Annotated in this window: 99 protein-coding genes, 4 tRNA genes and 1 pseudogene (1 of these 104 running past the window's edge); 46 read left to right on the top strand and 58 right to left on the bottom strand. The window is 63.2% G+C overall.

The annotated features are described in order from the left end of the window. The 3 genes from SPH52_RS06580 to SPH52_RS06570 all read left to right on the top strand — a co-directional run. A protein-coding gene (locus tag SPH52_RS06580) for a TRAP transporter substrate-binding protein (RefSeq protein WP_411794206.1) crosses the window boundary here: on the top strand, window positions 1-871 show its 3' portion. Its footprint begins 113 nt before the window's first position; 871 of the gene's 984 nt are visible here — the last part of the coding sequence; its start codon lies beyond the left edge, outside the window; it ends in the stop codon at window positions 869-871. Between the two features lie 67 nt (window positions 872-938). Beyond that, window positions 939-1502, top strand: a complete 564-nt coding sequence (locus tag SPH52_RS06575; protein WP_411794205.1) for a TRAP transporter small permease — start codon at window positions 939-941, stop codon at window positions 1500-1502. A 31-nt stretch (window positions 1503-1533) separates the two neighbouring features. Next, window positions 1534-2838 (top strand): TRAP transporter large permease, encoded by a 1305-nt coding sequence (locus SPH52_RS06570; RefSeq protein ID WP_411794204.1) that lies wholly within the window; start codon window positions 1534-1536, stop codon window positions 2836-2838. Between the two features lie 16 nt (window positions 2839-2854). On the opposite strand, the gene SPH52_RS06565 is transcribed toward SPH52_RS06570, so the two are convergent. From SPH52_RS06565 to SPH52_RS06525, 9 genes and pseudogenes are all read right to left on the bottom strand, one after another. Next, entirely contained in the window at window positions 2855-4696 is a 1842-nt protein-coding gene (locus SPH52_RS06565) for a protein kinase domain-containing protein (protein WP_411794203.1), read from the bottom strand. Between the two features lie 9 nt (window positions 4697-4705). Further along, window positions 4706-6007: a 2-oxo acid dehydrogenase subunit E2 gene (locus tag SPH52_RS06560; protein ID WP_411794542.1), complete on the bottom strand. Its 1302-nt coding sequence runs from the start codon at window positions 6005-6007 to the stop codon at window positions 4706-4708. A gap of 219 nt (window positions 6008-6226) precedes the next feature. Then, a pseudogene (locus tag SPH52_RS06555) lies at window positions 6227-6370 on the bottom strand (biotin/lipoyl-containing protein); the annotation flags it as partial. A gap of 39 nt (window positions 6371-6409) precedes the next feature. After that, window positions 6410-7387 (bottom strand): alpha-ketoacid dehydrogenase subunit beta, encoded by a 978-nt coding sequence (locus SPH52_RS06550; protein WP_411794202.1) that lies wholly within the window; start codon window positions 7385-7387, stop codon window positions 6410-6412. A gap of 1 nt (window position 7388) precedes the next feature. Further along, window positions 7389-8615 carry a thiamine pyrophosphate-dependent dehydrogenase E1 component subunit alpha gene (locus SPH52_RS06545; RefSeq protein WP_411794201.1) on the bottom strand — a complete coding sequence of 409 codons (1227 nt, stop codon included), beginning with the start codon at window positions 8613-8615 and terminating at the stop codon, window positions 7389-7391. A gap of 222 nt (window positions 8616-8837) precedes the next feature. Then, window positions 8838-9605: an ABC transporter permease gene (locus SPH52_RS06540; protein ID WP_411794200.1), complete on the bottom strand. Its 768-nt coding sequence runs from the start codon at window positions 9603-9605 to the stop codon at window positions 8838-8840. After that, window positions 9602-10543 carry an ABC transporter ATP-binding protein gene (locus SPH52_RS06535; RefSeq protein ID WP_411794199.1) on the bottom strand — a complete coding sequence of 314 codons (942 nt, stop codon included), beginning with the start codon at window positions 10541-10543 and terminating at the stop codon, window positions 9602-9604. Before SPH52_RS06535 ends, SPH52_RS06540 begins: the two co-directional genes overlap by 4 nt. After that, window positions 10540-11661, bottom strand: coding sequence for an ABC transporter permease (locus SPH52_RS06530; RefSeq protein ID WP_411794541.1), 1122 nt, complete (start codon window positions 11659-11661; stop codon window positions 10540-10542). Before SPH52_RS06530 ends, SPH52_RS06535 begins: the two co-directional genes overlap by 4 nt. 48 nt (window positions 11662-11709) lie before the next feature. Beyond that, a complete protein-coding gene (locus SPH52_RS06525) occupies window positions 11710-12621 on the bottom strand; it encodes an ABC transporter substrate-binding protein (RefSeq protein ID WP_411794198.1) in 912 nt (303 codons plus the stop codon). A gap of 93 nt (window positions 12622-12714) precedes the next feature. Between SPH52_RS06525 and SPH52_RS06520 the strand changes: the two genes are divergently transcribed. After that, a complete protein-coding gene (locus SPH52_RS06520; protein WP_411794197.1) occupies window positions 12715-13707 on the top strand; it encodes a DUF1853 family protein in 993 nt (330 codons plus the stop codon). Window positions 13708-13758: 51 nt separating this feature from the next. Here SPH52_RS06520 and cysS read toward each other — a convergent pair whose 3' ends face one another. Continuing rightward, a complete protein-coding gene (gene cysS, locus SPH52_RS06515; RefSeq protein WP_411794196.1) occupies window positions 13759-15165 on the bottom strand; it encodes a cysteine--tRNA ligase in 1407 nt (468 codons plus the stop codon). Between the two features lies 1 nt (window position 15166). Next, a complete protein-coding gene (locus SPH52_RS06510) occupies window positions 15167-16846 on the bottom strand; it encodes a glutamine--tRNA ligase/YqeY domain fusion protein (protein WP_411794195.1) in 1680 nt (559 codons plus the stop codon). A 155-nt stretch (window positions 16847-17001) separates the two neighbouring features. Here SPH52_RS06510 and SPH52_RS06505 point away from each other — a divergent pair, with 155 nt between their 5' ends. Beyond that, the gene (locus SPH52_RS06505; protein ID WP_411794194.1) at window positions 17002-17508 is read left to right on the top strand and encodes a peptidylprolyl isomerase; all 507 of its coding nucleotides are present in this window, start codon (window positions 17002-17004) and stop codon (window positions 17506-17508) included. A gap of 81 nt (window positions 17509-17589) precedes the next feature. Next, complete coding sequence (locus SPH52_RS06500) at window positions 17590-18351, top strand: UDP-2,3-diacylglucosamine diphosphatase (protein ID WP_411794193.1); 762 nt, start codon at window positions 17590-17592, stop codon at window positions 18349-18351. A 10-nt stretch (window positions 18352-18361) separates the two neighbouring features. Here SPH52_RS06500 and SPH52_RS06495 read toward each other — a convergent pair whose 3' ends face one another. From SPH52_RS06495 to SPH52_RS06445, 11 genes are all read right to left on the bottom strand, one after another. Continuing rightward, on the bottom strand, window positions 18362-19423 hold the full coding sequence (locus SPH52_RS06495) for a CobW family GTP-binding protein (RefSeq protein WP_411794192.1): 1062 nt from the start codon (window positions 19421-19423) through the stop codon (window positions 18362-18364). Between the two features lie 182 nt (window positions 19424-19605). After that, window positions 19606-21423: a SurA N-terminal domain-containing protein gene (locus tag SPH52_RS06490; protein WP_411794191.1), complete on the bottom strand. Its 1818-nt coding sequence runs from the start codon at window positions 21421-21423 to the stop codon at window positions 19606-19608. Window positions 21424-21634: 211 nt separating this feature from the next. After that, on the bottom strand, window positions 21635-21907 hold the full coding sequence (locus SPH52_RS06485) for an HU family DNA-binding protein (RefSeq protein ID WP_167109863.1): 273 nt from the start codon (window positions 21905-21907) through the stop codon (window positions 21635-21637). 176 nt (window positions 21908-22083) lie between these two features. Further along, window positions 22084-24486 carry an endopeptidase La gene (gene lon / locus SPH52_RS06480; protein ID WP_411794190.1) on the bottom strand — a complete coding sequence of 801 codons (2403 nt, stop codon included), beginning with the start codon at window positions 24484-24486 and terminating at the stop codon, window positions 22084-22086. Between the two features lie 150 nt (window positions 24487-24636). Then, the gene (gene clpX / locus SPH52_RS06475; protein ID WP_411794189.1) at window positions 24637-25914 is read right to left on the bottom strand and encodes an ATP-dependent Clp protease ATP-binding subunit ClpX; all 1278 of its coding nucleotides are present in this window, start codon (window positions 25912-25914) and stop codon (window positions 24637-24639) included. 77 nt (window positions 25915-25991) lie between these two features. After that, window positions 25992-26612 (bottom strand): ATP-dependent Clp endopeptidase proteolytic subunit ClpP, encoded by a 621-nt coding sequence (clpP, locus tag SPH52_RS06470; protein ID WP_411794188.1) that lies wholly within the window; start codon window positions 26610-26612, stop codon window positions 25992-25994. A gap of 94 nt (window positions 26613-26706) precedes the next feature. Next, on the bottom strand, window positions 26707-28065 hold the full coding sequence (tig, locus tag SPH52_RS06465; protein WP_411794187.1) for a trigger factor: 1359 nt from the start codon (window positions 28063-28065) through the stop codon (window positions 26707-26709). 292 nt (window positions 28066-28357) lie between these two features. Then, window positions 28358-28432, bottom strand: a tRNA-His gene (locus tag SPH52_RS06460). Between the two features lie 31 nt (window positions 28433-28463). Then, window positions 28464-28538, bottom strand: a tRNA-His gene (locus SPH52_RS06455). 100 nt (window positions 28539-28638) lie between these two features. Beyond that, window positions 28639-28715, bottom strand: a tRNA-Arg gene (locus SPH52_RS06450). Between the two features lie 67 nt (window positions 28716-28782). Next, window positions 28783-28859 (bottom strand) — tRNA-Pro (locus SPH52_RS06445). Window positions 28860-29070: 211 nt separating this feature from the next. On the opposite strand from SPH52_RS06445, the gene folD reads away from it, so the two are divergent. Both folD and mtnN read left to right on the top strand, forming a co-directional pair. Next, window positions 29071-29949: a bifunctional methylenetetrahydrofolate dehydrogenase/methenyltetrahydrofolate cyclohydrolase FolD gene (folD, locus tag SPH52_RS06440; protein WP_411794186.1), complete on the top strand. Its 879-nt coding sequence runs from the start codon at window positions 29071-29073 to the stop codon at window positions 29947-29949. A gap of 191 nt (window positions 29950-30140) precedes the next feature. After that, window positions 30141-30878, top strand: coding sequence for a 5'-methylthioadenosine/S-adenosylhomocysteine nucleosidase (gene mtnN, locus SPH52_RS06435; protein ID WP_411794185.1), 738 nt, complete (start codon window positions 30141-30143; stop codon window positions 30876-30878). A 67-nt stretch (window positions 30879-30945) separates the two neighbouring features. Here the strand turns inward: mtnN and SPH52_RS06430 are convergent, their stop codons facing one another. The 3 genes from SPH52_RS06430 to pyrC form a co-directional block, all read right to left on the bottom strand. Further along, entirely contained in the window at window positions 30946-31923 is a 978-nt protein-coding gene (locus SPH52_RS06430; RefSeq protein ID WP_411794184.1) for a glycosyltransferase family 2 protein, read from the bottom strand. 4 nt (window positions 31924-31927) lie between these two features. Further along, window positions 31928-32794, bottom strand: coding sequence for a polysaccharide pyruvyl transferase family protein (locus tag SPH52_RS06425; protein WP_411794183.1), 867 nt, complete (start codon window positions 32792-32794; stop codon window positions 31928-31930). Window positions 32795-33023: 229 nt separating this feature from the next. Continuing rightward, on the bottom strand, window positions 33024-34061 hold the full coding sequence (gene pyrC / locus SPH52_RS06420; RefSeq protein ID WP_411794182.1) for a dihydroorotase: 1038 nt from the start codon (window positions 34059-34061) through the stop codon (window positions 33024-33026). 171 nt (window positions 34062-34232) lie between these two features. On the opposite strand from pyrC, the gene SPH52_RS06415 reads away from it, so the two are divergent. Then, window positions 34233-34658: a hypothetical protein gene (locus SPH52_RS06415; RefSeq protein WP_411794181.1), complete on the top strand. Its 426-nt coding sequence runs from the start codon at window positions 34233-34235 to the stop codon at window positions 34656-34658. A gap of 52 nt (window positions 34659-34710) precedes the next feature. Here SPH52_RS06415 and SPH52_RS06410 read toward each other — a convergent pair whose 3' ends face one another. The 5 genes from SPH52_RS06410 to SPH52_RS06390 all read right to left on the bottom strand — a co-directional run bounded on the left by SPH52_RS06410 (window position 34711) and on the right by SPH52_RS06390 (window position 39502). Further along, window positions 34711-35955 carry an NAD(P)/FAD-dependent oxidoreductase gene (locus SPH52_RS06410; protein WP_411794180.1) on the bottom strand — a complete coding sequence of 415 codons (1245 nt, stop codon included), beginning with the start codon at window positions 35953-35955 and terminating at the stop codon, window positions 34711-34713. 120 nt (window positions 35956-36075) lie between these two features. Then, on the bottom strand, window positions 36076-36531 hold the full coding sequence (locus SPH52_RS06405) for a TerB family tellurite resistance protein (protein WP_411794179.1): 456 nt from the start codon (window positions 36529-36531) through the stop codon (window positions 36076-36078). A gap of 74 nt (window positions 36532-36605) precedes the next feature. After that, on the bottom strand, window positions 36606-37901 hold the full coding sequence (locus SPH52_RS06400) for a TRAP transporter large permease (RefSeq protein ID WP_411794178.1): 1296 nt from the start codon (window positions 37899-37901) through the stop codon (window positions 36606-36608). Continuing rightward, on the bottom strand, window positions 37901-38443 hold the full coding sequence (locus tag SPH52_RS06395; RefSeq protein ID WP_411794177.1) for a TRAP transporter small permease: 543 nt from the start codon (window positions 38441-38443) through the stop codon (window positions 37901-37903). Before SPH52_RS06395 ends, SPH52_RS06400 begins: the two co-directional genes overlap by 1 nt. A 78-nt stretch (window positions 38444-38521) precedes the next feature. Next, window positions 38522-39502 carry a TRAP transporter substrate-binding protein gene (locus SPH52_RS06390; RefSeq protein WP_411794176.1) on the bottom strand — a complete coding sequence of 327 codons (981 nt, stop codon included), beginning with the start codon at window positions 39500-39502 and terminating at the stop codon, window positions 38522-38524. 236 nt (window positions 39503-39738) lie between these two features. Here SPH52_RS06390 and SPH52_RS06385 point away from each other — a divergent pair, with 236 nt between their 5' ends. Beyond that, window positions 39739-40509, top strand: a complete 771-nt coding sequence (locus SPH52_RS06385; protein WP_411794175.1) for an SDR family NAD(P)-dependent oxidoreductase — start codon at window positions 39739-39741, stop codon at window positions 40507-40509. Here the strand turns inward: SPH52_RS06385 and SPH52_RS06380 are convergent. Then, entirely contained in the window at window positions 40480-41400 is a 921-nt protein-coding gene (locus tag SPH52_RS06380; RefSeq protein ID WP_411794174.1) for a LysR family transcriptional regulator, read from the bottom strand. The genes SPH52_RS06385 and SPH52_RS06380 overlap by 30 nt on opposite strands. A gap of 140 nt (window positions 41401-41540) precedes the next feature. Here SPH52_RS06380 and SPH52_RS06375 point away from each other — a divergent pair, with 140 nt between their 5' ends. Together SPH52_RS06375 and SPH52_RS06370 are read left to right on the top strand one after the other, a co-directional pair. Further along, the gene (locus tag SPH52_RS06375) at window positions 41541-42746 is read left to right on the top strand and encodes a CaiB/BaiF CoA transferase family protein (protein ID WP_411794173.1); all 1206 of its coding nucleotides are present in this window, start codon (window positions 41541-41543) and stop codon (window positions 42744-42746) included. Window positions 42747-42782: 36 nt separating this feature from the next. Then, window positions 42783-43697: a hydroxymethylglutaryl-CoA lyase gene (locus tag SPH52_RS06370; protein ID WP_411794172.1), complete on the top strand. Its 915-nt coding sequence runs from the start codon at window positions 42783-42785 to the stop codon at window positions 43695-43697. A gap of 26 nt (window positions 43698-43723) precedes the next feature. On the opposite strand, the gene SPH52_RS06365 is transcribed toward SPH52_RS06370, so the two are convergent. Next, window positions 43724-44407, bottom strand: coding sequence for a GntR family transcriptional regulator (locus tag SPH52_RS06365; RefSeq protein ID WP_411794171.1), 684 nt, complete (start codon window positions 44405-44407; stop codon window positions 43724-43726). Between the two features lie 178 nt (window positions 44408-44585). Here SPH52_RS06365 and SPH52_RS06360 point away from each other — a divergent pair, with 178 nt between their 5' ends. The 7 genes from SPH52_RS06360 (at window position 44586) to SPH52_RS06330 (ending at window position 53171) form a co-directional block, all read left to right on the top strand. Next, entirely contained in the window at window positions 44586-46142 is a 1557-nt protein-coding gene (locus SPH52_RS06360; RefSeq protein WP_411794170.1) for an ABC transporter substrate-binding protein, read from the top strand. A 68-nt stretch (window positions 46143-46210) separates the two neighbouring features. Beyond that, a complete protein-coding gene (locus SPH52_RS06355; protein WP_411794169.1) occupies window positions 46211-47188 on the top strand; it encodes an ABC transporter permease in 978 nt (325 codons plus the stop codon). Continuing rightward, on the top strand, window positions 47185-48021 hold the full coding sequence (locus tag SPH52_RS06350) for an ABC transporter permease (protein WP_411794168.1): 837 nt from the start codon (window positions 47185-47187) through the stop codon (window positions 48019-48021). Before SPH52_RS06355 ends, SPH52_RS06350 begins: the two co-directional genes overlap by 4 nt. A gap of 10 nt (window positions 48022-48031) precedes the next feature. Further along, the gene (locus SPH52_RS06345) at window positions 48032-49654 is read left to right on the top strand and encodes an ABC transporter ATP-binding protein (RefSeq protein WP_411794167.1); all 1623 of its coding nucleotides are present in this window, start codon (window positions 48032-48034) and stop codon (window positions 49652-49654) included. 21 nt (window positions 49655-49675) lie between these two features. After that, window positions 49676-51067 (top strand): FAD-binding oxidoreductase, encoded by a 1392-nt coding sequence (locus SPH52_RS06340; RefSeq protein WP_411794166.1) that lies wholly within the window; start codon window positions 49676-49678, stop codon window positions 51065-51067. 6 nt (window positions 51068-51073) lie between these two features. Further along, entirely contained in the window at window positions 51074-52000 is a 927-nt protein-coding gene (locus tag SPH52_RS06335) for a DMT family transporter (RefSeq protein WP_411794165.1), read from the top strand. A 58-nt stretch (window positions 52001-52058) separates the two neighbouring features. Further along, complete coding sequence (locus SPH52_RS06330; protein WP_411794164.1) at window positions 52059-53171, top strand: pyridoxal phosphate-dependent aminotransferase; 1113 nt, start codon at window positions 52059-52061, stop codon at window positions 53169-53171. A gap of 33 nt (window positions 53172-53204) precedes the next feature. Here SPH52_RS06330 and SPH52_RS06325 read toward each other — a convergent pair whose 3' ends face one another. The 4 genes from SPH52_RS06325 to SPH52_RS06310 form a co-directional block, all read right to left on the bottom strand. Beyond that, on the bottom strand, window positions 53205-53687 hold the full coding sequence (locus SPH52_RS06325) for a tripartite tricarboxylate transporter TctB family protein (protein ID WP_411794163.1): 483 nt from the start codon (window positions 53685-53687) through the stop codon (window positions 53205-53207). After that, entirely contained in the window at window positions 53684-55210 is a 1527-nt protein-coding gene (locus tag SPH52_RS06320) for a tripartite tricarboxylate transporter permease (RefSeq protein ID WP_411794162.1), read from the bottom strand. Before SPH52_RS06320 ends, SPH52_RS06325 begins: the two co-directional genes overlap by 4 nt. Window positions 55211-55283: 73 nt before the next feature. Further along, window positions 55284-56375, bottom strand: a complete 1092-nt coding sequence (locus SPH52_RS06315) for a Bug family tripartite tricarboxylate transporter substrate binding protein (RefSeq protein ID WP_411794161.1) — start codon at window positions 56373-56375, stop codon at window positions 55284-55286. A gap of 91 nt (window positions 56376-56466) precedes the next feature. Further along, window positions 56467-57888 (bottom strand): sigma-54 interaction domain-containing protein, encoded by a 1422-nt coding sequence (locus SPH52_RS06310; RefSeq protein WP_411794160.1) that lies wholly within the window; start codon window positions 57886-57888, stop codon window positions 56467-56469. 180 nt (window positions 57889-58068) lie between these two features. Here SPH52_RS06310 and speB point away from each other — a divergent pair, with 180 nt between their 5' ends. The 10 genes from speB (at window position 58069) to SPH52_RS06260 (ending at window position 68671) form a co-directional block, all read left to right on the top strand. After that, complete coding sequence (gene speB, locus SPH52_RS06305; protein WP_411794159.1) at window positions 58069-59019, top strand: agmatinase; 951 nt, start codon at window positions 58069-58071, stop codon at window positions 59017-59019. A gap of 42 nt (window positions 59020-59061) precedes the next feature. After that, window positions 59062-60444 (top strand): YjiH family protein, encoded by a 1383-nt coding sequence (locus tag SPH52_RS06300; RefSeq protein WP_411794158.1) that lies wholly within the window; start codon window positions 59062-59064, stop codon window positions 60442-60444. A 9-nt stretch (window positions 60445-60453) separates the two neighbouring features. Further along, window positions 60454-62073 (top strand): 5-guanidino-2-oxopentanoate decarboxylase, encoded by a 1620-nt coding sequence (locus SPH52_RS06295; RefSeq protein WP_411794157.1) that lies wholly within the window; start codon window positions 60454-60456, stop codon window positions 62071-62073. A 77-nt stretch (window positions 62074-62150) separates the two neighbouring features. Further along, a complete protein-coding gene (locus SPH52_RS06290; RefSeq protein WP_411794156.1) occupies window positions 62151-63461 on the top strand; it encodes a purine-cytosine permease family protein in 1311 nt (436 codons plus the stop codon). Between the two features lie 21 nt (window positions 63462-63482). Beyond that, window positions 63483-64928: an aldehyde dehydrogenase family protein gene (locus SPH52_RS06285; protein WP_411794155.1), complete on the top strand. Its 1446-nt coding sequence runs from the start codon at window positions 63483-63485 to the stop codon at window positions 64926-64928. Between the two features lie 74 nt (window positions 64929-65002). Then, window positions 65003-65491, top strand: a complete 489-nt coding sequence (locus SPH52_RS06280; protein WP_411794154.1) for an N-acetyltransferase family protein — start codon at window positions 65003-65005, stop codon at window positions 65489-65491. A gap of 101 nt (window positions 65492-65592) precedes the next feature. Continuing rightward, window positions 65593-66588 carry a TRAP transporter substrate-binding protein gene (locus SPH52_RS06275; RefSeq protein ID WP_411794153.1) on the top strand — a complete coding sequence of 332 codons (996 nt, stop codon included), beginning with the start codon at window positions 65593-65595 and terminating at the stop codon, window positions 66586-66588. Between the two features lies 1 nt (window position 66589). Beyond that, window positions 66590-67132: a TRAP transporter small permease gene (locus tag SPH52_RS06270; RefSeq protein ID WP_411794152.1), complete on the top strand. Its 543-nt coding sequence runs from the start codon at window positions 66590-66592 to the stop codon at window positions 67130-67132. Continuing rightward, window positions 67129-68388, top strand: coding sequence for a TRAP transporter large permease (locus SPH52_RS06265; protein WP_411794151.1), 1260 nt, complete (start codon window positions 67129-67131; stop codon window positions 68386-68388). The genes SPH52_RS06270 and SPH52_RS06265 overlap by 4 nt, the downstream gene beginning before the upstream one ends. 76 nt (window positions 68389-68464) lie before the next feature. Beyond that, on the top strand, window positions 68465-68671 hold the full coding sequence (locus SPH52_RS06260; RefSeq protein ID WP_411794150.1) for a hypothetical protein: 207 nt from the start codon (window positions 68465-68467) through the stop codon (window positions 68669-68671). Window positions 68672-68696: 25 nt separating this feature from the next. Here the strand turns inward: SPH52_RS06260 and SPH52_RS06255 are convergent, their stop codons facing one another. The 10 genes from SPH52_RS06255 to SPH52_RS06210 all read right to left on the bottom strand — a co-directional run bounded on the left by SPH52_RS06255 (window position 68697) and on the right by SPH52_RS06210 (window position 77812). After that, the gene (locus SPH52_RS06255; RefSeq protein ID WP_411794149.1) at window positions 68697-69284 is read right to left on the bottom strand and encodes a DUF938 domain-containing protein; all 588 of its coding nucleotides are present in this window, start codon (window positions 69282-69284) and stop codon (window positions 68697-68699) included. 87 nt (window positions 69285-69371) lie between these two features. After that, complete coding sequence (locus SPH52_RS06250; protein ID WP_411794148.1) at window positions 69372-69524, bottom strand: hypothetical protein; 153 nt, start codon at window positions 69522-69524, stop codon at window positions 69372-69374. 137 nt (window positions 69525-69661) lie between these two features. After that, entirely contained in the window at window positions 69662-71050 is a 1389-nt protein-coding gene (locus tag SPH52_RS06245) for an HTH domain-containing protein (RefSeq protein ID WP_411794147.1), read from the bottom strand. 45 nt (window positions 71051-71095) lie between these two features. Beyond that, complete coding sequence (rluF, locus tag SPH52_RS06240; RefSeq protein WP_411794540.1) at window positions 71096-72133, bottom strand: 23S rRNA pseudouridine(2604) synthase RluF; 1038 nt, start codon at window positions 72131-72133, stop codon at window positions 71096-71098. A gap of 131 nt (window positions 72134-72264) precedes the next feature. Next, window positions 72265-72585: a cytochrome C oxidase subunit IV family protein gene (locus tag SPH52_RS06235; RefSeq protein ID WP_411794146.1), complete on the bottom strand. Its 321-nt coding sequence runs from the start codon at window positions 72583-72585 to the stop codon at window positions 72265-72267. Window positions 72586-72594: 9 nt separating this feature from the next. Further along, entirely contained in the window at window positions 72595-73329 is a 735-nt protein-coding gene (locus SPH52_RS06230; protein WP_411794145.1) for a heme-copper oxidase subunit III family protein, read from the bottom strand. Window positions 73330-73344: 15 nt separating this feature from the next. Next, window positions 73345-74010 carry a cytochrome c oxidase subunit 3 gene (locus tag SPH52_RS06225; protein WP_411794144.1) on the bottom strand — a complete coding sequence of 222 codons (666 nt, stop codon included), beginning with the start codon at window positions 74008-74010 and terminating at the stop codon, window positions 73345-73347. After that, a complete protein-coding gene (locus SPH52_RS06220; RefSeq protein ID WP_411794143.1) occupies window positions 74007-75812 on the bottom strand; it encodes a cbb3-type cytochrome c oxidase subunit I in 1806 nt (601 codons plus the stop codon). The genes SPH52_RS06225 and SPH52_RS06220 overlap by 4 nt, the downstream gene beginning before the upstream one ends. Window positions 75813-75816: 4 nt before the next feature. Next, window positions 75817-77220 (bottom strand): c-type cytochrome, encoded by a 1404-nt coding sequence (locus SPH52_RS06215; RefSeq protein ID WP_411794142.1) that lies wholly within the window; start codon window positions 77218-77220, stop codon window positions 75817-75819. A gap of 55 nt (window positions 77221-77275) precedes the next feature. Next, the gene (locus SPH52_RS06210) at window positions 77276-77812 is read right to left on the bottom strand and encodes a DUF1269 domain-containing protein (protein WP_411794141.1); all 537 of its coding nucleotides are present in this window, start codon (window positions 77810-77812) and stop codon (window positions 77276-77278) included. 440 nt (window positions 77813-78252) lie between these two features. Here SPH52_RS06210 and hutC point away from each other — a divergent pair, with 440 nt between their 5' ends. From hutC to SPH52_RS06195, 3 genes are all read left to right on the top strand, one after another. Beyond that, complete coding sequence (gene hutC / locus SPH52_RS06205; RefSeq protein WP_411794140.1) at window positions 78253-78963, top strand: histidine utilization repressor; 711 nt, start codon at window positions 78253-78255, stop codon at window positions 78961-78963. 303 nt (window positions 78964-79266) lie between these two features. Then, a complete protein-coding gene (locus tag SPH52_RS06200) occupies window positions 79267-81324 on the top strand; it encodes a putative bifunctional diguanylate cyclase/phosphodiesterase (protein ID WP_411794139.1) in 2058 nt (685 codons plus the stop codon). 21 nt (window positions 81325-81345) lie between these two features. Continuing rightward, the gene (locus SPH52_RS06195) at window positions 81346-82593 is read left to right on the top strand and encodes an ABC transporter substrate-binding protein (protein ID WP_411794138.1); all 1248 of its coding nucleotides are present in this window, start codon (window positions 81346-81348) and stop codon (window positions 82591-82593) included. A 77-nt stretch (window positions 82594-82670) separates the two neighbouring features. Here the strand turns inward: SPH52_RS06195 and SPH52_RS06190 are convergent, their stop codons facing one another. Then, complete coding sequence (locus tag SPH52_RS06190; RefSeq protein WP_411794137.1) at window positions 82671-84002, bottom strand: YjiH family protein; 1332 nt, start codon at window positions 84000-84002, stop codon at window positions 82671-82673. A gap of 356 nt (window positions 84003-84358) precedes the next feature. Between SPH52_RS06190 and hutI the strand changes: the two genes are divergently transcribed. From hutI to SPH52_RS06155, 7 genes are all read left to right on the top strand, one after another. After that, the gene (hutI, locus tag SPH52_RS06185) at window positions 84359-85579 is read left to right on the top strand and encodes an imidazolonepropionase (protein ID WP_411794136.1); all 1221 of its coding nucleotides are present in this window, start codon (window positions 84359-84361) and stop codon (window positions 85577-85579) included. Further along, window positions 85572-86549 (top strand): formimidoylglutamase, encoded by a 978-nt coding sequence (gene hutG, locus SPH52_RS06180; RefSeq protein ID WP_411794135.1) that lies wholly within the window; start codon window positions 85572-85574, stop codon window positions 86547-86549. The genes hutI and hutG overlap by 8 nt, the downstream gene beginning before the upstream one ends. 41 nt (window positions 86550-86590) lie before the next feature. Next, window positions 86591-88279 (top strand): urocanate hydratase, encoded by a 1689-nt coding sequence (gene hutU / locus SPH52_RS06175; RefSeq protein ID WP_411794134.1) that lies wholly within the window; start codon window positions 86591-86593, stop codon window positions 88277-88279. A gap of 114 nt (window positions 88280-88393) precedes the next feature. Further along, a complete protein-coding gene (locus SPH52_RS06170) occupies window positions 88394-89989 on the top strand; it encodes a BCCT family transporter (protein WP_411794133.1) in 1596 nt (531 codons plus the stop codon). Continuing rightward, complete coding sequence (gene hutH / locus SPH52_RS06165) at window positions 89982-91565, top strand: HAL/PAL/TAL family ammonia-lyase (protein ID WP_411794132.1); 1584 nt, start codon at window positions 89982-89984, stop codon at window positions 91563-91565. The genes SPH52_RS06170 and hutH (SPH52_RS06165) overlap by 8 nt, the downstream gene beginning before the upstream one ends. Continuing rightward, window positions 91532-93079 (top strand): histidine ammonia-lyase, encoded by a 1548-nt coding sequence (gene hutH, locus SPH52_RS06160; protein ID WP_411794131.1) that lies wholly within the window; start codon window positions 91532-91534, stop codon window positions 93077-93079. Before hutH (SPH52_RS06165) ends, hutH (SPH52_RS06160) begins: the two co-directional genes overlap by 34 nt. A 109-nt stretch (window positions 93080-93188) precedes the next feature. Further along, window positions 93189-94535 carry a Na+/H+ antiporter family protein gene (locus SPH52_RS06155; RefSeq protein WP_411794129.1) on the top strand — a complete coding sequence of 449 codons (1347 nt, stop codon included), beginning with the start codon at window positions 93189-93191 and terminating at the stop codon, window positions 94533-94535. Window positions 94536-94569: 34 nt separating this feature from the next. Here the strand turns inward: SPH52_RS06155 and SPH52_RS06150 are convergent, their stop codons facing one another. Further along, a complete protein-coding gene (locus tag SPH52_RS06150; RefSeq protein WP_411794128.1) occupies window positions 94570-95031 on the bottom strand; it encodes a YchJ family protein in 462 nt (153 codons plus the stop codon). A 297-nt stretch (window positions 95032-95328) separates the two neighbouring features. Here SPH52_RS06150 and SPH52_RS06145 point away from each other — a divergent pair, with 297 nt between their 5' ends. After that, window positions 95329-98103: a cation-translocating P-type ATPase gene (locus SPH52_RS06145; RefSeq protein WP_411794127.1), complete on the top strand. Its 2775-nt coding sequence runs from the start codon at window positions 95329-95331 to the stop codon at window positions 98101-98103. 42 nt (window positions 98104-98145) lie between these two features. On the opposite strand, the gene hrpB is transcribed toward SPH52_RS06145, so the two are convergent. Further along, on the bottom strand, window positions 98146-100641 hold the full coding sequence (gene hrpB, locus SPH52_RS06140) for an ATP-dependent helicase HrpB (RefSeq protein WP_411794126.1): 2496 nt from the start codon (window positions 100639-100641) through the stop codon (window positions 98146-98148). Window positions 100642-100746: 105 nt separating this feature from the next. Here hrpB and SPH52_RS06135 point away from each other — a divergent pair, with 105 nt between their 5' ends. Together SPH52_RS06135 and arsJ are read left to right on the top strand one after the other, a co-directional pair. Continuing rightward, window positions 100747-101763, top strand: a complete 1017-nt coding sequence (locus SPH52_RS06135; protein WP_411794125.1) for an ArsJ-associated glyceraldehyde-3-phosphate dehydrogenase — start codon at window positions 100747-100749, stop codon at window positions 101761-101763. Then, entirely contained in the window at window positions 101760-102977 is a 1218-nt protein-coding gene (gene arsJ / locus SPH52_RS06130) for an organoarsenical effux MFS transporter ArsJ (RefSeq protein ID WP_411794124.1), read from the top strand. The genes SPH52_RS06135 and arsJ overlap by 4 nt, the downstream gene beginning before the upstream one ends. On the opposite strand, the gene SPH52_RS06125 is transcribed toward arsJ, so the two are convergent. Next, window positions 102949-103623, bottom strand: a complete 675-nt coding sequence (locus tag SPH52_RS06125) for a TetR/AcrR family transcriptional regulator (protein ID WP_411794539.1) — start codon at window positions 103621-103623, stop codon at window positions 102949-102951. The two genes, arsJ and SPH52_RS06125, sit on opposite strands and share 29 nt — an antisense overlap. A 285-nt stretch (window positions 103624-103908) precedes the next feature. Here SPH52_RS06125 and xdhA point away from each other — a divergent pair, with 285 nt between their 5' ends. The 4 genes from xdhA (at window position 103909) to guaD (ending at window position 110092) form a co-directional block, all read left to right on the top strand. Beyond that, window positions 103909-105387 (top strand): xanthine dehydrogenase small subunit, encoded by a 1479-nt coding sequence (gene xdhA / locus SPH52_RS06120; RefSeq protein ID WP_411794123.1) that lies wholly within the window; start codon window positions 103909-103911, stop codon window positions 105385-105387. Next, a complete protein-coding gene (xdhB, locus tag SPH52_RS06115) occupies window positions 105371-107833 on the top strand; it encodes a xanthine dehydrogenase molybdopterin binding subunit (protein ID WP_411794122.1) in 2463 nt (820 codons plus the stop codon). Before xdhA ends, xdhB begins: the two co-directional genes overlap by 17 nt. Next, complete coding sequence (xdhC, locus tag SPH52_RS06110; protein WP_411794121.1) at window positions 107833-108681, top strand: xanthine dehydrogenase accessory protein XdhC; 849 nt, start codon at window positions 107833-107835, stop codon at window positions 108679-108681. Before xdhB ends, xdhC begins: the two co-directional genes overlap by 1 nt. Window positions 108682-108769: 88 nt before the next feature. Next, window positions 108770-110092 carry a guanine deaminase gene (gene guaD, locus SPH52_RS06105; protein ID WP_411794120.1) on the top strand — a complete coding sequence of 441 codons (1323 nt, stop codon included), beginning with the start codon at window positions 108770-108772 and terminating at the stop codon, window positions 110090-110092. A 99-nt stretch (window positions 110093-110191) separates the two neighbouring features. Here the strand turns inward: guaD and SPH52_RS06100 are convergent, their stop codons facing one another. The 8 genes from SPH52_RS06100 to SPH52_RS06065 all read right to left on the bottom strand — a co-directional run bounded on the left by SPH52_RS06100 (window position 110192) and on the right by SPH52_RS06065 (window position 115183). Continuing rightward, window positions 110192-110680 carry a hypothetical protein gene (locus SPH52_RS06100; protein ID WP_411794119.1) on the bottom strand — a complete coding sequence of 163 codons (489 nt, stop codon included), beginning with the start codon at window positions 110678-110680 and terminating at the stop codon, window positions 110192-110194. 281 nt (window positions 110681-110961) lie between these two features. Beyond that, window positions 110962-111432 carry a GNAT family N-acetyltransferase gene (locus SPH52_RS06095; RefSeq protein ID WP_411794118.1) on the bottom strand — a complete coding sequence of 157 codons (471 nt, stop codon included), beginning with the start codon at window positions 111430-111432 and terminating at the stop codon, window positions 110962-110964. A gap of 576 nt (window positions 111433-112008) precedes the next feature. Continuing rightward, the gene (locus tag SPH52_RS06090; RefSeq protein WP_411794117.1) at window positions 112009-112353 is read right to left on the bottom strand and encodes a hypothetical protein; all 345 of its coding nucleotides are present in this window, start codon (window positions 112351-112353) and stop codon (window positions 112009-112011) included. A 98-nt stretch (window positions 112354-112451) separates the two neighbouring features. Further along, window positions 112452-112976, bottom strand: a complete 525-nt coding sequence (locus SPH52_RS06085) for a hypothetical protein (protein ID WP_411794116.1) — start codon at window positions 112974-112976, stop codon at window positions 112452-112454. Between the two features lie 88 nt (window positions 112977-113064). Beyond that, window positions 113065-113283: a hypothetical protein gene (locus SPH52_RS06080; RefSeq protein WP_411794115.1), complete on the bottom strand. Its 219-nt coding sequence runs from the start codon at window positions 113281-113283 to the stop codon at window positions 113065-113067. A gap of 153 nt (window positions 113284-113436) precedes the next feature. Continuing rightward, window positions 113437-113991, bottom strand: a complete 555-nt coding sequence (locus SPH52_RS06075; protein ID WP_411794114.1) for a hypothetical protein — start codon at window positions 113989-113991, stop codon at window positions 113437-113439. Between the two features lie 670 nt (window positions 113992-114661). Beyond that, a complete protein-coding gene (locus tag SPH52_RS06070; protein ID WP_411794113.1) occupies window positions 114662-114907 on the bottom strand; it encodes a hypothetical protein in 246 nt (81 codons plus the stop codon). Continuing rightward, window positions 114908-115183, bottom strand: a complete 276-nt coding sequence (locus SPH52_RS06065) for a hypothetical protein (RefSeq protein WP_411794112.1) — start codon at window positions 115181-115183, stop codon at window positions 114908-114910. Window positions 115184-115343 lie beyond the last annotated feature (160 nt).

Raw genomic sequence — 115343 nt, 5'->3', positions numbered from 1 at the left:
CACCAAGAACGTGAAGCAGTTCGCCGCGGATGTCGCCGAGGCCACGGGAGGCGCGCTGACCATCAACGTGCACAGCGGTGGCTCGCTGGTGGCCCACGGTGAGATCAAGCCCTCGGTACGCCGCGGCACGATCGAAGCCGGCGAGGTCTTTCTCTCGACCCTTTCCAACGAGGACCCGATTTTCGAAGTCGATACCCTGCCCGGCGTGGCCGGCAGCTACGAGGAAGCCTTCGAACTGTGGCAGGCCACCAAGCCGCTCATCACCGAGCTGTTTGCCAACCAGGGGGTGATGCCGCTCTATGCGGTGGCCTGGCCGGCTCAGGGCATCTACACCGACTTCGAGCTGAACGATCCGGAGCAGTTCGAGGGGCTGCGGGTACGCGCTCCCAACATCAACACGCAGCGCTTCGTCAACAACCTTGGCGGCAGCCCCACCGAAACCGAGGAGTCGGACATTCCTACCGCCTTCAGCACCGGCCGGGTCGACGCCATGATCACCTCCAGCTCGACCGGCAATTCGATGACCGCCTGGGACTACGTCTCCCACTACACCGATGCCAACCTGTGGCTGCCGAAGAACATTGTCTTCATCAATCAGCGTGCCTTCGATCGCCTCGATGAAGCAACCCAGGAGGCACTGCTGGAAGCGGCCGCACGGGCAGAGGAGCGCGGCTGGCAGATGAGCCGTGACGACAACCAGGCCAGCACCGAGGCCCTGCAGCAGAACGGCATCACCGTCGCTGCGCCCAACGAAGGGGTAGCGGCTGCCCTGCAGGCCGCCGGCGACCGGCTGTTCTCCGATTGGCAAGGGCGTGCCGATGAACAGACCCAGCAGGTGCTCGACGAATACCAGCAGCAACGCGCTGACTGAGCGCACCTGGCAACATGGCGTGGCGGCCCGCCGCCACGCCTCCCCACGTTCGCCTCGAGGCCCTGTCATGACATTCAAGTTCAATGCGCTTTACCGCCTGGGCGCCTGGGGTGCTGCCGCCTGCATGGTGGCGATCTGTGCCCTCGTTGCCCTTCAGGTCACTTTCCGCCTGGTCGATGCTCTGCTCATGCTGATCGGCTTGCGCCGCCTCGGCCTCGGCATCACAGGCGTATCGGAGATCGCCTCTTACCTGCTGGTAGGCGCGACCTTCCTCGGGCTCGCCTATACCTTCGTCCACCATGCGCACATTCGTGTCACGCTGCTGATTTCGCGGCTGTCGTCGGTGTGGCGCGCCTGGTTCGAGGTCTTCTGCCTGCTCGTCGCGCTGGCCCTCAGCCTGCTGCTGGGCTACGGGCTGGTGGAGCTCGCCCGCGAGAGCCATGCGTTCAACGATGTCTCCTCGGGCTTCCTGTCGATTCGACTGTGGATTCCCCAGGCGGTGCTGACCGTCGGCGTGGGCCTGCTGTGCCTGGCGCTGACAGAGGCCCTGGTGACGACGCTACGGATTGCCATCCGTGAACCGAGCAGCTTTCGTGAAGCGACCTCCATCGACGACAGCGACATTCACTGAGCCGCGCCTCAACCACACGGAGTAACGTCACGTGCTGACACTCAGTCTGGCTACCATCGCCGCACTGGCTATCCTGCTCGGTAGCGGGGTGTGGATCGCCTTCGCCCTGATCGGTACCGCCTGGATCGCGCTGGCCTTCTTCAGCCCCTTTGCACCGGGGCCGATACTCGCCTCCGACTTCTGGGGCGCCAGCTACGGCTGGGACCTGACAGCCCTGCCGATGTTCATCTGGATGGGCGAGATCCTGTTCCGCTCGGGGCTCGCCGACAACATGTTCCGCGGCCTGTCACCCTGGCTCAACCGCATGCCAGGACGCCTGCTTCATACCAACATCATCGGTAGCGGCATGTTCGCAGCCGTATGCGGTTCATCCGCCGCCACCTGCGCCACCGTAGGCAAGATGACCTTGCCGGAGTTGGAGCGACGCGGCTACGACAGCAACATGGCCATCGGCACCCTGGCCAGCGCTTCCACGCTGGGCCTGCTGATTCCTCCCTCGATCGTGCTGATCGTCTACGGTGTGGTCACCGAGCAGTCGATCTCGCGACTGTTCATGGCCGGCATCGGCCCAGGCCTGATGATCCTGGCGCTGTTCATGACCTATCTGATCCTCTGGTCACTCGTTCGCGGCAACCGCCAGGGCCTCACTGGCCATGACGAATCCGACATGCCGCTGGGTCAGAAGCTGCGGCAGACCCTCGAGCTGCTGCCCATCCTGCTACTGATCGGCGGTATCATCGTGTCGATTTACGGCGGGCTGGCATCACCCACTGAAGCGGCTGCGGTAGGCGTGGTACTGTCGATGGTCATTGCCCGCTGGAACGGCAGCTTCAATGCCAGAATCTTCAGCGACTCGCTGTTCGCCGCCATTCGGACCGCCTGCATGATCGCCTTCATCATCGCCGGTGCCTCTTTCCTGACCTCGGCCATGGGCTTCACCCAGGTGCCGATGCAGCTCGCTCGCACCATCGGCGAGATGGGGCTGTCGCCGACCATGCTACTGGTGGCGCTGACATTGCTGCTGCTGGTAATGGGCTGCTTCCTCGACGGCATCTCGCTGATCCTGCTGGTGACCGCCATCATCATGCCGCTGGTCAGCGCCGCCGGCTTCGACCTCATCTGGTTCGGCATCTATCTGGTCATCGTGGTCGAGATGTCGCAGATCACGCCTCCGGTGGGCTTCAACCTGTTCGTGATCCAGGGCCTGACGGGCAAGGACATCGTGACCATTACCAAGGCCACCCTACCCTTTTTCCTGTTGATGCTGCTGGCAATCGCCTTGATGCATCTGTTCCCTGAAATCGCGCTCTACCTGCCGCAGAGCATGACTCGCTGATACGCCACCAAGGGCGCTACGCCTGAGCGCTACCGTCCCGCGCTTCCTCACGAGGATTGCGCGGGTAATAGCGCTCAGGCTGGCGCTCGACATGGGCGAAGAAGCGCGTGTCCTTGTAGGGCATCTTCATGAAGCCGGAGACACCGAGCCCCTCGATCAGGCCTACCGCCGCGAGGATGTCCTCGAGGCGGTCGCGGAATTCCGCCTCACGGGAGGGGTCGAGCAGGCGATAATAGCTATGGATCTTGAGATGCTGCGGCAGTGCCTCGAAGATAATCATCCCGGTGTGATGGATATCGTTGAGCGCTTCCAGCGAGGTGATGATCGTTTCCGGCAGGACCAGGAACTCCTCGGGGTCCGGTCCGTCCTCGAAATAGCTGTGCAGCCGGCTGCGGTCTTCCAGTTCGGGTACCGCGCTGACCTCGTAGCGCAACTGCATGCCGGGTGCGATGACGAAGGGTTGCGCCGGGCTCTCGCGGTCCAGGTGCAGGGTATCGCGGGCGTTGAACAAGCAGCTCTTGAAGATGCCCTGTCGGTAGATGGCCCGGGCCAGGTTGACCATGTTGTTCACGGCAGCGACGAAGGCCGGCCGCAGCGAGGAATCGTGCAGGTTGAGAGAGGTGTCGATGTAGACACCGTCGGCCTCCCAGCGCACTGCAAGCCCACCCACTACCGGGTACTGGCCCAGGCGGCTCACGGCGGCGAGAAAGGCCTTTTCGGTCTCGCCCATGCCTTGCATGAAGTTCTTGTAGTAGCGGTCGAGCTGGACATCGTTGACGTCATTGAGCGTCTCGCGCCCCCCTTCCTCGCGCAGGAAGGCCTTGCGCGAGCTGTAGACCACGGTATCGATCTCCCGCGAAGAGGGTCTTACCCAGGTCGGCACCAGGGGTGTCTCCGGCGCTTCGGGCAGGTCGATCATCACCACTCGCGCCAGCCGCGGCATCTCGCGAATGAAGTGATCCCCGGCGCGCAGGCGTATCCGCGGGTCGGGGTCGAGCATGCCGTCCAGCATGCGGGCGAACTCCATGGGCAGGCCCAGGGAGGTGGCAGGGATGGCGCGGTGGCCGAAGCGACATGACTGGGCCGAGGCCAGCGCGTAGAGCGTACCGGCGGTACCCTGCTCGTCGAAGCGTGGCGATGACAGCGCGCCGTTCAGTTGCTCCTCACCGATGAAGTAGACATCGCCGAGGCGCGCGTTGGTCTGCTGCAGGTTCTCCGACATCAGCTCCATGACGTTGGCCGCCACGAACTGCTGGTTGGCGTCGAGCTGGGCGAACACCGACGAGCCCCAGTCGATCAGCGCCACCGCCTCGTGGCGAGCGTCGAACACCAAGTTCGACGGCTTGATATCGCCATGCACGATGGGCCGGCCTGCCGGACCCGACTCGCGGCGCAGGCTGCGCAGGATGTCGGCGAGCTGGTCGGCGATGTGCACTACCAGGCGCGGCGGAAGCCGCCCTTCGCGCAGCGAGACCTCCTCCAGGTTGATCCCCGGTGCACGCTGCATCACCAGGATCGACTGGTTGCGCACGCGCTGGAAGGCGATCAGCCGCGGCACCCGGGGATGGTCGACCTGCTCCAGCATGAAGGCCTCCTCCTCGAGGCGGTCCTGCAGTTGCTGGGGCAGATTGACCCGGGTGAACTTGAATACGTACTCCTCGTCGTGGGCGGTGATCCCGGCGAAGACGAAGCCGTAGGCGCCCTTGCCGATCAGTTCGGTATCCCGGTAGCCCAGTTGCTCGAGCTGGGCTTGGCACAGCGCCACCCACTCCTTGAGCTTGCGCGCATCGTCATGGCTGAGCAGGTAGATCGACTGCTCTTCCGGGATGTAGAACTGCTGCAGCGGCGCCTGGGACATGAACCGGCCTCAGCCTAGGTGAAGTAGCATGGTCTCCGGCGCTTCGAGGTATCCCTTCCAGGCATTGCAGAAGCGCGCAATGGTGCCTCCATCGATCACTCGGTGATCGCCCGCCCAGGTGACGGTCATGATTGCCCGCCTCGCCACCTCACCGCGCTCGTCGAAGCGCGGTAGCCACTGGCTCTTGCCGATGGCGACGATGGCCAGCTCCGGGGCGTTGATGATCGGTGCCGCATAGGTACCGCCGAACGCCCCGATGTTGGAGATACTGATGGTGCCGCCCTTGAGGTCTTCCTGCCCCACCCGGCCTTCGCGGGCATCCGCGGTCAAGCGCTGGATCTCGCGGGCCACGTCGAGCACGCTACGCTGCTCTACGTGCTTGACGTTGGGCACGATCAGTCCCGAGCGGCTGTCCACCGCCATGCCTACGTTGACCGAAGGCAGGTAATGGATCTCGGTGACCTCGGCGTTGAGTCGCGCATTGAGGATCGGCTCCTCGCGAACCGCCAGTGCCAGGGCCTTCATGAAGAACGGCATCAGCGTCAGGCGCACCTGCTGCGCCTGGGCCACGGGCTTCAGCCGTTCACGCATGGCCAGCAGTTCGGTGACGTCGATCTCTTCGCCGTACTGGAAGTGCGGGATGGTGCTGGCCGACTCCACCATGCGCCGCGCCATTACCGCACGCACGCCGCGAATAGGCTCGACGCGTACCTCACCCTCTTCGCGTACCGTCGTGGTAACCGCGGGGCTGCGCCGGGAAACCTCGGAGCTGGCTTCAGAGGACGCCTGTGCGCGCTGCGCTTCGCCGTGCTCGCGCTGACCGCTTTCCGGCTGACCCTCGTCAAGGAAGCGCAGCACGTCCTCCTTGAGTATGCGGCCGTCCTTGCCCGAACCGGCAATCGACTCGAGTGCCACGCCGTGTTCGCGCACCAGGCGACGCACCGCGGGGCTCGCCGGGATACGCCCGTATGGCCCCCTGCCACCGCTCGCCACCGGGATGGCCGCACGCTCTTCCGCCTGGCCTTCCGTCTGGCGGGGCGGGCGAACCGAATCCGAACTGGCGGCTTGCTCGTCAACCATCTCGACGTAGGCGGGTACATAGGCGAACAGCGGCGCATGCACCTTGGCAATGTCGCCCTTGGGTACGTAGAGCTTGCTTACCGTGCCCGCCTCGGGGGCGGTTATCTCCACCAGCGCCTTGTCGGTCATCACGTCGACCAGCGGCTGGTCTTCCTCGATGTGCTCGCCCTCGGCCACTCGCCACTCCACCACCTCGCACTCAACGATACCCTCGCCGATGTCGGGCAGGATGAAGTCCTTGGCGCTGGCAGAGGCTGCCGCGGCAGGCGCTGCACTCGCGGCTCCCGGTAGAGGTGCTTCCGCCGCGGGGCTCACCACTTCATCTTCTTCCCGTGCGGCAGGCCGCGGCGGCGTATCGAGACCCACTTCTCCCGTCGCCTCGTAGGCATACAAGGGCGCGTGCACCTTGGCGATGTCGCCTTTCGCCACGTACAGCCTGGTGACACGCCCGGCTTCCGGGGCGGTGATCTCGACCAGTGCCTTGTCGGTCATCACCTCGACCACCGGCTGGTCCTCGGCGATCTCGTCGCCTTCGCTGACGCGCCACTCGACCACCTCGCACTCCACGATACCTTCGCCGATATCGGGCAGCATGAAATCGCTCATCGTTCTCTCCTGTCCTGATATCGGGCGTCAGAACGCCACGGATGACTTGATCGCTTCGAATATCTTCAGATGGTCGGGCATGTACTCTTTCTCCAGCGTCAGCGGGAAAGGAGTATCCAGCCCGGTCACCCGCTCGATGGGCGATTCCAGGTACAGGAAGCAACGCTCCTGAATGGTGGCGGCAATCTCGCCGGCAAAACCGCCGGTACGAGGTGCCTCGTGGGTAACGAGCAGCCGCCCGGTCTTGAGCACCGATTCGACCACGGTGTCCTCGTCCCAGGGCAAGATGCTGCGCAGGTCGATCACCTCACAGGAGATCCCGGCCTTCTCGGCCAGCTCCACTGCCCTGTCGATCACCTCCATCTGGGCGCCCCAGCCGAGTACCGTGATATCGCTGCCCTCTTTGGTGACCTCGGCCTCGCCGATGGGCAGTTGGTAATCCTCCTCTGGAACCTCACCCACCGAGGCGCGGTAGAGGCGCTTGGGCTCGAAGAAAATCACCGGGTCGGGATCGCGGATGGCCGATAGCAGTAGCCCCTTGGCCTGGTAGGGGTTGCGCGGCACCACGACCTTCAGCCCGGGAGTGTGCGCAAAATAGGCTTCGGGCGACTGGGAGTGATAGAGCCCGCCGGAAATACCGCCGCCGTAGGGGGTGCGGATCGTCAGGCCGCCGACGTTGAACAGGTCGCCGGAGCGGAAGCGGAACTTGGCCGTCTCGTTGACGATCTGGTCGAAAGCCGGAAAGATATAGTCGGCAAACTGGATCTCGGCCACCGGCACCGAGCCCTGGGCAGCCAGGCCGTTGGCAAAACCGATGATGCCTTGCTCCACCAGCGGCGTGTTGAAGCAGCGCTCACGGCCGTATTTCTCCTGCAGGTTGCTGGTGGCGCGGAAGACACCGCCGAATACCCCGACGTCCTCGCCGAAACAGAGCACCTTGTCGTCTTCGGCCATGGCGATATCCAGCGCGTTGTTGATCGCCTGGAGCATGTTCATCTTGGGCATCTCAGGCTCCTCCCTGCTCTTCGCCGGCCTTGTGGCCGCCGCTCGGTGCCTTGACGTCGGGGTCGAGGGAACTCGCTCCTTTCGGATAGGCGTCGGGATGCTTGCGAATATGAGTCTTGAGGGCGTCGAGCTGACGCTGCAGCGCCGGTGTCACGTCGGCATAGACATCCGTGACCAGGCTCTCCAGCGGCGGTGGCGGCCGTTTCTCGGCACGCTTCATTGTCTCGAGGACCTCGCGACGCAGGGTGTCCTGCAGCTCCTTCTCCTGCTCTTCGCTCCACCAGCCCTGCTCGATCAGCCAGCGCTGCATGCGCAGGATAGGGTCCTTCTCGCGCCAGGCCTCCTCCTCCTTGCGTGAGCGATAGCCGGAAGGATCATCGGAAGACGAGTGCGCCGCCAGCCGGTAGGTCATGGCCTCGATCAGCACAGGCTGGTTCCTTTCGACGGCGATCTTGCGCGCATCCTGGGTAGCGCGATACACCGCCAACACATCATTGCCATCGACACGAATCACGTGCATGCGATAGCCGAAAGCGCGCGGGGCGATGCCGTCGGCGGCAAACTGCTCGCTGGCCGGCGTCGAGATTGCATAGCCGTTGTTTCGACAAAAGAAGATCACCGGCACCTTGTGCACCGAAGCCATGTTGAGAGCAGCGTGGAAATCCCCCTCCGAAGCCGCGCCCTCGCCGAAGAAGGTGATGGTGCAATGTCCCTCGCCGGCCAGCTTCTGGCCGTAGGCGTAGCCGGTGGCCTGGGGAATCTGGGTCGCCAGCGGCGACGAGATGGTCATGTAGTGCAGCTTGCGCGAGCCGTAGTGGATCGGCATCTGCCTGCCCTTGCCATAGTCGAGCTCGTTGCCGAACAGCTGGTTCATGAACTCGTCGTAACTGAAGCCGCGATAGACCAGAGCGCCCTGCTCACGGTACTGGGCCATGATCATGTCGGCATCGTCCAGCGCCGCGGTGGCACCGATGACCGCTGCCTCCTCGCCGGTACACTGCATGTAGAAGGAGAGCCGGCCCTGGCGCTGCGCCGCCATCATGCGCTCGTCGAGCACGCGCGTGACGAGCATGGCGCGATAGATTTTCAGCGCTTTCTTCTCGTCGAGCTCGGGGGCTTCGGCGCCTTCGTACAGCGTGCCGTCCTGCTGCAAGAGTCGAAAGGTAGGGATGTGGAACTCATCGCCGGTCATGAAGCTCGGCGTGTGAACGTCGTGTGTTGTTGTCATCTTCCTGGTCCTTGGGTAATGGCAGGAGGAGTGCCGCCCCTCGTGAGGGCAGTGTTGACTCTAATGTAGCCGTCTGCCAGAGGGTCACTCCAGCAGTTCGCCAACGCTGGAAAGTTGACGTTAACGTAAGATGAATCTAAACGCACCCATATTTGCTATACAACCCCCTTGAATACGACGAATGAACTGATAAGTAGTCCATCAGCAGGCAAACACTCCGGCTCAAGCCTGCCCGGCGGGGATGAGCCGCTCGAAAACACTATCCACGGTGATGGCCAGCAGTCCGATCAGCAATGCCCCTTGCAGGATATAGGCCGTATTACCGTTGACGATGCCGGAGATGATCGGGTCGCCCAGGTTGCTCGCGCCCACGGTCGCTCCCAGCGCGGCGGTGGCGATGCTGATGGTCACCGAGGTGCGAATGCCGGCCAGGATGACCGGGGCGGCCAGCGGCAGCTCGACCTGACGCAGGACCTGTCCGGCGGTCATGCCCATGCCGCGGGCCGCCTCATGCACGTCGGGGTCGATACCGCCAAGCCCGACCAGGGTGTTGCGGACGATCGGCAGCAGGCCGTAGAGCAGTAGCGCGACGATGATCGGCAGGGTGCCGAATCCCAGCGCTGGTACGGCCAGGGCCAGCACGGCAACGGGAGGAAAGGTCTGGCCGATGGAGGCCAGTTGCGACACCAGGGGCAGGAAGTCCCGGCCAGCGGGACGCGTGACGGCAATGGCGGCGCCCACTCCCAATACGATCGCCAGCAGCGAGGCAACGCCCACCACCAGGATGTGCTGGCCCAGCAGGGAAAAGAACCCCGCACGCCGGTAGATCACCTGCCGCATGTCCGGCTCGACCAGGCGGAACAGCCATTCTAGCTGCCCCATGCCGGCCGCGAGCAGAAGCAACAGGCCCAGCCAGGCGAGCGGCACCAGCCACTGACGCCGCCTGGCCAAAGGCGTAACAGGACTATCGGTGAGCGATACGGACCTCATGCTGCCTTAGCCCCGAGCAAGCGGCGCAGCGACAGTTCGCCGATGGGGATGTCCTCCTCGTCGACCACGGTCAGGCGATCCACTTGGTGCCACAGCATGACCGACAGGGCCTGGCTCAGCGACGCGCCGTAGGCGATCCGCTCGCTGGCAAGCAGACGCGGCCCCAGCGGCAGCATGCGCTCGCTGACCTGGATCAGCGCTGCCTCCTTGAGCCCTCGGTCCATGCCGCCCAGCAGCGACTCGACGAAAGGATTGACCGGATCGTGCAGCAGCGCGATCGGCCGGCCCTGCTGCACGATCCGCCCCTGATGCATCACCACCAGCCGGTCGGCCAGCGCCAACGCCTCGTCCATGTCATGGGTGACGAAGACGATGGTCTTGTGCAGGCGCGCCTGCAGTTCACGCATCTCGTGCTGCAGCGTCTCGCGGGTAATGGGGTCCAGCGCCCCGAAGGGCTCATCCATCAGCAGGATGTCGGGGTCGGCTGCCAGCGCCCGGGCCACGCCCACCCGCTGCGCCTGGCCACCGGAGAGCTGGCGCGGATACTTATCGGCGAACTCCGCCACCGGCAACCCCAGCAGCTGCATCAGCTCCTCGACCCGCTCACGCACCTTCCCTTTGGGCCACTTGAGCAGGCGCGGCACCAGGCCGATGTTGCGGGCCACCGTCCAATGAGGAAACAGCCCGGTACTCTGGATGACGTAGCCGATACGCCGGCGCAGCGTCACCTCGTCGAAGTGACGTACCGGCTGTCCGTCCAGGTGGATCTCGCCGCCATCGTGCTCGATCAGGCGGTTGATCATGCGCAGCGTGGTCGACTTGCCGCAGCCCGAGGTCCCGACCAGCGCGCAAAGCTCGCCCTTCTCGACCCGTAGCGAGATGCCATCGACGGCGGTCTCGCTGCCAAAGCGCTTGGTCACGTCGAACAGTTCGATCATGCAGTCCCTCCTGGACGCAGACGTTCACTCAAGGAGCCGAGCAGCGCATCGGCCATCAGTGCCAAGGCGATGATCGGCAAGGCACCGAGCAGCACCATATCCATGGCCGCCTGTCCCAGGCCCTGGAAGATGAAGGTGCCAAGCCCCCCCGCACCGATCAGCGCCGCCACTGCCGTGAGGCCGATGGCCTGGACCGTGGTGATCCGAATGCCCTCCAGTACCACCGGCAGCGCCAGTGGCAGGCGCACCTGCAGGAAGACCTGTCGTCGGCTCATGCCCATGCCATGAGCCGACTCGATCACCGCCGGGTCCACCTCCTCCAGCGCCACATGGATGTTGCGCACCATAGGCAGCAGGCTGTAACCGAGCAGGGCCAGGAACGCCGGCGCCCAGCCGATCCCGCTGACGCCGATCGCGGCAAGCCAGTCACTGCGCGAACCGAGCCAAGCGAGCGGGGCCAGCAGCAGGCCGAACAGCGCCAGGCTGGGAATGGTCTGAAGGAAGTTGAGCACACCGAATCCGGCTCGCCGGACCCCGGCATTCCGACGCATGGCCAGAGCAAGCAACGAAGCCAGCACCAGGCTCGCGCCCACCGCCGCACCGACCAGGGCAAGATGCGTGACCAAGGCGCTCATGAACTGATCGCTGCGTGCCTGGTACTCGCGCTGCAGGGCCAGCGGTTCCAGCCACAGCGCCAGGGCCAGCCACCAGCCTGCCACCACCGGCACTAGCAGCAGCCAGCCCAAGGGGCGCGACAGCCCGAGCCGGGTACGCAGCTCGATCAGCGACAGCAGCAGCAGGAACAGCAGTAGCCAGAGGGAAGCGCCGATACCGACACGCGCCTGGGGTATGTCCGCCTCGACCAGAACCGCTGTCGCCGCCGAGAGCCACAGCGGCAGTATCGTCAGCAGCGCAACCACTGCGGCCAGCGATAGCCGTAGCCCCTTGAGGTTCGGCCGCCAGGCCAGCACCGCCACGGCGAGCATCGGCACGGCCAGCAGCAGTGCCGGCCAGCCGCCCATGACTTCGAGCGATGTGTAGGGAGAACCGGGCACGATCCGGTTGGGCGCAACGCTCACCGCATCGAATGTCAGCCACGCCGCCAAGCCGGCCAGCATCAGGCTCAACAGGACCCAATTGGGGGTATACCTGCCCTCTCCCACGTCTCAGTCCTGCAGCTCGGCCAGATACTCCTCGGCGACCTGGCGCGGGTCGAGCCCCTCCACCGCGACCAACCCGTTGAGCTCCTGCAGCGTCTCGAGGTCGAGCGACTGGAACAGCGGCTCGAGCAGCTCGGCGATCTCAGGGTGGGCATCGAGCACCTCCTGGCGCACCACCGGTGCCGGCTGGTAGACCGGCTGCACGCCAAGCGTATCCTCCAGCACCACCAGGTCGAGTGCGTTGAGGCCGCCATCGGTACCATAGGTCATCGCGGCATTGACACCGCTGGTCTGCTGGGCAGCAGCACGCATGGTGGCGGCGGTATTGCCGCCGGACAGCACCAGCAGCTGATCCGACGAGAGCTCGAAACCATAGGCCTGCTGGAAGGCCGGCAGCGCCTGCTCCGACTCGACGAACTCGGCACTGGCGGCAAACTTGAACTCCCCGCCCTCGTTGAGGTACTCGGCCAGGTCCTCAAGGGTCTCCAGGCCGTGCTCACGGGCCAGGTCGCCGCGCACGCTCATGGCCCAGGTATTGTTGGCCTGGGCCGGCGTCAGCCACGCCAGACCATTCGCGGCATCCCGCTCGCGTACCGTATCAAAGGCCTGATCGGCGTCATGCCAGACGTCGCTGTCGGTCATGTCGAAGAAGAATGCGCCGTTGCCGGTGTACTCTGGATAGAGGTCGATCTCGCCGTTGATCAACGCCTGGCGCACGATGCTCGTGGCTCCCAGTTGTAACCTGTCTTCGGTCTCGATACCGCCTTGCTGCAGGCGTTGAATGATCAACTGTCCAAGGACCGAGCCTTCGGTATCGATCTTGGAGGAGACCGTTACCGGATCGTTGGCCTGCGCGCCACCAGCGAGCAGCAAGGAAGCGGCAGCCAGCGCCGCCAAGCCGGGCAAGGAGCGTTTCATGATCACCACCATCCGTTGTGAATGTCAGTAGAGTATAAGGCGTGTACAGTTTGACTGTCAGACATGATCTCAACGCGGAGCCACACGCCCACCATGCCCGAGGACGATGCCGCCCTGCTAGCCCGTTGCCACCATCCACTGGTGCGCGACCTGGCCTGGATCGTGCTGGCCCCCGACCTGATTGCCACGCCTTGGCCCGGACGCCCCAGCCGCAGCGCCCTGGGCCTGGAAGCTGAACATCGACTGCACCACTACCTCGACGCATTGGAGGCCAACCCCCAGGCGCTGGAACGGCGCGTGGGCGATACCGTCGATGGCCGCATGGGTCATTACCACGAACGCCTGTGGCAGTACCTGCTCGATAGCGCCCCAGGCACGCGCCTGCTGGCCAGCAACCTGCGTATCCACCAAGGCAAGCGCACGCTGGGCGAACTCGACCTGCTCTATCGCCAGCTCGACGACCCGACACCGGTGCACCTCGAGGTAGCCATCAAATTCTACCTGGGCCTGCCGCAAGGCCCCGGGCAGCTCCACGACCAGGCACGCTGGATCGGGCCCGGCGGCGCCGACAGCTTGGCCACCAAGCGCGAGCACCTGGATCGGCATCAGCTCCGCCTGACCGAGCGAGCCGAAGCTCGTCTGGCGATCCGCCAGCATATCCAGCCGCGCGACATCGGCCCCACTCCCGACGTCACTATCCGACCCCAGTTGGCGATGCCGGGCGTGCTCTTCTACCCTTGGCGGCTGGCCATGTCCCCGCCATGCGAGGCAGCACCCGATCACCTGCGCGGCCATTGGCTGCATTGGCGCGACTGGCGATACCTCCGCGACGGCCTCGCACGACAGACTCGCGCCGCCTGGCTGGCAAAGCCCCACTGGCTGGCACTGCCACGCGACGAAGCGTTCCTGCCACTACACGACGTAGAGGCTCGGCTGGCACAGCACTTCTCTCGCCCCGCCTCTCCGATTCAGATAGCGCTGCTGGCCCAAGACGGTCCAGGCCACCGCCATCGGCGACTGTTCGTGGTGGACGACAGCTGGCCGTTGCAGATACCGCTGCCACCGCGCCCGCGGCCTGCCGCCTGAGCACAGACAAAAACGCCCGGCCAAGGCCGGGCGTTTTCGATATGGGCGAACTCAACTTCTCGGCGATTCGAAGATCCAGCTCGTGCCCTCGCGGGAATCCTTGAGCACGATGCCCAGTGCGGCGAGTTCGTCGCGAATGCCGTCGGCGGTGGCAAAATCCTTGGCCTTCTTGGCTTCGGCCCGCTGCACGATACGTGCCTCTATCTCCTCTTCGGTCAGCGGCAATACCGCCTGATTGCCCTTGAGGAAAGCCTGAGGGTCCTGGCCGAACAGCCCCAGCACAGCGCCCAGGCGACACAGCTCGGCAGCCAGCGCCGGTGCCTCATCGGGCGCTTCCTTCCTGGCCCGGTTCAATTCCCGCGCCAGCTCGAACAGCACGGAGAGCGCCTCGGGCGTATTGAAGTCGTCGTCCATGGCCGCGGTGAAGCGCTCGGCAAAGCGGCTGCCGACCTCACCCGTGACAGCCTCGGCGCCCGCCACATCGATACCCTCGAGAGCGTTGTAGAACCGTTCGAGCGACTTGCGTGCCTCGGCAAGCGACTCAGGGGCATAGTTGATCGGGCTGCGATAGTGGCTCGCCACCAGCAGGTAGCGCACCACCTCGGGGTCGTGCACCTCGAGTACCTCGCGAATGGTGAAGAAGTTGCCCAGCGACTTGGACATCTTCTCCTGGTTCACCCGCACCGCGCCGGCGTGCATCCAGGTATTCACGTAGGGCTTGCCGGTGGCCGCCTCCGACTGGGCGATTTCGTTCTCGTGATGAGGAAAGGTCAGATCCGGCCCGCCGCCGTGGATGTCGAAGGTGTCACCCAGGCAGCAGGTGGACATCGCCGAGCACTCGATGTGCCAGCCGGGGCGCCCCTCGCCCCAGGGCGAGGACCAGCTCGCCTCGCCCGGCTTGGCCGCCTTCCACAACACGAAGTCGAGCGGATCCTCCTTGTGCGCGTCGACCTCCACCCGGGCGCCTGCCCGCATCTCGTCCAGGTTGCGGTTGTTGAGCTTGCCGTAACCTTCGAACTCGCGCACCCGGTAGTAGACGTCACCGTTGGCGGCCGGATAGGCGTAGCCCTTGTCGATCAGGGTCTCGACCATGGCGATGATCTCGGCCACGTGACCGGTGGCACGCGGCTCATGGTCCGGGCGCAGCACCGACAGCCGCGCTTCGTCCTCGTGCATGGCGGCGATCATGCGCTCCGTCAGTGCCGCGATGCTCTCGCCATTCTCATCGGCACGCTTGAGGATCTTGTCGTCGATGTCGGTGATGTTGCGCACGTAGGTGACGTCATAGCCGCGCCAGCGCAGGTAACGGGTCACCACGTCGAACGCTACCATCACCCGGGCATGACCCAGGTGGCAGTAGTCATAGACGGTCATGCCGCAGACGTACATGTTCACCCTGCCCGGCTCGATCGGCGTGAACGTCTCCTTGCGGCGCGTCAGCGTATTGTAGATCTGCATATCAGCCCTTCTGCTGTATCTTTGCCCAACTGTCCTTCAGCCCAACGGTGCGGTTGAATACCAGCTTGCCGTCGTGACAGCCATGGCGGTCGGCACAGAAGTAGCCCACGCGCTCGAACTGGAAGCGTGACTCGGGCGCCGCGTCGGCCAGGCTCGGCTCACCCATGGCCTGGCAGATCTGCAGCGACTCCGGGTTGAGGTGCTCGAGGAAGTCGGCGTCCTTGTCCTTGTCCGGCTGCTCGACCAGGAAGAGGTTGTCGTAGAGACGCACCTCCATCGGCACCGCATGGCTGGCGCTGACCCAGTGGATCACCCCCTTGACCTTGCGCCCTTCTGGGTTCTTGCCCAGAGTGTCGAGGTCCACCGAGCAGCGCAGCTCCTCGATCTCGCCGGCGTCGTTCTTCACCACCTCGTCGCAGCGGATCACGTAGGAGTTGCGCAGGCGCACTTCCTGACCCGGCGCCAGGCGGAAGAACTTCTTCGGCGGCTCCTCCATGAAGTCATCCCGGTCGATATAGAGCTCGCGGGTGAACGGCACCCGCCGCACGGCCATGTCCTCTCGGGCGGGGTGGCCCGGCACCTCGTAGACTTCCTCGTGATCCGCCTCCACGTTGGTCAACACCACCTTGAGCGGGTTGAGCACGCACATGGCACGCGGTGCGTTGTCCTCGAGGTCGGAGCGGATGGCATGGTAGAGCATGGCAATGTCGACCAGACCACCATCGGCCCGGGTGACACCGATCATCTCACAGAACTTGCGGATCGATGCCGGCGTGTAGCCGCGCCGGCGCATGCCGGAGATAGTCGGCATGCGCGGGTCGTCCCAGCCGTCGACAATGCCTTCATCCACCAGCAGCTTGAGCTTGCGCTTGGAAGTCAGGGTGTAGTTCATGTTGAGCCGCGCAAACTCGATCTGGCGCGGCTTGGCCGGTACCGGCAGGTTGTCGAGGAACCACTCATACAGCGGCCGATGGTCCTCGAACTCCAGCGTGCAGATCGAGTGCGTTACCCCCTCGATGGCATCCGACTGGCCATGGGCGAAGTCGTAAGAGGGATAGATCTTCCACTTGTCGCCGGTCTGGTGGTGATGGGCGTGACGAATACGGTAGAGGATCGGATCGCGCAGATTGATGTTGGGCGAGGCCATGTCGATCTTGGCCCGCAGCACCCGCTCGCCCTCGTTGAACTCACCGCTGCGCATGCGCTCGAGCAGATCGAGACTCTCCTCGGCACTGCGATCACGGTAAGGGCTCGGGCGGCCCGGCTCGGTCAGGGTGCCGCGGTATTCGCGGATCTCATCCGGCGACAGGTCATCGACGTAGGCCTTGCCCTCACGAACAAGATGCTGCGCCCAGGCGTAGAGTTGATCGAAGTAGTCGGAGGCATAGCGCACCGCCCCGGCCCACTCGAAGCCGAGCCAGCTGACGTCCTCCTTGATGGCATCGATGTAGGCCTGCTCCTCCTTGGCCGGGTTGGTATCGTCGAAGCGTAGATGGCAATCCCCACCGAACTGCTCGGCCAGCCCGAAATTCAGACAGATTGACTTGGCGTGACCCACGTGCAGGAAGCCGTTGGGCTCCGGTGGGAAGCGAGTGACTATCTTGTCGGCACGGCCGGCCTCGATCTCCTCGCGGACCTGGTTACGGATGAAATTCGTCGCGCTGGCGTTTTCGGTGCTCATGTCGGTGCGGCAAACCTCTGATTGGATCGCGAGCCTGGGAGAGGCCTCGGATATCGATGAACCCGACGCGCTTCGCGCATCGATGCAAAACCGCTATTATAACGCCACGCCCATGCACGGCGCCAAGGCGCGCTCCTTCGTACAGGAAAACTTCGATGATCATTCTCGAGACCAGCTTCGGCGACATCACTGTCGCACTGAATCACGACCAGGCGCCCAAGACCGCGGCCAACTTCGAACAGTACGTACGCGACGGACACTACGACGGCACTCTTTTCCACCGAGTCATCCCCGGCTTCATGATCCAGGGTGGCGGCTTCGACCAGGATTTCAACCAGAAGCCCACCCGCGAGGCGGTCGAGAACGAAGCAGACAACGGTCTCAAGAACCTGACCGGCACCCTGGCCATGGCCCGCACCCAGGACCCGCACTCCGCCACCGCGCAGTTCTTCATCAACGTGGCCGACAACGACTTCCTCAACCACAGCGGCAAATCGATCCAGGGCTGGGGCTATTGCGTGTTCGGTGAAGTGGTCGCGGGCATGGACGTGGTCGAGCGCATCACTGCCGTAGACACCACGCGACGTGGCATGCACGCCGACGTACCTGCCGAGGACGTACTCATCAAGCGTGCCTACGTCAAGGACGAGGCCGACAGCTGACCGCTCCCAGCCGGCACGTTCGCTCTGGCGGACGTGCCATCGCGCGCCCTTCCGTCCTACCCGAGCCAGCGAGACACGGCCATGACCACCACCCTGCTGATCTCCGACCTGCACTTGCACCCTGAAGCCCCCGACGTCACCGAGGGCTTTCTCGGCTGGCTCGAACGGCGTGCCAGTGGCGTCGATGCGCTCTACATCCTGGGTGACTTCTTCGAGGCCTGGATCGGTGACGATCTGCTCGACCATGCCGACCAGGACCCCTCCGGCAACGCTGCGCTGGCCATACGCGTAGCCGCAGCCCTGCGCAAGCTGGCTGATGAGGGTACGGCCATCTATCTGATGCACGGCAACCGCGACTTCCTGCTCGGCCATCGCTTCGCCGCGACGGCCGGCGCCAAGCTGGTCACCGATCCGGCCGTGCTGCGCTTCGGTGATGAACCGGTCCTTTTGATGCATGGTGACAGCCTGTGCACCCGCGACGAGGCCTACATGGCCTTCCGCGAACAGGCACGCAACCCGGCCTGGCAGGAGCAGATCCTGGCCATGCCTCTTGCCGACCGTCTCCAACTGGCTGCCGCCCTGCGTCAGCAATCGGGTGAAGCAACGTCCAGCAAGGCCGAAGATATCATGGACGTCACCCCCGAGGAGGTCGTGCGCACGATGCGTGATCATGGTGTCACCACGCTGATTCACGGCCACACCCACCGCCCTGCGGTACATGAACTGGAGCTCGACGACCGGCTCGCGCGTCGTATCGTGCTGGGCGACTGGCATCCCGGGAAGGGCTGGGAAATCGAGATCGGCTCCGACGGCGACCCAATACTGCGCGAAATCGCGCTGTAGCCAAGACCATTCAAGGCAGCGTGCCGTCCTTGTCAGCAGGGGCCAGGCGGCACGCCTGCAAGGCCTCGAGAACCTCTACCGGCGGCGGCATGTTGGCCTCTTCACCGATCAACTCCAGGCGTGAGTCCCTGCGCCAGGCGCAGGCTGCAAGGCTCGCCGTACCGCTCCCGCGGTTGTAGAGTTTCCAGCCGGCATCGGTATGCAATACCCCCTTCACCCTCAGTTTGGATGGCAATCGATCAAGGGCCTGAGTCAGACGGTCGAGATCAAAGACGTCATGCGGGGACCAGCGCCACCCCAAGGTGTCATAGCCAAGCGCCCTGGCGCTCTCTTGTCGCGGTTGCCCTGGCTTAGGCACTACCTGTGAGAAGTCATCCAGCACCACGACCTGGCGCGCCGAATCGCGTAGCGCATCGTGGTGCTCATTCGGCACATCGCTCACATCGGCGGGTCGGTGCCTTCCGCTCTCCAGCAGAAGCGAGATCGGCAGCTCACCGTGAGGAGCCTGTGCTACCCACTTCTTGGGGGGCCAAAGCGCCTCCGCATGATGCCGGGCACCGATGATCTGCTCGGGAGTCACTCGATCGGTCATGGTCAGGGCTACTGCATCGGCCATGGCCAGCTGGTCGTTGAAGGTTTCGTGCTCACGAGCGCGTGGGTCATCGAGTCGGGCAGGATCGAGCAACACGACGATATCGCGCAACTCGAGCACGTCGGTAAAGGCCTCGCCACGCAGCATATCGAGCAGCCCAGCCGGATGCCCGAGCCCCGACGGCTCGATGATGAGTCGATCCGGCCGATGGCGGTGCAGCAGATTGACCAGGGTCGCCTGCAGCACGAAAGCCAGTTGGCAGCAGAGGCAGCCCCCGGGCAGCCCTTTCACGATGACATCGTCCTGGGCCTCGAACATTGCCTGATCGATGCCGACCTGGCCGAACTCATTGATCAGGACCGCCCAGCGCTCCTCTTTTGGCTTCTGCTCGATCAAGCGGCGTATGAGTGTCGTCTTGCCACTACCCAGAAAGCCAGTAAACAAGTGAACGGGTATCGATTTGAGAGGCGCCGTGCTCATGGTGCGTCCTGTGCGACATTCGTTATAGAGTAACATTCCCAACCCGGGATTTCATTCATTGCATCATCTGGGTCGAGGCCTCCGGCGCCAGATGACACATAATGGACAGGGGGAGATAACGGTATAAATACACAAGCAAAAAGAGAGGAGCTGCTGCCCCTCTCCTTCAACCTGACGAACGGTCAGCGCCGCGTGATCTCGGCCGTCTCGCGCAGATGGCTCCTCAAGCCTTGGATGGCAGCCTGAGCACGCAACTGCTCCGACATACGCACCACAAAAGCTTCCACCTGCTCGTCTGCACCGCCGGCCTCGACGCTGTCGAGCGCTATCAGGATGACCCGGTTACCGTCGGTGGTATGACCGAAGACGGCGGCCTCCTCGCCGGGCTGCGGCAGCCGGAAGGCAGCTTGCAATACGGCGCGCGGCACATTGTCCTGCTGGCGGGTCGCCCCCTCGACCTGGCGCCACTCCAGCTCGAGCTCCTCGCCGGAACGCAGGCGCTCGACCCGCTCACGCGCCACATCGAGCAACGCCTCACGCTGCTTGCGCTGCTCGACGGAGGCGGCGATCCGCTGACGTACCTCCTCGAGCGGCAGCACCGTGGCTTCACGATGCTCGGCGACGCGCAGTACCATTCGGCGATCCTCGTCGAGTTCGATGACTTCACTGTTGAAACCTTCGCGCAGGACGTCTTCGCTGAAAGCCTCGCTCATGACCCCCGGCTCGGAAAGCACACCGTCACCGCCATCACGAGAAACCCACTCGCTCTCACGCAGTTCGAGTTCCAGACTGTCGGCCACGCTGGCGAGGTCGTCGGCGGCAAAGCTCTCGTCGATGAGTGCCTGGACCCGGCGGTTGAACTCGCTGGTGACCTGGTCGCGCGCCAAATCGCGCGCAAGGTCATCGCGCATCTCTTCCAAGGGCATCTGATCCAGCCCCGTCACCTTGACAAGGTGCAGGCCGTTATCGGTCTCGACGATGCCGGACACCTGCCCCGGCGAGAGGGCGAAGGCCGCGTCGTCGAAGGCATCGCCGAAGAAGCCTCGGCTGATCACGCCCAGATCGCCGCCCTGCTCCGCCGTGGAGGGATCATCGGAGTATGCCAGGGCGAGTTCGTCGAAGGATTCCCCCGCGGCCAGGCGCTCGCGCACCTCCTCCAGGCGTGCTACTGCTTCATCACGGCTGCGCTCGCCGTCGAACGTCACCATGATGTGCGATACGCGACGATCGGCATCCCGGCCGCGCTCTTCCCACGCCTGGCGGATCGCCTCCTCGTCCACGTCGATCCGCTCGGCCATCTCCTGGCGATCGACGATCACATACTCGAGGCGAACTTGCTCGGGGCGCTGGTAGCGCTCACGATTCTCCTGGTAATAGGCCTCGAGATCCGCCTCGCTGACCTCCACGGGCTCGGCAAGATCTTCCGCCCCCAGCGTGTGATAGCGAAAACTGCGCACCTGACGCTGCAGCGATGCCAGTCTTTCGCGCTCACTTTCGAGAACGAAGTCGCTGACCGACAGCCCCTGCTGCAATTGCTGACGCTTGAGGTCAACGCGCAGCGCCGCCCGGAACGAGTTCGGGGTGAAGCCGGCACTGGCCAGGCGATTGCGGAACAGGTCGGTATCGAAGCGGCCGCGCTGATCCTGGAACTCGGGCAATGTCACGATCACCTGATCGAGCTGCTCGTCGGAAAGGTAAAGCCCGCCGTCCTCGGCAAAAGCGACCAACAGGCGTTCGCCGATCATTTCGTCGAGCACCTGGCCACGCAGGGCCCGCTCCTGCTCCGGCGGCACCTGGCCGGAACGGATGGCACGCTGCACTTCCATTTCCAGCTCCTGGCGTGTGATGGTCTGGCCATTGACCTTGGCAACCTCGTCGCCACCACCACCGAACAGCCCCACCAGGGACTCGACACCGAACAGCGCCATGGTCACTACCACGGCAGCCACGATGATCTTGGCGCCCCAACTTCTGGAGCGATCACGAATACTTTGCAGCATGCAGGCCTCGATTGCTGGTTATTGCTGGCTGTGGCGCCACATTATACGGCGACGGGCCGATGCGGGCCATCATGACAGCCCCGCTCCCCGACCGCCAACGACGCTGACGGAACCTCAAAAAAGAAGGCGCATCGCCGAAGCGATGCGCCTGATCGTTTGCTGCCGACGTTGCTCGGCCCGCTTGGACCTACGGCGCAAATAATCCGTTGACTCAGTTCACGGAGTCCTTGAGCGCCTTGCCAGCCTTGAAAGTCGGAACCTTGGCTGCGCTGATCTGGATCGGCTGGCCTGTCTGCGGGTTGCGGCCGGTGCGAGCGGCACGCTCCTTCACCGAGAAAGTACCAAATCCGACGAGAGATACACTATCGCCTTTCTTGAGGCTTTCGGAAACGGTGTCGACCATGGCATCCAGTGCACGAGACGCAGCGGCCTTGGGAATATCGGCAGACGCGGCGATGGCTTCGATCAGCTCGGATTTGTTCACACTTCACCCCTTGACTGTTTCAGAAAATAGCTCTAATCGGCGTGCCTTTCGCCCGGCAACTCGATCACAGCATGGCTGGCAGTTTATAGCAATGCTGCGAAAGAGGTGTCAAGCAACTAAGGCGCCAAACCGCGTCATACCCGGGTTTTATACCGAACATGACACGGCAATTATCGTTAATGTGTGCTGATCATGCTGGAAGAAGAAGCCGAATCTTCTGCTCGTGATTCTTCTCCACCATTGCCGGTCCTTTCAGCCAGGGCCGACTCCAGCACTTCATCGATCCAACGAACGGGCCGGACATCCAGCGCGTCCTTGATATTATCCGGCACCTCCTTGAGGTCCCGGCGGTTCTCTTCTGGAATGAGCACAATCTTTATACCACCGCGCCGGGCCGCCAGCAATTTCTCCTTTAGCCCACCGATCGGCATCACCTCGCCGCGCAGGTTCACTTCGCCGGTCATGGCCAGGTCGCAGCGTATGGGTCGTCCGGTATAGGCAGACACCATGGCGGTAACCATGGCAATGCCGGCGCTGGGGCCATCCTTGGGCGTGGCGCCTTCCGGCACGTGGATGTGCAGGTCCTCTTTCTCGAAGCGCTCCGGATCGATACCCAGCGCCACGGCGCGCGCCCTCACCACGGTATGGGCGGCACTGACAGATTCTTTCATCACGTCGCCCAGCGAGCCCGTCTTGTTGATACGCCCCTTGCCCGGGGTAACCACAGACTCGATGTTGAGCAGCTCGCCCCCCACCGACGTCCAGGCCAGGCCGGTCACGCGCCCCACCTGATCTTCCTTGTCGGCCAGGCCGTAGCTGTAGCGGTGCACCCCGGCATAGGTCTCGATGTCCGCCGCAGCAAGCAGCACCGGCGCCTGAGCCCCTTTGCCTTCGTGTTCTAGCCGTTCACGCAGGACCTTGCGGCACACCTTGGCGATCTGCCTTTCGAGCTCACGCACCCCCGCCTCACGAGTGTAGTAGCGGATCAGCTCGAGCAGCGATTCATCGGAGAGCGTCAGCTCATCTTCCTTGAAGCCGTTGGCACTGAGCTGCTTGGGCACCAGGTAGCGCCGGGCAATCGCAAGCTTCTCGTCCTCGGTGTAGCCAGGCAGACGAATGACTTCCATTCGATCGAGCAAGGGCCCCGGGATGTTCATCGAGTTGGCGGTACAGATGAACATCACTTCAGAGAGATCGTAATCGAGTTCGAGATAGTGGTCGTTGAACTTGTCGTTCTGCTCGGGATCGAGCACCTCGAGCAGCGCCGAGGCGGGATCGCCACGGTGGTCCATACCGATCTTGTCGACCTCGTCGAGCAGGAACAGCGGATTCTTGACCTCGGCCTTGCTCATACGCTGGATGAGCTTACCCGGCAGCGAGCCGATATAGGTGCGACGGTGCCCGCGGATTTCGGACTCATCACGCACGCCACCCAGCGCCAGACGCACGTACTTGCGGTTGGTGGCACGTGCGATCGATTGGCCCAGCGAGGTCTTGCCAACCCCTGGGGGCCCTACCAGGCACAGCACGGGTCCCTTGAGCTTCTTGACCCGCTTCTGCACGGCAAGGTACTCGAGGATGCGTTCCTTGACCTCGTCGAGGCCGTAGTGATCCTCGTCCAGCACCTTGTGGGCATGTACCAAATCGTGCTTTACCCGGGTGCGCTTCTTCCATGGCACCGAGACCAGCCAGTCAAGATAGGAGCGCACTACCGTGGCCTCGGCAGAGCTCGGCGACATCATCTTGAGCTTGCCCAGCTCCTGCACGGCTTTGTCGCGCGCCTCCTTGGGCATGCCCGACTCCTCGATTGCCTTTTCGTACTTCTCGGCTTCGTTGGGCACGTTCTCGAGCTCGCCCATCTCTTTCTGGATGGCCTTCATCTGCTCGTTGAGGTAGTACTCGCGCTGGGATTTCTCCATCTGATCCTTGACCCGCGAGCGGATGCGCTTTTCCACCTGCAGCAGGTCGATCTCGGACTCGATCAAGGCCATCAAGTGCTCGATGCGCTCGCGCACACGATCCATTTCCAGCAGCTGCTGCTTGTCCTGGATCTTGAGCGAGAGATGAGCGCAGATGGTATCGACCAGACGGCTGGGATCTTCGATGCCAGAGAGCGAGTTGAGCACCTCGTTGGGCACCTTCTTGGACAGCTTGACGTACTGCTCGAACTGGTTGAGCAGCACACGAACCAGTGCCTCCTGCTCACGCTCGCTCAGGGGCTCGCTGTCGCGCAGTACGGCCTCGGCCATGCTGTGCCCGTCGGTGTGATGGACTTCACGCAGATCGGCGCGCGAGACCCCCTCGATCAGAACCTTGACGGTGCCGTCGGGCAGCTTGAGCAGCTGCATGATCTCGGCAACGGTGCCGATAGTGAAGAGATCGTCGGTGCCGGGGTCGTCCTGTCCAGCCTCACGCTGAGCGACAAGCAGTACGCGCTTGTCGGCCGCCATTGCGGCGTCTAGCGCCTGGATCGACTTCTCGCGACCGACGAACAGAGGAATCACCATCTGCGGATAGACGACCACGTCGCGCAGTGGGAGTAGGGGCAGACTCAGGGTCTGAACGGCGTTCTGCTGCATCGCAGACGTTCCTCAAACAGAAATCGGTGGATACAGGGGGGATGGGGGCGCGGCACCCCCTTTGCAAGGGGTAGGTATTGGCGAACGCGGAAAGGGGCCGCCCGAGCGACCCCTTTCCGTCTTGGGCGTGGCAGCGAAAGCCGCCCCACCTCAACCGTCTGTGCCGTCGACCCGCTGCTCCTGTTGCGAATAGATCAGCAGCGGCTCGCTCTCACCCGCAATGACCGAGGCATCGATGACCACCTTGGATACCCCCTCCATGGAAGGAATTTCGTACATGGTGTCCAGCAGCACCGACTCGAGGATGGAGCGCAGCCCACGAGCACCGGTCTTGCGCGCCATGGCTTTCTTCGCAACGGCACGCAGGGCATCTTCACGGAACTCCAGCTCTACGCCTTCCATGTCGAACAGGCGAGCGTACTGCTTGACCAGCGAGTTCTTGGGCTCGGTGAGAATCTGGACCAACGCATCCTCGCTGAGCTCGGTGAGCGTGGCGATGACGGGCAGTCGACCAACAAACTCGGGGATCAGACCGAACTTGACCAGATCCTCCGGCTCGACGTCGGCGAGCAGGTCGCCCACGCCCTTGGTCTCGTCCTTGCTCTTCACCTCGGCGCTGAAGCCGATGCCGCCCTTCTCGGCACGATCACGGATGACCTTGTCGAGGCCGGCAAAGGCACCGCCGACGATGAACAGGATGTTGCCGGTATCGACCTGCAGGAATTCCTGCTGCGGATGCTTGCGTCCGCCCTGCGGAGGAACGGAAGCCGTAGTGCCCTCGATCAGCTTGAGCAGGGCCTGCTGCACCCCCTCACCCGAGACGTCCCGGGTGATCGAAGGGTTGTCCGACTTGCGTGAGATCTTGTCGATCTCGTCGATGTAGACGATACCGCGCTGGGCCTTCTCCACATCGTAGTCGCACTTCTGCAACAGCTTCTGGATGATGTTCTCGACGTCCTCGCCGACATAGCCAGCCTCGGTGAGAGTAGTCGCATCGGCAATGGTGAACGGTACGTTGAGCAGTCGTGCCATGGTCTCGGCCAGCAGGGTCTTGCCGCTACCGGTCGGCCCGATCAACAGGATGTTGGATTTACCGAGCTCAACGTCGTCGCCCTTGATACCGGCACGAAGACGCTTGTAGTGGTTGTAGACCGCTACGGACAGTACCGTCTTGGCACGGTCCTGGCCAATCACGTACTCATCCAGGGTGCGACGAATCTCGCGGGGAACGGGCAAACGCTCCTCATCGCTCTCGGCATCGGCATCGAGAACTTCCTCGCGAATGATGTCGTTGCACAGGTCGACACACTCGTCGCAGATATAAACGGACGGGCCTGCAATCAGCTTGCGCACTTCGTTCTGGTTCTTGCCGCAGAACGAGCAGTAGAGCAGTTTGCCGCCTTCGTCCTTGCCTTTGCCGTCGGCCATTCGCGTACCTCTGTCACTTCGGCGGCCAGGTCGGCCGCCGCTAATCACGTAATTGAAGCGTGCTTGATTTCACGCTATCAGGATGTGGGCCGCTTATCCAGTACGGCGTCGATCAAGCCGTACTCCACCGCCTGCGAACCGCTCATGAAGTTGTCGCGGTCGGTATCCCGAGCGATGGTTTCGATATCCTGCCCGGTATGGTGAGCCAGGATCCGGTTCAGCTTGTCGCGAATCCCCAATATCTCACGAGTGTGGATCTCGATATCCGCCGCCTGACCCTGGTAGCCGCCCAACGGCTGATGAATCATCATCCGCGAGTGTGGCAGCGAATAACGCTTGCCCGCCGCGCCGCCGGCCAGTAGCAGCGCCCCCATGCTGGCCGCCTGCCCGATACACACGGTGGAGACATCGGGCTTGATGAACTGCATGGTGTCGTAGATCGCCATCCCGGCAGTCACGGCACCGCCAGGAGAATTGATATATAGATGGATGTCCTTGTCCGGGTTCTCGGACTCAAGGAACAGCAGCTGCGCCACGATCAGGTTGGCCATATGGTCTTCCACCGGCCCCACCAGAAAGATCACACGCTCCTTCAGCAGCCTGGAGTAGATATCGTAGGCCCGCTCGCCGCGTGCGCTCTGCTCTACCACCATCGGCACCAGGCCGCCGGCGTTTCGGGTCTCGAACTCGTTGCTCATCAGTGTGATGTCCTTGCATCCGATGAATGGGAGCGATTCCACTCGCCGGCCGTCATCTATCCAGCCGGCGAGTGGAAAAAGGCGTATCGCCGAATCAGCCCTTGGCTTCTTCGCCTTCCTCGGCTTCGCTTTCTTCGCTCTCCTGCCCGCCCTGCTGGGCGGCTGCCAGCGCCTGCTGATAGCTCATTTCCACGTCCTTGACGTTGGCCTGCTCGAGCAGCCTGTCAACGGCCTTCTCTTCGAGAATAGCCGACTTGACCTGGGTCTTGAGCTGATCGTTGCCCATATAGTAGTCAACGACCTGCTGCGGCTCCTGGTACTGCTCGGCCAACTCCTCGACCTTGGCGCGGATCTCGTCGTCGGTGACGTCGAGCTCACCCGCCTTGATCACTTCGGCCAGCAGCAAACCGACCTGGACACGGCTCTTGGCCTGCTCGGAGAACAGCTCGTTGGGCAGCTGGGAAACGTCGAAATCCTCACCCAGGCCGAACTGCTGCGCCGCCTGACGCTTGAGCGCATCGGTCTCCTGCTGCACCAGCGATTGGGGCACCGGGATATCGTTGGCCTTCTTCAGCGCCTCGAGAACCTGCTGCTTGATGCGGTTATCGACGGCCTGCTTGGCCTCGCGGGTCATGTTTTTCTTCACTTCGGCGTGGAATTTCTCGATGTCGCCATCCTCGACACCGAAGCGCTTGATGAATTCCGCGTCGACTTCCGGCAGGGCCTGGCCCTTGACGGCATGAACCTTGACCTTGAAGGTGGCTTCCTGGCCGGCCAGGTGTTCAGCCTGGTAGTCCTCGGGGAAGGTGACCTTGATCTCCTTCTCTTCACCCGCCTTGGCACCGACGAGCTGATCCTCGAAACCGGGAATGAAGTTACCCGAGCCAAGCACCAGCTCATGACCTTCGGCACTGCCACCCTCGAACGGCTCGTCGCCGAGGAAGCCCTGGAAGTCGATCTTGACCTGATCGCCCTCTTCAGCGGCACGCTCGACCTCTACCCAGGAGGCGTTCTGCTTGCGCAGGGTCTCGACCATCTCTTCCAGGTCGGCGTCACTCACTTCCACCACCGGGCGCTCGACTTCGGTACCCTCGATCGAGGCGAGCTCGATTTCGGGGTAAACCTCGAGGGAGGCCACGAACTCCAGATCCTTGCCAGTTTCATCGACCTTGGGTTCGATGCTCGGGAAACCGGCCGGATTCAGGTTCTTCTCGGTGATCGCGCGCACATAGCGCTCACGCATCAGCTCGCCCACGACCTCGTCACGCACACCGCGGCCATAACGCTGGCGCACCACGGACATGGGAACCCGGCCCTTGCGGAAGCCGTTGAGACGAATGTTCTTCGCCGTGTCCTTGAGGCGGGCTTCGACGGCCTCGTCGACCTCGGCAGCCGGCACTTGGAACGTGACACGGCGCTCGATCTGGGAGGTCGTTTCGACGGAAACTTGCATGAATGGTCCTCTACCGACTGGGGCGTTCTTGGAAAGCGTGGAATGTAAAAGAGAGATTCTAAGAATCCCGCCCTACGCTGGCAAGCGTTACGCCTACAGGATGGGGGCGATTGGGCATTTTACAAGGTCGTTTGGCACTATCACTGCTGCTAAGGCATTGCTGCTTGGCCCTGGCGCCGGGAAACGACCCTGACGCACTACCCGCACAACGGGCAACATCCGGTCGAGACGACTCAGCCGGAGAGCAGGGAAATCTAACAAATCAACAGGACTGGGCGAGAAACCGATGCAATGGGGTGGATGATGGGGATCGAACCCACGACCACCGGAGCCACAATCCGGGGCTCTACCACTGAGCTACATCCACCATTGCAGGCATGAACCACGAAGAAGTCGAATGGGGTGGATGATGGGGATCGAACCCACGACCACCGGAGCCACAATCCGGGGCTCTACCACTGAGCTACATCCACCATATCGACACTGCTCTGACCCAAGGCCGACCCACTTGCCTAGAGCCTTGCTTGCTCAAGAGTTACTACAGATCTCATCACTACAGGCTGCACACCAAACTGGCACGCCCAGCAGGACTCGAACCTGCAACCTACGGCTTAGAAGGCCGTTGCTCTATCCGGTTGAGCTATGGGCGCATTCTACGTTCCATGGCGTCTGACCGCAACCCTGCCTTGCCATTTTCTCAGCATAAACAAAAGGTTGTGGTCGGGGTGGAGGGATTCGAACCCCCGACATCCTGCTCCCAAAGCAGGCGCGCTACCAGACTGCGCTACACCCCGCCGGCCTTCGCACGGCCCTCGACACCCGTTCCAGGGCCTCGTCGAGCGCTGCGTATTCTACGCGAGAATCCACTGCGGTCAATAGCTGCCTGACACACCGAGGCTTTTGCGCTTTGCCTTGGCGGCACGGCGTGCGAAAATCGGCACCCTTCGCGAATCCGCAGCCGGCCCCGCCAGCGCCGCTCACAACACTCACCACAGGGGAGATACGATGACTGCCCAACTCATCGATGGCAAGGCCATAGCCGCCCAGGTCCACGAACAGGTTGCACGTCAGGTCGCGACGCGGCGTACCGAGGGCAAGCGCGTTCCAGGCCTCGCCGTGGTGATCGTGGGCGACGATCCAGCTTCCCACGTCTACGTCAGCAACAAGCATCGCGCTTGCGAGCAGGCCGGCATACTCTCGTTTCAGCATGCCCTCCCCAGCGACACCAGCCAACAGGCTCTCGAGCAGTTGATCGATGAGCTCAACGCCGATTCGCGGATCGACGGGATCCTGTTGCAATTGCCACTGCCGGCCCATCTGGACTCACGCCCGCTCCTCGAGCGCATCCTGCCGCACAAGGACGTGGACGGCTTCCATCCCTACAATCTCGGCCGCCTGGCCCAGCGCCTCCCGGTGCTTCGTCCTTGCACGCCGAAGGGCATCATGACCCTACTGCAGGCCAGCGGCCTCAAGGTGCGCGGCCTCGATGCCACCGTGGTCGGCGCCTCCAACATCGTCGGTCGCCCCATGGCACTGGAACTGATGCTGGCAGGTTGCACCACCACCATTTGCCACCGCTTCACCCACGACCTCGAGGCGCACGTACGCCGCGCCGAGCTGCTGGTGGTCGCTGTGGGCAAGCCGGGCCTGGTCAAGGGTGAATGGATACGGGACGGTGCCATCGTCATCGACGTGGGCATCAATCGCGAAGAGGATGGCCGCCTGGTCGGCGACGTGGAATTCGGCCCGGCCGCACAGCGAGCTGCCTGGATCACGCCGGTACCGGGTGGCGTAGGACCGATGACCGTCGCCTCGCTGCTGGAAAACACTCTGTTCGCGGCCGAGCGCCACGATGCCATGGAGCAGCACGCCGTTACTCTCTGAGCCGCCACCTGACACAGCCGTGCGGCTCGGATAGAATGCGCGCTCTCGTTTAGCCCCGGCCGGAAAATTGTCCATGAGCAACAAGGTGAACGTCGAAAGCTTTCGGACCAAGCGTAGCGAGTGGAGCCAGGTCTTCGCTGCCGACGTCTGAGGCGCTATCCTATATCGCTCAATCGGAGCAACTGAACACGATGAAACGCATCGGCATCATCGGCGCCATGGCCCAGGAGGTAGAGCATCTCGCCTCGCTGCTGGAAGATCGCCGCACCCGTACCCACGTCGGCTGCACCTTCCATCACGGCAAGATGCACGGTGTCGATGTGGTGATCCTGCAGTCGGGAATTGGCAAGGTGAACGCTGCCATCGGCACCACGCTGCTGCTCGACGTCTACCACCCCGAGGCCATCATCAATACCGGCTCGGCCGGAGGCTTCGGAGATGGGCTCGAGATCGGTGATGTGGTGGTGTCCAGCGAAGTCCGACACCACGACGTAGATGCCGTAGTGTTTGGTTATGAACACGGCCAGGTACCGCAGATGCCCGCCGCCTACCTTCCCGACGAACGCCTGGTCACCCTGGCCCGCGAGTGCGTCGAGGCGCTGGGCGAAGTCAAGGTGGTGGAAGGGTTGATTGCTACTGGCGACGTCTTCATGGCATGCCCGGAGCTGGTCACCAAGACGCGTTCGCGCTTCCCGACCATGCTGGCGGCAGAGATGGAAGCCGCCGCCATCGCGCAGACCTGCCACCTCTACGGCTGCCCTTTCGTGGTCATTCGTTCTCTGTCAGATATCGCTGGCGGCGGCGACAACCATCTCTCCTTCGAGCAATTCCTAGAAAAGGCTGCGGCACACTCGGCGCGCATGGTCGAGGCCATGGTCGTTCGGCTCGCCCCGCAGGTAGAGCCCGAGCCCGAATCCGCCGTTGGCTGAGCAACAACGCCGGCCCTTCCACAGGGCCGGCCAGCAATGCCCGATACCGGCAGCGAGCCGCTCTAGCTCAATGACTCAACAGCCTCCCCCTGCCTATATGACGCTTGATCGTTGCACGCAGGGAGCCGCTCAGCGTATGAAAGGCAATCTTGAGACACATCCAGCGGTTCCTGAACCCCAGCATCAGCGACATCAGCAATGACAGATCGTAGGGCACGCTAACCCTGCGGCAAACGTTCATGTACTGGCCGGTATACAGAAGGGCGCGCTTCCGGATGTAGCGTCGGCAGTCGCGGTAGGCGGGGTCCCGATAAAGAGCCAGCAGCGACTCGAGCAATTCCTGCAAGCCCTTCACATGCTTCATGTTCTTGGGCATCGTCATGGTGGAGCCGTGGCGAATCCTGCGCAGGAAGCAAACCCGATCAGTGACCACGTAGCGTCTGGCCGCGAAGATCAACGGGTAGAAGACCTCTTCATCCTCGTGATAGTAATCCTTGAACCTCAGCTTTTCCGACCACAGCATGCGCCTGCTGAGATAGAGGCAAGGACTGCAAGTCCCCCCGCCATACTTCTCGAACGCTGCGAGGAGCTCGGCAGCACTCACGAATTCGCCTTCAAAACCGCGCCGATAGATACGCACGAAATCCAACCCTGCCGCCCCCTCGTCGAAGAAGGTAGCGCCGGAAAAGAAGATGATGTCCGGGTAGTCTCGAGATTCGATGAGCACCTGCATTCTCTCGATGAAGTCGGGTTCCAGTAGATCGTCGGCATCGAAGAAATAGACGTACTCGCCCGAAGCCCTGGCAATGGCCCGGTTCCTGGCTCTGCCCTGCCCTTGGTTGACGGTCGAGATCAGCTCCGTGCGATGGGGGTGGGGGAAAGCACATATTCGCTCCCAGGTGTCGTCCACGCTGCCATCGTTCACGATGATGACCTCATGGGGCTGCACCGTCTGGCTGGCAAGGGAATCCAGCGCGGCCTCGATATAGGGCGCCACGTTGTATGCCGGAACGATAACGCTGATGGTCGACTCACGCTTGTCCATGACATCACTCGAATTCGCTGAAAGGGAAAGTGGCGACCAACTGCGCCGGATCGCCCAGGTACCTCGCCACCCCACCCTGCGCAGGCAATGTCGCCATGCACTCGTCGGCCGCCGCCCGATCCGTGATCGGCATGACGCGGCTGTCTGGAGCGTCGGTGGTACTGTAATAGTCGTGAAACTTGAACTCGCCCCCAACGAGGCCATCGGAAAATTGCACCCAGCGATTGGGAATTCGGTAGCAATCCGCAAGAATCAGCCCGTGCAGGGACGACGAAATGATCGAATCGCATTGGCCGAGGTCATTGATGAATGGCTCGGGCTGTTGTCTCACGTCGATTAGCTTGACGTCGGGCAGGCTCGCCATGTAGCGAACCACCGGGCTCTCCTGATCCACGTAGTGGGGCACCAGTCCGATGCGATACTGCGGATCGCCACGAGCGGGCTGGTGGAGCAGAGGCATCACGAGCGCCGGATCCCCAAGTACCACCCCTGCTACATCCGCCCCGTTGGCGGCCAGCAGTTGCTGCGAGAGCCGGCCTCTCAGGGCCAAGAACCTGGCATGCGCAAGAGCATCGCGCTCGGGCAGCCACGCCGGGTCGATGACTCCACTGCCCCATACCAGGCTGCGGCTTCTCGCCTGGTGGACGATGCTCCCCACCGCCAGTAAATGTACGACCGAGTTCGAGTGGACGCGGTAAGCTTCCTTGCCGGTGAGCTTGTGGACCAGATAAGGCGTGATCGCATCGCCGACATTCAGCAGCCTGTCGAAGTACACGACAGGAACCTTGCCCTTGGCGACGGTCAGCAGCAACGCAAGCTCAATGAAGCTCCGTGTGACCTTGCGCGCCTGCTTGGGGGTCCATTTCTTCATCCCGCATCGGTTCTCTGCACATAGCTTCCCACGGGCACCTGGCGGCCAAGCCGACTGGCACTCCGATGGCAACAGAAAAAAACGATGAGAGAGAGTGCTTCCTGCACTCAATTCACACCATAGACCAGCCGGCAACGCTGCGCTGGAATAAAGCTACTGCAGCGCTACCAACCCCACGAAATGACAACGGCCGCCTTGATGGCGGCCGCTGCATCCGAACCAGGTGCGCCTAGGCGCGCAGCTTCCACGCCAAGGTTTCGCCCGCCTTCAGGGGCACGATGCATTGCCCGTCGGCGTAGGGCAGCGATGCCGGCAGGGTCCACTCCTCGCGGATCAGCGTGATGGTGTCGTCGTTACGCGGTAGGCCATAGAAGTCGGGACCGAAGTGGCTGGCGAAGCCTTCCAGGCGATCCAGCGCCCCAGCCTGTTCGAAAGCCGTGGCATAGAGTTCGATTGCCGCGGGCGCGGTGTAGGCTCCAGCGCAGCCGCATGCCGACTCCTTGTCGCCCTGGGCGTGGGGAGCGCTGTCTGTGCCGAGGAAGAACTTGCCGTTGCCTGAGACGGCAGCCGCCAGCAGCGCCTCACGATGACGCTCGCGCTTGAGAATCGGCAGGCAGTAGTAGTGGGGGCGAATGCCGCCGACCAGCATGTGATTACGGTTGAACAGCAGATGGTGGGCGGTAATGGTCGCTGCCACGTTTGCCGGCGCCGCGGCGACGAACTCAGCCGCATCGGCGGTGGTGATATGCTCGAACACCACCTTGAGATTCGGGTGGCGCCCGAGCAGCGGCTTCATGACCCGCTCAATGAACACCGCCTCGCGATCGAAGATGTCGATCTCGGCATCGGTGACCTCGCCATGGACCAGCAGCGGCAGGCCCAGCCGAGCCATGGCAGCTACTGCCGCATCGCAGTGCGCCAGATCGGTGACCCCGGAATCAGAGTTGGTGGTCGCCCCAGCCGGGTAGAGCTTCACTGCGTGTACCACGCCACTCGCCACCGCACGCTCGATCTCTTCGGCCGGCGTTTTGTCTGTGAGGTAGAGCGTCATCAATGGCTCGAAGGTCGAGCCCTCGGGCCGTGCCGCCAGGATCCGCTCGCGATAGCTCAGGGCCTGATCGGTGGTGGTGACCGGTGGCTTGAGATTGGGCATGATGATCGCCCGCCCCATCTGCCGGGCCGTAGCAGGCACCACGGCCTTGAGCGCCTCACCGTCGCGCAGGTGAAGGTGCCAATCGTCGGGGCGGGTCAGGGTAATAGCGGTCACGGCGAATCCTGTCGTTCAGCATGAGTGTCGAGGCCAGAGTATACCGGAAGGCCCGGCCGAAATACCCAGTCTGCAGTGGTGAGGAGTCGCCGAGAAAATTACCGCAGCGGCAGCAACACACACCGATTTGCCGTATCATCGACGCCGATTTTGCCGTGAGAGACGTTGCCAATGCCCCGGGTTCGCCACTACGCCGATATCGTTGCCATCCTGGCCGGTCTGATGTGGATCGTCTTCTTCTGGTCGATCAGCGTCTCGGCCAGACTCGACAGCGTCGAACCCACCCTGGCCGCCATCCTGGTCCTGGGTGCCATGATCCTGGTCAGCTTCATGCACCGGCCGTTTCGCGTTCATCTCAGCCGCTACCACGTACGCAAGCGCCGCACCGAGATGTGGATGCACATCCTGGCCCTGCCCGTGGCCTTGGCCCTGCTGCTCGGCGTACTCATCGAAACCCTGTTCGCCCCCATGAGCGGCCAGCAGAAGATACTGCTGTTCAACGTTCTCGCCACCGCCGGCTGGGTAGTCTACGTGATGACGCTGGTCATCAAGTTCATCCACCACCAATATCGCCGACGCCGCACCCGGGACGGCTGAATGCCAGCCGCCTCGACTTGACGCACGACGTGGCCGAGCGCAACGATTCCCGTCAGAACCGGTCCGCCCGAAAGGGTGCCATGTCCACTGCCGTCGGCTCCCCTTCCATCAATTCCGCCATCAGCCGCCCCGTCACCGGCCCCATGGTGAAGCCCTGATGACCGTGGCCGAAGGCCAGCCACAACCCCTTGTGCCGTGGTGCAGGGCCGATCACCGGCTTCATGTCCGGCAGGCAGGGACGCGCGCCCTTCCAAGGCTCCGCTTCCAGCCGCTCGCCTAGCGCCGGGTAGAGTTCTCGCGCCCTGCGCTCGGCGGCATCCAATTGGCCATGGCAGGGAGGAGCATCGAGGCGAGCCAGCTCCGCACCGGTGGTCAGGCGAATGCCGGCACGCATCGGCGCCAGGATATAGCCGATGTCGGAATCGGCGATCCAGTGGCGCAACCGCCGCTCCTGGGCGGCACCGTAGTGCATGTGGTAGCCGCGCTTGACGAAGGTGGGTAGCCGGTAGCCGAAGCCTTTGAGCCACTCCCCCGACCAGGGACCCAGCGCCACAACCACATCACGGGCATCGAGCGTTCCCGTATCGGTATCGATACGCCAGCCCTCGCCCTGCGGACTCACCTGCCGGACACTCGCCTGCTGGAACTCGCCCCCTTGGCGCTGGAAACTGGCGGCATAGGCCGTCACCAGCCCGCCCGGATCGGCTACGCTCCAGGAGTTGGTCCAGTGGATGGCTCCTGCCAGGCCGGAGCAAAGCTCGGGCTCCAGTCGAGCGAGCCCTTCTCCATCGCACGCAGCGTAGGTCACACCGAAGCGCTTGGCGGCATCCTCGGCTTCGTGCTGGCGACGCTCGAGTTCGGCCTGGCTGCGGTGCACTTCCAGCCAGCCCTCCTTGCCGATCAGCTCGGCAGCCCCTGCCGCCTCGATCATCGGCTCGTGCTCCTGTGTAGAGAGCGCAATCAGCGAGGCATATTCGGCAATGATCTGCTCGTAGCGGCGCGGAGCCGAATGGCGCCAGTAGCCAAACAGTGGGCCGGCAAAATGCAGCATGCCACTCAGTCGATAGCGGATATCCACCCGTCTATTGGGCAATGCGCTGACCAACTTACCGAGCTGACGGGGAAAGGTGTAGGGTCGCACTGCCTCGCGCTGGATCAGTCCACCATTGCCATAGGAAGTCTCTTGCCCAGGCGGGCGGCGGTCGACCAGCAGCACCGAACGACCGCGGCGGGCCAGGTGCCAGGCAATGGAGACGCCGACCATGCCGGCACCCAGAACGACGGTTTCACGAGACATGCCACTCCTCCAGTTGAGCAGACGCACCCGGCACGCCTGCCGGAACGACCGCCCAGTCTAGCAGTGCGGCGCGACCGCTACCGTCTTGATCAACCCTTTCATGCCAAGGATCAAGTCGATCTATTCGACCTTGCCCTGGACCTGCAGCTTGGTGCGAATGAAGTCGGAGTGGCTGACATGCAGCAGCTCGGCCAATCGGCGGATACGATGCTCCTCGAGGGCATTATGGTTGGCATCGGCATTGGCCAGCGCCCACATCATGCGCACCAGTTCACAGCGCTGGCCGTAGTCATAGTGCTGCTTGATCAGGCTGACGAACTGATAGTGGTCGACGGAATGTTCCACCTCCTCGCGTGCCATTTCCATCAGCTCCTCCACGGCGGCGTCGGAAAGCTGGAAATGGCTCATGAGCAGCTCGCGCAAGGCTGTAACCTGAGCCTCGTCAGTGTGATAGTCGGCCCGCATCACCTCGCACAGCAGAGCGGCAGTGGCACGCTCCAGGGTCGGGGCCGGATTCTCCGAGCGTTCAGGCTCGGCCAGGACCTGCTGAAAGAAGCGCTGGATGGTATCGAGCATGGCGAATCCCTTGCGATGTCATCGCTTCAGACCCGCGGCGGCCCCAGGTGTTCCGCGCGAGGCCGCCACCTGCCTCAGTACCCCATCGCCCTGGGTAGCCAGGTCACCAGCGTGGGAACGGCAATCAGTATCAGAATGGTCAGCAAGATCGGGATCAGGAACGGCAGGATGGAGACCACGATCTGCGCATAGCGCAGCCGGGTGATACCCACCATCAGGAACAGCACCGTGCCGAACGGCGGCGTGATGACCCCCACCGACAGCGTGATGACCATGACGATGCCGAAGTGGATCGGGTCGAGGCCGGCGGCCAGCGCGGCGGGCACCACGATCGGGGTGAAGATCAGGATGCTCTCGATCACCGACATGAAGCAGCCGATCAACAGGAAGAACAGGGCAAAGGCCAGCAGCAGCAGGATCGTCGGCATGTCGATGCCGGCAACCTGGCCCGCCAGCGCCTGGGGAATGCCGATGCGCACGAGAATCCAGCCATAGAAGCTCGATACGGCTATGATCAGCAGAATCGCAGCACTGAACATGAGCGTGCGCCGGAAGGCTTGGAACAGATCGCGCCAGGACAGGTCGCGGTAAATCAGACCCCCGAGGACGATCGCATAGAGCGAGGCGATGGCGCCGGCCTCGGTGGGGGTGAAGAGACCGGTCCAGATGCCACCCACGATGATGGCCGGCATGAACAGCGGCAAGATTGCTCGCTTGCCGGTACGCAGCACTTCCTTGCCATCGAACGGCACGGGAGGTGGCATGGACACGCGCTTGCCGGCGCCGAGCACCACCGTCATGCCCATGAACAGGATTGCCATCAGGATGCCTGGTACCAGCCCTGCCATGAACAGGGCACCGATGCTCACGTTGGCCAGCCAGCCGTACACCACCAGGGCAATGCTCGGCGGCAGGATCGGCCCGATCACGCTCGATGCCGCGGTGATGCCGGCCGAGTAGCCCAGGTCGTAGCCCCGCTCCTTCATTGCCTTGATCTCGATGCTGCCGAGACCGGCAGCATCGGCCACCGCGGTGCCGGACATGGTGGCAAAGATCGAGCTGGCCACCACGTTGGCATGCCCCAGGCCACCCTTGGTGAAACCTACCAGCGCCGTGGCGAAATCGAAGATCCGCGTGGTCGTCGAGCCGGTATTCATGATGTTGGCGGCCAGGATGAACAGCGGGATGGCCAGCAACGTGAAGTTGTTGAGCGTCTGCACCATGCGCAGCGACAGCAGCTCCACCGGCAGGCCGCCGGCGCCGGTCACTGCCAGCGCGATGAAAGAGGTAATGCCGATCGCCACGACGACGGGCAGGCCGATGGCCATGAGCAGCAGCAGGCCACCGACGAAAACCAGGAGTTCCTGCATCAGCCTGCCTCCCGCTCGGCCAGAAGGGAGTCCTGCCACGCCACTGGGCCGCGCAGGGTTTGCCATAGCGCCAGTACGGCCATGCCGGCGAAGGCGATGAAGATGCCGTAATAGAGATAGCTGAAGCTGATGCCCAATGACACGGTGCGGTTATTGGCGCTGACCGTGGACATCGTCAACGCGCCCCAGGCCGCCAGAGCGAAGAAAGCGCAGGAGAGCAGCGCCACCAGCCGGTACTGTATATGCTTCGCCCAGTCAGCGAGGCGATGGCTGAAGAGATCGACGACGAGATGCTCGAATCGAACCCAGGCCGATAGCGAGCCGAATGCAACGGCGTATATGGCCAGCAGGGAGGCGACCTCCTCCGTCCAGGGCATGCCCAGGCCAATGACGTCACGTGCCAGCACGGCAGACACGATCAGCAGCAGCACACCGGCCAACAGCAGCACGCCAATGGCATCGCAGATCAGGGTAATGCCCCGAAGCAGATAATAGGCGGCACGATCCAGGCCACCCTCGGGGGGCATTGAAGAAGCGGTCAAGGTTGCGTCCTCCAGGCTGAAAACGCCAGCGGCGTCCCGGTTGGGGCGCCGCTGGCAGTTCGATACGGCACCGGGGCGTCAGTTTTCGACGCCGTTGCCCATGGCATCTTCCATCACGCCCTCGGCCATCTCGGCCATGACGCGCTCGATCGCCGGCATGGCCGCCTCACGGAACAGCGACACATCGGGCTCGATGATGGTCATGCCCGCCTTCTCCAGTTCTTCGAGATAATACTCGTCGAACTCTCGCTCCACCTCGGTGCCGTGCTGCCGGGCGACATGGATGGCTTCGGTGATCAGCTCCTGGTCCTCTGCCTCCAGCCCGTTCCACCAGCGCGAGCTGGCTACCCAGTTCCACGGGAACTGAACGTGGCTGGTGAGGATGATATGGTCCTGCACCTCCCACAGGCGGCGGGTATAGGGCGAGGAGAGCGAGTTCTCATGGCCATCCACCTGGCGCGTCTGCATGGCGAGATAGATTTCCGGGGCCGGTACGTTGACCACCTGGGCACCGATCTCCTCCCAAACCTCGAGCCATACCGGCAGCGACGGCAATCGCATGCGGAAACCGCGCAGGTCGTCGGGCGTATGGATCGCCTTGTTGGCCGTCATGTGGCGCGGGCCACGGTGCTGGGTGCCGAAGTACTTGAGTCCACCCTTCTCTTCGGCAATCTCGACCAGACGCTGGCCCGACGGGCTTTCCATATAGGCGTCCACTTCCTCCCAGGTCGAGAAGACGAAGGGCACGGTGATGGCGTCGTACTCGGGGGCATACTGCTGGCGCCAGTTGCCGCCAGTGATGGAGATCTGGGTCTGGCCGAGGTTGAGCAGTTCGAGTACCGCGTCCTCACCACCAAGGGAACCGGCCAGGAAAGGACGGACATTGAAGCGTCCCGGCGCCTGCTCTTCGAGGTATTCGGCGAAGCGCTCGACGGCCGCACTCTCCGAACCGCCTTCGCTCATGGTGTTGTTGACCTGGATCTCGATGGTGTTGGCGAGCGCGAACGGGGCGCTCAACATTCCAAGCGTAGCCAGCGTGGCAAGTAGGGACTTGCGCATGATGCTCTCCTGATCGTTATCGTTATGGTTGGCATGACACCTGTTGTGATCTTGAAACAAGCCTCCGCTGCGCTCAAATCGGTTTTGATGAAGGCTGCCTTCGCCATTAGCGAAGACATCAAGAGCCGCCCACCGCAGCCACTTCCCAGCCGGAACTCCGCAAACTGCGACTAATGGCTAATATCCCGGCGACTCAAGGCAAACATCAATGAGCCTTTCGCCCAGGAGAGTTCATCATGCACGAAGCCACGCCCATCGCTTTCATTACCGGCGCCACCTCGGGCATCGGCCAGGCCTGTGCCGAAACCTTTGCTGCGGCCGGCTGGGGTCTCGTCCTCACCGGGCGAAGGCAGGCCCGCCTCGACGAGCTGCGTCAACAGCTCGGCGATACCGTGCCGGTGCACATGGCCGCGCTCGACGTCATCGACCGCGAAGCCGTCGAACGTGTCGTCGACAGCCTCCCCGAGCCTTTCGCCAATGTCAGGCTGCTGCTTAACAATGCCGGCGTGGCGCTGGGCAAGGGCCCCGCGCAGGAGGCCAACCTCGATGACTGGCATGCCATGATCGACACCAACATCAAGGGACTGGTCACGGTAACACGGTTGCTGCTGCCCCGGCTGGTCGCCCATGGCGAGGGTGCCACCATCATCAACATCGGCTCCATCGCCGGGCATACGCCCTACCCCGGCGGCCACGTCTACGGTGCTTCCAAGGCCTTCGTCGAGCAGTTCAGCTACAACCTGCGCTGCGATGTGAGCGGTTCGGGCGTACGCGTCACCGATTTGGCCCCAGGCATGACGGTGAGCGAATTCACCCAAGTACGCATGAAGGGCGACCGCGATTTTGCCGAGCGCTACTACGAGGGGACCCACTCATTGCAGCCGTCCGACGTCGCCGCCCAGGCGCTGCACATCGCCGAGTTGCCGCCTCACGTCAATATTACCCGGCTCGAGGTCACACCGCTCTGCCAGCAGTGGTCAGCGTTCACCATTCTGCGCGACACCTGAGAATTCTCCCCGGAGGTGATCGACGAGATGCCGGGCGATGATAGGCAATCCCTCGTAGTCGCGAATGCCGATCACCAGCTCGCGCCGTGCCCAGGGATCGCTCAACGGAATGCTGCGCAGTTGGAGGTCGCGCAGGTCACGGTAGATCGTTTTCTCGGGCAGCACGCCGACGCCCATGCCGTGGTGGATCATCCGGCAGATGGCATCGAAGCTGCGCACCTGGATGCGCATGCGCAGGGTCTTGCCTGCCCGGCTGGCCTGCTCGTGCAGGAGCCCCTGCAAGGAAGTGTCCTGCTGCAGGCCGATGAAGTCGTACTGGGTGGCCTCGTGCAGCTGCAGCGACTCACGCTCGGCCAGGGGATGACCATGCGGCGTCATCAACACCAGCCGGTCGCTGCGATAAGGCAGGACCTGCAGGCCCTCGCCGCACGGCACGTGGCCGGCGAAGATACCCACGTCGGTCAGGCCATCGCGAACCGCAGCGATCACCTCGGAGCTGACCCGTTCCTGCAGGTCGATCTTGATCTCGGGAAACTGTCGCGAGAAGGTGCTGAGATCCTGCGGCAGGAAGGCGATGATCGCCGAGGTGTTGGAGTGGATGCGCACATGGCCCCTGACACCCTCACCATACTCGCTCAGCTCGGCGGAAAGCCGCTCGATGTTCTCCAGGATGCGTCGCGCATGGTGCAGGAAGGCGTGTCCCGCCGGCGTCAGCTCGACACCGCGAGGCCGGCGGTAGAGCAGCGAGGTCCCGACCAGGGACTCGAGATCGCTGATGCGCTTGCTGACGGCCGCCAGCGCCATGTGCTCCCGCTCGGCGGCGGCGGTCAGCCTGCCCTCATCGGCAATCGACACGAACAGCTTCAGGGTGACGAAATCGAATCGACGCACGGCGTCATCCTCGCATGGCGTAGTGTCGCTATCTTACGGCAAGGCTTCGTCAGGAACGAATCCAGGCTTCCCGTTTCCTGAATTGTTGTGCCCCGCCTTCTCGCGCATCCTGAGCTCATCCCGCACAAGGAGTGCCAAACATGACAACACCGGATGACCGGCGCCTGCCGCTGGATGGCTTGAAGGTGCTCGAACTGGGCCAGCTGATTGCCGGCCCCTTTGCGACCAAGTTGCTCGGCGAATTCGGCGCCGACGTGATCAAGGTCGAACCTCCCGGCACCGGCGATCCGCTTCGCCGTTGGCGAATGATCGAGGACGATACCTCGCTCTGGTGGCACGTGCAGACCCGCAACAAGCGCTCGGTATCGATGGATCTGCGCAGCCATGAAGGGCAGGATCTGGTGCGCCGCCTGGTCGCCGAGGCGGACGTGCTGGTCGAGAACTTCCGCCCCGGTACTCTCGAGGGATGGGGGCTCGGCTGGGAAGCGCTCAGTGCCATCAACCCGGGGCTGATCATGGTGCGCGTCTCGGGCTATGGCCAGACCGGCCCCTATCGCGACAAGCCTGGCTTCGGCGTGATCGGCGAGGCCATGGGCGGCCTGCGTTACCTCACCGGCCAGCCCGGCGAGCCCTCGGTGCGGGTCGGGGTGAGCATCGGCGATTCACTGTCGGCCCTTTATGCGGTCATCGGCACCTTGCTGGCGCTGCAGGAACGTGCCCGCAGCGGCCTCGGCCAGGTCGTCGACATCGCGCTCTATGAGTCCGTCTTCGCCATGATGGAGAGCCTGCTCCCGGAGTACGATGCCAGCGGCGAGATACGTGAGCCCAGTGGCAGCGCCCTGCCCGGCATCACGCCGTCCAATGCTTACCGCACGCGTAGCGGCGACTACGTACTGGTTGCAGGCAATGGCGACAGCATCTTCAAGCGTCTGATGCAGGTGATCGAGCGTCCGGACCTCGCCGAAGATCCGACCCTGGCACACAACGACGGCCGTGCCCGCCAGGCCGAGCGCATCGACGCCGCCATCGAAGCCTGGACACTCCAGTACGAGCGCGACGACATCCTCGCCCGGCTCGATGCCGCCCGCGTACCGGCCGGTTACCCCTACACCGCCGCCGATATCGCTCGTGATCCGCACTATCTGGCACGGGAGATGATCCAGAGCATCACCCGGCCCAACGGCAAGCCGCTCAAGGTACCCGGCGTGCTGCCCAAGCTCAGCGCCACGCCCGGGCGGCTCGGCGACGGTGGCCCGGCCCTGGGCCAGCACACCGATGAAGTGCTCGACGAACTGGGTATCGATGCAGCCACGCGCGACAAGCTGCGCCAGGCCGGCATCATCTGATCCGGCCGCCCTGACCGACCGCTTTGAGGAGCACTCATGACACGCTTGCAGATCAACGAAGTGGCCCCCCGCGACGGCCTGCAAATCGAGGCCGGTTTCGTCCCCACCGCCGAGAAGATACGTCTGATCGATGCTCTCTCGGCCACCGGGCTGGCCCGCATCGAGGCGACTTCCTTCACTTCACCCAAGGCCATTCCCAACCTGCGCGATGCCGAGGAAGTGGTGCGTGGCATTGCACGCCGCGAAGAGGTGGGGATCACCGTGCTGGTACCCAACCTGCGCGGCTGCGAGCGAGCCTTGGCCTGCCATGTTGACGAGATCAATCTGGTGATGTCGGCCAGCGACTCCCACGGCCTGGCCAACCTGCGCATGACACCCGAGCAGTCGCTCGAACGCTTCACCGAGATTCTCGCCGCTACCCGGGGCAGCGGCGTCTTCGTCAATGCCTCGCTGTCGACCAGTTTCGGCTGCCCGTTCGAGGGTGAAGTGCCTGCAACACGGGTATTGGGCCTGGTCGAGCGGCTGCTGGAGCTGGGCGTGGAAGGCATCACCCTGTGCGACACCACCGGCATGGCCAACCCCGCCCAGGTCGGTAGGCTGTGCGAGGCGGTGTTGGAACGCTGGCCGAATACCCCCTTTACCCTGCACTTCCACAATACCCGCGGCATGGGGCTCGCCAACGCGCTCGCCGCCTGGCAGGCGGGCATCGTGCGCTTCGACGCCTCGCTGGGCGGTCTCGGCGGCTGCCCCTACGCGCCGGGAGCCACCGGCAATGTGTGCACCGAAGACCTGGTGCACATGTTCGAACAGATGGGGGTTGATACCGGTATCGATCTGGATGCCCTGCTGGCAGTGTCGGCAACCTTGCCCGGTTTGGTGGGCCATGACACCCCAGGGCAGGTGGTCAAGGCAGGCAAGGCGGACCGGCGCTACCCCATGCCCCGGCAGTGAGCACTGGGCGACATTGCATCTGGCGCTCAACCCGGCTCGCCGACTCCCTTCACCACATAGTGCTGCGCCACGCCGATGTGGTAGTCGATGGCCTCACGGCATTGCGCGGGATCGCCGCTGGCCAGGGCATCGAGTAGCGCCCAGTGGCAGGTCGCGATGCTGTCGGGGTCGGCATGGGTCTTGCCGATCAGCGCAATGCAGAGCCGCAGCTCGTGGGTAATGTCGTCGAACGCCTTGAGCAGGCGCCGGTTGCCGGCAAAGGAGATCACCATGCGATGGAAGACCAGGTCTTCCTCGATCTTGCGGCTGTCGCTGTCTTTCAGCGCCACCTCGCACATGAGCTCGACCTGCCGGCGCAGGGCTTGCTCCTTGTCGCCATCGTAAATCTCGACCAGGCGCGCCAGGGCATGCCGTTCCAGACACAGGCGCAGGTCGAAGATATCAGTGAGTTCGGCGGCATCCAGCGCTCGCACGAAGAAACCACGGCGCGGTTGCGACACCAGCAGGCCGCGGCTCTCGAGCAGGCGCGCCGCTTCCCGCACGGGCGCACGGCTGATGCCCAGGTCACGCGCCAGCTGCACTTCCGACAACCGCTCACCGGGCGCGTAATGCTGGCTGATGATGGCCTGGGTGAGGAGGTCGGCAACCTGCTCCACCAGATTACGCTGCTGGATGACCATGCCGTTGGCGAAGGCGTTGGAAGCTGTCATTCATCGGAGCTCTTGCAGGTTGACCTCGCTAGAGTATGACGCAACCCGAGCTCATGTCGACCGTCGATTGGCGACTGTCGACAGTTTGATGAGGCACTGCTAAGGTCAATGAGGCAGATAATCGGCACTTATCCTGCGACACATAACAAAAGCCGAGACAACAAGAAGGAACCTAATAATGAGAAAGACGCCTTTGGCCATGGCCGTCGCTGCCCTGGCCTTCACCTCGACCGCCGCCCTCGCCGACGAGCCGAAGCATGGCGGCACCATCAACACGATCATCCAACCGGAACCACCGGGCCTGGTGCTCGGAATGATCCAGAACGACCCCACCCGCAAAGTAGCCGGCAACATCTATGAAGGCCTGCTGCGCTATACCACCGACCTCGAGCCCCAGCCGCAGTTGGCCGAGTCGTGGGAAGTCAGCGACGACGGTCTGACCTACACTTTCCATCTACGCGAAGGCGTGCTGTGGCACGATGGCGAACCGTTCACAGCCGAGGACGTGGTGTTCTCCGCCGATGTCTTCCACCGCGAGCTCAACCCCAGCGCGCGCGCCGTGCTGCAGCACGTGGAAAGCATCGAGGCAGAGGGCGATCACACTGTGGTCTTCACTCTCTCCGAACCCTTCGGGCCGTTCATGCTCTCCTTCGAGGCCGGCACCTTCACCATGGTGCCCAAGCATCTCTACGAAGGCACCGATTTCCGCGACAACGAGCACAATAGCCATCCGATAGGCACCGGCCCCTTCAAGTTCGAGAACTGGGATCGCGGCACCGTCATCGAGCTGGTGCGCAACGACGACTATTACGAAGATGACCTGCCCTATCTCGACGGCATCAACTGGCATGTCATTCCGGACGGCGCTTCACGCGCCGTGGCTTATGAGAACGGCACCGTCGACGTATTGCCCAACGGCACCGTGGAGAACTTCGACATTCCCCGCCTGACTGCCTTGGACAACACCTGCGTGACCGAGGAGGGTCACGAGTATTTCAGCCCCTTCGCCATGCTGTGGATGAACAATCGCGAAGGCCCCACCGCCGACAAGCGATTCCGCCAGGCGGTGATGTACGCCATGGACCGCGAGTTTGCCCGCAACGTTTTGTGGAACGGCCTCGGCGAGGTGCCGCTCTCCTCCTTCGGCTCCAACGCCCGCTTCCGCCACGACGGCCTCGATCCCTACGATCACGACCCGGACCGCGCTCGTGAGCTACTGGAGGAGATGGAGTACGACGGCGAGGAAGTCCGCCTGCTGCCTCTTCCCTATGGCGAGACCTGGACTCGCTGGGCCGAGGCGGTGCAGCAGAATCTACGCGAGGTGGGCATCAACGTGCGTACCCAGTCCACCGATGTGGGCGGCTGGAACCAGCGCCTCTCCGAGTGGGACTACGACCTCGCCTTCACCTTCCTCTTCCAGTATGGCGATCCGGCGCTCGGCATCACGCGCTCCTACCTCTCGGACAACATCGAGAAAGGCTCACCGTGGAACAACGTGGGCGGCTACGAGAACGCGCAGGTCGACGAGTTGTTCAACGAAGCGGCAACGGCCTTCCCGGACGAAGAGCGTGAAGCGCTCTACCGCGAAGCACAGGAGATTCTCCACGAGGACGTGCCGGTGGGCTGGCTGCTGGAGCTCGGTTTCCCGACCATCTATCGCTGTGACGTCCAGGATCTCGTCACTTCGGGCGTCGGGGTCAATGACGGCTTCAAGGATGCCTGGCTCGACCGCTGAGCCATACGTCTCCTGACGGGGGCGGCGTCTGACCGCCCCCTATCACCGTCACGCAAGAGGCCGGTTGCATGCTCTACGTCCGACTGATCGTGATGCGGCTGCTCAAGGCCGTCGTCGTCCTGTTCCTGATCGTCATCTTCAATTTTTTCCTGATTCAGATGGCACCCGGCGACCCCGCCGCCATCCTCGCCGGCGAGGCGGGTGCCACCGACCAGGAGTTCCTGCGCCAGCTGCGCGAGCGCTTCGGCCTCGACCAGCCGCTCTACGTTCAGCTATGGCGCTACGTCTCTGGCATCGCCATGCTCGACTTCGGTTGGTCCTACCGCCAGCAGATGCCGGTGCTCGACCTGATACTGGCGCGCCTGCCCGCCACCCTGCTGCTGACGGGGACCGCTTTCGTGCTGTCGCTGGCACTGGGCATCCTGGCCGGCTCCATGGCGGCGGCCCGGGTCAAGAAGCCATCCGGCTCGATCATCATGGCCCTGGCCCTGCTGTTCTATGCCACGCCGCTGTTCTGGGTGGCACTGATGGCGGTGGTGGTGTTCTCGGTATTCCTGGGCTGGCTGCCCGCCTACGGCATGTATACCGTCGGCGCCGGGCTGAGCGGCTTCGCCCTCGTGCTCGACGTGGCCAAGCACCTGGTGCTGCCGGCTACCACGCTGGCGCTATTCTTCATGGCCATCTACACCCGCATGACCCGCGCCTCGATGCTCGAGGCGAGCCAGCAGGACTACGTCAAGACCGCCCGCGCCAAGGGGCTCAGCCCCGGAGTGATCCAGCGCCGGCACATCCTCAGGAACGCCCTGCTGCCGATCATCACGCTGGCCGGTCTGCAGGCAGGACAGATGGTCGGCGGTGCCATCCTGACCGAGACGGTGTTCGCCTGGCCCGGCATCGGCCGACTGATGTTCGAAGCACTGCAGCAGCGCGACTACAACCTGCTGCTCGGCATCTTCTTCTTCTCTGCCGCCCTGGTCATCGTCTTCAACATCATCACCGACCTCGTCTACCGCCTGGCGGATCCACGCATCAAGGAGGCGTCATGAGCTTCTTTGCCCGTTTTGCCCAGAACCGAGGCGCCTTGGTCGGCCTGATCATTCTGCTGGCGATCATCCTGATGGCGCTGCTAGCCCCGTTTCTCTACCCCGAATCGCCATGGCGCATGGTGCAGCGCCCGTTTCTCGCACCGATGGAAGTGGAAGGTTTCTGGCTGGGCACCGACACCATGGGCCGCAACGTGGCTGCCGGTCTTATGCATGGCGCCTGGGTGTCGCTGCTGATCGGCCTGGTCTCGACCACGGTGGCACTCCTCATCGGCGTGCCGCTGGGCGCCATCGCCGGCTACTACGGTGGCCTGATCGACGATGCCCTGATGCGCTTCACCGAGTTCTTCCAGACCATCCCCAACTTCGCCCTGGCCATCGTGCTGGTGGCGATCATGCAGCCCAGCGTGACCTCCATCGTACTGGCTATCGCCATCGTCAGCTGGCCGCCGGTAGCGCGTCTGGTACGCGCCGAGTTCATGTCGCTGCGCCATCGCGAGTATGTGGAGGCCGCACGACTCGTCGGCCAGACCAACCGCACCATCATTCTCAGGCAGATCCTGCCCAACACCCTGTCGCCGATCATCGTACTCGCCTCGCTGATGGTGGCTACCGCCATCCTGCTCGAGTCGGCCCTCTCCTTCCTCGGTCTGGGCGATCCCAACGTGATGTCCTGGGGCTACATGATCGGTGCCGCGCGCACGGTGATCCGCCAGGCCTGGTGGCTGAGCTTCTTCCCCGGCGTGGCGATCCTGCTCACGGTGCTGGCGCTCAACCTGGTCGGCGAAGGCCTCGACGATGCGCTGAACCCCAAGCTCGCTCGCGAACGCTCATAGGAGAAGGACCATGAACGACGAGACTCCGGTACTGAGCATTCGGGACCTGACCCTGGCCTTGCCCAAGGGCGCCGATCGCGACCATGCGGTCGAGAGCGTCAGCTACGACGTGGCCCGCGGCGAGATCATGTGCGTGGTGGGCGAATCCGGCTCAGGCAAGTCGATGGCAGCCAACGCGGTGATGGGCCTGCTGCCCAAGGGTGTACGCGCCACTGCCGGCGAGGTGCTGTTCGACGGCCAGGACCTGCTCCGGCTCAACGAGAAGCAGCACCGGCAGTTGCGCGGCCTGCGTATCGGCATGATCTTCCAGGAGCCAATGACGGCGCTGAACCCACTGATGCGGGTCGGCGCACAGATCGCCGAGGTCTTCGAGGCCCACGGTAAATACAGCGGTCGCGAGCGGCAGGCCAGGGCCCTGGCTCTGCTCGACGAAGTCGGCATTCCCGAACCCGACAAGGCGATCCGCGCCTATCCCTTCCAGCTCTCGGGCGGCCAGCGGCAGCGAGTGATGATCGCCATGGCACTGGCCCTGGAACCCGAGTTGCTGATCGCCGACGAGCCCACCACCGCACTCGACGTGACCACCCAGGCGCAGATCCTCGAATTGATACGCAACCTGCAGCAGCGCCGCGGCATGGCGGTGATGTTCATTACCCATGACTTCGGCGTGGTGGCCGAAGTTGCCACCCGTGTGTGCGTCATGCGCCATGGTCAGGTCGTCGAGCTGGGTACGGCGACAGAAGTGCTCGACAACCCTCGGCACGAGTACACCCGTGCACTGCTGGAAGCGATCCCGAGCAACGTCATCCCCGAAGCGAGAGCTGGCGAACGACCGCCGCCACTGCTGGAGGTGCGCAACCTGCACAAGGTATTCCGTTCGCGCGGCGGCTTGTTCAAGCCCGCCCGCGAGGTGCATGCCCTGAATGACGTCTCCTTCACCCTCGCCCCGGGCGAAACCGTGGGTATCGTCGGCGAATCGGGTTCGGGCAAGTCGACCCTCGGGCGCTGCGTAGTGCGCCTGGAGCGACCGGACAGCGGTTCCCTGAGCCTGGCGGGGACGGACTTCTCCGCTCTCAAGGGAGACGAATTGCGCCGCGAGCGACATCGGGTGCAGATGATCTTCCAGGATCCCTACGCCTCGCTCAATCCGCGACACCGGGTGGGTTACGCCATTGCCCAAGGCCCCATGGCCAACGGCGTGCCGCGCAAGAAGGCCATGCAGCAGGCCGAAGAGCTGCTGGAGCTAGTCGGGCTAGGCGCCGTTGCCGTGGATCGCTTCCCCCACGAATTCTCCGGCGGCCAACGCCAGCGCATCGGTATCGCCCGTGCCCTGGCGCTGAATCCAGAATTGATCGTCGCCGATGAAGCGGTTTCGGCGCTCGACGTCTCGATCCAGGCCCAGGTCCTCGAGCTGCTCGAAGACTTGAAGCAGAAGCTGTCCTTGTCGCTATTGTTCATCACCCACGATCTCAGGGTCGCCGCACAGATATGCGACACCATCATCGTCATGCAGTACGGCCGTATCGTCGAGCAGGGCACGGCTCAGGAAGTCTTCTTGAGCCCGAAGCAGCCTTATACTCGCCAACTGCTCGACGCCATTCCCGGACGTGAACACGAAGCGGCCATGGCCTGAAGCGCGATACGAGGACATTCAATGCAAGTACGACTCGAGGACCTGGCCTCCATCGTCGGGGCCAGCAACGTGATTACCGGTGACGACGTTGCCCAGCGCCGGGTGGACTGGATGACCGGCATCCCCTGCCGCGCCGGCGCCATCGTGCGACCCGCCGATACGGCCGAACTCGTGGATGTGATGAAGCTATGTCACGTCGCCGGTCAACCGGTGGTGACCCACGGCGGGCTCACCGGGCTGGTGCATGGCGGTGAGGCGGCCCCCGACGAGCTCGCCATCTCGCTCGAACGAATGAGCGTCATCGAGTCTATCGACCCTGTCGGCGGCACCATGACCGTCCAGGCCGGCACGCCGCTGCAAAAGGTCCAGGAAGCCGCCGATGAGAACGAGTTGGTGTTCCCGCTCGACCTCGGTGCACGCGGCTCCTGCACCATCGGCGGCAATATCTCCACCAACGCCGGCGGCGTGCGGGTGATCCGCTACGGCATGATGCGCCAGCAAGTGCTGGGCCTGGAAGCGGTGCTGGCCGACGGCACCGTTGTCAGTTCGATGAGCCGCATGCTCAAGAACAATGCCGGCTACGATCTCAAGCAGCTGTTCATCGGCAGTGAAGGCACGCTTGGCATCGTTACCCGGGCCGTGCTCCGGCTACAGCCCCGGATGGCGAGCGAACTCACCGCGCTGGTCGCCTGCCCCGACTTCAACGGCGTAACCGGCCTGCTCCGCCACATGGGCCGCGAACTGGGCGGAAGTCTGGGCACCTTCGAGGTGATGTGGCGCAATCACTACGCCCTGCTCACCGAGGAGAGTGGCCGCAACACCGCGCCGCTGCCAACGCAGTGGCCCTACTACGCGATCATCGAGTCGCTGGGCAACGACGATGCCAGAAACAGCGCGCAGTTCAGCGCAGCTCTGGAGGCCGCACTCGAGGCGGGCCTGATCGAGGATGCGGTGCTGGCGCACTCCGATATGCAACGCCAGGGCATTTGGAATATCCGCGAGGACATCGAAGGCTTGATCGATCAGCTCGCACCGCTCTTTACCTTTGACGTCAGCCTGCCCATCCCCGACATGCCGGACTACGCAGCGCAGCTCGAGCAAGCCATCGTCGAGCGCTGGCCCCAGGGGCGCATCGTGGTCTTCGGCCACCTGGGCGATGGCAACCTGCACGTCTCGGTCAGCGTGGGCGATAGCGAACCCGACACCCGGCGCGCCGTGGAGCATCTCGTCTATGGCCCCCTGGCCAAGCTCGGCGGCTCGGTGTCTGCCGAACACGGCATTGGCCTGGAAAAGCGCGACTACCTGGCGATTTCGCGCACACCGGAGGAGATCGCCCTGATGCGAACGCTCAAGCGAGCGCTGGATCCATTGAACCTGCTCAACCGACACAAGATCCTGGCCCCCGAGAGCTAAAGACCCATGTCGACCCAGGCCAGCCCCCGTACACCGACACTGGAGCGCAGCGGCGTCGCGACGCTGCTGCTGATCCTGGCCATCGGCTTGTTCTGGGGCGGCAACTGGCCAGCGGTGCGCTTCAGCCTGATGGACATACCGCCCCTCAGCCTGCGCGCCATCGGCTTCAGCACCGGTGCGCTGATGCTGCTGGGCTGGGCCTGGCTGAAAGGCTGGCCCTTGCTCATCGTCGCAGGCGAACGTGCATGGCTGGTCGCGACCGGCCTCTTCACCATCCTCGGCTTCAACCTGGGCACGGCTTTCGGCCAGTTGCACATGCCCACCTCTCAGGCCGCCATCGTCGCCTTCACCATGCCCTGCTGGGCGCTGCTGCTGGCCATCGGGCTGCTCGGCGAACGTGTGACAGCGCGCCAGTGGCTGGGGCTCGGCCTCGGTCAGGCCGGCTTGTTGGTCTTGCTTGGCCCGGCTGCCTGGCAGGCCGGCTTCGAGGGCCTCCTCGGTCCGACTTTCGTCCTCGGCGCTGCGCTCTCATGGGCCCTGGGTACCGTGCTGACCAAACGCCGTGGCAACTGGCAGGGACATCCTGTGGTCATTACCGGCTGGCAGTTCGCGCTCTGCGCACTGCCCACGATCGTGCTGGCAGCGCTGTTCGAGTCACCGAGCGCGCCAACGACCTGGCAGGCTTCGACCTGGCTGGGCTTGGGCTACCATCTGGTGTTCGCCATCTGCCTGGCGCAGATGCTGTGGTTTCGCAACGTCAACCGCCTCACCATCGGCCAGTCCACCATCAGCACGCTGATCATCCCAGTGGTCGGTGTCGCAAGCGCCGTGGTGCTGCTTGACGAGCCGCTCAGCTCGAGGCTGGTGCTGGCGCTGATGCTGATTCTTTCAGCCGTGGCCATCGTCATGACCCAGCGCAAGCAACCGGCTTGAGCCAGCTTCTGCCTCCTGCGACGATCCCTCATATCGATTTTCAGTACTGGAGTCTCACATGCCTCGCTTTCCCGACCACCTCACCGGCTCCGGCCCCAGCAACCCCTTTCCCGGCATCAAGGTGCTGGAGCGACGCATCGGCCGCGAGATTCCCCATCGCCTGGGCTCCAACGAGGGCCTCGACATGCCCCACCGGGCGCTGCGTGAACGCTTCGGCGATGCCATGGTGGAGCACGTCTACTGCTACGGCGACTCGGAGGCATTGGGCGTGCGTCAACGTATCGCTTCGCTCTATGGTCTGCCGCTGGAAAACACCCTGGTGGATGCCGGAGCCGACAGCCTCATCGCGCTTGCCTTGCGTACCGTGGCCACGCCTGGCTGCACGGTGGTGAGCGCCAGCGGCACCTACCCCACTTTCAGCTACTTCGCCCGGGGCCAGGGCTGCCAACTCGTCGAGCGTCGCTACCGTGAGGCCCCGGGACTGCTCACGCCAGACCTGAATGCCCTGCTTGCCAGTGCCCATGAGCATGGGGCCCGGCTCGTCTATATTGCCAACCCCGACAATCCCAGCGGCCATCTGCACAGCGACGAGGAGATTCGCTGGCTGCGCGCCGAGCTATCCGACGATTGCTGGCTGCTGGTCGACGAGGCCTACCACGACTTCCGCGATGATGCCGATTCCGCCTTCAGCCGCGAGGTGATACCCGGCGTGATTCGCCTGCGCACCCTTTCCAAGGCGCATGGCCTGGCGGGGCTGCGCATCGGCTATGCCATCGCCGAGCCGGAAACCCTCGCCATGATGATGAAGGTGCGGATCCACTATGCGGTGTCCAGCCTGACTCAGGCCATCGCCGAGACCGTACTCGATAACCACGCCGAAGTGGAGGCGCATATTCAGGAGGTAAAAGCGCGCCGAGAGCGCCTGGCCAGCCATTTTCGCGGGCTGGGCGCCGAGGTGCTGCCGAGCGCGACCAATTTCATCGCCCTGCGCCTGCCCAGCGCGGAGCTGGCCGGACGCCTGAACCAGGAGCTGCTCGAGGCCGGCCGGCTCATCGCCCGCCCCGCTCATCCGGACCTGGGACACGTGCTGCGCATCACCGCGGTGGAAGACGCCTTGCAGCCGGGTCGATTCGAGATCCTGGAGCAGGCCATTGCCAAGCCCGGGGCCTAATACGGTGCCTGGCGCAAGGCCAGCCGGCGGTTCTCAGAATCCCAGCCAGGGGGCTGGCCAACGCAGCTGTAGCACGTTGCCCAGCCCCCACAGCAATATCACGATGCCGGCGGCGAGCCCCAGGCTCGGCAACCATGGGCTGCGAAACTGAAACTTGAGGAAACCCAACACGAAGAGTCCGGCAGCCGGCAGCGCCCCGACAAGAAAGAACAGTCCCACGAAACCGAGCATCCAGGCGAAGAACAGCAATCCCTTGGCAAGGAACGGCGGACTGTCGTCCTCATCGCCCAGGTCGGTATAGTCGCTGGCCTCGCGGGCGCCCCGGCGCAGCCACTGTCGGCCCAGCTCCAGCAGCGCCAGCAGGATACCCAGCGAGGCAACCACGGTGGGAAACAGCCTGGCCCCCAGCGAGAACGACTGGCTGAGCCATAGCACGGCCACCAGTCCCGCCAGCACCAGAAGCACGAACGGCGTCTGCAAGTGACGGGTGAACGCGTCGACCAAGCGTGTTTTCATGCGCCGCTCCCCTTGTCGTCAGCAGGCGTCTTGGTCGGCTGCATTACCTCGGCCTGCCGGGCAGTGTTTCGCTTCAGCTTGACGCTGCCCAGTATCAGGGCGAATGCCAGCGTCCCGATGATCAGCACACCCGGGCGTGCCAGCCACTCCCAGTCGTAGAGGTTGTACGACATCCACAGATAGCGCTCAGCCAGGTCGCTGAGAATGAAGCCGATCAGCAGAGGGGGACGCGGCATACCGCTGCGCTTCATCAGCCAGCCCAACAGCCCGAAGCCGAGCAGGAAGGTCAAGTCGGCCCAGTGCCGGGTCTCCTGCCAGGCGCCGACAATTACGATGACGATGATGACCGGGGCGATGTAATGGAACGGCACGAAGGTCAGCCGTGCGATCGGCCGCGACAACAGCAGACAAATGAAGGTACCGAAGACGTTGGCCAGCGCCAGCGACCAGATGATGACGAAGACCAGGTCGAGGTCGCGGGTCAGCATCTGCGGCCCGGGTTGGACGCCGAAGATCATCAACGCCCCCAGCAACATGGCCATGGCCGAGGAGCCAGGCACGCCGAACAGCAGGGTCGGCATCAGTACGCCGCCCTCCTTGGCGTTGTTGGCGCTCTCGGGGGCGATCACGCCGCGCACGTCGCCCTTGCCGAAACGACTGCGGTCCCTGCTCGTCTGGGCAACGATACCGTAGTTGACCCAGTCGATGATCGAGGAGCCCATACCGGGAATGGCGCCGATCACGACACCGATTACACTGTGCCGGACCACCAGCCACTTGTGCTCCAGCGCATCGCGCACACCCTGCATCCAGCCATGGCCGAGACCCCGCGAACGCTCGGCGATGGCGCCGCCACGGGCCAGGAGATCGACGATCTCCGGTAGTGCGAACAACCCCAGTGCTACGATCACCAGCGAGAGCCCATCGTACAGGTAGAGGAAATCGCCCGAGAAGCGATACTCTGCCGCCACCGGCGCGCCGCCAACGGTACCGATGGCCAGGCCTGCCACCGCCGCCAGCATGCCCTTGAGAGGCCGATTACCCGACAGCACGCCGATGAGGGACAGGCCCAGCAGGGTCAGCATGAACAGCTCGGGGGAACCAAAGGCAAGGATCAGCGGGCGCGCGAACGGAACCACCGCGGAGAGCGCCAGCGCCCCGATCAGGCCACCGATCAACGACGCCGTGAAGGCTGCTCCCAATGCCCTTGCCGCCTCGCCCCGACGCGCCATCGGGTAACCATCCATGATGGTGGCCTGGGAACCGGAAGAGCCTGGGATGCCCATCAGGACCGAGGGAAACGTATCGGCACTGGGCACCGCCGCCGCAATACCGATCAACAGGGCCACCCCGGCATAGGCATCCATGCCGAACAGGAACGGCAGCACCAGTGCCATCCCCATCAGCCCACCCAGGCCCGGCAGAATTCCCACGGCAATACCGATCGCCACCCCGGAAAAGAGCATCAACAGGCGAAAGGGATCGAGCAGAATCCAGAACGCATTGACGAACGCATCCAGCATGGGCACCTCATGTCAAAGCCAGGCCGCGCGGTGGCCTCCCGAAACGCCGGGCGACCGTCGCACGACAGGCGTCTCAGTTGAACTCGGTGCCGAAGCGCTCGCTCAGCATGTTGCGCAGGTAATCGAGGACTTCCGGTGAGGCGTTTTCCATCGAGGCCTTGATCTGCCCCAGGTCGTCACCCCACATGATCTCGTAGCCCTCGAGGATAGTGTCGCTGGCCTCCTGGAACTCCGGGTCGTTGACCATGGCCTCGACGCCCTCACGCAGGGCCTCCATCGCCTCGTCCGGGATATCGCCATGCACCCAGATGGTACCGCGCGTGTTCTGCACCAGTGGCACAGTGACCTTGAAGGCCTCCCAGATGGTACCGGAAGGCATTTCGCCATGGATCTGCTCGTAGAGTTCGGGAGCGGTGATCATGTCCGGCACGGCAGGGTCACGCTGTGGATTGCCATCGCCATCGATGAAACCGATGGCGTAGAGCGGCATCGCCATTCCCTCATCGACCAGTGGCTGCACACTGTTGAGATATGCCGGCGTGCTCTGAGTGTTGATGATCAGTTCGCCGCGCTCGAAGGCGATGCGCGTATCCCCGCGGCCGCCGTAACCGGGTACCGCGCGGTAATTCAGCTCGAACATTTCCAGTGCCACCAGCGACTCGAGCAAGCCCACAGGGTCGGTGATGCCCTTGGTCAGACGACCTTGCGCCTCGAGCAGATCGGCCGGGTTGTCGATCCCCGCCTGGGTGGAGATGGCCGTCACGTGGCCCATGGGCGCGGCCACCACCGGTTCCAGCGCATCGAGATCGAGCCTGAGCCCCTGCAGGCCGAGGAAGGCACGCAGGTTCAGGTGGCCCGAAGCAGTCATCAGCGTGAGACCGTCGTGATCGACCCGCTCGGCAAATTCGTTGCTGCCCAGCAGGCCGCCCGCCCCGGTAACGTTCTCGGCCACAATCGTGGGGCTGCCGGGGATGTGGCGTCCCAGATGCTGGCTGATCAGCCGGCCGAAGGTGTCCGTCCCGCCCCCCGGCGAGAAGGGGATGATCATGCGAATGGTCTGACCGGCGTAGTAATCGTCGGCGTGGGCAGTAGGGAGCACGATGCTGGCCCCAAGGGCCAGGCCGACCGCGATGGCGGCAATCTTGTTATAGGTTTTGCGAGGCATGGGTAGCTCCAGGGTCGAAACGGAACGGAAGGCGTTACTCACCCAAACCACTATAGCCAGTGTTCCTTGTGACAACCTCGCTACATCGAGCTCAATCGACCCGGCGCTCGATCTTGAGCCCGTGCCGCTTGAGCTTTCGCACTACGCTGGGCTGGCTGATACCCAGCCGCTCGGCAATGGCGTAGGTGCTGGGGAGCGTGCGGCACAGCGCCTGAAGCACCGTGCATTCGGCCCGGGCCAGATAGCCGTTCAACCCTTCATGCTCGGCCAGCGCCGGCAACGTCGAGCCCCCTTCCGGTGGCGACATGTTGGGCGACGCCGTAGCACTACCCAGCGTCGGCGACTGGATCACGTCCCCGGGGCTCGACAGCCAGGCGCGTTCCAGCCAGTTCTCCAGTTCACGCACGTTGCCCGGCCAGTCGCTGCCCATCAGTTCCGACCACACGCCGCCATGCAGCAGCTTGCGCTGGCCGTAGCGCTGGTTGAGACGCTCGAGGCACGCCTCGGCCAGCGCCGGAATGTCCTCGCGACGTTCACGCAGAGGCGGCAGCGTGAGCGGGATCACATTCAGGCGGTAGTAGAGGTCGAGGCGAAAAGCGCCCATCTCCACGCGCTTGGCCAGATCCTGGTTGGTAGCAACCACCAGGCGAAAGTCGACCCGGCGCGGCCGGGTATCACCGAGACGCGTGACACTACCGTCCTGGATCACCTTGAGCAGCTTGGTCTGCATCGGCAGCGGCAGTTCGCCGATCTCGTCGAGGAACAGCGTGCCCCCTTCCGCCAACTCCAGCAGCCCCGCCTTGCCCTGGCGTGCCGCGCCGCTGAAGGCGCCAGGCTGATAGCCGAACATCTCCGACTCAAACAGATTCTCCGGGATGGCGGCGCAATTGACGTCGACGAACGGCCCCTGGCTGCGCCGGCTCCAGCGATGCAACTGCCTGGCGAAGGCGGTCTTGCCGACCCCCGATTCGCCCAGCATCAGCACCGTGGCATCAGAAGGCGCTACGCGCTTGAGCAGCAGGGCCAACTCGCGCATCAGCTCGCTGCGCACCTCAAGGCTGTCGAGCATATCGTCGAGCAGGCCTTCCTCAGCGCTGGACCCGCCCTGGCTGCGCTTTAGGTGTTCGCTGAAACGCTTCTGCAGCAGCGCGTATTCGTCCTGCAGCAGCTGCAGGTCGGTGAGGTCGCGGGAGCGGCTGACGATACGCTCGAGCCGGCCGTTGACATAGACCGGGTGCGCCTCCGCGATGACTCGCCTTCCCGTGCCGGTGACCTGCATCAGTTGTGCCGGCTTGCCGGTGCGGATCACCTCGAGACTGATGGAAGGCTTGAGCACGCCCTCCGCCTCGAGTTGCTGAACCGTGCTGCCGATCAGGCGCTCCCGCGCCATGCCATAGACCGCCGCCGCGCCCGGACTGACGTCGAGGACCCGACCCGAACCACAGACGATGAAGAAGTGATCGTTGGCCGTCTCGACGATGGTCTTGATCACCTCCCGATCGATTTCGCTCATATGGCCGCCCCGTGATTCAAAAGTGAATTACAATTCGATATTGAATCAAATATCGCGCCGTAACGATGCAATTATGCATCGTCCAGCCTGTCAAGCCCATGCTGACGGGGCGCTGCAGTTGGCATGAATGCTGCTACGTATTGAGGGACGACATGCAGATACCGTTGCCAGGAGTTCATCATGCCCGACTTCAACCAGCCTCTCGGCGGTAACGAGATGCCCCGCTTCGGTGGCCCCGCCACCATGATGCGCCTGCCCACCCAGCCCACCGCCGAAGGGCTGGACGTGGCCTTCGTCGGCGTGCCTTTGGACATCGCCACCTCAAACCGTCCCGGTACTCGCCTGGGCCCGCGACAGATACGCGACGAGTCGCGCATGCTGCGGCCCTATAACATGGCCACCCGCGCCGCCCCCTTCGACAGCCTGCAGGTGGCCGACATCGGCGACGTGCCGATCAACACCTTTCATCTGCCCAAGACCGTAGAGATCATCACCGCTTTCTACGACGAGGTGCTCAGCCACGGCTGCGTTCCGCTGACGCTGGGCGGCGATCATCTCATCACTCTGCCGATCCTGCGCGCCATGGCCAAGAAACATGGCCCAGTGGGGCTGATCCACATCGATGCCCACGCCGATGTCAACGAACACATGTTCGGCGAACCCCTGGCCCACGGCACGCCGTTTCGACGCGCCCAGGAAGAGGGCCTGCTGGCCAAGGGCAAGGTGGTCCAGATCGGCCTGCGCGGTACCGGCTATGCCGCCGAGGACTTCGACTGGTGTCGCCAGCAGGGTTTCCGCGTGGTGACCGCCGAAGAGTGCTGGTACCAGTCGCTCGCGCCACTGATGAACGAGGTGCGCAGCCAAATGGGCGACAGCCCGGTCTACGTCACCTTCGACATCGACGGACTCGATCCCTCGGTGGCACCAGGTACCGGCACCGTCGAGATGGGCGGCCTGACCTCGGCCCAGGGGCTCGAGATCGTGCGTGGCGCCGCTGGGCTGAACATCGTTGGCGGCGACCTGGTCGAGGTTTCGCCGCCCTACGACACCAGCGGCAATACGGCATTGATGGGCGCGACCCTGCTCTACGAGATGCTGTGCGCTCTACCGGGCGTAATCCGCCGCGACTGATTGACGTTTCGTGACACTACAATGACAAGCAAGGGTAATCCCATGTCCTCCACTGACTCGACTCACCGAAATGCCACCCAGCCGATGCCCTTCGAGCGTGGCAGCCTGCTGAAATTCCTGCTGCCTTCGTTGATCGGCGTCAGCCTGTTCCTGATTCCGTTCCAGGTCGGCGACACCATCAATATCGGCATGGGACTCATGGCCGATGGACTCAAGACGCTGCTCGGCGGTGCCCTCCCGGCCATTGCCGTAGCCGTACTCGTGCTTTCGGTACTGGCCACCTCCTGGGTCAAGCTTGCGCACCCCCGCTGGGCCGAGAAGGGCGTACTGCACGACATGTTCCACGTCGGCCCGGTGTGGTTCGGCATGCGCATCCTGGGGGCGGCCTTCGCCCTGATGACCTTCTTCCAGTTCGGGCCCGAGTTCGTCATCGCCTCCTTTACAGGCGGCGTGATGCTCAACGACCTGGCCCCGGTACTGCTGACGTTCTTCTTCTTCGCCGCCCTGCTGCTGCCGTTCCTGGTCGAGTTCGGCTTCATGGAGTTCATCGGCAGCCTGGTGCGCAAGCCGTTCCGGGTGATCTTCAATCTACCCGGCCGCAGCGCCATCGACGCAACTGCCTCGTGGATGGGCTCTGGCACCGTGGGTGTATTGATCACATCCCAGCAGTACGAGCAAGGCTATTACAATCGCCGCGAAGCCTCGGTCATCGCCACCAACTTTTCCATCGTGTCGATCGCCTTCAGCCTGCTGATCACCAGCTTCGTCGACCTCAATCACATGTTCGTCCAGTTCTACTTTACCGTGGTGGTGGCCGGACTGATCGCCGCTGTCATCGTGCCGCGTCTGCCGCCGCTGTCGCGCAAGCCCGATACCTACTACGAGCCCGTAGGCTGCCAACTGGCAGAGAAACGCACCGAGAAAATGGGCCTGCTGCGTTACAGCCTGACTCAGGCGGTACGCCGCGCCGAGCACGCCCCCGGCCCTAGGGAGCTCGCCCGCAACGCCTTGTTCAACGTGGCCGACATCTTCCTCGGCCTGCTGCCGTTGGTGTTCGCCATCGGCACGGTGGCGCTGATACTGGCCGAGTTCACACCGCTGTTCACCTGGCTCTCCTACCCCATGGTGCCGGTGCTCGAGCTACTGCGCATCCCCGAGGCCGAGGCAGCCGCCCCTGCCACACTGGTAGGCTTCGCCGACATGTTCCTGCCGGCAGTACTGGCCACCAACATCGAGAGCGAGCTGACCCGCTTCGTCATCGCCTGCCTGTCGCTGACCCAACTGATCTACATGTCGGAGATCGGTGCGCTGCTGCTCAAGTCGAAGATCCCCCTCAAGCTGTGGGAACTGGTGGCAATCTTCCTGCTGCGCACGGCCATCACGCTGCCGATCATCGCCTTCATGGCCCACACCTTCTTCTTCTGAGGTCCGACGATGGCCAACCAACCAACGATGACCTGCGCCCAGTTGCTTTTGACGCTCTTGAGCAAGCGCTATGGGATCGACACCGTGTTCGGCATCCCAGGCGTGCACACGGTGGCGCTCTACCGCGGACTGGAGGGCGGCGGCGTACGCCATGTCACACCGCGCCACGAGCAGGGCGCCGGCTTCATGGCCGACGGCTACGCTCGTGCTACCGGCAAGCCCGGCGTTTGCCTGATCATCACCGGGCCCGGCATGACCAACATTGCCACCGCCATGGGCCAGGCGCTGGCCGACTCGATCCCCATGCTGGTGATCTCCAGCGTCAATCGCCGCGACACCCTGGGCCGCGGCCAGGGCCGATTGCACGAGCTTGCGAGCCAGCAACAGCTGATGGCGGGCGTCTCTCGCTTCAGCCACACCCTGCTCGACCCCACCGCCCTGCCCGAAGTGCTGGCCCGTGCCTTTGCCGTGTTCCAGGGCCAACGCCCCGGCCCGGTGCATATCGAGATCCCTATCGATCTGTTCGACTCGCCAGTGGAGATGACAGACCTGCCGCCGCCGGCGCGGCTCTACCGCCCGGCACCCGACCCCGAGGGGCTGGCACTGGCCGCCGAATGGCTGCGTGAAGCAAAGCGCCCACTGCTGCTGCTGGGCGGTGGCTGCGTGGATGCACCCGAGCCGGCCAGGGCGTTGGTCGAGAGGCTCGATGCACCCACCGTGACCACCATCAATGCCAAGGGTCTGCTGGGTCGCAATCATCCTCTCGATCTGGGCGCCAACGCGGCGCTGCCGGCCGTGCGCGAGCTGGCCCGCGACGCCGACGTCATCCTGGCGGTAGGCACCGAACTCGGCGAGACCGACTACGATGTGGTGTTCGACGACGGCTTCACGCTACGCGGCAGGTTGATTCGCATCGACCTGGACGCCCAGCAGTTGGTGCGCAACCAGCAAGTCGCGCTGGGCCTGGTGGGCGATGCCGGACGCAGCCTGGCCTTGCTCGCCGAGTATTTTACCGAACCGCTCTCACGCGACGGCGCCGCACGCACAGTCGCCACGCTCGAGGCGCTCGGACTCGAAGCAGACCCTGCCTTCGCTCCCTTCGTGCCTCTCTACGCCGCCCTGCGCGAAGCACTCCCCGAGGCGATCCTGGTCGGCGATTCCACCGCCCCGGTCTATGCCGGCAACCACCTCGTCTCGCAGCCCGCACCGCGGCGCTACTTCAACGCCTCCACCGGCTACGGCACCCTCGGCTATGGCCTGCCGGCGGCACTCGGCGCCCAACTGGGCCAGCCGACGCTGCCCGTGGTGGCACTGGTCGGCGACGGTGGCGTGATGTTCACCCTCAGTGAACTCGCCACCGCCGTGGAGCAGAACCTGCCGGTGGTGATCGTGCTGTGGCACAACCAGGGCTATGAAGAGATCCGCCGCTACATGGATGCCCATGGCGTGGCTCGCTGCGGCGTCGACATCCAGGCGCCGGACTTCCAGGTCGTTGCCGCCGGCTTCGGCTGCCAGGCTGCCCGGGTGAGCGATCCGGCAGGCCTCGCTCGCGCCCTGTCGACGCGGCCTGCCGACGCCCCCTTGTTGATCGAAGTGAATGCCGAAGCCTGGCAGAACGGCCTGAGCTGAGCGCGTATAGAACAACAACAAGATCATGGGCGCACGCCAGCTTCACGCGCCCATTCCAACGCCCAAGGACACACATCATGAGCCATGAACCCACCTTCCTCGGCCAGGACACCCTGTCAGCCGATCACGTAGAACGCAGCCTTGGCATCCCCGGCACCTTTGCTCTGTGGCTCGGAGCCAATGTGGTTGTCACCACCATCCTGACCGGAATGCTGCTGGTTCCCGACCTGACCTTCCAGCATGCCATGACCCTGGTATTCATCGGCTCGGCCATAGGCATCATCCCCCTGGTATTGATCGGCGCCATGGGGCAGCGTACCGGCATGACCACCATGGTCCTGGCCAGGGGCACTTTTGGGCGCCTCGGTGCAGGGTTTCCCGCTTGGGTCAACCTGTTGGCGCTGATCGCCTGGAGCTGGATCCAGGCTCTGCTAGCCGGTATGAGCCTGGACTACGCCGTCTCGACACTAACCGGCTACTCCAACGTGGCACTCTTCACGGTGATCTGTGAGACCCTGGTGGTGGCCATTGCCCTGCGCGGCCACCTGAGCATCGAGAAAGCCGAGAAACTGGCCGCCGTGCTGATGCTGGGCCTCTCCGCGGTCGTCCTTTTCGCCCTCAATCGGCACTACGACCTGCCGACGATTACCGAGCTGGATGCCACCGGATTGCTTGGTGCCGGCGTGGCCTTCGATATCGTCATCGCCACCGCTTTCTCCTGGATCCCCCTCGCCGCCGACTATAACCGCCACTGCCATAGCCTCAAGGCCGCTGTTGTCGGCACCTGGGGCGGCTATGTGACTGCCACACTGGTTGCCATGGGCCTTGGGGCGACCGTCTCGGCCCTGTCCGTGGCCATCGGTTTCCCGCAGACCTACGACCCCACGGAATTGCTCAGCGGCTTCGGCTTCGGCCTGCCGGCGGCGCTGGTAATCTTCTTCTCGGTGCTGACCACCAATGTCATGTGCGTCTACAGTGCCACGCTCTCCTTTATGAGCGTGCGGCCCGCAACCCCCTTCTGGAAACCCGCCTTGGTGATTGGCGTGGTCTCCATCGTGGGTGCGCTGATTCCGGGGATTCTCAATCAGTTCCAGACCTTCCTGCTGATCATCGGCAGCGTCTTTATCCCGGCCTTCTCGTTGATGATCGTCGACTACTACCTGATCGACAGGGAGCGCTATACAGCCGCCCGCCTGATCCACGGTCGTGACTCACTGCCTGCCATCAATGGCATGGCCTTGGGCAGCTACCTACTAGGTGCCGCCCTGGCCTATTACTGGAACTGGGTCGCTCCCTTGGAGTTCGGTGCCTCCCTGCCCGTCTTCCTGATTACTGGCGCCCTCTATTATGTCGCCAGCAAGGTCTTGGCCCGTCCGTTGCCAGCCTGATTCATTCGACGAGGAAAGAACATGCAACAGTTGGATCACCAATTCATCGACAATCGCTGGGTGCCTTCACGAGGCGAACGTCGCCTGCCGGTAATGAATCCCAATCGCGAAGAGACGATCGCCGAGGTGACCGCCGGCCATCCGGACGATGTGGAAGATGCCGTAGCCGCAGCCTGCCGCGCCCTGCCTGCCTGGCGAGCGCTCACCGGTGCCGAGCGTGGTGCCTACCTCGAGGGCTTTGCCGATGGCCTGGCCCGGCGTCGGGAGGAGCTGATCCGGCTCTCCTCGACCAACAATGGCAAGGTGCTGGCCGAGGCTGGCATCGACCTCGACGATGCCATCGCCTGCTATCGCTACTACGCGCGTCAGGCACGCGAACTCGACCAACGCCAGGGTCGGCTCGTCGGGCTTGAAATGGACGGCGTCGAGGCACGCTGCTACCACGATCCGGTGGGCGTGGTCGGATTGATCACACCGTGGAATTTCCCGCTGGTGACCAGTGCATGGAAGCTCGCCCCGGCACTGGCCGCCGGCTGCACGGTGGTACTCAAGCCCTCCGAGGTGACACCGCTGCCCGAGCGGGTGTTGGCCGAGATCGCCCAGGAGATTGAGCTGCCCGACGGCGTACTCAACCTGTTGTTCGGCGACGGCGAGGGTGTCGGTGCACCGCTTGCCGCTCACCCCGGCATCGACAAGATCTCCTTCACCGGCAGCAACCGGATCGGCGAGGCGGTCATGCACGCCGCCGCCGAGCGCACCGCCGACGTTTCGCTGGAGCTCGGCGGCAAGTCGCCGATCCTGGTGATGGAGGATGCCGACCCCGCACAGGCGGCCGATTGGGTCATGGCCGGCATCTACTTCAATGCCGGCCAGATCTGCTCGGCCACCTCGCGGCTGATCGTCCACGAAGCCATCGCCGACAGGCTGTACGATGCCCTGGCTGAGCGCATCGATGCGCTGACACTCGGCGATCCGCTGGAGGAAGCGACCGACATGGGACCGCTGACCAGCGCCCGCCAGCGCGAGAACGTCCGAGCCTATCTCGCCGTTGCCGAGCACGAAGGCCTCAGCGCGGTGCGAGATGCCTACCACCGGCAATTGCCCGAACGGGGCTATTTCGTCGCCCCGACCCTCTTTCGCGACGTGCCGACCCAAAGCCGGCTGTGGCGCGAGGAGATCTTCGGCCCGGTACTGTGCGCGCGCAGCGTCGCAAGCGAACGGGAAGCGATCGACCTGGCCAACGATAGCGATTTTGGCCTGGCGGCAACCGTCGTGAGCGGCGACGAGGAGCGCGCCCGACGCATCGGCCGTCAGCTTCAGGCTGGCAGTGTCTGGATCAACAGCGAACAGCTGGTACTGCCCGAAACCGGCTGGGGCGGCTTCAAGCGCAGCGGTATCGGTCGCGAACTGGGACCATGGGGGCTTTCGGCCTACCTGGCGGTGAAACATCTCGTTGGCCCCGCTTGAAGCCGGTAGCTCACCTTTCCACGCTGGCATGACATAGAATCGTGGGCCGAAGCCTGGTATCAAGGAGGACACCGATGATCCGCATCCGCCCCTACCAGTCGGGCGACTGGCCTGCCATGTGGTCCTTCATCGCCCCGGTCCTGCACGCCGGCGACAGCTATGCCGTGCCCAGCCGGATCAGCGAGCCCGACGCCTATCGCATGTGGGTGGAGCTGCCGCGTGCGGTTCGGGTGGCCGAGGATAGTGCCGGCAACCTGCTCGGCACCTACTTTCTCAAACCCAACCAACCCGGCCCCGGCGATCATGTCTGTAACTGCGGCTACCTGGTGGCCGAAGAAGCCCGCGGCCAAGGTATTGCCAATCGGTTGTGCGAGGACTCCCTGCGCGTCGCCCGCGAACTCGGCTTCACCGCCATGCAGTTCAATATGGTGGTCTCGACCAATGAGGTAGCGATCCGCCAATGGCAGAAGCATGGCTTCGAGATCGTCGGCACCCTGCCCTGTGCCTTTCGCCACCCGCAGCTTGGGTTGGTCGATGCCCACGTCATGTACCGCCTTCTATAAGCAATGCGTTCTCTCGTTACGCAATGTCAGCGCGACAATTGACCCTGTCGGGGCCGTTGGGGCATTCTCACAACGGTTTGACCCGACAAAGGATAATTAAAATGAAAACGTTTGCACGCCGCACGCTGGCACTTGGCATCGCCCTCGCTCTCGCCTCCGCTGCCCAGGCTTCCGATTTCGAGGAGATGGATCCGGTCACCCTGCGCCTGGCCCACGTGGTCAACGAGCAGGACGGTTTCCACATCGCCGCGGTCAAGTTCCAGGAGCTGGTCGCCGAGCGCACGGAAGGTGCCGTTTCCATCGACATCTACCCGAATGCCTCGCTGGGCGACGAACGTACCCTGCTCGAAGGCATGCAGATCGGCACCGTCGACATGGGCGTGATCACCAACGGCCCGGTGGCCAACTTCGTCGAGGAAATGGCGGTGTTCGAACTGCCGTTCCTGTTCCCCTCGCCGGAGGCCGCCTACGAAGTGCTCGACGGTCCCATCGGCCAGGAGCTGCTCGACAAGCTTGCCGACGTCAATCTCAAGGGCCTGGCCTATGCCGAGCGCGGTTTTCGCAACCTGACCAACAGCGAGCGTGCGGTGCGCAACCCCGACGATCTCGATGGCCTGCGTATCCGCGTGATGGAGAATCCCGTCTACACCGACACCTTCCGCGAGCTTGGCGCCAACGCCATTCCCATGGCCTGGACCGAAGCCCTGACCGCCATGCAGCAAGGTACCATCGACGGCCAGGAGAACCCGGTCAACGTCATTCACTCGTTCAAGCTTCACGAAACCCAGGGCCACATGACGCTGTCGCGCCATACCTATGCGCCGGCCATCTTCGTCATGGGTATGCCGGCCTGGAACCTACTGCCTGAGGCCGCTCAGGAAGTCCTGGTACAGGCTGCCCGGGAAGCTGCCGAGCATGAGCGCCGCATGAACGCCGAGATGGAAGCCGATCAGCTCGACGAGCTGCGCGCCGCCGGCATGGAGATCGTCGACGATGCCGACCTCGAGGCCTTCCAGGCCGCCGTGGCACCCGTCTACCAGAAATACGGCGACCAGTTCGGCGACTACCTGACTCGCATCCAGGAGGCGCTGCAGTAACGTGAACTCTCCGCTGCACGCCTTCACCGGCCTGCTGCAGCGTATCGAACGTGCCCTCGACGCCGTCATCCAGCCCATCGTGTTCCTGGGCATGGCGGCGTTGATCGGCGTGATCACGCTGCAGATCGTATCCCGCGTCTTCTTCACCGCGGTAGGCTGGACCGAGGAAGTCGCGCGCTTCCTGCTGGTCTGGATCAGCTTTCTCGGCGCCACCCTGGCCTTTCAGCGTGGACGACACATTGCCGTCACCTTCGTCGTCGATGCCCTGCCCAGGCGGCTGACACAGCTGGCGCGCATCGCCGCCGTACTGGTGGCGCTGGGCTTCATGGTCGCGCTGATCGTGATCGGCTATCGCTACATGCAGGTGCAGAGCTTCCAGCGCTCGGCTTCTCTGCGCCTCTCGATGACCTATGTCTATGCCGTGATACCGATCTCCGCCGCGATCATGGCCTGGTACGCCCTGGTCGACGTGATCGAGCTCATCGTCAAGGGCCCCGAATCCACGGGTACCGGCAGCGGCACCGCCGAGGAGCCACCGGCATGACGGGCCTGCTCTTCCTGTTGTTCTTCGCCTTCATGCTGCTCGGCGTGCCCATTGCGCTCGCCATCGGCGCCAGCACCCTGCTCGCTCTCAACGCTCAGGGCGTGCCGTTGATGGTGGTCACCCAGCAGATGTTCCAGGGCATCAACTCCTTCGCCCTGGTGGCGGTACCGATGTTCATCCTCGCCGGCGATCTGATGGCGCAGGGCAAGGTCAGCGAAAAGCTGGTCGACTTCGCCGATTCGCTGTTCGGCTTCCTCAAGGGCGGCCTCTCTATCGTCTCGGTCGGCGCAGGCATGTTCTTCGCCGCCATTTCCGGCTCCGGTGCCGCCACCACCGCGGCCGTCGGTTCGAGCCTGGTGCCGGAACTCAAGCGCAAGGGCTACGACCCCGCTTCGGCAGCCAGCCTGATCGCTGCCAGCGGTACCATCGGCGTGGTCATCCCGCCCTCGGTGCCGATGATCATCTACGCTGTGGTCGCCCAGCAGTCGGTATCGAAGCTGTTCCTCAACGGCATCATCCCGGGCATTCTCATGGGCATCGGTCTTGCGGCCATTGCCATCGCCCAGGCCTATCGGCGCAACTACCCGCGCGGCACCGCGCTGTCGCTCGCCACGATTTGGCGCACCTTCAAGAGCGCCATATGGGGCTTGATGACGCCCGTAATCATTCTCGGCGGCATCTTTTCGGGCATCTTCACACCCAGCGAAGCCGCGGTGGTGGCGGTCAACTATGCCTTGCTGGTTTCGCTGTTCATCTACCGCGACCTGACGCTTGCCGATGTCTATCGAATCCTGATCCGCTCGGCGATCACCACTTCCGTGATCATGCTGGTCATCGCCACCTCGGCGGTGCTGAGCTGGACGCTTTCGAGCTGGCAGGTACCCGGCGCCATCGCCCAGGCAGTGCTGTCGCTGTCGACCGACCCCTATGTGATCATGCTGCTGGTCGTCGCGGTCATCCTGCTCACCGGCGTGTTCATCGAAACCGCCAGCGCCCTGATCATTCTCACGCCGGTGCTGTTGCCGCTGGTGCTGCAGCTCGGCATCGATCCGATCCACTTCGGTATCATCATCGTGATGGGGCTGGCGATCGGCATGATCACACCGCCGGTGGCGATCAATCTGTATGTCGCCTCCTCGGTGACCCAACTGCCGCTGGAGCGCATCACCCGCGCTATCCTGCCCTACCTGCTCGGACTCATCGCAGTCCTGCTGCTGGTGGTCTATGTTCCCATCATGCTGGGCTTCTCCGGCTGAAACAGGTTACGCTTGACGGTCGTGCGGCCTGGCCTCAGGCTTGCCGCATGATCGCCACCTGACGAAGGGATTCCACGTGACACCTATCCTGCGCATCGCCATTCCTCTCAGTCTTGTCCTGCTCGCAGGCTGCACTACCTACACCTATGAAGACGGCAGCCGTCAAACTCTCTGGGGAATACCCGCCGAGGAGGAAACCCGGCGCTTCGAAGACGATCGTCAAGCCGAAGGCGTGCGCTACCGCATCCCGGGGCAGATCGAGGAACCAAGAAGCGAAGAGTGAGCCGTGCAAGGAGAGCCAATGCCGCTCAAGGATGCAGGCGCAGCACCACGCTCAGGTTGTTGGCCGGCATCGGGATGGTTTGCTCGAGCATGAAGCCGTGCTGCTGGGCTTCGTCGACCACCTGCTCCAGGTCTCGCACACCCCACTGTGGATCACGCGCCTTGAGGTCGGCATCGAAGGCCGCATTGCTTGGTGAAGTATGCCGGCCGTCGCGCCGATAGGGACCGTAGAGATAGAGCACCCCGCCCTCCCGCAGGCGCTCGGCGGACCTCGACATCAATGCTTCGGTGACGTCCCAGGGCGAGATGTGCACGAGGTTGATCGCCACTACAGCATCGAAGGGGCCGGCAGGCCATATCCCCGCCACATCCAGCGGCAGCGGTTCGCGAAGATTGTCGAGCCCGGCATGCTCACGCCAGGCGCTGATGGAGTCCCGTGCATTTGGATTGGGGTCGCTGGGCTGCCACACCCAACCCGGTTCGGCGGCGGCGCAGTGTACGCCATGTTCGCCGCTGCCGCTGGCGACCTCGAGTATTCGGGCGCTCCCGGGCAGGATCGCTCTCAAGACATCCAGTATCGGCTGGCGATTGCGAGCCGCTGCAGGGCTCATCATGCGACGACTCATGCGCTTGGTCGGCCTCGCTAGTTAATGGTCGGCAGGTAAACGGAAAGCCCCGGCGTTTTGGCCGGGGCCGGTCATTCAAGGGTGACGACGGGGTCTGTGCTCTGCCGTTGAACGCGCCTGGCGCCCACGGAAACCGTCCAGCATCTGCTTGCCCTTACGCTTCAGCCTCGCCCGGTTCTCGGGTTTGCGCAGCCACCAGGCAGCCGCGAGTCCTATCAGCTTCTTCATCCTGACCTCCTGTTGTCGGATGGGTGACTCTTCCTGTATGGACGTCGCCATGGGCCAGGTCAAGCGCAACGGCACGATACTCACGGCGTAGCCGCCTGACGGCACGCCGGGCCAGCGCCTGGGAACGAGCCCCCGACTCAGGAATTCGTTGGCTGCTCGCTGCCGGCTTCCGCCTGAGATTCCATGGCCTTGGCAATGAATTCCTCGCTGCGCCGATTGGCCGGGCGATCCTTCAAACCAGCCCAGTAGGCTTCGAATTCGGGGCGCCTTTCCAGCGTACCGAACTGCATGCCCCAGCCGATATGCGAACCGACGTAGACATCCGCGGCGGTGAATGTTTCGCCCGCGATGTACCGGCGCCCAGCCACTGCGCTGGCAAGCGTGTCGACCACTGTCTCGTACTTGCCGCAGCCGAACTGCAGCTCCTGCTCCGGTGTCATCGAGTAGCCGGCATGCTTGAGTGACAGAGCCATTTCCATTGGACCGGCGGCGAAGAACAGCCAGCGAAAATAATCCCCACGCGCCTCGGGCGTCGGCAGGAGGCCGGCCTCAGGAAAGGCCTCGGCCAGGTAGGCGCAGATCGCCGCCGCCTCGGTCACCACAGTCTCGCCGTGACGGATGGCCGGTACCTTGCCCATCGGGTTGACGGCCAGATACTCCGGCGACTTCATCGAAGTCCCGAACTCGAGCACCTCCATGCGATAGGGCTGGCCGACCTCCTCCAGCATCCAGTGCACGATGCCGGCACGCGACAAGGGATTGGTATAAAAGACGAGTTCCTGTTCCATTTTCAATTGCTCCTTCTCTCGGCTTGGGGTGGTAACAGGATAAACCATGGCAGTGACAGAACATGGCAGCAGCGTTTGCAGCCACTCGTTGTGTAGTACGTGCCGACGCCGTGGATAGCGTTGCCCTGTCGCCACCGCCGTTTCGATGCGATCGGCTCGAAAATGGCGATACTCGGCGCGCAGCTCGCACCAGGCGGCAACGATCCGGGTCGATTCGAAGAAGGCAATGGCACAAGGCCAGATGGTGCGAGAGGAATGCCGCCCCTGCTGGTCGCGATAGCTGATCTCGAGCTTCTGCTCGTCTCGTATCGCCCGCCGAAGAACTTCAAGGTCGACGGCCTGTGGCCGCTTCCAGCCGGGGCCGATGATGAGCGCCGAGTTTTCCAGTCGATGGCGCTGTTCGCAGGGCAGCACCGCTGCAACCTTGGCGAGGGCTTCGCTGGCAGCCACGGCCAGCCCCTCGTCAGCTCGCTCTTCCACCCACTTCAGTCCCAGGGCCACTGCCTCGAGCTCCTCCTCGGAGAACATCAGAGGCGGCAGCAGCAATCCAGGTTTCAGCACGTAGCCTAGCCCCGCCTCGCCCTCGATCTCGGCACCGATGGCCTTGAGTGCCGCAATGTCCCGATACAGGGTACGCAACGAGATACCCAGCTCATCCGCCAGCACCGTACCGCTGACGGGCCGGCGGTGGTGTCGCAGGGCTTGCATGAGGTCGAACAGCCGCGTCGTCCGGGACATGGAACTTGTCTATCTCGCGCTCACTGGTTGATGGAAAGCAAGGACTTACCTGCCCGGCTTCGTCCGGCGGGGCTTGCTGCCCCTGCCGGCCTGGCTGCCCGTCGGCTTGGGTTTCCCATGCAGTGGCTTCTTCTTGTGGCCATTGGCCGTCTGCTTCGCTCCGGCTCCCTTGCTGGCGGTTCCGCCCTTGGACGTGGTCGTCTTGGCCTTGGACGTCTTGCTCTTGGAATTGCCACTCGAAGACGCTTTGCCTTTATTGGCCTGCCTACCTGTGGCCGCAGCCCCTTTTGCTGCCTTGGCCGTCCTGCGCTTGCTTGGTGCTTTGGGTGGCGATGCCTTCCTGCCGTCAGCTGCTGCGTCGGACCTGGAGCTCTCTGTCAACGCGATGATGGTGTCGACCTCCTTTTGAGTCAGATCGCGCCAGTCTCCGAGTGCCAGCCCCTTGAGCGACACGTTCATGATCCGGATACGCTCGAGCCTGGTGACCTCGTAACCGAATTTCTCGCACATTCGCCGGATCTGGCGATTCAGCCCCTGCACCAGAGTGATGTTGAAAACGAAGGTCGACTCCTTGACGACTTTGCAGCGCTTGGTCACTTCCCCAAGGATGCGCACACCGGAGCCCATTCCCTCTATGAACTCGTCGGTAACCGGCTTGTCGACGGTGACCCGATACTCCTTTTCATGATTGTTGCTGGCACGCAGGATCTTGTTGACCAGGTCGCCGTTATTGGTAAGAAAAATGAGCCCCTGGGAGTCCTTGTCCAGCCGGCCGATGGGGAAGATACGCACCCCATGCTTGACGAAGTCGACGATGTTGTCCTTCTCGCTCTGCTCGGTGGTACTGACGATGCCCACCGGCTTGTTCAGGGCGATGAATACCAGGTCCTCGGCTTCCTGGGGTTCGATGAGCTGACCGTTGACCTTGACGACATCACCGGGAAACACCTGATCTCCGGTCTTGGCGCGCTTGCCGTTGAGGAGCACGTTACCCTGCTCGACATAGCGGTCGGCCTCCCGCCTGGAACACATGCCGCTTTCACTGATGTACTTGTTGATACGTGTAGAAGAACCGAAGGCCATAGCGCTCTTACCAGAAGGAATACGAAGGTCTGTCAGGCATTCAAGCATGCACGCCTGATCGGTGAAAGGCCCAGGCAGGCGTCATTCTCCGAACGCATTCGCCACGTTCAGAAAAAGACGCACTTTCAAGCTCAGTTGATGAAGAGACTCAGACGCGAGCTCAACGTGTAGTTCGCTTCCAGTGCCATCAGGGCTGCAAGGAACAGCAGGGCCGCCGGTGGCAGCAGTATCGTATAGATGATTGACAGGCGCTCCCAGGCCATGTGCATGAAGAAGGCAACGATCAGACCGGCCTTGAGCAGCATGAACAGAGTGATCAAGCCCCACTTGGGTAGGCCCTCGAGCCCCGAAACGTCCACCAGGTACGAGAACACGCTGAGCACGAACAGCCAGACCCATACGCGTAGGTAGACGCGCAATTCCGGTTGGTGATGAGTGTTGTTCTGATCCATGCCAACCTCCTACCACAAATAGAAGAACGCAAAGATGAAGACCCATACCAGATCGACGAAATGCCAGTAGAGCCCCAGGCTCTCGATCATGCCGTAGTTGCCCTTGCGACCGGTGAGGAAGCCAGGGCGGCCCCTCTCCAGGGAGCCCCGTGTGACCTTGACCGCCATGATCAGGATGAAGATAACGCCAATGGTGACGTGGGTGCCGTGAAAGCCGGTGATCAAAAAGAATACGGCGCCGAACTGAGCCGCCCCCCAGGGATTCTGCCAGGGGCGTACACCTTCACCGATGAGCATGGCCCACTCGAAGGCCTGCATGCCGACGAAGGCAGCCCCGAGCAGTGCCGTGATCAGGAGCAGCACAGCCGTTCGGCGGCGGTCGTTGGCATAGCCGTACTTGACTGCCAGCGCCATGGTGCCACTGCTCGAGATCAGGACGAACGTCATGATGGCTATCAGCAACAGTGGAATCGACTGCCCTGCAATGGTCAGCGCGAATACCTCGCTGGCATCCGGCCAGGGTTCCACGGTAGACATACGCAGCACCATGTAGCCGACCAGAAAGCAGGCAAAGATGAACACATCGCTGAGGATGAACAGCCACATCATCGCCTTGCCCCAAGGCACGTCGAACACGCGTCGCTCCGCCGACCAGTCGCTGACCAGGCCTGGTACCCCCGCCTGATTCATCGGGCTGCTGACTTGCTCTGGCGACAGTGGACTGCCGGGGTGCGGATTAGCCATGATCACGTCCTCAATTCATGTGGTCAGCAGCAGCGCGAAGAGAATTACCCATACCACCAGCAGGAAATGCCAGTACAACGCACACAGTTCGACGCTGGGCAGCATGGCTCGGGGTGTGGCGCCCCGCTGCAGGCGGAACAAGCTGCGCGACCAGGCAAACAGCCCGCCCAGAAGATGCAGAGCGTGGAGCGCCGTCAACAGGAAGAAGAAGGCATTGGCCGGGTTGGCTGACAGGTACACTCCCCTGTGCTGTAACTGCCACCAGGCGAGTGCCTGACTCAGGATAAAGGAGATGGTGAAACCACCCCCCAGCAGCAAACCCCGCCGCAACTGCAGCGCTCTGCCATGGCGTGCAGCATTCCAGGCGGCCTGCAGCGCCACGCTGCCCAATACCAGACAGGCGCTGTTCCACCACAGCAGGCCGGGCACCGTCAATGGACGCCAGTCATGGCCCATCTCCTGGCGCATCAGGTAGGCGCTGATGGTCAACGCGAAAAGCGACGAGGCCACCGCAAGGAACACTGCCAGCCCCACACGCGGAGCGGTCGCAGCTGGTGGCAGTTGGCTGCTCTGCGCACCGGCTGCCTGCGCCTCCCACGGGCGCACGTTGATCGAATGACTGAACAGCCAGCCACCGAACAGAGCCATCATCACAGCCAGGAACACCAGCGTCACGGTCATGACGGCAGCCTCCCTGACGGAACGCCCTGCTCCACCGGATCGACCATCTCGACCTCATTGGGCGCCATGTTCTGGGGGATGAAGTCATGCCTGGCACCGGGTACTCCGTAGTCATAGGCCCAGCGATAGACCACCGGCAGCTCGGCGCCGAAGTTGCCGTGGCGCGGCGGGGTGTGTTCCGTCTGCCACTCCAGAGTGGTCGCATGCCATGGATTGGGCCCCGCCTCGCGACCTCGGAAGTAACTGCGCACCAGGTTGTAGAAGAACACCAGTTGCACCAGCGCAACGATGATCGCCGCCACGCTCATGAAGGCATTGAGGGTCTGGATCGAATCAGGGATGAAGGCAGTCTCGCCGTAGCCATAGTAGCGGCGTGGCACACCGGCAAACCCCATGAAGTGCATCGGGTAGAACACCGCGTAGGTCCCCAGGAAGGTGACCCAGAAGTGGATCTTGCCCAAGGTGTCGTCGAGCATGCGTCCGGTGATCTTGGGGTACCAGTGGTAAATCGCGCCGAACACCACCAGCACCGGTGCCACCGCCATCACCATGTGGAAGTGGCCGACCACGAAGTAGGTATCCGCCAGCGGCACGTCGACGGTGACGTTGCCCAGGAACAAGCCGCTGAGGCCACCGTTGACGAAGGTAAAGATGAAACCGATGGCGAACAGCATCGGCACCGTCAGGCGTATATTGCCGCGCCACAGCGTCAGCACCCAGTTGTAGACCTTGATGGCCGTGGGCACGGCGATGATCAGGGTGGTGGTGGCGAACAGGAAGCCGAAGTAAGGATTCATGCCGCTGATGAACATGTGGTGGGCCCAGACCACGAAGCTGAGTACGCCGATGATGATGATCGCCCAAACCATCATGCGATAGCCGAAGATGTTCTTGCGCGCATGGGTGGCGAGAATGTCGGAAACGATGCCGAACGCCGGCAGCGCGACGATGTACACCTCGGGATGGCCAAAGAACCAGAACAGGTGCTGATAGAGCAAGGGGCTGCCGCCCTCATGGCCGGACTGCTCGCCGAGGTTGAGCATCTCCGGCATGAAGAAGCTGGTGCCCAGCAGCATGTCGCAGAGCATCATCAGGATCGCCACCAGCAGCGCCGGAAACGCCAGTAGTGCCATCACCGTGGCCATGAAGATGCCCCAGATGGTCAACGGCAGGCGCATCAACGTCATGCCGCGGGTACGCGCCTGGAGCACCGTGACCACGTAATTCAGACCGCCCATGGTAAAACCGGCGATGAACACCGCCAGCGAAGCGAACATCAGCAGGATACCGCCATTGATGCCCGGCGTGCCGGGGCTGATCGCCTGGGGAGGATAGAGCGTCCAGCCGGCCCCCGTCGCCCCGCCGGGGACGAAGAAACTCGCCACCAGGATCAGGACCGCCACCAGGTAGAACCAGTAGCTCAGCATGTTGAGATAGGGAAAGGCCATGTCCCGCGCACCGCACATCAAAGGGATCAGATAGTTGCCGAAGGCCCCCAGGAACAGTGCGGTGAGAAGATAGACCACCATGATCATGCCGTGCATGGTGACGTACTGCAGATAGCTCGACGGGTCGATCAGCGAGAAGGTGTTGGGAAACCCCAATTGCAGGCGCATCAGAATCGACAGCACCAGCGCCACCAGCCCGATGGCTATGGCGGTGATACCGTACTGGATGGCGATCACCTTGGCGTCCTGGCTCCAAACATACTTGCCAAGGAAGGTCTTGGGGTGAACCAGTTCCACGTTGTCGAACTCGCCCGCCTGGGCGTGTGGCACACTATGCTGTCCATGTTCCGCCATCGAATCACTCCTCCACGCCACCAGGATTCACCGCCGCCATTTCCACCCTGGGCTGAGGCAGGGTCATGATGTAGGCGACCACATCGCTGACGGCTCTGTCGTCGACCAGCACCTGAGCCATCTCGATCATCTGATTACCGTAGGGATCCTCGCGGTGTCGCCCGCGCACCCCCTGCCGGAAATTCTGTAGCTGCCGCTCCAGATACCAGTCCGACATTCCCGCCAGGCGCGGGCCGTTGGTGGCGCGTATGCCTTGCCCCTGCTGGCCATGGCAATTGGCACAGGTACGATAGCGCCGTGCACCTCGCTCGGGATCGCCACCGACCAGGCTGGCCTGAACGGGTTGGTCGGGCAGGGTTTCGATATAGGCCGACACGTCGGACATTGCCTGGCGATCGGGCAGCATGGTGGCGAACGGCCGCATCTGCTGGCCATGGGTATCGTCTTCGTGACTGCCGCGGGCACCGGAGCGGAACAGAGCCAACTGGCGTTCGAGATACCAGCTATCCAATCCGGCAAGCTTGGGGGCATTGATCGCCTGGTTGCCCTGTCCCTCGGCACCGTGACAGGCGGCACAGCTGGCATAGCTTGCCTCTCCCGCCTCCGGATCGCCTGGCGCCAGCGCGGCGAGTTCGGCATAGGTAGGCTGTTCGGCGAGCCAGGCGTCGAACACTTCCTGCTCGACGACCTCGACGCGTCCACGCATGGCGAAATGGGCGATGCCGCACAGCTGAGCGCAGACGATCTCGTATTCGCCCATCTCGGTGGGTGTGAACCAGAAGTAAGAGGTCTGTCCCGGCACCATGTCCATCTTGGCGCGGAAGTTGGCCACCTTGACGTTGTGCAGCACATCCTTGGAGCGCAGGACCATCTTGACCGGGCGATCGACGGGCAGCACCAAGTGCGGCGCCGAGATCAAGATGTCGTCCTGGCCAGCAGGGTCGTCGACCATGCCGAAAGGGTTATGCTCGTCGATGAAACGATTGTGGACCGACCCGAAACGGCCGTCCTCCCCGGGGAAGCGGAAACTCCAGTGCCACTGCTGCCCCACCACCTCGACCTCGTGGGCATCTTCCGGGGGCGAAACGAAAGAAGCCCAGACGAGCAGCCCTGGAGCCAGCAAGCCTGCAATCCCCAGCGTGGTCAGGCCGGTAAGCCACAATTCCAGTGACTTGTTCTCGGGATCGTACTGTGAGCGTCGCCGCTTGTTGAAGCGATAGCGCACGATCACATGGGCCAGGAACAGGTTGACGGCAAGGAAGACCGCCCCGGTCACCCAAAGCGTGATCTGGATGGTATCGTCGATGGCTCCCCAGTTGGAGGCCAGCGGAGTGAGATACCAGGGACTGAAGAAGAAGAACAGCACCGACCCCATCGCCAGCACGATGACCGCAACCGCAATTGCCATGGCCTATCTCCTTCCATCAGCAAGGAGTAGAAAACGATGACGGTGACGCGGAACCCTAGACACCGGTACCGCAATGATGCCGGCGCTCTTCCGGCGTAACCTTGTCGATGATCACCTCGGGGTGATGTCGATGAATCGCCGAGTAGATCATCGACTCACGCTCGTTAGGCACATCCACCATCATCAGATAAGCCCCGTGCTCGATCTCATCCTCGTACTTGTCGACCTTCACGTCGTGCACGGACACACCAACCATGGTGCTGGTCCAGACACCGAACAGGCCACCAAAGATGCCCATTCCAAGGATCACAGTGGCAATACCGGCATTGGTAAAGCCCTCGCCCAGTACGTAGTAGACCACGATGCCGAGCGCACAGCCGAGGGGGAAACCGAACAGCAGACCGCGCACTGCGGCATGTCCGACATCAGAGGTCTGGAGCAAGGTAGCGTTATTGACGCCACGCTCTTTGAGTTTCAGCCAGTTACGGCCAGTGACATGAACTTCCTTGTTGGTCAGGCCCAAGTCGGCCAGTTCATGTGCAATATTGACGGTAGTATCCAGGTCAGGGGTAAGAAAATAGAGGCGCTGCATGGCATGCCCTCCTCATATGCAGGGGAGACGCACGCGGCAGGGGCGCACATTCAACTGTGCAAGTCACTTCCTTAATTATTTATCCCTAACATGTCACGGCGTCTTAGTTGACCCGATCCATTGGGTATTTCCTTTATCAAGGTTGTCTATATTTCCTTTTGGGGCAAGTTCCTTTTAGCCTGATTGGTGGCACTTGGCTTCTGCGAGAACATACCGCGCAACCGGTAGTCGACTTTCGGAATTGAAGCCGGCAATAATGAAACCGCTGACCGGGCGCTGCGAACGGCGAACTCATGGCGACGACGCTGCACGACGCACGGGAGGAGACGTCTTACCTCGAAGCGGCCCAGAGGTTCCAGGCAATAGGTGCCTTGTGATCGTCATCCGGCTAGACTAGCTGTATAGACAATTCGCTTTTTGCCAGAAGGACTCAGCACAGCATGGGTAGCACGATTCCTCTCTACCTGCAGATCCAGCAGCACCTGCTGGAAAAGATCAACGGGGGTGACTGGCCAGCACATCACCAAATTCCACCGGAAGAGCAGTTGGCACGGGACTTCGGTGTCAGCCGCATGACGGCCAACAAGGCAATTCGCGACCTGGTGCAGCAAGGTTACCTGATTCGCCAGCCGGGGCTCGGGACCTTCGTCACCGATCGCAAGGCAGAATCGTCGCTGGTCGAAGTTCACAACATCGCCGAGGAGGTGCGTAGCCGTGGCCATGTCTACTCCAACGACGTACTGTGCAGTGAAGCGATCGACGCCGATGACGAAGTGGCACTCCGCCTCGGCGTACGCCTGGGCACGCGTGTCTTCCACACCCTGATCGTGCATCGGGAGAACGGCATACCGATCCAGCTCGAGAATCGCTACGTCAACCCTCGCTGGGCACCGGACTACCTGGGCACCGACTTCACTCGCCACACTCCCAACGAGGTGCTCGTAGCGGCCTGTCCGATCAGCGACATCGAGCATGTGGTCGAGGCGGTGCTGGTGGACGAGACCACCGCACGCTACCTGGACACCGACACGACCCGTCCCTGTCTGAGCATGATACGTCGCACGTGGTCCGACGATCACCTGATCAGCTATGCCCGTCTCATCCATCCCGGCGAGCGCTACAAGCTGCGCTCCTCCTTGCATCGAAGCTGACGACTGGCGTTGAAAGTACCGTTACCGTCTTAGTCTTTTGAGCCTACCGTCACTTCGAGGTCACAAGATATACTGTCATCCAATGCCCGCAAGCTCCGGCCAACAAATTATAATTAGGAGGCCATAACCACCAGGCAATATAAAAAGGAATGATAAAAAATCTGACGATTCAACCCTGAGAAGTAAAATAGTCTGCCATGGGACTCTGCTCCGGATAGACTCACCAGAGCCTGACACTTGACTTTCAAAGTTTGCCAAGGAATACCAGCATGATCGAAAAGCCACTACTCAAAATAGCCTAATATGGTTGAAACCACTCCCCTTCCACCAAGACCAGGCTCTTCGATCGAAGACTATATTCGCTCCATTGGTCTTTATTATATTGGCATTGCCATTGTCATGACCTTACTCATTGGAGCCACGTACCTGACGGTAAAAGTCGCACTCGACCGCCATACCACACAACAGGAAATCAGCTTCCTGACCAGTCAAAAATTCATTCGGTTCCAACAACTCACCCAGCAGACACGGGCAGTCATGGGTGCGTCAGCCGACCCTGCGTTGCCAGAACAGATCGTCCAGCCAATGCTTGAGGACATACAGAGCGCTATCACCGACATCCGGGTCGTCATGAAACGCCTCAAGGACATGCACAGGCGCCTCGACAGCAATCTACTCGAGCGGCTCAGTCGACACAGCCCTGCGGCCACAGCACTACACGTCGACCTTGACCAGCGGCTAGAGGACTTTCTTTCTCGCGCGGAAAGGATCATCAACACCACTCATGAAGATCGACAGCGGCGCTATACCTACTGGGGGCCGATTGATTTTGCCGCTTCGGCCGATGGCCTCCTCATGCGCCAGTTCGACGGCATCATTCAGCACGCCAATGGTCGCAGTGAAGCCAGCATCGGCAACGCCGCCTCGATCAGCACGGCCCTTCTGCTCACGCTCGCCATACTTTTCATTCTGGCAAGCACGCTGCTGTTCTACCCATTACTGATGAAGCTGCGCAGCGAGCATCAGCGCAAGATGGAGTTCGAGAACAAGCTCGTCCATCTTGCCCAAACGGATCCGCTCACCAGGCTCAAGAATCGCTCTTATTTCAGCTCGGCACTGAATTGCCTTCTTTATCGCTACAAGAAGGACGGCATTGGTTTTTCCTTGCTACTGATCGATCTCGACAATTTCAAGGCCATCAATGATGGTTTCGGCCATCCTGCCGGTGATGCCACGCTGCGCCATGTTGCCCACGCTTTTCAGAACGTTTTCCAAGTCAACGACATCATAGCCCGTATCGGTGGCGACGAGTTTGCCATTCTGTTACCCGACATCGACGATGAAGCACGCCTCAACGATATAGCCAATCGCTCCATCAAGGCACTGGAGGCGGACTTTACTTTCGAAGACAACACCATTCGAACCTCGGCAAGCGTAGGCGGCGCAATCGTCCCCATTCACGCAATCGACGAACCCGGGCTCGTACGTGTCGCGGACCTGGCGCTCTACGCCGCCAAGGCGGGTAGCCAAAGCGCCTTTATCTTCGATGAAGAGACGCTGACTTCACGACTCGAACAGAATGAACTGGCTGCGGCACTGGCCAACGCGGCCGATCGCGATGAGTTAATCGTGCACTATCAGCCGAAGGTTGAGCTCGCGTCAGGCAAACACCTCGGATTCGAAGCGCTCGTTCGCTGGCAGCATCCCACGCTGGGCCTGCTTGCGCCGGGCGCCTTCCTGCCCTTGATGAAGAGTCCACGCATGATCGGCGACATGAGCCGCGCCGTCATTCGGAACGCATGCCGTGACCTCAGGGCTTGGAAGAAGGCAGGCCTTTCTCCCGGACCGGTTGCCATCAACTTACCGGAACCCCTCCTCATCGACGAGAACGGGTTCGAAATGCTCGCTTCGGCTATCCGTGAGTATGACCTCGACTGGCAAGACCTGGCCGTCGAAGTGACGGAGGACGTATTTCTCAATCATCATGCCGAGCAGATGCGCGCCTCCATGACACGCTTCCGCGAGCAAAGCGTATCCGTTTCGCTCGACGATTTCGGCACAGGCTTCGCATCGCTGTTGCATCTGCGCGATTTTCCCTTCGATGAGTTGAAGATAGATCGCAGTTTCGTCGCCGATATCGGCCGGGACAGCCGCTCGGAGCAGATCATCAACGCGATCATCGACCTGTCGCGGAACCTGGGTAAGCGCTGTATTGCTGAAGGCATCGAGACGGAAGCACAGCGCCAGTTCCTCGTCACGGCTGGCTGCACGATCGGTCAAGGCTATTTGTTCGCCAAGCCGATGCCTAAAAACGAAGTCATGGCGAGGTGGCTCAAGCACCCCATCGCGGAAACCAGGTGATTGGCAGTGAACGGAAAACCGATGAACCCGTTGTCGAGAGGTTTTTGTCTGGCAGTAGCCGTGACCGCGGCAAGCGCTAACGCGGCCACACCACCCACGGACTACACGATCGATATCGTGCATTACTGGATATCGAAGAGCGAAACGACGGCGATCGACGTTTACCGAGACGCCTGGACCCGAGCCGGCAACCACTGGGTAGATCTTCCCGCGGACAACGAAGCCGCTCTGAAGAGGATCGTCAGCGAGCGGATCGCCAACGGCTACCCACCTGCAGTGACACAGTGGAATCTCGATGCCCGGGCCAGCGAATTACCCGATTTCGGGGTCGTTCAGGACATCGAAGCAGTCGCTCAGCAGGATCGTTGGCGCGACCTGCTGCCTTTCTTCGTGCTCGATCTCATCACTCATCAGGAAAAGGTGTATTTCGCACCATCCAACATCCACCTGGAAAACTGGCTCTGGAGCAGTCGGAAGATCCTCGATGAGCTCGGCCTGAGCCAGCCCGAGACCTGGGAGGAAATCTTTGCGGCCGCAAAACGAATCGAGGCGGCAGGCTATCCGGCCATTGCCCTGGGCTCGGCCCCCTGGGAAGTCGCCTTGATCTTCCACAACATCATGTATGCCACGCTGGGCGCAGAGGGCTATTCGAGTGTCTTCAGTGGCGATATGGAAGCCGTACTCGACTCGCGGATGCTCGAAGCGCTCGATCTGTTTCGTCGCGTATCGCACTTCGTCGAACCACTGGACGTCCGCATGGGAAGAACCTGGGCGGAGGCTAGCAGAATGATTGGGCGTGGCGATGCGGGAATGCAGATCATGGGCGACTGGGCCAAGGGGGAACTCATCAGCCTCGGTTATACGGCGGATCAGGACTTCGGCTGCAGCTTCATCCCCGGCACTGCCACTGCCTATTTCATGGCGATCGATGGCTTTGCCTTTCCCTTGACCACTCGTCCTGGCACTACCGAGGCGCAATACGCCTTTGCACGCGTGGTACTCGACCCGGACAACCAAGTCGCATTCAGCCGTCAAAAGGGATCGTTACCGGCAAGAACCGACATCGATCCCGTTGAACTGGATCGCTGCGGCCAGTTGGGCCTGCAACGAATCCGAGACGAATCACACCACAACGGCATGCACTCGCGAGCGTTGCCTTCCCATGTGATGGCTGCCTGGATCGGCGTACTCGCCGAATTCTTCGATGACGACACCATCTCCAGCCAGACCGCTCAGAGGCGCTTGAGTCAGATCATCAGCGAAGGCTGAGCCGGCGCGACGAACGCTTTACCCGCCGGAGTAAAGCGTTCCCGCTTCCTCTAAGCCAACCAGGATGGCCCCGTCGCCTATCCGCCACTCAGCGCTTGCGCCAGGAACCCCGCCGGCACTGCCAACATCAGGCTCAGTGCTACCCGGATGAACCAGATCACCACGATGCGCCCCACCGAGAGCGGGATGCTGGTGGAGAGGATGCAGGGAATCGAAGCGGAGAAGAACAGCACACCGGAAACCGATACCACCCCAGCGGCAAAGCGCGCCACGAAATCGGCTTCCGCCATCAGCAATGCCGGCAGGAACATCTCGGCAAGCCCGGCAGCAGAAGCCTGGGCCAGAGCCACGCCATCATCGAGCCCCCAGATCGCCACGAAGGGGTAGAACAGCAAGCCCAGCCACTCGAACAGCGGTGTGTACTTGGCCAGCAGCAGTCCCAGCAGCCCTACCGACATGATCGACGGCAGGATACTGATGGCCATCACCAGGCCTTCGCGCACATTGATCGACACGCTCCTGGGCAGGCTCGGCGCCTTTTCGGCGACATCGAGACCGGTGCGCCAAGCGGTAGCGAGACGCTGACCCGGTATCGACTCCGGCTCGCCATCCGTTCTGCTGTTGTCCATGCCCGACAGCGGCGGCAGGCGCACGGTGACGGCCGTTACGATGAAGGTGATCAACAGCGTCAGCCAGAAATAGAGATTCCATACGCTCATCAAATCCAGGGTACGCGCCACGATGATCATGAAGGTGGCGGAAACCGTGGAGAAGCCGGTCGCGATGATGGCCGCTTCGCGTGCCGAGTACTGCCCCGCCTGGTAGACCCGATTGGTGATCAACAGGCCAATCGAATAGCTGCCGACGAACGAGGCCACGGCATCGATGGCACTACGACCCGGCGTGCCCCAGATCGGCCGCATGACCGGTTGCAGCAGCACACCGATCAGCTCCAGCAGCCCATAGCCGATCAACAGCGCCAGGAAGACGGCGCCGATCGGCACGATCAACCCAACCGGGATCACCAGCCGCTCGAACAGGAACGGCAGCATGTCCGGCTCATGCAGGAAGCCCGGCCCCCAACTGGTCATGGCCATCACAGCCGCGGCCACCCCGGCCAGCTTGAGCAAGGTGAAGATGCGCTCGGTGAGGCTACGGTTCCAGTGGCCCTTGAGCAGCGGATAGGCAGCACCGGCAATGATCAACGCCAAGGCATAGAAGCCGCTGAAGTCTCCCATCAGGGTACGCGCCCCGGTGACCATATGGTCCAGCAGGATGGTCTTGCGCTCACCGAGGGTCACCGGCACGAAGAAGATCAGGACTCCCAGAGCGCTGGGCACAAGCAGCTTGAGAACGGTCATCGGTGATGGTCGGCGGCGACTCTGCGCCGTCTGCTGAGGGATTGTCACGAAATCCCCTCCTATTGTTGTCGTCGGGTTGTGGCAAGCACTTCGAATGGCAGCCGTTCGGGTATCGAAGCGGATACCTTAATGTATATACAATAAGAGACATCAGGTCGCCAGCGCTTCGCTCACAGCCAGGCGCTATACTTTAGTCTCAACCGACGCGCAACAGGCCATGCCGCTCCACACAGAAAGGTGAGTTTACGCTTCTACGCCATGGAGTTGCTGCAACAATCTCGAGTCAAACCCGATCGTCACTGGCGACACGCAGTCTTTGCGGCCAGCGTCGCCCTTGACGCCTGGACGGCTTTCTATTAAATGTATATACATTACATCGTGCATCATCATCAGCAGGAGTCCCAATGACCGCTAACCCACAGAATCGCAAGCTCTGGCGAGACGTCACCCTCTTCGACGGCCTCGAAACCCTGCCTGCACCGATGGCTGTGGTGGTGGAAGGCGACCGTATCGACCTCGTCGTGCCGATGACCGAGCTCGACGAAGCTATTGCAGCCGGCTGCGACGCAATGGGTCGTGGCGGTGTGATGACACCCGGCCTGGTCGACTGCCACACCCACCTGGTTTTCGGTGGGTCGCGTGCTGGGGAGTTCGAGAAGCGCCTGGAAGGAGTGAGTTACGAGGAGATCGCCCGCCAGGGCGGCGGCATTCTCAACACCGTGCGCGCTACACGTGAGGCCAGCGAGTCGGAGCTGTTCGCCCTGGCCCGGCCGCGACTCGAAGCGCTGATGCGCGATGGCATCACCACCGTGGAGATCAAGTCGGGCTACGGCCTCACTGTCGAAGACGAGCTGAAGATGCTGCGCGTGGCACGCCGGCTCGGCGAGGAGCTGCCGGTACGGGTAGTGACTACGCTGTTGGGCGCCCATGCCCTGCCCCCGGAGTTCAAGGGAGAGAGCGATGCTTATATCGACCTGGTCTGCCAGCAGATGATCCCCGCGGCAGCCGAACAGGGCCTGGCCGATGCAGTAGACGTCTTCTGCGAGAAGATCGCCTTCTCGGTAGAGCAGTGCGAGCGAGTGTTCGAAGCCGCGGAGGCTCATGGCCTGCCGATCAAGGCCCATGCCGAGCAGCTATCGAACCTCGGCGGCAGCACCATGGCAGCTCGCCATGGGGCACTCTCCGCCGACCATATCGAATATCTGGACGAAGCCGGCGTGAATGCCCTGCGCGAGGCCGGCAGTGTTGCGGTACTGCTGCCCGGCGCATTCCATACCCTACATGAGACGCAGCTGCCACCCATCGCCGCGCTGCGCGAGACCGGCGTGCCCATGGCCATTGCCACCGATGCCAACCCCGGCAGTTCGCCGCTGTTCATGCCGACGCTGATGCTCAACTTCGCCTGCACCCTGTTTCGCCTGACACCGCGAGAGGCTCTGGCCGGCATGACCGCCCATGGCGCACGCGCACTGGGTCTGCATGAACGTTCGCTTGGTTGCATCGTGAAAGGCGCGCCGGCGGATCTGTGCCTGTGGGATGTCGACTCACCCGCCGAGCTGGCCTACGCCGTACAGCCCGGTCGCCTTCGTCAGCGCATTTTCAAAGGAGAGCCTCGTCATGGTTGAAGGCAATACCGATCTCCACCTGGCCGACCCCTCCATCGACATGTCCCTGTGGGCCGGTCGCGAAGACCCTGAACCCGACAGTCTGCGCTGGCACCAGGTAGTTACTCCTGTGAAGCCGGACAGTGCCCCCGGCGCCGCCCTGCTCGGCTTTGCCAGCGATGCCGGCGTTGCGCGCAACCAGGGCCGCGTCGGCGCCGCGGAAGGCCCGCGGGCAGTGCGTCGCGCCCTGGCTCCATTGGCCTGGCATCGCAGTGCCCCGGTCTTTGATGCCGGCGACGTGAGCTGCCACGGCAATGACGACCTGGAAGCGGCACAGCAGCGCCTGGCCGAGCGGGTCAGCACCCTGCTGGGAAGCGGCCACCTGCCGCTTGTACTGGGTGGTGGTCACGAGGTCGCCTTCGGCAGCTGGTCGGGCCTGGCGCGCCATCTCGAGGCTCAGGGCGAGGCCCGCCCCCGGGTCGGTATCGTCAACCTCGATGCTCACTTCGATCTCCGCGATCCGAGCCACGTGCGCTCCTCCGGTACGCCCTTCGCCCAGATCGCCGCCGAGTGCGACACCCGCGGCTGGCCGTTCCGCTACGCCTGCCTGGGCGTCAGCCGCGCCAGCAATACCCGCGCCCTGTTCGCCCGCGCCAGGGAGCTGAACGCGCTGGTCCGCGAGGACCACGAGATCGACGCCCTGCGCCTCGACGCCGTCGTACGCGATCTGCAGCGCTTCATGGCGCACTGCGACCACCTCTACCTGACCGTCGACCTCGACGTACTGCCGGCGGCCGAGGCCCCAGGCGTCAGCGCTCCCGCCGCACGCGGCGTGCCGCTGGCCATGGTCGAGACGCTGATCGAGAGCGTGCGCGACAGCGGCAAGCTGCGCCTGGCAGACATCGCCGAACTCAACCCCAGCTTCGATATCGACGGCCGCACCGCCAAGGCAGCGGCACGCCTGATCCACCGGCTCACGCTGGATACCTGAATCCGACACATGACGACACCCTTTTCAGAGAGAGCAAAACGATGAACAGCCACACTCCCCTCGCCGACACACGCCACGATGCCAGCCGCCGTATCGCCGCCCCCACCGGCAGCAAACTCAGTTGCAAGAGCTGGCTCACCGAAGCCCCCATGCGCATGCTGATGAACAATCTTCACCCCGACGTGGCCGAGCGCCCCGAGGACCTGGTGGTCTACGGTGGCATCGGTCGTGCCTCCCGGGACTGGCAGTGCTTCGATGCCATCGTCGAGACTCTGAAGCGCCTGGAGGACACCCAGACCCTGCTGATCCAGTCGGGCAAGCCGGTGGGCGTGTTCGAGACCCACAAGGATGCGCCGCGGGTGCTGCTCGCCAACTCCAACCTGGTGCCGGCCTGGGCCAACTGGGAGCACTTCAACGAACTGGATCGGAAAGGCCTGATGATGTACGGCCAGATGACCGCCGGCTCATGGATCTACATCGGCTCCCAGGGCATCGTCCAGGGTACCTATGAAACCTTCGTCGAGGCCGGGCGCCAGCACTATGGCGGCGACTTGAAGGGCCGCTGGATCCTCACCGCCGGCCTCGGCGGCATGGGCGGCGCCCAGCCCCTGGCGGCTACTCTGGCCGGCGCCTGCTCGCTTAATATCGAGTGCCAGCAGTCGCGCATCGACTTCCGTCTGCGCACCCGCTACCTGGACGAGCAGGCCGACGATCTCGACGATGCGCTGGCGCGCCTGGAGCGCTACACCGCCGAGGGCAAGGCGGTCTCCATCGGCCTGTGTGGCAACGCCGCCGACGTGCTGCCGGAACTGGTCAAGCGCGGCGTGCGCCCGGACATGGTCACCGACCAGACCAGCGCCCACGACCCGCTGCACGGCTATCTGCCGTCAGGCTGGAGCTGGGACGAATACATGACACGCGGCAAGAGCGAAGCCGAGGCGGTGGTCAAGGCTGCCAAGCAATCCATGGCGGTGCACGTGCAGGCCATGCTCGACTTCCAGGCCATGGGCGTGCCGACCTTCGACTACGGCAACAATATCCGCCAGATGGCCCAGCAAGAGGGCGTCGCCAACGCCTTCGACTTCCCCGGCTTCGTGCCGGCCTATATCCGCCCCCTGTTCTGCCAGGGCATCGGGCCCTTCCGCTGGGTGGCGCTCTCCGGCGACCCGGAGGACATCTACAAGACCGACCAGAAGGTCAAGGAGCTGATCCCCGACGACCCGCACCTGCACAACTGGCTCGACATGGCCCAGGAGCGCATCGCCTTCCAGGGCTTGCCAGCGCGGATCTGCTGGGTGGGCCTCAAGGATCGCGCTCGTCTGGGCCAGGCCTTCAACGAGATGGTCCGAAACGGCGAGCTCAAGGCGCCCATCGTGATCGGCCGCGACCACCTGGACTCCGGCTCGGTGGCCAGCCCCAACCGTGAGACCGAAGCGATGATGGACGGCAGCGACGCCGTCTCCGACTGGCCGCTGCTCAACGCCCTGCTCAATACCGCCGGTGGCGCCACCTGGGTTTCGCTGCACCACGGCGGTGGCGTGGGCATGGGCTACTCCCAGCATGCCGGGGTGGTGATCGTCGCTGACGGCACGGACGAGGCCCATGCCCGCCTGGGCAGGGTGCTGCGCAACGACCCGGGCACCGGGGTGATGCGCCACGCCGACGCCGGCTATGAGATCGCCAAGCAGTGCGCCCGGGAAAATGGGTTGGATCTGCCGATGCTCGAGTAAGCCTGACGGCCATACCTGCTCCGCTGACACGACACCCGACGTTACCGCCATGCCATCAACATGTCGGTAACGTTTGCAGCACCCGGACAACAATTCCTAACAAGGGATCCACCGATGTCAATTCCAAACAAGAAAAGTCTGAACCGCAGCGTATTCATTCCAGCCTTTGCCATCATCTTGCTGGCCGTCACCATTGGCCTTGCCAATAACGAGCTGCTAGTCAGCGTCGCCAGACAGCTGTTCTACCTCTCGCTCTCCGATTTCGGCTGGCTCTACCAACTGTTGGCTGTGGCGGCACTGGGCGTTACTGCCTACATATTCTTCTCCAAGGCCGGCAACATTCGGCTAGGTGGAGAAAACGCCAAGCCGACATTTTCAATGGCAACGACATTCGCCATGGCACTTACCGGCGGCATCGCCACGGGCGTAGTGACCTACTCGGTCAACGAGCCGATCATCTATCTTGGTAACATCTATGGCGAAATCGGCAATCAAGCCTTCGAGCCCAGCAGTGCCGAAGCTGCGGTATTTGCGTTGGCCAGGAGCTTTCACAATTGGAGCTTCATTCCCTATGCCATGTACTCCATCGTCGGCTTGATGATCGGCTACATGCATTTCAATCGCCAACAGCGCTTTTCAATCTCGTCGACACTAATACCCATTCTTGGCAACACCGAACGCAAGCCCTTGGTTCGCGCAGCGGTCGATATCATCTCGATACTGGCAATCGCCCTGGGGCTCGCCTCGTCGCTGGGCGCCGGCCTGGCCCTGATCGGCTCAGGCCTGGAGGTCGAATACGGCATCGCCTCGAACCCCACCACCTGGCTGATCCTGACGCTGGTCATCTCGGCCATTTTCATCACCTCGGCGGTCTCCGGGCTCAAGCGCGGCATCCGCTTCCTATCATCGGTCAATGCCTACATCTTCTATGCTTTCGTTGCCATCCTGCTGATTATCGGCCCGCTGAACTACATCCTCAGCTTGTCGGTGACCAGCCTGGGTTATTGGCTCGATAACTTCTTCCTGTGGTCGTTCGACACAAAGGAGTCGGGAGGCGAGGCTCTGGTAACCTGGTGGACCATGTACGACTGGTCGATCTGGATCGCCTATGCACCGCTGATGGGGCTGTTCCTGGCACGCATCTCCTACGGCAGGACACTGCGTGAATTCCTCGTCATCAATTGGATCCTGCCCTCGGCGTTCGGCATCGTCTGGTTCGCCATCTGGGGAGGTTCGGCCATCAAGTGGCAGATGGACGGAACCCTGGACCTGATCGGGGTAGTCACCGAGAGCGGCGCGGTATCGGGGCTCTGGGGCTTCCTGCAGCACCTGCCGCTGTCCGCCCTGCTGATCCCGCTGGCCATCCTGACCCTGATCATCTCCTTCTCCACCGCCGCGGACTCGATGTCGTCGACCATCGCCACCATCTGCACCAAGAACATGACCGCGGACGAAGAGGCGCCTCGCAAGCAGAAGATCCTCTGGGGTCTCTCGATCGGTATCATCGCCTACATAATGGTGGCCTTCGGCGGCGGCGCCCAAGGCGTGGATGGCATCAAGTTCCTGGCCGCAGCAGGAGGATTCACCGTGCTGTTCCTGTTCGCGCTGATCGTGGCCTCGGTGGCTAAAACCTTCATCATGCGAGGGGCTACTAATGAACAATATCAGTCAGACGCACTGGGCCAATTGGCGGAAAATGCCCATGAGTGACAATGCCGAACGCATCGTGCTCGGCGCAGCGCCAGTTGAATGGCAGCAAGTGGTCCGGGTAGCGCGCCACGGCGCGCTCCTGTCGCTGACCAAGGCCGCCTGGAAGAGGATCGCCGCGGCGCGTCAGGCCGTAGAAGAAATAGCGTCTTCGACGGTACCGCACTATGGCATCAATACCGGTCTGGGCGCCCTCTGCGACGTAGTACTCGAGCGCGATGAGCTGCAGCGGCTTTCTCACCATACGCTGATGAGCCATGCTTGTGGTGTGGGTGCGCCACTGCGGACGGAGCAGGTCCGGGCAATCATTTCCTGCGCCATCATCAATTACAGCCACGGCTACTCCGGCATCAGCCCTGCCGTCGTGAAAGGGCTGCTACATCTGCTGAACGAGCAGGTTACCCCGATCGTGCCCTCTCGAGGTTCGGTTGGCTACCTCACCCATATGGCGCACATCGGCCTGGCGCTGATTGGTCACGGAGAAGTCGAGTTCGACGGCCAGCGGATGCCGGCCAGACAGGCACTGGATGCCATCGGCATGGCCCCACTCACCCTTGGCCCCAAGGATGGCCTGAGCCTGGTCAATGGCACCCCGGCCATGACCGGCCTGGCCTGCCTCGCCCTCGAGGATGCCGCCCGCCTGGCGGCCTGGGCCGATATTGTCGGAGCCATGAGCTTCGAGGCCTTGGGCGGCCAGTTGGATGCGCTGCTCGCCCAAGTGACGGGCCTCAAGCGGCATGAGGGCGTCCAGCACACCGGGAACAACCTGCACCGCCTGCTGCTGGGCAGTCGGCGCCTCGCACGCTGCCAGGGCCAGCACCTCCAGGACGCGCTCAGCCTGCGCTCGATGCCCCAGGTGCATGGCGCCTGCCGCGATCAATTCGCACATGCCGCAAGGCAAATCGACAACGAGCTGGACTCGGCGACCGACAATCCCCTGGTCATCGCAACGGAGGAAGGCTACCGCATCATATCCAACGCCAACCCGCATGGTGCCTCGGTGGCCATGGCATGCGACCTGCTGGCAATCGCCGTGTGTGAGTGGAGCTCGATCTCAGAACGCCGCACCTACCGTCTCGTCACGCCGCAGGCCAGTCGGCTGCCGCCGTTTCTGTCCAACGACGTCGGAGTCAAGTCGGGCATGATGATTGCCCAGTACACGGCAGCGTCGTTGGTCGCCGACAACAAGCGCCTGGCCCAACCTGCCGTCATCGATAATTTCCTGACCTCAGGACTGCAAGAAGATCACCTGAGCCTGGGGGAAAGCGCTGCCCTAAAGCTGGATCAGGCCCTCGACAATGCTTTTCAGGTACTTGCCATCGAATACCTGTTGGCAGCCCAGGCCTTCGACCTGATCGATGACCAGAACTTCGCCCCAGGCACCGAGCTGGCCTGGAAGGCACTGCGAGAAGTGATTCCCTTTTACGATGAAGAGCATCCCCTGCACCGGGACCTGCAGGCAGCTCGCCACCTGCTCCGGGATACGTCTCGACAGGCCGACTTCATCAAACTCGCCCCCCTCCTATACCCTGAAAAGAGCCAGACATGTCCAATCTCAGTATCAATCCCGGCAGCATGACCCTGGCCCAGGCGCGCCAGGTCTTCGAAGCACCGCTGCGCGTGACGCTGCCGCAAAGTGCCGACGCCGCCATCCAGCGCGCCGTCGACTGCGTCAACCGCGTGGTGGCCGAGGACCGCACCGTCTACGGCATCAATACCGGCTTCGGTCTGCTGGCCCAGACCCGCATCGACCACGATCACCTGGAGGAGCTGCAGCGCTCGCTGGTACTGTCGCACGCCACGGGCGTTGGCCAGCCCATGGAGGACGCCCTGGTGCGGTTGATCATGGTGCTCAAGGTCAACAGCCTGGCGCGCGGCTTCTCCGGCATCCGCCGCGAGGTGCTCGACGCCCTGCTCGCCCTGGTCAACGCCGAGGTCTATCCCCACATTCCGCTCAAGGGTTCGGTGGGCGCGTCCGGTGACCTGGCGCCGCTCGCGCATATGAGCGTGGTACTGCTCGGCGAGGGCAAGGCCCGCCATCGCGGCGAATGGATCCCGGCCCGGCAGGCGCTCGAAATCGCCGGGCTCCAGCCGCTCAGCCTCGCACCCAAGGAGGGCCTGGCGCTGCTCAACGGCACCCAGGTCTCTACCGCCTATGCGCTCAAGGGCCTGTTCGAGGCCGAGGACCTGTTCGCTGCCGCCACGGTGTGCGGTGCACTGACCGTAGAGGCCACGCTCAGCTCGCGCTCGCCCTTCGACGCGCGCATCCATGACGCCCGCGGACAGCGCGGCCAGATTGATGCCGCCGCGGCCTATCGCCACTTGCTTGGAGAACGCAGCGAGATCAGCGACTCCCACGCCCACTGCGACAAGGTTCAGGACCCCTACTCGCTACGCTGCCAGCCCCAGGTGATGGGGGCGGTGTTGACCCAGCTGCGCCAGGCCGCCGAGGTGCTGGCGGTGGAAGTCAATGCGGTATCGGATAACCCACTGGTGTTCTGCGACGAGGGCGACATCCTGTCAGGAGGGAATTTCCACGCCGAGCCGGTCGCCATGGCCGCCGACAACCTGGCCCTGGCTCTGGCCGAAATCGGCTCGCTCACCGAACGCCGCGTCTCGCTGATGATGGATACCCACATGTCGCAGCTGCCGCCCTTCCTGGTGGAGAACGGCGGCGTCAACTCCGGCTTCATGATCGCCCAGGTCACCGCCGCCGCATTGGCCAGCGAGAACAAGGCGCTCGCCCACCCCCACAGTGTCGACAGCCTGCCCACTTCGGCCAACCAGGAGGACCACGTCTCCATGGCCCCGGCCGCCGGCAAGCGGCTGTGGGAAATGGCCGACAACGTGCGCGGCATCATCGCTATCGAATGGCTGGCAGCCTGCCAAGGGCTCGATTTTCGGCTCGATTCGAATCAGCAATGCATGAAGAGCACGCCGCATCTGGAACAGGCGAGACAAGCCTTGCGCAGCAACGTCAGCTACTACGATCGCGACCGTTTCTTCGGTCCGGACATCGAGAGCGCGATCCAGTTGCTCGCCTCACGGGTGCTCAACGAGCTGATGCCGCTAGAGCTGCTGCCCAGCCACTGACCCGGCTGCGAAGCTGAGGTAAGATACGCTGCCCCGGCGCTCCGGCCCGGGGCTTTCGTCTGCACATAGCATTAGCGACTTCTTTTTCTCCTGTATTCAGTGAGCCGACATGAATGCCATCGTTCTGGCCATCCTGGTCATGGTCACCCTGAGCCTTGCCCGCATCTCCGTGGTCTTCGCCCTGATCGTCGCCAGCCTGGTTGGCGGACTCGTAGCAGGCATGCCCATTGGCGCCATCATGGACGCCTTCAATCAGGGGTTGGGCAACGGCGCCACCATCGCTCTCTCCTATGCCGTGCTAGGCGCTTTTGCCGTGGCCTTGTCGCGTTCCGGCGTCACCGAGCTGCTGGCCGAGCGCGCCATCCGTGGGCTCAATCTCGATGATCAGCCATCGAGCCGGCGCTGGGTCGCCTACACCCTGCTGGGTGCCCTGCTCGCCGCCGCGGTGAGTTCACAGAACCTGATACCGGTGCATATCGCCTTCATTCCGGTACTGGTGCCGCCGCTGCTCAAGCTGATGAACCACCTGCGCCTGGATCGTCGCGTGGCCGCCTGCGTGATCACCTTCGGCATCACTGCGCCCTACATGCTGCTACCGGTGGGCTTCGGGGCGATCTTCCTCAACGACATCCTGCTCGCCAACCTCAACGAGAGCGGCACCGAGTTCGGCCTCGAGGTGACCCGCAGTATGGTGCCCATGGCAATGCTGATCCCCATCGGCGGCATGGCGCTGGGGCTGATGGTAGCCGTGCTGTTCAGCTATCGCCGGCCGCGCAGCTACCAGGATCGCGACCTGGCCCACGGTGAAGAGACGCCAGCCGAGGCCGCACGTCACTTGGCGCCGTGGCAGATGGCAATGCTCGGTGCTTCGCTGGTTGGCACCGTGGCGATCCAGCTGCTGTCGGGCTCGATGGTGCTGGGCGGGCTGTTCGGCTTCGCCCTGCTCTCGGTCAGCGGCGTATTTCGCTGGCAGGAACAGGACGACATCTTCACCGAAGGCATGCGCATGATGGCCCTGGTGGGCTTCATCATGATCAGCGCCGCGGGTTTCGCCGGGGTGATGCAGGCCACCGGAGAGGTATCCGCGCTGGTGGAAGGCTCGGCGGAACTGATCGGCGACAACAGGGGGCTGGCGGCACTGATCATGCTGCTCGTCGGCCTCTTCATTACCATGGGCATCGGCTCGTCGTTCTCCACCGTGCCGATCATCGCTTCACTTTACGTGCCGCTGGCACTCAGCTTCGGCTTCTCGCCCATGGCCACCATCGCCCTGGTGGGCACCGCCGCCGCCTTGGGCGACGCCGGCTCGCCAGCCTCCGACTCGACCCTCGGCCCTACCGCCGGGCTCAATGCCGATGGCCAGCACGACCATATCTGGGACACCGTGGTGCCCACCTTCCTGCACTACAACGTGCCGTTGATCGCCTTTGGCTGGTTGGCGGCAATGATTCTCTGACAGAGTTCACCTGCCAGGGCTCATCTGACTGGGATCATCCCAGGCCGCAGCAGCTCTTGAACTTGCGCCCGCTGCCACAGGAGCAAGGGTCGTTGCGGCCTGGCTTGAGGCGGGTGACGCTGGGCGTGCCATCCAGGTAATACCAGCGCCCCGCCTCGCGCACGAAGCGCGAATTCTCTTCCAGCACGCCCCAGCGCCTATCCTCGCGAAAGGTCGCACGAAAGTGTACGCGGCCCTGATCGCCGTCCTGCCCATGATCCAGCACTTCCAACCGCACCCAGCGCGTACCGTCGCCCAGATCCAGCGTCGTGGGGCGGGTGCTCTCGTGCCAGGTATCGCGCAGATACTCCTCGAGCCCCATGGCAAAGGCGCTATAGCGGGAGCGCATCAGTGCCTCGGGCGTAGGCGCCGGTTCACCGGCATGGAACCGACCACAGCAGTCGGCAAGAACAAGGCCGCTGCCGCAGGGGCAGAAAGGCGTAGTGGAGTTCGACATGGCTCACTCTTTTCAATCGGGCCGTTCGTACGGGCCGCCATCATAGCCGATACGCGGCCATCGAACCGACCAGGTGACGCTCCCCTGGCAGCGAAGTTTCCTTCCCCGCTGCCGCTTCTACACTGTGACCCAACACGTGCCCGTTCCAAGGCGAGCAGAGACTCATCGCCCGACATGGCACCTAGATGCCTGACCCAAGGAAATAAGTAGTTGGGCAACGTTCTTGCGCCAGATCACTGCAGCGCAGCATTACGTATGTTACATCTGGCTTCACACCAAGCTTTCGGAGATAAGGAAATGCCCGAACGCCGCGACGATTCCCCCACCGCCTGGCATGCTCTCACCGCAGAGGAGGCCCTCGAGAAGCTCGAGAGCCACAAGGATGGGCTCAGTGACGAGGAAGCCACCTCGCGACTGGACCGATACGGCCCGAACCGGCTCAAGCAGGAGAAGGGGCGCCCCTGGTGGAGGCGGCTGCTCGAACAGTTCAACAATATCTTGATGATCATCCTGCTGGTGGCCGCGGTAGCCAGCCTTGCTCTCGGCCATACCCTGGATGCCCTGGCCATCGTCGGGGTGGTGATCATCATCGCCCTGATCGGCTTCATTCAGGAAGGCAAGGCCGAACAGGCTCTCGATAGCATCCGCAACATGCTTTCGCCCCAGGCAGCGGTGCTGCGCAACGGCCGGCGACGAACGCTCGCCGCAGAAGAGCTGGTGCCCGGTGACATCGTCATGCTCGAGAGCGGTGACCGCGTTCCCGCCGACCTACGCCTGCTCGAGGCCAGGCGCCTGCGCACCGAGGAAGCGGCACTGACCGGCGAGTCCACGCCTGTCGACAAGCAAACCGACTCCGTCGACGAGAGTGCCGATCTGGGCGATCGCGCTGCCATGGCCTATGCCAGTACCATCGTTGTCCAGGGCACGGCCCAGGGTCTGGTGGTGGAAACCGGCACCCATACCGAGATCGGCCGTATCTCCGAAATGCTGCGTGGCGTGGAGAAGCTCAAGACACCGCTGCTCCAGCAGCTCGATCAGGCCGGTCGCGTGCTGGCTATCTTCATCCTGGGCGCCGCCGCCCTTACCGCCGCGATCGGCGTGGTCATCCACGACCAACCCATCAGCGCCATGTTCATGGCGGCAGTGGGCCTGGCCGTTGCCGCCATCCCCGAGGGCCTGCCAGCCATCGTCACCATCACCCTGGCGCTGGGCGTCCAGGTCATGGCCAAGCGCAACGCCATCATCCGCCGCCTGCCGGCGGTGGAGACGCTGGGCTCCATCTCCACCATCTTCTCCGACAAGACCGGCACCCTCACCCGCAATGAGATGACGGCCCAGGCGATCTGGCTGCCCGAAGGCGAGTTTCGTCTCTCAGGCATCGGCTTCGACCCGGACGGCAAGTTCCACCTGGCTGCGGAGGGTTCGAAGGACGGCGAGCACGGTGAGGAGATCGCGCTGGACGACCATCCGACCCTGGCCCATTTCCTCAAGGTCGGCGTACTGTGCAACGACGCCGAACTTGCCCAGGAGGAGGATCGTTGGAGCATCCACGGCGACCCCACCGAAGGGGCCCTGGTGGTGGCCGGCGCCAAGGGTGGCTTCGACACCTGTGAGCTGCGCGACGAGCACCCACGCCAGGACGCCATACCCTTCGAGTCCGAACGCAAGTACATGGCGACGCTCAACGAGCTGGAGGGCAAGCGTCTGCTGGTCAAGGGCGCCCCGGACCGGCTGCTCGAGATGTGCCACAAGGTGCGCGGCGTCGATGGTGATGCCGAGCTGGACCATGGAGAGTGGGAGGAACGCATACACGACCTCTCATCCCGAGGGCTGCGCGTACTGGCCCTGGCGGAAAAGGAAGCCGACGACATCTCCGGCGAGCTGAGCGACGAGCAGGCCGAGGCCGGGCTGGTATTGCTCGGCCTGATCGGGCTGCTCGATCCCCCGCGGGAAGCCGCCATCGATGCCGTGAAGCAGTGCCTTGAAGCCGGCATCCGCCCGGTAATGGTGACTGGCGATCATGCCGTGACCGCCCGCGCCATCGCCGCCCAGCTCGGTTTCGCCCAAACCGACCGGGCGCTGACCGGCCGCGAGGTCGAGAACATGTCGGACGAAGCGCTGGAGGAGTGCATCCTGGAAATCGATGTGTTCGCGCGGGCTGCCCCCGAGCACAAGCTGCGTCTGGTCAAGGCCATGCAGGCCAGGGGCGGTATTTGCGCAATGACCGGCGACGGCGTCAACGACGGACCGGCGCTCAAGCGTGCCGACGTCGGCGTCGCCATGGGCATCCAGGGCACCGAAGCGGCCAAGGAAGCCGCCGAGATGGTCCTGGCCGACGACAACTTCGCCACTATCGTCGGCGCCATCGAGGAAGGACGAAAGGTCTACGACAACATTCGCAAGACCGTCACCTTCATCCTGCCCACCAATGGCGGCCAGGGGCTGGCGATCATGCTGGCCGTGCTGGCCGGCACCCTGCTGCCGATCACGCCCCTTCAGGCGCTGTGGGTCAATATGGTGGTGGCAGTCACCCTGGGCCTGGCGCTCGCCTTCGAGAAAGCGGAAGACGACATCATGCAGCGCCGGCCGCGCGACCCCTCCGCCGCCCTGCTCGACCTGTTCCTGCTCTGGAGGGTGGTATTCGTCTCGGTGCTGCTGCTGGCCGGGGTATTCGGCATGTTCAGCTGGATTCTTCAGATCCAAGGCGGCAGCGAGGCGCTGGCGCGCAGCGGTGCCGTCAACATGCTGGTCTTGGGCAGCGCCGCTTACCTCATCAACAGCCGTTTCCTGGTCAACAGTACCCTGTCCCTGCACGGCATCTTCGGCAGCCGTCCGGTATGGCTCGCCATCGGCCTGGTCGTCCTGTTGCAACTCGGCTGGACTTACCTCCCCTTCATGCAGACAGTGTTCGGCAGCGAGGGTCTCGGCGCGCTGCACTGGATGGTCATCCTGGCCGGCAGTATCGCCCTCTATCTGATCGTGGAGCTGGAAAAGTGGGTGCTGCGCAAGCGAGAAGCCTCGACGGCCAGCAGCGCGAATCGGCATGACGAGGCAACGACGTCTACAAGCTAGCAGCGGTGAACGGTAACCGCCGAGGCGCCGGCAGACGAGCCTTCAGCCGCGACGCTTGGTACGGGCGGTGGCCTCGGCGGTGAGCGGGTCTTCCGGCCAAGGGTGCTTGGGGTAGCGGCCGCGCATCTCCTTGCGCACTTCGGGATAGGCGTTCACCCAGAAACTGGCCAGATCGGCAGTCACCTGCAGTGGACGGCGCGCCGGCGAAAGCAGATGGAGCAGCACGGCGACGCGCCCCTCGGCGATTCGCGGCGATTCCCGCCAGCCGAAAGTCTCCTGCAGCTTCACCGCCAGCACCGGCGCCCTGCCCTCCAGGCATGGCGTGTAGTCGAGGCGCACCTGCGAGCCGCTGGGAACCTCGATTCGCTCCGGCGCCAGCGCGTCGAGCCGACTGCGCCGCGACCAGTCGAGGCTGTCGAGCAGAAAGCGCCCCAGCGGCAGCCGCTCTACGCTGTCTAGGCGGGTCACTCCATCCAGGTGCGGCCCGAGCCAGCCCTCCAGATCCTCGAGCAGCGCCGGCATCGACCAATCCGGCCAGTCCTCCTGATCACAACGAGAGCCCAGTTCCCGGCGCAGCAGCGCCACCCTGCCGCGCAGTTGCTCGGCGCTTTCATCGAAGGGCAGCTCGCCGCGACGGTGTAGCGCCTCGAGAAGCGCCGTGCGTACCGCCTCCGGTGGCAGCGCCTGCAGCGGCCTGCGTTCGAACACCACTGCCCCTAGGCCACGCACCTGCTCGCCGACCAGACGCCCCTGCCCCTCCGACCACTCAAGGCTCGCCCGCCACTCTCTCGTCTCGGGAAACAGCGCCTCGAGCCGCGACCGCTCGATGGCCACGCCGCGAAAGATTCGTGCGCCGCTGGCCTGACCGTCGAGTTCGGCGGCCACCAGCATCTCGGCATGGGCCAGTGGGTGGTTCTCGGGCAGTGTCGCCAGGCCGCCACTGGCGAGGCGGAAGCGCCCCGGCTCTGCCTCTTGATTGACGCGCTGCGCCACGCGGTCGGGATAGGCCATGGCAAGCAGCCCGCCCAGCGGCGCCAGGCTCGTCACTTCCAGACGCATGCCGGCGATTCGTGCCAGGCGCTGGGCATCGCGCTGCCACTGGCGATAGGCTGATGGCTCCGCCAGGCGCACCTGGAGCGAACGCTCCAGATCCTGCTCGCCATCGAGGTCGCGGCCCTCCAGCGCCGCCACCAGCGCACAGGCCAGCGGCCGCGCTTCGAGCTCGCTGGCCCGCTCCAGCATCACGGCAAGCCTCGGATGAGTCGGCCAGCGGGTACAGGCGCGGCCCAGCTCGGTGAGATGCCACTGCTCGTCCAGCACGCCGAGCCGCTGCAACAACGCGCGACCCGCCGCCAGTCCGCCCGCAGGCGGCGGCGTGATCCAGGCCAGTGTATTGGGCTCGACGATACCCCAGCGCGCCAACTCGAAGGCCAGCGGCGCCAGGTCGGCTTGAAGCATCTCGGGCTCGCCGTGGGCCACGAGCGGCTGCTCCTCGGCCCACAACCTCAGGCACAGCCCAGGGCCCTGGCGCCCGGCACGGCCGCGGCGCTGATCGGCGCTGGCACGATTGACGCGGCGAGTTTCCAGGCGCGTGAGTCCGCTGCGCGGCTGGTACACCGGCACCCGTTCCTGGCCGGCATCGACGACGATGCGCACGCCATCCACGGTGACGCTGGATTCGGCGATGGCGGTGGACAGTACCACGCGCCTCCGACCGTCGGGTTCAGGCTTCAACGCCCGACGCTGCTCCTCCAATGGCAGGCGGCCGTGCAGTTCGCGCACCACGAGCTCGGGCTGGCGCCGCGCCAGCTCCCGCGCCAGGCGACGAATCTCGGCTACGCCGGGTAGAAACACCAGGGCATCGCCTTCGTTCAGGACCAGGGCTTCCACTACCGCCTTGGCCTGTTGGCCTGCGGCGTCATCCCGAGAATTGATATGAGTGCTGAGCGGGCGATAGCGTGTTTCCACAGCAAAGCTGCGTCCCGAACTCTCGACGAGAGGCGTTTGTTCACCCAGCACACGGAGTAGCGCCTCGACGTCGAGGGTCGCCGACATCACCAGCAGGCGCAGGTCGTCGCGTACCGACTGGGCATCCAGCGCCAGGGCCAGCCCCAGGTCGGCCTCCAGGCTGCGCTCGTGGAACTCGTCGAAGACGATGCCGGTCACTCCCTCGAGCAGCGGATCCTCCTGCAATATGCGGGTGAGCACACCCTGAGTGACTACCTCGAGCCGTGTCTTCGGCCCTACCCGGCTCTCACCGCGCATGCGGTATCCCACGGTCTCGCCGACCTCCTCGCCAAGCGACTGCGCCATGAAGCCCGCCGCCAGTCGTGCGGCCACGCGCCGTGGCTCCAGCAGCAACAGGCGGCCCTCGCGACGCTCGCCCAAACACCAGGCCTCGTCGAGCAGGGCCAACGGCACCCGAGTGGTCTTGCCCGCCCCGGGCTGGGCGACCAGCAGCACACGGCTATGCGCGGCCAGCGCCGATCGGATCTCGGGCAATCGGGCATCGATAGGCAGATCGGCGCGGAGCGTCATCGAATTGTCATCTACATTCATATACGATTTGCCATATATTTCAGGCACATTTCCGCGATACACATCGCAGCTACTCATACTTCGCAGGCACTAGAGGAGCACACCATGACCCTTCGCATCGGCATCAACGGTTTCGGCCGCATTGGCCGCCTGGCGCTGCGTGCCGGCTGGTCGAATCCCGCTCTCGAGTTCGTGCGCATCAACGATCCGGGCGGCGACGCCGCTACCTTTGCCCACCTGCTGCAGTTCGACTCGGTGCACGGCCAATGGACCGGCGGCGGCGATGATATCACGGCGACCGATGACGCCCTGCTCGTCGCCGGTCGACAGATCGCCTTCAGCGCCAACCGCGAGATTGACGCTACCGACTGGTCCGACTGCGACGTCATCATCGAGTGCTCGGGCAAGATGAAGACCAGCGACAAGCTGCAGGGCTATCTCGATCAGGGGGTGCAGCGCGTAGTGGTCAGCGCCCCGGTCAAGGAAGATGGCGTGCTAAATGTCGTCATGGGCGTCAACGATCACCTCTACGATCCGGCTAGGCATCGCATCGTCACCGCGGCGAGCTGCACCACCAACTGCCTGGCGCCGGTGGTCAAGGTGATCCACGAAAAGCTCGGCATTCGCCACGGCTCCATGACCACCATCCACGACATCACCAACACCCAGGTGATCCTCGACGCCCCTCACAAGGATCTGCGCCGTGCCCGGGCCTGCGGCATGAGCCTGATCCCCACCACCACCGGTTCGGCCAAGGCGATCACGGCGATCTTCCCGGAGCTCACCGGTAAGCTCAACGGCCACGCCGTGCGCGTGCCGCTGGCCAACGCCTCGCTGACCGACATGGTGTTCGAGGTCAAGCGCGAGACCACGGTCGAGGAAGTCAACGCGCTATTGAAGCAGGCCGCCGAGGGAGAACTAGCCGGCATCCTGGGCTATGAGGAACGCCCGCTGGTTTCCATCGACTACCGCTCTGATCCGCGCAGCTCCATCGTCGATGCGCTTTCCACCATGGTGGTGGCCGGCACCCAGGTGAAGCTCTACGCCTGGTACGACAACGAGTACGGCTACGCCTGCCGCACCGTGGAACTGGCCGCCAAGGTGGGGAACGCCGACGCATGATCGCCCGCGTTGCCGCCCTGCCCCGCGAGGTTCGCCAGTATCTGCTGGTCACCGGCAACTACTGGGGCTTCACGCTGACCGACGGTGCCCTGCGCATGCTGGTGGTGCTCTACTTCCACCAGCTCGGCTACTCAGCGCTGGAAGTGGCGCTATTGTTCCTGTTCTACGAGTTCTTCGGCGTGGTGACCAACCTGGTGGGCGGCTGGCTCGGCGCGCGGCTGGGGCTCAACCGCACCATGAACCTGGGCCTGGGCTTACAGATCGTCGCCCTGGTCATGCTATTGGTTCCCACGGCCTGGCTCACGGTGCCCTGGGTGATGGCGGCCCAGGCGCTTTCGGGGATCGCCAAGGACCTCAACAAGATGAGCGCCAAGAGCGCGATCAAGACCCTGGTGCCAGCCGGCGATGACGGACACACCGCGCTCTACCGCTGGGTGGCGCTGCTCACCGGCTCGAAGAACGCGCTCAAGGGAGTGGGCTTCTTTCTCGGCGGGCTGCTACTCACCTTGATCGGCTTCCAGGGCGCGATACTCGCCATGGCGCTGATGCTCGTTGGCGTGCTCGGCCTCTCGCTTGCCCGCCTCGACGCCGACCTGGGCCGTGCCAAGGCCAAGCCGAAATTCCGCGAGATTCTCTCCAAAAGCCGGGCGATCAACATTCTCTCGGCGGCACGAATGTTCCTGTTCGGTGCCCGCGACGTCTGGTTCGTGGTGGCGCTGCCGGTGTTCCTCGCCACCCAGTTCGGCTGGGACCACTGGCGCGTAGGCGGCTTCCTGGCGCTGTGGGTGATCGGCTACGGGGCGGTGCAGGCGGTGGCGCCGCGCATTACCGGGCGCCACTCGGGTCGCTCTGCCGCCATCCTGTGGGCGGCGGGCCTAGCCGCCCTGCCGGCGCTGATTGCGCTTGGTCTTCAAAGGCAAGGGCTGGAGTGGCAGCCGCATTTCATGCTGCTGGGCGGGCTTCTGCTGTTCGGCGCGGTCTTCGCAGTAAATTCGAGCCTGCACAGCTACCTGATCGTCAAGCTGGCTCGTGCCGACGGCGTCTCGCTGGACGTCGGCTTCTACTACATGGCCAACGCCATGGGCCGGCTGATCGGCACCCTGCTTTCGGGTTGGCTCTACATGAACGGTGGGCTCACCGCCACGCTATGGGTTTCGAGCGCCATGCTGGCAGCCACGGTAGCGATCAGCCTGGCGTTGCCGAGGGAGGCCTGACCCCACATCCCTTGAGGATCACCTGAGTCAGGAAGCGGGTGATCCGTTCCACGTCGGCATCGGATATCTCATCCTTGCCGGTAATACCCAGTACCTGGGCCTCGAAGTCGGCGTAGTGCTGGGTGGCCGACCAGATCAGGAAGATCAGCCATACCGGGTCGACCGGATCCATCAGTCCCCGCTCCGCCCATTGCTCGAAAACCCTGGCGCGGGTCTGTACCCATTCGCGTAGCTCGCCGCGCAGGTACTCCTGCAGGAAGGGAGCGCCGCCAAGGATCTCGGCGGCAAACAGCCGCGAGCCTTCGGGGTGTCGGCGTGATAGCTGCATCTTGCTGCGGATGAACGCCTCGAGCACCTCGGCGGGGTCGTCCTCCACGCTGATATCGTCGAGCAGCGCGTTCCAGCGCGCCATCATGCGCTCGAGCAGGCGTACGTAGAGGCCACGCTTGTTGCCCATGTAGTAGAGCACGTTGGACTTGGGCAGCCCCGCTTCCTCCGCAATGGCCTGCACGCTGGCGCCGCGATAGCCGTATTGGGCGAAGACCCGTTCGGCGGCTTCGAGGATCTCGCGCTCGTTGCGTTCGCGTGTGGCCCCATTGCTCTCGCCACCCTGCCGCGCTGGCGGCAAGGTCTCGGTTTCGGTCATGTCGGTCATCGACAGGCCCCTGCCCTGTGAATGATGAAGCCAAGAGAGTGCCCCACCGCAGCGGTTCCTGCAAATGAGACCATCGACGGCGAATTGGGCACCATATTGCCAGCATGACCATTGTCCGCTTGCCTGATAGCCACATGACTCTTGCAAAGTGCGACATTCTGGCCCATGCTGAGATCATCCTGACCATTTGGTCAACTCGTATCGATACGGTCGAGCAGCGACCTCTCGTTGCGTGGCGACCGGTCAGCTATCACAACGTCAACAAGAGACAAGGCGATGATCGACTTCATGCTCAACGGGCAGCCATGTCGGAGCGAGGCCTCTCCCGAGACCAGCGTGCTCGAGCTGCTGCGCGAAACGCTCGGCGTTACGGGTACCAAGGAGGGCTGTGCCTCGGGTGACTGCGGTGCGTGCACGGTAGCCATCGGCGAGCCCGGCCCCGACGGCGAGCTGCGCTATCACAGCGCCAATGCCTGCATCACACCGGCCCATCAGCTCAATGGTCGCTACCTGGTCACGGTGGATGGCCTGGCACAGGGCGAGGCACTGCATCCGGCCCAGGCGGCCATGGTCGAGTGCCACGGCAGCCAGTGCGGCTTCTGCACGCCGGGCATCGTCATGTCGCTGTTCACCCTGCATGAACAGCAGCGTCAGGCACCGGCACCGTTGACGCCCCAGCGTCTGGAAGCCGCACTGGGCGGCAACCTGTGCCGCTGCACCGGCTACCGGCCGATCCGCGATGCCGCCTTGAGCATGAATGCCCACCCGGACAATCGCCCCCTGTGGCTCGATGCTGCGGCACCCCGTGACAGCGAAGTGAGCGACCAACGCCTCGACCTCGACGCCGCCTTCCTGCAGCCGGCAACCCTCGCTGAGTTGACCGACTGCCTCGCGCGGCATCCTCAGGCACGCCTGGTCGCCGGCGCCACCGACCTGTGGCTCGAATCCACCCAGCGCCTGGCGCGCTTCGAGCGCATCATCGACGTGACCCGGGTGGCCGAGCTCAATGTCATCGAGGAAGCCACGCTGGAAGACGGTCGCGAAGGCTGGTGGATCGGTGCCGCCGTCAGCTATACGCGCCTGGAGCCGCTGCTCGAGGAGCACTACGACGCCTTCGCCCACCTGCTGCACCGCCTGGGCTCTCAGCAGGTGCGCAACCGCGGCACCCTGGGCGGCAACGTTGCCAACGCCTCGCCCATCGGCGATACCCCGCCGGTGCTGCTGGCGCTGGGCTCGCGCCTGCGCCTGGTCGGCCCCAATGATGATCATGGAGTGCGCGAGCGCGAACTGCCGCTGGAAGACTTCTTCCTCGACTACAAGCGCACTGCCCTGCGCGAGGGCGAGGCCATTCGCGCCATCTTCCTGCCTCGCCCCATCGAGGGCCAAACTCTCAAGGTGTGGAAGCTGTCGAAACGTCGTGAGGATGACATTTCCGCAGTGCTGGGTGCCTTCGCCTGGCGCATGGAGAACGGCGTGATGCGCGACGTGCGACTCGCCTTCGGCGGCATGGCGGCGATCCCCAAGCGCGCCGCCCGTGCCGAGGCGGCGCTGGAGGGCCAGGCCCCCGATGCGGCAGCCTTCCTTGCCGCACGCGAGGCCTTGGCCGAGGACTTCCAGCCCATGTCCGACGTGCGCGGCAGCGCCGAATACCGCCGGCTCTCCGCCGCCAACCTGCTCGAGCGCCTGCGCCTCGTGATCGCTCAGGCCGAGTCCGACAGCCCCCGGGAGGTGATGCTCCATGCGTACGCTCACTAAGCTGAATAAATCGACCGCACCTGACGTGAGCGCGGAGTCGGAAACTGCCCGCCACGAGCTCGACGGTCGTATCAAGGGCTCAAGCCCCTTGGCGCGGGATACCGTGCATGCGGCTCCTCATCCACATGCACAGGCCCATGAGAGCGCGGTCAAGCACGTCACGGGGCGCGCCGCCTACATCGACGACCTCAAGGCGCCCGCCGATACCCTGCACGTGGCGCTGGGCCTCTCTCCCGTCGCTCACGGCCGCCTGACGCGGCTCGACCTGGACAAGGTGCGGACGATGCCGGGGGTGGTCGACGTGATCGGCTTTGGCGACGTACCGGGCCACACCGATATCGGCCCCGTCTTCCCCGGCGACCCCATCTTCGTCGATGAGGAGATCAGCTACGTCGGCCAGGTGATGTTCGCCGTGGCCGCCGAGAGCCATCGCGCCGCGCGCGAGGCGGTGCAGGCCGCCGTAGTCGAAATAGACGAACAACCGGCCTGCCTTGACCCGGTGGCCGCCGCCGAGCGCGGCGAGTTCGTGCGCCCCACCCACGTGCAGCAGAGCGGCGACTGGGAGCAGGCGCTGGCCAATGCCGCTCACGTGGTCGAAGCCGAGCAGTTCGTCGGCGGCCAGGAGCACTTCTATCTGGAAGGCCAGGCCTGCCTGGTGCAACCCACCGAGGATGAGGGCGTGATCGTCCACACCTCCAACCAGCACCCCAGCGAGACCCAGAAGCTGGTGGCCGAGGTGCTGGGCATCCCGTTCCATGCCGTGACCGTGGAGGTCCGCCGCATGGGTGGCGGCTTCGGCGGCAAGGAGACCCAGGCCTCGCCCTGGGCCTGCATTGCCGCGCTGATCGCGCGGCGCACCGGCCGCGCTACTCGCGTCCGCCTGCCGCGTGCCGACGACATGCGCGTCACCGGCAAGCGCCATCCGTTCCACAACCGCTATCGTCTCGGCGTGGATGAACAGGGCGTGATCCAGGGCGGCGAGATCACCGTGATCGGCGACTGCGGCTACTCGCCCGACCTTTCGGACGCCATCGTCGACCGCGCCATGTTCCACAGCGATAACGCCTACTCGCTGGGAGAGGCCCGCGTGACGGGCCATCGCGCACGCACGCATACCGCGTCGAATACCGCCTTCCGCGGCTTCGGCGGCCCCCAGGGCATGATGGTGATCGAAGCGGCGATGGACGACATCGCCCGGCGCATCGGCGAAGACCCGCTGACGGTACGCAAGCGCAACTTCTACCGCCCCGGCCGGCAGATGACCCACTACGGCCAGCAGGTGGACCAGATCGCCCTGCTCAAGGAACTGGTCGAGCAGCTCGAGACCAGCAGCGACTACTGGGCTCGGCGCCGCGCCATCACCGAATTCAATGCTGAGAGCCCGATCGTCAAGCGCGGCCTGGCACTGACGCCGGTGAAGTTCGGCATCTCCTTCACCGCCAAGCACCTCAACCAGGCCGGCGCGCTGCTGCACGTCTATACCGACGGCAGCGTCATGATCAACCACGGCGGCACCGAGATGGGCCAGGGCCTGCACACCAAGATCTGCCAGGTGGTGGCCCGCGAGCTGGGGCTGGATACCGACGAGGTGCGCATCAGCGCCACCCGTACCGACAAGGTACCCAACACCTCGCCCACCGCGGCCTCCAGCGGCGCCGACCTCAACGGCCAGGCCGCCCGCGACGCCAGCCTCAAGCTCAAGCAACGCCTGTTCGATTTTGCCCACGAGCACCTCTACCAGGATCAGGGGCTCGATCGTGAGGACATGCGCCTGGAAGCCGGCCATCTCGTTGCCGGCCACGGCGAGAGCGAGCGTCGCATTCCTTGGGGCGAGCTGGTGCAAACCGCCTACCTGAACCGAATCTCGCTCTCCGAGAAGGGCTTCTACGCCACGCCGCTGATCCACTACGACCGCAACGTCGGCCAGGGCCGCCCCTTCTACTACTACGCCTTCGGCGCCGCCGTGGCGGAGGTCAGCGTCGACACCCTGACCGGCGAATACCAGGTCGATCGGGTCGACATCCTGCACGACGTGGGCGACTCGCTGAACCCGGCCATCGACCTCGGCCAGGTGGAAGGCGGCTTCATCCAGGGCATGGGCTGGCTGACCAGCGAGGAGCTCAAGTGGAACGAGGCCGGGCGCTTGATCTCCGACGGCCCGGCGACCTACAAGATCCCCACCTACGGCGACCTGCCGCCGGTGTTCAACGTCAAGCTGATGGAAGGCCACCCCAACTCCATGGCCAGCATCTACCGCTCCAAGGCGGTGGGCGAGCCGCCCTTCATGCTGGGCATGGCGGTGTGGTCGGCGCTGCGCGACGCCCTGGCGAGCCTGACCGATTACGCCGAGGCCCCGCGACTCGACACCCCGGCCACGCCGGAACGGGTGCTGATGGCCGCCGAGGCCCTGCGCAGCCGCTATGACACCGCGCAGGGAGCGGCGTGATGAACGCGCCGCGTCCGCAGGCCTGGCACGAGGCGCTGCATCGGCTGCAGAGCGAGGGGCTGCCTCACGCCCTCGCTACCGTGGTGACGAGCGCCGGCTCCACGCCCCGTGAGCCCGGCGCGCGCATGGTGATCACCGAGGATGCCGTTTGCGACACCCTCGGCGGTGGCACCTTCGAGTTCCAGGTGATCGATGCAGCGCGGGAAAAGCTGGCCCGCGGCGAGAGCGGCATGAGCCTCGAGGCCTTCGCCCTGGGCGGGCGCAGCGGCCAGTGCTGTGGCGGCTTCGTCAACGTGCTGCTTGAGGTGTTTCCCGGCAGCGCGGCGACACTGGCCCTCTTCGGTGCCGGCCACGTCGGCACCGAGCTGGCCCGCCTGGCCGCCCCGCTACCCTGGCGGGTGCTGTGGCATGACAGCCGCGAAAACGCCTTCCCGGCCTGGGCCGCGGATCAGCCACGGCTGGACTGCCGCCACGCCGCCGACCCACAGGCCGCTGTGGAGGCACTGCCGGCCGGCAGCCACGCACTGGTACTGACCCACGACCACGCCGAGGACCGAGAGCTGATCGACGCCCTGCTCAAGCGCGGCGACATGGCCTCCATCGGCCTGATCGGCTCGAAGAGCAAGTGGGCCAGCTTCCGCTCGCGGCTCAAGGATGCCGGACACGACGACGCGGCCCTGGCCCGGGTGCGCTGCCCCATCGGCATGGCGAATGGTGGCACCGGTGGCGACAAGACGCCCTACGCCATTGCCATCGCCGCCATGGCCGAACTGCTGCCGCTGGTGGGCACTGCCGAACGGCCCGATCAGCGCGGCCTGGAGCCGGCAAAGCTGCGCGCCCTGTTCTAGCCACACGGTCCAGACAAATTACCTGAACCACGACGCTGGCTATCGGGCACCGGATCAACCCGATGACAGCAACCAACGAGCCCCAAACATGACGAACAATGATTCCCGCGTGATACGCGCCGAACTGCTGAGCTTCGATGCCGACCCCGGCGAGGGTGACAAACCAGCCGAAGGCAGCGTACGCCACATCGAGGATGGCGCGCTGTGGTTGGAGAACGGCCGCATCAAGGCCATCGACGACTACGCGACGCTGGCGCCCCAACTACCGGAAGGCATCGAGACGGTGGATCATCGCGGCAAGCTGGTGATGCCCGGCTTCATCGACAGCCACGTACACTACGTGCAGCTGGAGATCATGGCCTCCTACGGGCGTCAGCTGCTGGACTGGCTGAACGAGTACACCTTCCCCGAGGAGTGCGCTTTTGCCCAGCGTGAGCGCGCCGATGTCATCTCCAACGCCTTCCTCGACGAGATGCTGCGGGTCGGCACCACCACCGCCCAGGTGTTCTGCTCCAGCCACCCCACCTCGGTGGAAGCCTTCTTCTCGGCCTGCCGCGAGCGCGACCTGCGCATGCTGGCCGGCAAGGTACTGATGGATCGCAACGCCCCCGAGGCGCTGTGCGACGACACCCATGGCGGCATTCGCGATACCGAGCTTCTCATCGGCGATTGGCACGGTACTGCCCGCCTCGGCTACAGCCTGACCCCACGTTTCGCCCCGACCTCCACCCGCCAGCAGCTCGATGCCACCGGCGGCCTGCTGCGCAACGACCCGAGCCTGTGGCTACAGACCCACCTTTCCGAGAACCCCGGCGAACTCGACTGGGTGGCCGAGCTCTTCCCCGAGAGCCGCGACTATCTCGAAGTCTACGAGCAATCCGGGCTGGTCGGCCCGCGCAGCACCTTCGCCCACGGCATCCACCTCGACCAGGAGATGCGTTGCAGGCTGGCCGAGCGCGGCGCCAACATCGCCTTCTGCCCCAGCTCCAACATGTTCCTCGGCAGCGGCCTGTTCGACCGCCTGGCGGCGCGTGAGGTAGGCCTCAACATCACCTACGCCAGCGACATCGGCGGCGGCACCGACCTCTCCGGCCTCGCCACGCTCAAGGCCGGCTACCAGGTAGGCCAGCTGCGCGGCCAGCCGCTCACCGCCTGGCAAGGCCTATACGGCCTCACTCTGGGCAACGCCAAGGCGCTCTCGCTGGATGACAAGATCGGCCGCCTCGCCCCCGGCATGGAGGCCGACTTCGTCGTGATCGACCCCGACGGCTCGCCTCTGCTCGGGCGTCGTCACGCACGTTGCAAAACCCTCGGCGAGCGACTGTTCGCCCTGATGATGCTGGGCGACGACCGCAGCATACTCGAGACCTGGGCCAGCGGACGCTGCCAGCATCGCCGCGACCAGGCCTGAAACGAAAATGGCGAGTGGCTCTCAGAATTCATGAGGACCACTCGCCACGATTTGAAATTTAGTGTGAAACCCAGTTGTGAAACCTACTGCTTCGAGGGCTCACCCCTCCCGCCGTACCTCCTCTCTATCCGGATCAAAGACCCAGCGCTCTTCGCCCACCCGGAAGAGCAGCTCTCCGTTACTCCACGCCAGCGCCTCATAGATGCGCTCCTCGGGTGCCAGCTCCTCATGCTCGGGGCTGCGCACCGGCATGGCACTCGCCTCCACCGTTTCTCCCAGCTGCTCAGCATCGACCACCGTCAGCGTGCGACCGCCAGCAGGACCTTCCTGCACGAAGACCAGCCGTCGCGCATCATCGCCCCACGGCCCGATGGTGATATTGCCGCCGTACTGGAACGCAGCCGGCCTTGGTTCCCGCTCTTCCATTCGGACAAGCCAGCCGGCACTGTGCGCCGCCCCCGTGGTGACCACGGCTAGCCAGGCACCGTCCGGCGAAATCGAGGCTTCCTGGAAGCGCTCCGTAGCACCAAACTCAGCCTGTTGATCCGCGCGAATGGTGCCCGGCACATCGTCAATACCGACTAGCACGGATCCATCCGCCGCCCGGACCTGCTCATCGCCTACCTCAAGCGGCGCAAGAGCCGCTTCGGGTTGAGAGGTACCGGCTGTTTCGGTCGTCGCCGGTGGCTCGCCATTCCCCGGCGACGGACAGCCACTGAGCACGAGAACAGCGGTTGCGATTGAGAGAACGAACGGGAGCCTGCGTAGTGACATGAAGCCTCCTGATGCTGAATTGAATGCTTCATCTGCACGGCAGTGTAGGTGCCAGAGAACACCTGTAAACCTTTGCGGCGGTTTTCAGCCGCTTGCTAAGCGCTGGCCTCATCTATGTAGATGGTCATAAACACACTGTTCGGATCTTCCAGGTAATCGCCGAATGGTGCACATTGAGTGAAACCAAATGAAGCGTATAGCGCCCTTGCAGGCTGGAAGTACTCCATCGACCCGGTCTCTAGACTCAGTTGGCTATAACCGCTTGATTTTGCCTCACGCATCATGTGCGAAAGAAGACGTGACGCAACACCCCGACGCAAGTAGGGCTTTGCGGTCTTCATGGACTTTATCTCGGCGTGGGTTTGTGAAAGACGCTTAAGAGCCCCAATACCGGCTAACTCCACCCCGTCCCACATCGCCCAAAGGGTAACGTCCGGACCACGTAGCCCATCGAGATCGAGCGCGTGGCGGCTCTCAGGAGGAGCCGTCGGCGCCATCGCCTCAAGATGCTCTCGTATTAACTCGATAACTTCATGACTTCGCAGGTCATCAACACGGATGTCCAAGGTTGCTTCCTCGCTGGGTTGACGCTGAGCGCCGCCAGAATGCGCGGCTTGGTAGTGCTTTCAAATTAGCAAAACTCGCCACCGGGATCAGTTTGCTTTTATGCCTTGCACTCGCGAACCGCCTTAAGATACTGAAGAAAAGCTAAACGCCGCTTGCACAAAGGGCAATATAAATCCGTGGAAATCGATGGCGAATCCACTATTTCAACGAGCTCAAGGGGATAGTCCTGGGGCGAACTTTCGGGAAGTCCAAAATAATCTGGATAATAAGAGCCAAAATCGGCGTCACAGAAATCACAGAGAACCAACCGCTGCCCCCATAGCGAAAAGGTATGGTACTCGTGCTCCCCTCGGGCGCATTCTTCGATTTCACCAGTAGCATGCCCGCAATCGAAGCATGGTGCGACTTGGATTTCGTGTAGCTCACCAGAACAAATTGGGCACTGCATGATTTAATGGCCTAGCGTTAAGACTCACTGAGCTTCTCGGCTTACACATCTGATAGATTTAAAAATAGTTTGTCACTTGCACGCATCGGTCCAGCGGCGCGCTAGTGCATTCTAATTTTTACGTATTCTATTCAGCTTTGAGCTGAAGCATGTCCAACTGGCAACGTATAAGATGCCGAAAGGCCAACTCAAGCTCTTTGAACTCTGTCATATCATCATTAATACCCCGCTCGAAATACTGAACTGCAAACCCTCGCTCGGTTTTAGATAACCAGTAACCCTCACCATGAGGCCTGGCAGAGATGAACGTATCCATCCCTCGGCGCACCCCTTCTTGAACCACCTCTTCGAACGGCACATCCCAAACGGATGGCAGAAGGCCCCACTTGCCATCCAGAAAACGAGCGACAACGTTGTGGAACCTCCCAGTAAGGGCAGCATCTACGAGGACATGCCGCGGCGGCCTTTCCATTCCTCCTCCTTGAGCTTAATACAATCGAGCACGTTATAGTAAAACATGACGCCATTTATTGGGCTTGCGCAGCACTTTATTCATTTTCTTGTAAGCTTTCAAAATGTTGCACACATGGCTTTAATAACCACCTTATGGGGCACATCGACCGCAAACCATGTGGAGCACTCCTGATCGCCCGGGGTGAAATTATATGCGACTATGAAGTGAAATGATAAAGCTTTCCCTTTTTTCAGCCCCGTTAAGAGAAGTTCAAGGCCAGTCTGTGAGTAAGATATTGGATAAGCCTCTGATTCAATATTCAGACACTTCAGCCTTTGAGAAAGAGCATCGCCATCTTCAGTCCCTAACGACAAAGCCCAGCCCGAAGACTCCCACGAAACACAGTCGAGACACTCGCCAGGCTCAGGAGATCCAGCCTGGCATTCGTTATCAAGCTGTGCTGAGAAAGAAAGGTCAGCGCCATCGATACTTGGTTCTACAACTAGCACGCAGGCTACGATTCGCTCAAGCGTCATGCCGTTATGAAGAAGACACGGCAGCTCCAGTATCTGCATGTCGGCCTTGCCATGCACCACTGCTTCAAACCTGACGTTTCCTAGCGGCGTATCGACTGATTTCACAGGATGCCTCAATGGCTAACGCTAATGTTGTGCGGCGCGTGGTACACGCGTCCGCTTGGACGACTGGTTAGGCATGCCGTGGCCTAGCCTACTTGTGGACACGAGTGATCTCGTCGGGGTACATCGCGGCAAGCCAGATGGTGCTGCCGTTGCTGGAGTCGATACACTCGACCTCAAAGGAATCTGCATAGACCTCCAAGATTGTCCCTAGGTCTCCTACTGCCGGCGCTCTTTGCCAGTCTCTTTCCGTCTCCGTGAACCGATCGTCACGAATCGAGACAACTCTGATGACGTCAAACTGTTTCATGCATGCGCTCTTGGGGCCTCACGGCAGACATCAGCGGACGGGCGTTAAGCGCCAGCTTTATGCCCGTCCGCTCGATGGACTTGTTGGGCGAGGATCACGCCGGTAGAGCATCACTCGTGCTTGCCCGATTAGTCTTCTTTGATTTTACCGTACTTAGTCCTCGGAGAGGTAACTCATGATCTTCGCGTTTCTGTTCTCGTACATAACCTGACCGGACCCTGCCACGACAGTCCACTTAGCGAGCGAAGGCGAGTCACCGTCCAAGTACGAAAACACCACCTCGTAAACGCCATCCTTTAGCTCGCGAGCCGACCAACCGTCCTTAACCTTCAGTCCAGGCACCCCTAGAAACCATTCAATTACCTTGTCCACGGGTTCGGCGGACTTCCCTCGCCCCCGCACTGTCAAGACAGCTGCCTTCACAGCCTCAACCGCAGCGGCCTCAGAATAGCCCTGGCTGCGATAACTCGAATGGTCCCCTACGGGCAATTCAAAAACCGCAGAAATGCATTTCTCCGAATCTTCAAACTCAGGATCCACCTTGCTTACCTGTGGACCAATTAGTCTGCCACCTAGGCTACCGACGCTGGATAGCACCGAGGCTGGTTGCTTCCACGCACCATTGAAGTAGCTAACAATCTCGATGGTAGCGCTTCGCAGGTAACGGATCGCCTTTATCAGAAAAGCCCTCTGTTGAGAAGGCTCCATGCCTAACTGAACACTTTGCTTGGCCGTAGAGCCATCCACCGCCGGACTCTCTAACGGAAATCATCAATCTTGTATCGTTGGGAAGATTCGTCTTCCCGAAAACAATGATTCGCCCGCTCCCGTCTCGCTCTGTAAGTGCCTCCACCTTGACGAGGTATGGCGCCTCTCCAGCAGGAACTCCGACTTCTTCTCGTGCAACGCGCTCTGCCTCTTCCTTCCACACGAGCAACACGGTTTCAGGAAATCGCTGCGGGTCATCATCGATTTCCTTCGCGTGGTTTTGGCAAAGCCATATGCCGTTATCAATCGAGCTTCTTTCTTCGACCGAGAGTTCCTCACGGAATCGCGGCCCCTTAGGCGAAGCAGCGCTAATATGCGCCGCGACGCCAATGCTAGTCGTGGCATCTGTCGCCGCATCACTTGGGCCCGCAGTAAGCGCACGGCAGCTAGGTTTGGAACACCTGTACCCCGCTCGGTGAGCGAGTCGGCGTTTGGTTTCCTGCGTAAAGTCGTCCCGACTAGGCATAGATCGTCCTGCTCAAACGTAACTCATCTGGCTTTGACGCCCAACGTTTCAGGAGAAGGCGCGAACCCGCACGCGCAAGAGCTTGGAGATCACAAAAACATGGACGCGGGTTCGTCGCCTTCATCCAATGGTTAGGGCGCAGGTTCACGGCCGAGGGAGCAGCGATTCTCGTGCACGCCGGATCAGTTCCTCGACATGCTCCAGAGGAAGCGGGACCGATCCATACGCCGTGAAGGTAAACCAGCCGTCCACATCTGAATAGAAAACTTCGCAGACGGTTTCGCGCTGGAGCCCCGTGACGCGGTCGAGTTCGAGGAACACGCCATCGCGGTCCACATCGCTGCCGCGAACATACTCGTACCTGATCTCGTCGGATTGTTCGTGGGCCACTTAGCCTTCCCCGACAGCGTGAAGACCCTCGAGAATCTCGAAGTGGTTGCCCACCCGCAGAGTCGAGTATTCGATGCTGTCGTACATCAGTTCAAATGTAACCTCAGCCGAGTCACTGGGATGCAGTTCGGCGGGTCCCTGCACAAGGCGGACGCCGAGGTATTCGCCGTTGGGGCCGATGCGCAGGTGCGGCGCGTACAGACCAGACGAGGCATCGACAGGTGAGCGCCAGCCGCCCTGCTCAGGAACGAAGAGTCGAATTCGGGCGTCGACCAACTTTGGCATTCGCATAGGGAGTGGGAAGCGCCCTGACGCCTGAATTAAGCCGCGCCGCGAAGCGGCGTCGGCTTGAATGAATTGTTAGGCGCCGCCGAAGGTCTCAACAAAGACATCAGGCTCCACCCAGATACGCAGGCCATGGTGAAGTGGCTGCAGA

Source organism: Halomonas sp. A29 (assembly GCF_046723295.1).
Lineage (GTDB): Bacteria > Pseudomonadota > Gammaproteobacteria > Pseudomonadales > Halomonadaceae > Halomonas.
The sequence above is the reverse complement of the archived record's forward strand: the minus strand, read 5'-3'. Positions and strand labels throughout refer to the sequence as shown.

Excerpts from the sequence above, each read along its gene's own strand:
- SPH52_RS06575 (WP_411794205.1), top strand. The coding sequence starts at position 939 with ATGACATTCAAGTTCAATGCGCTTTACCGCCTGGGCGCCTGGGGTGCT.
- SPH52_RS06565 (WP_411794203.1), bottom strand. The coding sequence starts at position 4,696 with ATGTCCCAGGCGCCGCTGCAGCAGTTCTACATCCCGGAAGAGCAGTCG.
- SPH52_RS06550 (WP_411794202.1), bottom strand. The coding sequence starts at position 7,387 with ATGCCCAAGATGAACATGCTCCAGGCGATCAACAACGCGCTGGATATC.
- SPH52_RS06545 (WP_411794201.1), bottom strand. The coding sequence starts at position 8,615 with ATGACAACAACACACGACGTTCACACGCCGAGCTTCATGACCGGCGAT.
- SPH52_RS06540 (WP_411794200.1), bottom strand. The coding sequence starts at position 9,605 with ATGAGGTCCGTATCGCTCACCGATAGTCCTGTTACGCCTTTGGCCAGG.
- SPH52_RS06535 (WP_411794199.1), bottom strand. The coding sequence starts at position 10,543 with ATGATCGAACTGTTCGACGTGACCAAGCGCTTTGGCAGCGAGACCGCC.
- SPH52_RS06530 (WP_411794541.1), bottom strand. The coding sequence starts at position 11,661 with ATGCTGGCCGGCTTGGCGGCGTGGCTGACATTCGATGCGGTGAGCGTT.
- SPH52_RS06525 (WP_411794198.1), bottom strand. The coding sequence starts at position 12,621 with ATGAAACGCTCCTTGCCCGGCTTGGCGGCGCTGGCTGCCGCTTCCTTG.
- SPH52_RS06520 (WP_411794197.1), top strand. The coding sequence starts at position 12,715 with ATGCCCGAGGACGATGCCGCCCTGCTAGCCCGTTGCCACCATCCACTG.
- cysS (WP_411794196.1), bottom strand. The coding sequence starts at position 15,165 with ATGCAGATCTACAATACGCTGACGCGCCGCAAGGAGACGTTCACGCCG.
- SPH52_RS06510 (WP_411794195.1), bottom strand. The coding sequence starts at position 16,846 with ATGAGCACCGAAAACGCCAGCGCGACGAATTTCATCCGTAACCAGGTC.
- SPH52_RS06505 (WP_411794194.1), top strand. The coding sequence starts at position 17,002 with ATGATCATTCTCGAGACCAGCTTCGGCGACATCACTGTCGCACTGAAT.
- SPH52_RS06500 (WP_411794193.1), top strand. The coding sequence starts at position 17,590 with ATGACCACCACCCTGCTGATCTCCGACCTGCACTTGCACCCTGAAGCC.
- SPH52_RS06495 (WP_411794192.1), bottom strand. The coding sequence starts at position 19,423 with ATGAGCACGGCGCCTCTCAAATCGATACCCGTTCACTTGTTTACTGGC.
- SPH52_RS06490 (WP_411794191.1), bottom strand. The coding sequence starts at position 21,423 with ATGCTGCAAAGTATTCGTGATCGCTCCAGAAGTTGGGGCGCCAAGATC.
- lon (WP_411794190.1), bottom strand. The coding sequence starts at position 24,486 with ATGCAGCAGAACGCCGTTCAGACCCTGAGTCTGCCCCTACTCCCACTG.
- clpX (WP_411794189.1), bottom strand. The coding sequence starts at position 25,914 with ATGGCCGACGGCAAAGGCAAGGACGAAGGCGGCAAACTGCTCTACTGC.
- clpP (WP_411794188.1), bottom strand. The coding sequence starts at position 26,612 with ATGAGCAACGAGTTCGAGACCCGAAACGCCGGCGGCCTGGTGCCGATG.
- tig (WP_411794187.1), bottom strand. The coding sequence starts at position 28,065 with ATGCAAGTTTCCGTCGAAACGACCTCCCAGATCGAGCGCCGTGTCACG.
- folD (WP_411794186.1), top strand. The coding sequence starts at position 29,071 with ATGACTGCCCAACTCATCGATGGCAAGGCCATAGCCGCCCAGGTCCAC.
- mtnN (WP_411794185.1), top strand. The coding sequence starts at position 30,141 with ATGAAACGCATCGGCATCATCGGCGCCATGGCCCAGGAGGTAGAGCAT.
- SPH52_RS06430 (WP_411794184.1), bottom strand. The coding sequence starts at position 31,923 with ATGGACAAGCGTGAGTCGACCATCAGCGTTATCGTTCCGGCATACAAC.
- SPH52_RS06425 (WP_411794183.1), bottom strand. The coding sequence starts at position 32,794 with ATGAAGAAATGGACCCCCAAGCAGGCGCGCAAGGTCACACGGAGCTTC.
- SPH52_RS06415 (WP_411794181.1), top strand. The coding sequence starts at position 34,233 with ATGCCCCGGGTTCGCCACTACGCCGATATCGTTGCCATCCTGGCCGGT.
- SPH52_RS06410 (WP_411794180.1), bottom strand. The coding sequence starts at position 35,955 with ATGTCTCGTGAAACCGTCGTTCTGGGTGCCGGCATGGTCGGCGTCTCC.
- SPH52_RS06405 (WP_411794179.1), bottom strand. The coding sequence starts at position 36,531 with ATGCTCGATACCATCCAGCGCTTCTTTCAGCAGGTCCTGGCCGAGCCT.
- SPH52_RS06400 (WP_411794178.1), bottom strand. The coding sequence starts at position 37,901 with ATGCAGGAACTCCTGGTTTTCGTCGGTGGCCTGCTGCTGCTCATGGCC.
- SPH52_RS06390 (WP_411794176.1), bottom strand. The coding sequence starts at position 39,502 with ATGCGCAAGTCCCTACTTGCCACGCTGGCTACGCTTGGAATGTTGAGC.
- SPH52_RS06385 (WP_411794175.1), top strand. The coding sequence starts at position 39,739 with ATGCACGAAGCCACGCCCATCGCTTTCATTACCGGCGCCACCTCGGGC.
- SPH52_RS06375 (WP_411794173.1), top strand. The coding sequence starts at position 41,541 with ATGACAACACCGGATGACCGGCGCCTGCCGCTGGATGGCTTGAAGGTG.
- SPH52_RS06370 (WP_411794172.1), top strand. The coding sequence starts at position 42,783 with ATGACACGCTTGCAGATCAACGAAGTGGCCCCCCGCGACGGCCTGCAA.
- SPH52_RS06365 (WP_411794171.1), bottom strand. The coding sequence starts at position 44,407 with ATGACAGCTTCCAACGCCTTCGCCAACGGCATGGTCATCCAGCAGCGT.
- SPH52_RS06360 (WP_411794170.1), top strand. The coding sequence starts at position 44,586 with ATGAGAAAGACGCCTTTGGCCATGGCCGTCGCTGCCCTGGCCTTCACC.
- SPH52_RS06355 (WP_411794169.1), top strand. The coding sequence starts at position 46,211 with ATGCTCTACGTCCGACTGATCGTGATGCGGCTGCTCAAGGCCGTCGTC.
- SPH52_RS06350 (WP_411794168.1), top strand. The coding sequence starts at position 47,185 with ATGAGCTTCTTTGCCCGTTTTGCCCAGAACCGAGGCGCCTTGGTCGGC.
- SPH52_RS06345 (WP_411794167.1), top strand. The coding sequence starts at position 48,032 with ATGAACGACGAGACTCCGGTACTGAGCATTCGGGACCTGACCCTGGCC.
- SPH52_RS06340 (WP_411794166.1), top strand. The coding sequence starts at position 49,676 with ATGCAAGTACGACTCGAGGACCTGGCCTCCATCGTCGGGGCCAGCAAC.
- SPH52_RS06335 (WP_411794165.1), top strand. The coding sequence starts at position 51,074 with ATGTCGACCCAGGCCAGCCCCCGTACACCGACACTGGAGCGCAGCGGC.
- SPH52_RS06330 (WP_411794164.1), top strand. The coding sequence starts at position 52,059 with ATGCCTCGCTTTCCCGACCACCTCACCGGCTCCGGCCCCAGCAACCCC.
- SPH52_RS06325 (WP_411794163.1), bottom strand. The coding sequence starts at position 53,687 with ATGAAAACACGCTTGGTCGACGCGTTCACCCGTCACTTGCAGACGCCG.
- SPH52_RS06320 (WP_411794162.1), bottom strand. The coding sequence starts at position 55,210 with ATGCTGGATGCGTTCGTCAATGCGTTCTGGATTCTGCTCGATCCCTTT.
- SPH52_RS06315 (WP_411794161.1), bottom strand. The coding sequence starts at position 56,375 with ATGCCTCGCAAAACCTATAACAAGATTGCCGCCATCGCGGTCGGCCTG.
- SPH52_RS06310 (WP_411794160.1), bottom strand. The coding sequence starts at position 57,888 with ATGAGCGAAATCGATCGGGAGGTGATCAAGACCATCGTCGAGACGGCC.
- speB (WP_411794159.1), top strand. The coding sequence starts at position 58,069 with ATGCCCGACTTCAACCAGCCTCTCGGCGGTAACGAGATGCCCCGCTTC.
- SPH52_RS06300 (WP_411794158.1), top strand. The coding sequence starts at position 59,062 with ATGTCCTCCACTGACTCGACTCACCGAAATGCCACCCAGCCGATGCCC.
- SPH52_RS06295 (WP_411794157.1), top strand. The coding sequence starts at position 60,454 with ATGGCCAACCAACCAACGATGACCTGCGCCCAGTTGCTTTTGACGCTC.
- SPH52_RS06290 (WP_411794156.1), top strand. The coding sequence starts at position 62,151 with ATGAGCCATGAACCCACCTTCCTCGGCCAGGACACCCTGTCAGCCGAT.
- SPH52_RS06285 (WP_411794155.1), top strand. The coding sequence starts at position 63,483 with ATGCAACAGTTGGATCACCAATTCATCGACAATCGCTGGGTGCCTTCA.
- SPH52_RS06280 (WP_411794154.1), top strand. The coding sequence starts at position 65,003 with ATGATCCGCATCCGCCCCTACCAGTCGGGCGACTGGCCTGCCATGTGG.
- SPH52_RS06275 (WP_411794153.1), top strand. The coding sequence starts at position 65,593 with ATGAAAACGTTTGCACGCCGCACGCTGGCACTTGGCATCGCCCTCGCT.
- SPH52_RS06265 (WP_411794151.1), top strand. The coding sequence starts at position 67,129 with ATGACGGGCCTGCTCTTCCTGTTGTTCTTCGCCTTCATGCTGCTCGGC.
- SPH52_RS06255 (WP_411794149.1), bottom strand. The coding sequence starts at position 69,284 with ATGATGAGCCCTGCAGCGGCTCGCAATCGCCAGCCGATACTGGATGTC.
- SPH52_RS06250 (WP_411794148.1), bottom strand. The coding sequence starts at position 69,524 with ATGAAGAAGCTGATAGGACTCGCGGCTGCCTGGTGGCTGCGCAAACCC.
- SPH52_RS06245 (WP_411794147.1), bottom strand. The coding sequence starts at position 71,050 with ATGTCCCGGACGACGCGGCTGTTCGACCTCATGCAAGCCCTGCGACAC.
- rluF (WP_411794540.1), bottom strand. The coding sequence starts at position 72,133 with ATGGCCTTCGGTTCTTCTACACGTATCAACAAGTACATCAGTGAAAGC.
- SPH52_RS06235 (WP_411794146.1), bottom strand. The coding sequence starts at position 72,585 with ATGGATCAGAACAACACTCATCACCAACCGGAATTGCGCGTCTACCTA.
- SPH52_RS06230 (WP_411794145.1), bottom strand. The coding sequence starts at position 73,329 with ATGGCTAATCCGCACCCCGGCAGTCCACTGTCGCCAGAGCAAGTCAGC.
- SPH52_RS06225 (WP_411794144.1), bottom strand. The coding sequence starts at position 74,010 with ATGACCGTGACGCTGGTGTTCCTGGCTGTGATGATGGCTCTGTTCGGT.
- SPH52_RS06220 (WP_411794143.1), bottom strand. The coding sequence starts at position 75,812 with ATGGCGGAACATGGACAGCATAGTGTGCCACACGCCCAGGCGGGCGAG.
- SPH52_RS06215 (WP_411794142.1), bottom strand. The coding sequence starts at position 77,220 with ATGGCAATTGCGGTTGCGGTCATCGTGCTGGCGATGGGGTCGGTGCTG.
- SPH52_RS06210 (WP_411794141.1), bottom strand. The coding sequence starts at position 77,812 with ATGCAGCGCCTCTATTTTCTTACCCCTGACCTGGATACTACCGTCAAT.
- hutC (WP_411794140.1), top strand. The coding sequence starts at position 78,253 with ATGGGTAGCACGATTCCTCTCTACCTGCAGATCCAGCAGCACCTGCTG.
- SPH52_RS06200 (WP_411794139.1), top strand. The coding sequence starts at position 79,267 with ATGGTTGAAACCACTCCCCTTCCACCAAGACCAGGCTCTTCGATCGAA.
- SPH52_RS06195 (WP_411794138.1), top strand. The coding sequence starts at position 81,346 with ATGAACCCGTTGTCGAGAGGTTTTTGTCTGGCAGTAGCCGTGACCGCG.
- hutI (WP_411794136.1), top strand. The coding sequence starts at position 84,359 with ATGACCGCTAACCCACAGAATCGCAAGCTCTGGCGAGACGTCACCCTC.
- hutG (WP_411794135.1), top strand. The coding sequence starts at position 85,572 with ATGGTTGAAGGCAATACCGATCTCCACCTGGCCGACCCCTCCATCGAC.
- hutU (WP_411794134.1), top strand. The coding sequence starts at position 86,591 with ATGAACAGCCACACTCCCCTCGCCGACACACGCCACGATGCCAGCCGC.
- SPH52_RS06170 (WP_411794133.1), top strand. The coding sequence starts at position 88,394 with ATGTCAATTCCAAACAAGAAAAGTCTGAACCGCAGCGTATTCATTCCA.
- hutH (WP_411794132.1), top strand. The coding sequence starts at position 89,982 with ATGAGTGACAATGCCGAACGCATCGTGCTCGGCGCAGCGCCAGTTGAA.
- hutH (WP_411794131.1), top strand. The coding sequence starts at position 91,532 with ATGTCCAATCTCAGTATCAATCCCGGCAGCATGACCCTGGCCCAGGCG.
- SPH52_RS06155 (WP_411794129.1), top strand. The coding sequence starts at position 93,189 with ATGAATGCCATCGTTCTGGCCATCCTGGTCATGGTCACCCTGAGCCTT.
- SPH52_RS06150 (WP_411794128.1), bottom strand. The coding sequence starts at position 95,031 with ATGTCGAACTCCACTACGCCTTTCTGCCCCTGCGGCAGCGGCCTTGTT.
- SPH52_RS06145 (WP_411794127.1), top strand. The coding sequence starts at position 95,329 with ATGCCCGAACGCCGCGACGATTCCCCCACCGCCTGGCATGCTCTCACC.
- hrpB (WP_411794126.1), bottom strand. The coding sequence starts at position 100,641 with ATGACGCTCCGCGCCGATCTGCCTATCGATGCCCGATTGCCCGAGATC.
- SPH52_RS06135 (WP_411794125.1), top strand. The coding sequence starts at position 100,747 with ATGACCCTTCGCATCGGCATCAACGGTTTCGGCCGCATTGGCCGCCTG.
- arsJ (WP_411794124.1), top strand. The coding sequence starts at position 101,760 with ATGATCGCCCGCGTTGCCGCCCTGCCCCGCGAGGTTCGCCAGTATCTG.
- SPH52_RS06125 (WP_411794539.1), bottom strand. The coding sequence starts at position 103,623 with ATGACCGAAACCGAGACCTTGCCGCCAGCGCGGCAGGGTGGCGAGAGC.
- xdhA (WP_411794123.1), top strand. The coding sequence starts at position 103,909 with ATGATCGACTTCATGCTCAACGGGCAGCCATGTCGGAGCGAGGCCTCT.
- xdhB (WP_411794122.1), top strand. The coding sequence starts at position 105,371 with ATGCGTACGCTCACTAAGCTGAATAAATCGACCGCACCTGACGTGAGC.
- xdhC (WP_411794121.1), top strand. The coding sequence starts at position 107,833 with ATGAACGCGCCGCGTCCGCAGGCCTGGCACGAGGCGCTGCATCGGCTG.
- guaD (WP_411794120.1), top strand. The coding sequence starts at position 108,770 with ATGACGAACAATGATTCCCGCGTGATACGCGCCGAACTGCTGAGCTTC.
- SPH52_RS06090 (WP_411794117.1), bottom strand. The coding sequence starts at position 112,353 with ATGGAAAGGCCGCCGCGGCATGTCCTCGTAGATGCTGCCCTTACTGGG.
- SPH52_RS06080 (WP_411794115.1), bottom strand. The coding sequence starts at position 113,283 with ATGAAACAGTTTGACGTCATCAGAGTTGTCTCGATTCGTGACGATCGG.
- SPH52_RS06075 (WP_411794114.1), bottom strand. The coding sequence starts at position 113,991 with ATGGAGCCTTCTCAACAGAGGGCTTTTCTGATAAAGGCGATCCGTTAC.